106 protein-coding genes, 4 pseudogenes and 1 riboswitch (1 of these 111 running past the window's edge) are annotated in these 113,405 nt (G+C 60.5%); of the genes and pseudogenes, 70 read left to right on the top strand and 40 right to left on the bottom strand.

Annotated features, from left to right (window positions below):
• Positions 1 to 758, bottom strand: partial view of an HNH endonuclease signature motif containing protein gene (locus tag M5J06_RS05110; RefSeq protein WP_070533202.1) — the 5' portion only. 379 nt of this gene lie to the left of the window's left edge; the window shows 758 of its 1,137 coding nt (coding positions 1-758); the start codon lies at positions 756 to 758; its stop codon lies beyond the left edge, outside the window.
• Positions 759 to 1,090: 332 nt separating this feature from the next.
• Here M5J06_RS05110 and M5J06_RS05105 point away from each other — a divergent pair, with 332 nt between their 5' ends.
• Complete coding sequence (locus tag M5J06_RS05105) at positions 1,091 to 3,280, top strand: YhgE/Pip domain-containing protein (RefSeq protein WP_250224132.1); 2,190 nt, start codon at positions 1,091 to 1,093, stop codon at positions 3,278 to 3,280.
• On the opposite strand, the gene M5J06_RS05100 is transcribed toward M5J06_RS05105, so the two are convergent.
• The 6 genes from M5J06_RS05100 to thiC form a co-directional block, all read right to left on the bottom strand.
• Positions 3,277 to 4,335: a ThiF family adenylyltransferase gene (locus M5J06_RS05100; protein ID WP_250224131.1), complete on the bottom strand. Its 1,059-nt coding sequence runs from the start codon at positions 4,333 to 4,335 to the stop codon at positions 3,277 to 3,279. The genes M5J06_RS05105 and M5J06_RS05100 overlap by 4 nt on opposite strands.
• Positions 4,336 to 4,360: 25 nt before the next feature.
• On the bottom strand, positions 4,361 to 5,140 hold the full coding sequence (locus tag M5J06_RS05095) for a thiazole synthase (RefSeq protein ID WP_250224130.1): 780 nt from the start codon (positions 5,138 to 5,140) through the stop codon (positions 4,361 to 4,363).
• Between the two features lie 7 nt (positions 5,141 to 5,147).
• Positions 5,148 to 5,345: a sulfur carrier protein ThiS gene (thiS, locus tag M5J06_RS05090; protein WP_250224129.1), complete on the bottom strand. Its 198-nt coding sequence runs from the start codon at positions 5,343 to 5,345 to the stop codon at positions 5,148 to 5,150.
• The gene (gene thiO / locus M5J06_RS05085; protein WP_250224128.1) at positions 5,342 to 6,487 is read right to left on the bottom strand and encodes a glycine oxidase ThiO; all 1,146 of its coding nucleotides are present in this window, start codon (positions 6,485 to 6,487) and stop codon (positions 5,342 to 5,344) included. The genes thiS and thiO overlap by 4 nt, the downstream gene beginning before the upstream one ends.
• Positions 6,484 to 7,134 (bottom strand): thiamine phosphate synthase, encoded by a 651-nt coding sequence (locus M5J06_RS05080; RefSeq protein ID WP_250224127.1) that lies wholly within the window; start codon positions 7,132 to 7,134, stop codon positions 6,484 to 6,486. The genes thiO and M5J06_RS05080 overlap by 4 nt, the downstream gene beginning before the upstream one ends.
• Positions 7,127 to 8,929, bottom strand: coding sequence for a phosphomethylpyrimidine synthase ThiC (gene thiC / locus M5J06_RS05075; protein ID WP_193629158.1), 1,803 nt, complete (start codon positions 8,927 to 8,929; stop codon positions 7,127 to 7,129). Before thiC ends, M5J06_RS05080 begins: the two co-directional genes overlap by 8 nt.
• Positions 8,925 to 9,039: riboswitch (TPP riboswitch) on the bottom strand. Its footprint overlaps the gene before it by 5 nt.
• 173 nt (positions 9,040 to 9,212) lie before the next feature.
• Between thiC and rplS the strand changes: the two genes are divergently transcribed.
• The 9 genes from rplS (at position 9,213) to M5J06_RS05030 (ending at position 16,472) form a co-directional block, all read left to right on the top strand.
• On the top strand, positions 9,213 to 9,557 hold the full coding sequence (gene rplS / locus M5J06_RS05070) for a 50S ribosomal protein L19 (RefSeq protein ID WP_250224126.1): 345 nt from the start codon (positions 9,213 to 9,215) through the stop codon (positions 9,555 to 9,557).
• 229 nt (positions 9,558 to 9,786) lie between these two features.
• The gene (lepB, locus tag M5J06_RS05065) at positions 9,787 to 10,482 is read left to right on the top strand and encodes a signal peptidase I (RefSeq protein ID WP_227485687.1); all 696 of its coding nucleotides are present in this window, start codon (positions 9,787 to 9,789) and stop codon (positions 10,480 to 10,482) included.
• The gene (gene lepB / locus M5J06_RS05060) at positions 10,460 to 11,161 is read left to right on the top strand and encodes a signal peptidase I (RefSeq protein ID WP_070596893.1); all 702 of its coding nucleotides are present in this window, start codon (positions 10,460 to 10,462) and stop codon (positions 11,159 to 11,161) included. Before lepB (M5J06_RS05065) ends, lepB (M5J06_RS05060) begins: the two co-directional genes overlap by 23 nt.
• Positions 11,158 to 11,808: a ribonuclease HII gene (locus M5J06_RS05055; RefSeq protein WP_250224174.1), complete on the top strand. Its 651-nt coding sequence runs from the start codon at positions 11,158 to 11,160 to the stop codon at positions 11,806 to 11,808. The genes lepB (M5J06_RS05060) and M5J06_RS05055 overlap by 4 nt, the downstream gene beginning before the upstream one ends.
• A gap of 87 nt (positions 11,809 to 11,895) precedes the next feature.
• A complete protein-coding gene (locus M5J06_RS05050; protein WP_005528899.1) occupies positions 11,896 to 12,201 on the top strand; it encodes a DUF2469 domain-containing protein in 306 nt (101 codons plus the stop codon).
• 221 nt (positions 12,202 to 12,422) lie between these two features.
• Positions 12,423 to 12,860: a YraN family protein gene (locus M5J06_RS05045; protein ID WP_193633942.1), complete on the top strand. Its 438-nt coding sequence runs from the start codon at positions 12,423 to 12,425 to the stop codon at positions 12,858 to 12,860.
• The gene (locus tag M5J06_RS05040; RefSeq protein ID WP_143334949.1) at positions 12,847 to 14,370 is read left to right on the top strand and encodes a YifB family Mg chelatase-like AAA ATPase; all 1,524 of its coding nucleotides are present in this window, start codon (positions 12,847 to 12,849) and stop codon (positions 14,368 to 14,370) included. The genes M5J06_RS05045 and M5J06_RS05040 overlap by 14 nt, the downstream gene beginning before the upstream one ends.
• A complete protein-coding gene (dprA, locus tag M5J06_RS05035) occupies positions 14,367 to 15,545 on the top strand; it encodes a DNA-processing protein DprA (RefSeq protein WP_250224125.1) in 1,179 nt (392 codons plus the stop codon). The genes M5J06_RS05040 and dprA overlap by 4 nt, the downstream gene beginning before the upstream one ends.
• 15 nt (positions 15,546 to 15,560) lie before the next feature.
• Positions 15,561 to 16,472 (top strand): tyrosine recombinase XerC, encoded by a 912-nt coding sequence (locus M5J06_RS05030; RefSeq protein ID WP_250224124.1) that lies wholly within the window; start codon positions 15,561 to 15,563, stop codon positions 16,470 to 16,472.
• Here M5J06_RS05030 and M5J06_RS05025 read toward each other — a convergent pair.
• Positions 16,435 to 16,941: a M23 family metallopeptidase gene (locus M5J06_RS05025; protein ID WP_070686156.1), complete on the bottom strand. Its 507-nt coding sequence runs from the start codon at positions 16,939 to 16,941 to the stop codon at positions 16,435 to 16,437. The genes M5J06_RS05030 and M5J06_RS05025 overlap by 38 nt on opposite strands.
• A 393-nt stretch (positions 16,942 to 17,334) precedes the next feature.
• On the opposite strand from M5J06_RS05025, the gene rpsB reads away from it, so the two are divergent.
• The 5 genes from rpsB (at position 17,335) to M5J06_RS05000 (ending at position 21,821) form a co-directional block, all read left to right on the top strand.
• Positions 17,335 to 18,162, top strand: a complete 828-nt coding sequence (gene rpsB / locus M5J06_RS05020) for a 30S ribosomal protein S2 (RefSeq protein WP_070533169.1) — start codon at positions 17,335 to 17,337, stop codon at positions 18,160 to 18,162.
• A gap of 255 nt (positions 18,163 to 18,417) precedes the next feature.
• Positions 18,418 to 19,230 carry a translation elongation factor Ts gene (gene tsf, locus M5J06_RS05015; protein WP_070596900.1) on the top strand — a complete coding sequence of 271 codons (813 nt, stop codon included), beginning with the start codon at positions 18,418 to 18,420 and terminating at the stop codon, positions 19,228 to 19,230.
• Between the two features lie 243 nt (positions 19,231 to 19,473).
• Positions 19,474 to 20,211 carry a UMP kinase gene (gene pyrH / locus M5J06_RS05010; RefSeq protein WP_070533165.1) on the top strand — a complete coding sequence of 246 codons (738 nt, stop codon included), beginning with the start codon at positions 19,474 to 19,476 and terminating at the stop codon, positions 20,209 to 20,211.
• Positions 20,212 to 20,281: 70 nt separating this feature from the next.
• On the top strand, positions 20,282 to 20,839 hold the full coding sequence (frr, locus tag M5J06_RS05005; RefSeq protein WP_070533163.1) for a ribosome recycling factor: 558 nt from the start codon (positions 20,282 to 20,284) through the stop codon (positions 20,837 to 20,839).
• A gap of 127 nt (positions 20,840 to 20,966) precedes the next feature.
• Positions 20,967 to 21,821, top strand: coding sequence for a phosphatidate cytidylyltransferase (locus tag M5J06_RS05000; RefSeq protein WP_180952038.1), 855 nt, complete (start codon positions 20,967 to 20,969; stop codon positions 21,819 to 21,821).
• 2 nt (positions 21,822 to 21,823) lie between these two features.
• On the opposite strand, the gene M5J06_RS04995 is transcribed toward M5J06_RS05000, so the two are convergent.
• The gene (locus tag M5J06_RS04995; RefSeq protein WP_070533161.1) at positions 21,824 to 22,228 is read right to left on the bottom strand and encodes a LapA family protein; all 405 of its coding nucleotides are present in this window, start codon (positions 22,226 to 22,228) and stop codon (positions 21,824 to 21,826) included.
• A gap of 93 nt (positions 22,229 to 22,321) precedes the next feature.
• Here M5J06_RS04995 and rlmN point away from each other — a divergent pair, with 93 nt between their 5' ends.
• From rlmN to M5J06_RS04980, 3 genes are all read left to right on the top strand, one after another.
• Positions 22,322 to 23,428 (top strand): dual-specificity RNA methyltransferase RlmN, encoded by a 1,107-nt coding sequence (gene rlmN, locus M5J06_RS04990; protein WP_070533381.1) that lies wholly within the window; start codon positions 22,322 to 22,324, stop codon positions 23,426 to 23,428.
• A gap of 71 nt (positions 23,429 to 23,499) precedes the next feature.
• Positions 23,500 to 24,321 (top strand): ABC transporter ATP-binding protein, encoded by an 822-nt coding sequence (locus tag M5J06_RS04985; RefSeq protein ID WP_250224123.1) that lies wholly within the window; start codon positions 23,500 to 23,502, stop codon positions 24,319 to 24,321.
• On the top strand, positions 24,318 to 25,907 hold the full coding sequence (locus M5J06_RS04980) for an ABC transporter permease (RefSeq protein WP_250224122.1): 1,590 nt from the start codon (positions 24,318 to 24,320) through the stop codon (positions 25,905 to 25,907). The genes M5J06_RS04985 and M5J06_RS04980 overlap by 4 nt, the downstream gene beginning before the upstream one ends.
• Before the next feature lie 88 nt (positions 25,908 to 25,995).
• On the opposite strand, the gene M5J06_RS04975 is transcribed toward M5J06_RS04980, so the two are convergent.
• Positions 25,996 to 26,445, bottom strand: a complete 450-nt coding sequence (locus tag M5J06_RS04975; protein ID WP_070533158.1) for a DUF2631 domain-containing protein — start codon at positions 26,443 to 26,445, stop codon at positions 25,996 to 25,998.
• Positions 26,446 to 26,636: 191 nt separating this feature from the next.
• Here M5J06_RS04975 and dxr point away from each other — a divergent pair, with 191 nt between their 5' ends.
• From dxr to map, 5 genes are all read left to right on the top strand, one after another.
• Positions 26,637 to 27,803 carry a 1-deoxy-D-xylulose-5-phosphate reductoisomerase gene (gene dxr / locus M5J06_RS04970; protein WP_250224121.1) on the top strand — a complete coding sequence of 389 codons (1,167 nt, stop codon included), beginning with the start codon at positions 26,637 to 26,639 and terminating at the stop codon, positions 27,801 to 27,803.
• Between the two features lie 15 nt (positions 27,804 to 27,818).
• Positions 27,819 to 29,027 carry a M50 family metallopeptidase gene (locus M5J06_RS04965; protein WP_250224120.1) on the top strand — a complete coding sequence of 403 codons (1,209 nt, stop codon included), beginning with the start codon at positions 27,819 to 27,821 and terminating at the stop codon, positions 29,025 to 29,027.
• A 64-nt stretch (positions 29,028 to 29,091) separates the two neighbouring features.
• Positions 29,092 to 30,255 (top strand): flavodoxin-dependent (E)-4-hydroxy-3-methylbut-2-enyl-diphosphate synthase, encoded by a 1,164-nt coding sequence (ispG, locus tag M5J06_RS04960; protein ID WP_070565576.1) that lies wholly within the window; start codon positions 29,092 to 29,094, stop codon positions 30,253 to 30,255.
• Between the two features lie 58 nt (positions 30,256 to 30,313).
• Positions 30,314 to 32,164 (top strand): penicillin-binding transpeptidase domain-containing protein, encoded by a 1,851-nt coding sequence (locus tag M5J06_RS04955; RefSeq protein ID WP_250224119.1) that lies wholly within the window; start codon positions 30,314 to 30,316, stop codon positions 32,162 to 32,164.
• Positions 32,165 to 32,233: 69 nt separating this feature from the next.
• Positions 32,234 to 33,103, top strand: a complete 870-nt coding sequence (gene map, locus M5J06_RS04950; RefSeq protein WP_070527034.1) for a type I methionyl aminopeptidase — start codon at positions 32,234 to 32,236, stop codon at positions 33,101 to 33,103.
• Positions 33,104 to 33,213: 110 nt separating this feature from the next.
• On the opposite strand, the gene M5J06_RS04945 is transcribed toward map, so the two are convergent.
• From M5J06_RS04945 to M5J06_RS04920, 6 genes are all read right to left on the bottom strand, one after another.
• Positions 33,214 to 33,648, bottom strand: a complete 435-nt coding sequence (locus tag M5J06_RS04945; protein ID WP_239249776.1) for a hypothetical protein — start codon at positions 33,646 to 33,648, stop codon at positions 33,214 to 33,216.
• Positions 33,649 to 33,695: 47 nt separating this feature from the next.
• Entirely contained in the window at positions 33,696 to 34,049 is a 354-nt protein-coding gene (locus M5J06_RS04940) for a hypothetical protein (RefSeq protein ID WP_239249777.1), read from the bottom strand.
• 247 nt (positions 34,050 to 34,296) lie between these two features.
• The gene (locus tag M5J06_RS04935) at positions 34,297 to 34,728 is read right to left on the bottom strand and encodes a hypothetical protein (protein ID WP_070596907.1); all 432 of its coding nucleotides are present in this window, start codon (positions 34,726 to 34,728) and stop codon (positions 34,297 to 34,299) included.
• A 48-nt stretch (positions 34,729 to 34,776) separates the two neighbouring features.
• Entirely contained in the window at positions 34,777 to 35,196 is a 420-nt protein-coding gene (locus M5J06_RS04930; RefSeq protein WP_250224118.1) for a hypothetical protein, read from the bottom strand.
• A gap of 340 nt (positions 35,197 to 35,536) precedes the next feature.
• Positions 35,537 to 36,922 carry a mycothione reductase gene (mtr, locus tag M5J06_RS04925; RefSeq protein ID WP_250224117.1) on the bottom strand — a complete coding sequence of 462 codons (1,386 nt, stop codon included), beginning with the start codon at positions 36,920 to 36,922 and terminating at the stop codon, positions 35,537 to 35,539.
• Between the two features lie 58 nt (positions 36,923 to 36,980).
• On the bottom strand, positions 36,981 to 37,982 hold the full coding sequence (locus M5J06_RS04920) for an alpha/beta hydrolase (RefSeq protein WP_250224116.1): 1,002 nt from the start codon (positions 37,980 to 37,982) through the stop codon (positions 36,981 to 36,983).
• A gap of 301 nt (positions 37,983 to 38,283) precedes the next feature.
• Here M5J06_RS04920 and mqo point away from each other — a divergent pair, with 301 nt between their 5' ends.
• A complete protein-coding gene (gene mqo, locus M5J06_RS04915) occupies positions 38,284 to 39,786 on the top strand; it encodes a malate dehydrogenase (quinone) (protein ID WP_250224115.1) in 1,503 nt (500 codons plus the stop codon).
• Between the two features lie 289 nt (positions 39,787 to 40,075).
• Here the strand turns inward: mqo and M5J06_RS04910 are convergent, their stop codons facing one another.
• The gene (locus M5J06_RS04910; RefSeq protein WP_250224114.1) at positions 40,076 to 41,464 is read right to left on the bottom strand and encodes a protein adenylyltransferase SelO family protein; all 1,389 of its coding nucleotides are present in this window, start codon (positions 41,462 to 41,464) and stop codon (positions 40,076 to 40,078) included.
• Positions 41,457 to 42,272: a PhzF family phenazine biosynthesis protein gene (locus tag M5J06_RS04905; RefSeq protein WP_250224113.1), complete on the bottom strand. Its 816-nt coding sequence runs from the start codon at positions 42,270 to 42,272 to the stop codon at positions 41,457 to 41,459. Before M5J06_RS04905 ends, M5J06_RS04910 begins: the two co-directional genes overlap by 8 nt.
• A gap of 51 nt (positions 42,273 to 42,323) precedes the next feature.
• Here M5J06_RS04905 and M5J06_RS04900 point away from each other — a divergent pair, with 51 nt between their 5' ends.
• The gene (locus M5J06_RS04900; RefSeq protein WP_250224112.1) at positions 42,324 to 43,637 is read left to right on the top strand and encodes a DUF4921 family protein; all 1,314 of its coding nucleotides are present in this window, start codon (positions 42,324 to 42,326) and stop codon (positions 43,635 to 43,637) included.
• A gap of 10 nt (positions 43,638 to 43,647) precedes the next feature.
• Here the strand turns inward: M5J06_RS04900 and M5J06_RS04895 are convergent, their stop codons facing one another.
• Both M5J06_RS04895 and yaaA read right to left on the bottom strand, forming a co-directional pair.
• Positions 43,648 to 44,772 carry an ATP-binding protein gene (locus M5J06_RS04895; protein ID WP_070520090.1) on the bottom strand — a complete coding sequence of 375 codons (1,125 nt, stop codon included), beginning with the start codon at positions 44,770 to 44,772 and terminating at the stop codon, positions 43,648 to 43,650.
• Positions 44,773 to 44,849: 77 nt separating this feature from the next.
• Positions 44,850 to 45,572 carry a peroxide stress protein YaaA gene (gene yaaA / locus M5J06_RS04890; protein WP_250224111.1) on the bottom strand — a complete coding sequence of 241 codons (723 nt, stop codon included), beginning with the start codon at positions 45,570 to 45,572 and terminating at the stop codon, positions 44,850 to 44,852.
• Positions 45,573 to 45,604: 32 nt separating this feature from the next.
• On the opposite strand from yaaA, the gene M5J06_RS04885 reads away from it, so the two are divergent.
• Entirely contained in the window at positions 45,605 to 47,374 is a 1,770-nt protein-coding gene (locus tag M5J06_RS04885) for a proline--tRNA ligase (protein WP_250224110.1), read from the top strand.
• Between the two features lie 27 nt (positions 47,375 to 47,401).
• A complete protein-coding gene (locus M5J06_RS04880; protein ID WP_070533133.1) occupies positions 47,402 to 47,797 on the top strand; it encodes a DoxX family protein in 396 nt (131 codons plus the stop codon).
• 30 nt (positions 47,798 to 47,827) lie between these two features.
• On the opposite strand, the gene M5J06_RS04875 is transcribed toward M5J06_RS04880, so the two are convergent.
• Positions 47,828 to 48,682 (bottom strand): hypothetical protein, encoded by an 855-nt coding sequence (locus tag M5J06_RS04875; protein ID WP_070533131.1) that lies wholly within the window; start codon positions 48,680 to 48,682, stop codon positions 47,828 to 47,830.
• 37 nt (positions 48,683 to 48,719) lie between these two features.
• Here M5J06_RS04875 and rimP point away from each other — a divergent pair, with 37 nt between their 5' ends.
• The 9 genes from rimP to M5J06_RS04830 all read left to right on the top strand — a co-directional run bounded on the left by rimP (position 48,720) and on the right by M5J06_RS04830 (position 57,996).
• On the top strand, positions 48,720 to 49,286 hold the full coding sequence (rimP, locus tag M5J06_RS04870) for a ribosome maturation factor RimP (protein ID WP_250224109.1): 567 nt from the start codon (positions 48,720 to 48,722) through the stop codon (positions 49,284 to 49,286).
• A 3-nt stretch (positions 49,287 to 49,289) separates the two neighbouring features.
• Complete coding sequence (gene nusA / locus M5J06_RS04865) at positions 49,290 to 50,306, top strand: transcription termination factor NusA (protein WP_070533127.1); 1,017 nt, start codon at positions 49,290 to 49,292, stop codon at positions 50,304 to 50,306.
• Positions 50,307 to 50,426: 120 nt separating this feature from the next.
• Positions 50,427 to 50,762 carry a YlxR family protein gene (locus M5J06_RS04860; RefSeq protein WP_083304493.1) on the top strand — a complete coding sequence of 112 codons (336 nt, stop codon included), beginning with the start codon at positions 50,427 to 50,429 and terminating at the stop codon, positions 50,760 to 50,762.
• Between the two features lie 109 nt (positions 50,763 to 50,871).
• Positions 50,872 to 53,607: a translation initiation factor IF-2 gene (infB, locus tag M5J06_RS04855; protein ID WP_070520106.1), complete on the top strand. Its 2,736-nt coding sequence runs from the start codon at positions 50,872 to 50,874 to the stop codon at positions 53,605 to 53,607.
• A 150-nt stretch (positions 53,608 to 53,757) separates the two neighbouring features.
• Positions 53,758 to 54,201: a 30S ribosome-binding factor RbfA gene (gene rbfA, locus M5J06_RS04850; RefSeq protein ID WP_250224108.1), complete on the top strand. Its 444-nt coding sequence runs from the start codon at positions 53,758 to 53,760 to the stop codon at positions 54,199 to 54,201.
• Positions 54,202 to 55,164 (top strand): DHH family phosphoesterase, encoded by a 963-nt coding sequence (locus M5J06_RS04845; RefSeq protein ID WP_070520110.1) that lies wholly within the window; start codon positions 54,202 to 54,204, stop codon positions 55,162 to 55,164.
• Positions 55,165 to 56,463: an MATE family efflux transporter gene (locus M5J06_RS04840; protein WP_250224107.1), complete on the top strand. Its 1,299-nt coding sequence runs from the start codon at positions 55,165 to 55,167 to the stop codon at positions 56,461 to 56,463. It begins immediately after the preceding gene.
• Between the two features lie 44 nt (positions 56,464 to 56,507).
• Positions 56,508 to 57,329 carry a metallophosphoesterase family protein gene (locus M5J06_RS04835; RefSeq protein ID WP_070623882.1) on the top strand — a complete coding sequence of 274 codons (822 nt, stop codon included), beginning with the start codon at positions 56,508 to 56,510 and terminating at the stop codon, positions 57,327 to 57,329.
• A complete protein-coding gene (locus M5J06_RS04830) occupies positions 57,322 to 57,996 on the top strand; it encodes a 4'-phosphopantetheinyl transferase family protein (protein ID WP_143335410.1) in 675 nt (224 codons plus the stop codon). The genes M5J06_RS04835 and M5J06_RS04830 overlap by 8 nt, the downstream gene beginning before the upstream one ends.
• On the opposite strand, the gene truB is transcribed toward M5J06_RS04830, so the two are convergent.
• Positions 57,993 to 58,886 (bottom strand): tRNA pseudouridine(55) synthase TruB, encoded by an 894-nt coding sequence (truB, locus tag M5J06_RS04825; protein WP_250224106.1) that lies wholly within the window; start codon positions 58,884 to 58,886, stop codon positions 57,993 to 57,995. The genes M5J06_RS04830 and truB overlap by 4 nt on opposite strands.
• Positions 58,887 to 58,923: 37 nt before the next feature.
• On the opposite strand from truB, the gene M5J06_RS04820 reads away from it, so the two are divergent.
• From M5J06_RS04820 to M5J06_RS04805, 4 genes are all read left to right on the top strand, one after another.
• Positions 58,924 to 59,904, top strand: a complete 981-nt coding sequence (locus tag M5J06_RS04820; RefSeq protein WP_250224173.1) for a bifunctional riboflavin kinase/FAD synthetase — start codon at positions 58,924 to 58,926, stop codon at positions 59,902 to 59,904.
• Positions 59,905 to 60,822 (top strand): nucleoside hydrolase, encoded by a 918-nt coding sequence (locus tag M5J06_RS04815; RefSeq protein ID WP_250224105.1) that lies wholly within the window; start codon positions 59,905 to 59,907, stop codon positions 60,820 to 60,822. It abuts the gene before it with no gap.
• A gap of 80 nt (positions 60,823 to 60,902) precedes the next feature.
• A complete protein-coding gene (gene rpsO, locus M5J06_RS04810) occupies positions 60,903 to 61,172 on the top strand; it encodes a 30S ribosomal protein S15 (RefSeq protein WP_010190317.1) in 270 nt (89 codons plus the stop codon).
• A gap of 141 nt (positions 61,173 to 61,313) precedes the next feature.
• A complete protein-coding gene (locus tag M5J06_RS04805) occupies positions 61,314 to 63,584 on the top strand; it encodes a polyribonucleotide nucleotidyltransferase (protein WP_070520124.1) in 2,271 nt (756 codons plus the stop codon).
• Between the two features lie 117 nt (positions 63,585 to 63,701).
• Here M5J06_RS04805 and M5J06_RS04800 read toward each other — a convergent pair.
• A pseudogene (locus M5J06_RS04800) lies at positions 63,702 to 63,911 on the bottom strand (AMIN-like domain-containing (lipo)protein); the annotation flags it as partial.
• Between the two features lie 45 nt (positions 63,912 to 63,956).
• On the opposite strand from M5J06_RS04800, the gene M5J06_RS04795 reads away from it, so the two are divergent.
• The gene (locus tag M5J06_RS04795; protein ID WP_193633923.1) at positions 63,957 to 64,142 is read left to right on the top strand and encodes a hypothetical protein; all 186 of its coding nucleotides are present in this window, start codon (positions 63,957 to 63,959) and stop codon (positions 64,140 to 64,142) included.
• Here M5J06_RS04795 and M5J06_RS04790 read toward each other — a convergent pair.
• Together M5J06_RS04790 and M5J06_RS04785 are read right to left on the bottom strand one after the other, a co-directional pair.
• Positions 64,132 to 64,522 (bottom strand): annotated as a pseudogene (locus M5J06_RS04790) (VOC family protein). The gene M5J06_RS04795 and the pseudogene M5J06_RS04790 sit on opposite strands and share 11 nt — an antisense overlap.
• A 177-nt stretch (positions 64,523 to 64,699) precedes the next feature.
• Positions 64,700 to 65,863 (bottom strand): HNH endonuclease signature motif containing protein, encoded by a 1,164-nt coding sequence (locus tag M5J06_RS04785; protein WP_250224104.1) that lies wholly within the window; start codon positions 65,861 to 65,863, stop codon positions 64,700 to 64,702.
• 436 nt (positions 65,864 to 66,299) lie between these two features.
• Between M5J06_RS04785 and dapB the strand changes: the two genes are divergently transcribed.
• The 7 genes from dapB to M5J06_RS04750 all read left to right on the top strand — a co-directional run bounded on the left by dapB (position 66,300) and on the right by M5J06_RS04750 (position 76,153).
• Positions 66,300 to 67,046: a 4-hydroxy-tetrahydrodipicolinate reductase gene (gene dapB / locus M5J06_RS04780; RefSeq protein WP_250224103.1), complete on the top strand. Its 747-nt coding sequence runs from the start codon at positions 66,300 to 66,302 to the stop codon at positions 67,044 to 67,046.
• Positions 67,046 to 67,795, top strand: a complete 750-nt coding sequence (gene thyX / locus M5J06_RS04775; protein WP_101735651.1) for an FAD-dependent thymidylate synthase — start codon at positions 67,046 to 67,048, stop codon at positions 67,793 to 67,795. Before dapB ends, thyX begins: the two co-directional genes overlap by 1 nt.
• Positions 67,796 to 67,866: 71 nt before the next feature.
• Entirely contained in the window at positions 67,867 to 68,775 is a 909-nt protein-coding gene (dapA, locus tag M5J06_RS04770; RefSeq protein WP_250224102.1) for a 4-hydroxy-tetrahydrodipicolinate synthase, read from the top strand.
• Positions 68,776 to 68,777: 2 nt separating this feature from the next.
• Positions 68,778 to 70,847, top strand: a complete 2,070-nt coding sequence (locus M5J06_RS04765) for a ribonuclease J (RefSeq protein WP_250224101.1) — start codon at positions 68,778 to 68,780, stop codon at positions 70,845 to 70,847.
• A 43-nt stretch (positions 70,848 to 70,890) separates the two neighbouring features.
• Positions 70,891 to 71,532, top strand: a complete 642-nt coding sequence (locus tag M5J06_RS04760) for a TIGR03085 family metal-binding protein (RefSeq protein WP_070524511.1) — start codon at positions 70,891 to 70,893, stop codon at positions 71,530 to 71,532.
• Positions 71,533 to 71,609: 77 nt separating this feature from the next.
• On the top strand, positions 71,610 to 74,855 hold the full coding sequence (locus M5J06_RS04755; protein ID WP_250224100.1) for a DNA translocase FtsK 4TM domain-containing protein: 3,246 nt from the start codon (positions 71,610 to 71,612) through the stop codon (positions 74,853 to 74,855).
• Positions 74,856 to 75,034: 179 nt separating this feature from the next.
• Complete coding sequence (locus M5J06_RS04750; RefSeq protein ID WP_250224099.1) at positions 75,035 to 76,153, top strand: TerC family protein; 1,119 nt, start codon at positions 75,035 to 75,037, stop codon at positions 76,151 to 76,153.
• A gap of 44 nt (positions 76,154 to 76,197) precedes the next feature.
• On the opposite strand, the gene M5J06_RS04745 is transcribed toward M5J06_RS04750, so the two are convergent.
• On the bottom strand, positions 76,198 to 76,488 hold the full coding sequence (locus M5J06_RS04745; RefSeq protein ID WP_070524508.1) for a YciI family protein: 291 nt from the start codon (positions 76,486 to 76,488) through the stop codon (positions 76,198 to 76,200).
• Positions 76,489 to 76,535: 47 nt separating this feature from the next.
• Between M5J06_RS04745 and pgsA the strand changes: the two genes are divergently transcribed.
• The 4 genes from pgsA (at position 76,536) to M5J06_RS04725 (ending at position 78,944) form a co-directional block, all read left to right on the top strand.
• Complete coding sequence (gene pgsA / locus M5J06_RS04740; RefSeq protein ID WP_193634501.1) at positions 76,536 to 77,126, top strand: CDP-diacylglycerol--glycerol-3-phosphate 3-phosphatidyltransferase; 591 nt, start codon at positions 76,536 to 76,538, stop codon at positions 77,124 to 77,126.
• Positions 77,123 to 77,608 (top strand): nicotinamide-nucleotide amidohydrolase family protein, encoded by a 486-nt coding sequence (locus tag M5J06_RS04735; RefSeq protein ID WP_070531433.1) that lies wholly within the window; start codon positions 77,123 to 77,125, stop codon positions 77,606 to 77,608. The genes pgsA and M5J06_RS04735 overlap by 4 nt, the downstream gene beginning before the upstream one ends.
• Positions 77,609 to 77,653: 45 nt before the next feature.
• A complete protein-coding gene (locus M5J06_RS04730) occupies positions 77,654 to 78,001 on the top strand; it encodes a helix-turn-helix domain-containing protein (RefSeq protein ID WP_070531432.1) in 348 nt (115 codons plus the stop codon).
• Positions 78,002 to 78,107: 106 nt separating this feature from the next.
• Positions 78,108 to 78,944, top strand: a complete 837-nt coding sequence (locus M5J06_RS04725) for a PspA/IM30 family protein (protein WP_070531429.1) — start codon at positions 78,108 to 78,110, stop codon at positions 78,942 to 78,944.
• Between the two features lie 2 nt (positions 78,945 to 78,946).
• Here M5J06_RS04725 and M5J06_RS04720 read toward each other — a convergent pair whose 3' ends face one another.
• From M5J06_RS04720 to M5J06_RS04710, 3 genes are read right to left on the bottom strand one after another with little or no spacing between them, the layout of a single operon-like run.
• Positions 78,947 to 79,561, bottom strand: coding sequence for an energy-coupling factor transporter transmembrane component T family protein (locus M5J06_RS04720; protein ID WP_070686201.1), 615 nt, complete (start codon positions 79,559 to 79,561; stop codon positions 78,947 to 78,949).
• Between the two features lie 5 nt (positions 79,562 to 79,566).
• The gene (locus tag M5J06_RS04715; RefSeq protein WP_070562901.1) at positions 79,567 to 80,259 is read right to left on the bottom strand and encodes an energy-coupling factor ABC transporter ATP-binding protein; all 693 of its coding nucleotides are present in this window, start codon (positions 80,257 to 80,259) and stop codon (positions 79,567 to 79,569) included.
• A 5-nt stretch (positions 80,260 to 80,264) separates the two neighbouring features.
• Entirely contained in the window at positions 80,265 to 80,840 is a 576-nt protein-coding gene (locus tag M5J06_RS04710; protein ID WP_070524504.1) for a biotin transporter BioY, read from the bottom strand.
• Positions 80,841 to 81,068: 228 nt separating this feature from the next.
• Between M5J06_RS04710 and M5J06_RS04705 the strand changes: the two genes are divergently transcribed.
• The 6 genes from M5J06_RS04705 to M5J06_RS04680 all read left to right on the top strand — a co-directional run bounded on the left by M5J06_RS04705 (position 81,069) and on the right by M5J06_RS04680 (position 86,784).
• On the top strand, positions 81,069 to 81,473 hold the full coding sequence (locus M5J06_RS04705; RefSeq protein WP_141748930.1) for a hypothetical protein: 405 nt from the start codon (positions 81,069 to 81,071) through the stop codon (positions 81,471 to 81,473).
• A gap of 238 nt (positions 81,474 to 81,711) precedes the next feature.
• On the top strand, positions 81,712 to 82,845 hold the full coding sequence (gene recA / locus M5J06_RS04700; protein WP_070524502.1) for a recombinase RecA: 1,134 nt from the start codon (positions 81,712 to 81,714) through the stop codon (positions 82,843 to 82,845).
• A gap of 9 nt (positions 82,846 to 82,854) precedes the next feature.
• Positions 82,855 to 83,454, top strand: coding sequence for a recombination regulator RecX (recX, locus tag M5J06_RS04695; protein WP_070524501.1), 600 nt, complete (start codon positions 82,855 to 82,857; stop codon positions 83,452 to 83,454).
• An 8-nt stretch (positions 83,455 to 83,462) separates the two neighbouring features.
• A complete protein-coding gene (miaB, locus tag M5J06_RS04690; protein WP_083299157.1) occupies positions 83,463 to 85,013 on the top strand; it encodes a tRNA (N6-isopentenyl adenosine(37)-C2)-methylthiotransferase MiaB in 1,551 nt (516 codons plus the stop codon).
• A 21-nt stretch (positions 85,014 to 85,034) separates the two neighbouring features.
• A complete protein-coding gene (locus M5J06_RS04685) occupies positions 85,035 to 85,667 on the top strand; it encodes an Rv2732c family membrane protein (RefSeq protein WP_070524499.1) in 633 nt (210 codons plus the stop codon).
• 28 nt (positions 85,668 to 85,695) lie between these two features.
• Entirely contained in the window at positions 85,696 to 86,784 is a 1,089-nt protein-coding gene (locus tag M5J06_RS04680) for an alkene reductase (protein ID WP_250224098.1), read from the top strand.
• On the opposite strand, the gene M5J06_RS12460 is transcribed toward M5J06_RS04680, so the two are convergent.
• Together M5J06_RS12460 and M5J06_RS04670 are read right to left on the bottom strand one after the other, a co-directional pair.
• Complete coding sequence (locus M5J06_RS12460) at positions 86,766 to 87,842, bottom strand: GNAT family N-acetyltransferase (protein ID WP_070524497.1); 1,077 nt, start codon at positions 87,840 to 87,842, stop codon at positions 86,766 to 86,768. The two genes, M5J06_RS04680 and M5J06_RS12460, sit on opposite strands and share 19 nt — an antisense overlap.
• 18 nt (positions 87,843 to 87,860) lie before the next feature.
• Positions 87,861 to 89,177 carry a DUF349 domain-containing protein gene (locus M5J06_RS04670; RefSeq protein WP_250224097.1) on the bottom strand — a complete coding sequence of 439 codons (1,317 nt, stop codon included), beginning with the start codon at positions 89,175 to 89,177 and terminating at the stop codon, positions 87,861 to 87,863.
• A 131-nt stretch (positions 89,178 to 89,308) separates the two neighbouring features.
• Here M5J06_RS04670 and M5J06_RS04665 point away from each other — a divergent pair, with 131 nt between their 5' ends.
• From M5J06_RS04665 to dapF, 3 genes are read left to right on the top strand one after another with little or no spacing between them, the layout of a single operon-like run.
• Positions 89,309 to 89,941, top strand: coding sequence for a hypothetical protein (locus tag M5J06_RS04665; protein WP_250224096.1), 633 nt, complete (start codon positions 89,309 to 89,311; stop codon positions 89,939 to 89,941).
• On the top strand, positions 89,941 to 90,867 hold the full coding sequence (gene miaA / locus M5J06_RS04660; RefSeq protein ID WP_250224095.1) for a tRNA (adenosine(37)-N6)-dimethylallyltransferase MiaA: 927 nt from the start codon (positions 89,941 to 89,943) through the stop codon (positions 90,865 to 90,867). The genes M5J06_RS04665 and miaA overlap by 1 nt, the downstream gene beginning before the upstream one ends.
• An 11-nt stretch (positions 90,868 to 90,878) precedes the next feature.
• The gene (gene dapF / locus M5J06_RS04655) at positions 90,879 to 91,715 is read left to right on the top strand and encodes a diaminopimelate epimerase (protein WP_250224094.1); all 837 of its coding nucleotides are present in this window, start codon (positions 90,879 to 90,881) and stop codon (positions 91,713 to 91,715) included.
• Between the two features lie 17 nt (positions 91,716 to 91,732).
• Here dapF and M5J06_RS04650 read toward each other — a convergent pair whose 3' ends face one another.
• Together M5J06_RS04650 and M5J06_RS04645 are read right to left on the bottom strand one after the other, a co-directional pair.
• Positions 91,733 to 92,266, bottom strand: a complete 534-nt coding sequence (locus M5J06_RS04650) for a hypothetical protein (protein WP_070524492.1) — start codon at positions 92,264 to 92,266, stop codon at positions 91,733 to 91,735.
• A gap of 21 nt (positions 92,267 to 92,287) precedes the next feature.
• The gene (locus tag M5J06_RS04645; protein WP_250224093.1) at positions 92,288 to 93,070 is read right to left on the bottom strand and encodes a hypothetical protein; all 783 of its coding nucleotides are present in this window, start codon (positions 93,068 to 93,070) and stop codon (positions 92,288 to 92,290) included.
• Positions 93,071 to 93,192: 122 nt separating this feature from the next.
• Between M5J06_RS04645 and hflX the strand changes: the two genes are divergently transcribed.
• Both hflX and M5J06_RS04635 read left to right on the top strand, forming a co-directional pair.
• The gene (gene hflX, locus M5J06_RS04640; RefSeq protein WP_250224092.1) at positions 93,193 to 94,671 is read left to right on the top strand and encodes a GTPase HflX; all 1,479 of its coding nucleotides are present in this window, start codon (positions 93,193 to 93,195) and stop codon (positions 94,669 to 94,671) included.
• 34 nt (positions 94,672 to 94,705) lie between these two features.
• Positions 94,706 to 95,986 (top strand): uracil-xanthine permease family protein, encoded by a 1,281-nt coding sequence (locus M5J06_RS04635; RefSeq protein WP_070524486.1) that lies wholly within the window; start codon positions 94,706 to 94,708, stop codon positions 95,984 to 95,986.
• A 364-nt stretch (positions 95,987 to 96,350) separates the two neighbouring features.
• Here the strand turns inward: M5J06_RS04635 and M5J06_RS04630 are convergent, their stop codons facing one another.
• From M5J06_RS04630 to M5J06_RS04620, 3 genes are read right to left on the bottom strand one after another with little or no spacing between them, the layout of a single operon-like run.
• The gene (locus M5J06_RS04630) at positions 96,351 to 96,620 is read right to left on the bottom strand and encodes an HPr family phosphocarrier protein (RefSeq protein ID WP_010190265.1); all 270 of its coding nucleotides are present in this window, start codon (positions 96,618 to 96,620) and stop codon (positions 96,351 to 96,353) included.
• Between the two features lie 58 nt (positions 96,621 to 96,678).
• Entirely contained in the window at positions 96,679 to 98,775 is a 2,097-nt protein-coding gene (locus M5J06_RS04625; protein ID WP_250224091.1) for a PTS fructose transporter subunit IIABC, read from the bottom strand.
• Positions 98,776 to 98,797: 22 nt separating this feature from the next.
• The gene (locus M5J06_RS04620) at positions 98,798 to 99,769 is read right to left on the bottom strand and encodes a 1-phosphofructokinase family hexose kinase (protein WP_250224090.1); all 972 of its coding nucleotides are present in this window, start codon (positions 99,767 to 99,769) and stop codon (positions 98,798 to 98,800) included.
• Positions 99,770 to 100,006: 237 nt separating this feature from the next.
• Here M5J06_RS04620 and ptsP point away from each other — a divergent pair, with 237 nt between their 5' ends.
• A complete protein-coding gene (gene ptsP / locus M5J06_RS04615; protein ID WP_250224089.1) occupies positions 100,007 to 101,701 on the top strand; it encodes a phosphoenolpyruvate--protein phosphotransferase in 1,695 nt (564 codons plus the stop codon).
• A gap of 98 nt (positions 101,702 to 101,799) precedes the next feature.
• Here the strand turns inward: ptsP and sugR are convergent, their stop codons facing one another.
• Together sugR and lexA are read right to left on the bottom strand one after the other, a co-directional pair.
• A complete protein-coding gene (gene sugR, locus M5J06_RS04610; RefSeq protein ID WP_070524475.1) occupies positions 101,800 to 102,582 on the bottom strand; it encodes a transcriptional regulator SugR in 783 nt (260 codons plus the stop codon).
• A gap of 368 nt (positions 102,583 to 102,950) precedes the next feature.
• On the bottom strand, positions 102,951 to 103,673 hold the full coding sequence (gene lexA, locus M5J06_RS04605; RefSeq protein ID WP_070531375.1) for a transcriptional repressor LexA: 723 nt from the start codon (positions 103,671 to 103,673) through the stop codon (positions 102,951 to 102,953).
• 756 nt (positions 103,674 to 104,429) lie between these two features.
• On the opposite strand from lexA, the gene nrdR reads away from it, so the two are divergent.
• On the top strand, positions 104,430 to 104,888 hold the full coding sequence (gene nrdR, locus M5J06_RS04600; RefSeq protein WP_010190258.1) for a transcriptional regulator NrdR: 459 nt from the start codon (positions 104,430 to 104,432) through the stop codon (positions 104,886 to 104,888).
• Here nrdR and hrpA read toward each other — a convergent pair.
• Positions 104,885 to 108,760: an ATP-dependent RNA helicase HrpA gene (gene hrpA / locus M5J06_RS04595; RefSeq protein WP_250224088.1), complete on the bottom strand. Its 3,876-nt coding sequence runs from the start codon at positions 108,758 to 108,760 to the stop codon at positions 104,885 to 104,887. The genes nrdR and hrpA overlap by 4 nt on opposite strands.
• A 108-nt stretch (positions 108,761 to 108,868) precedes the next feature.
• Between hrpA and M5J06_RS04590 the strand changes: the two genes are divergently transcribed.
• The 4 genes and pseudogenes from M5J06_RS04590 to M5J06_RS12445 all read left to right on the top strand — a co-directional run bounded on the left by M5J06_RS04590 (position 108,869) and on the right by M5J06_RS12445 (position 111,423).
• Positions 108,869 to 109,936, top strand: a complete 1,068-nt coding sequence (locus tag M5J06_RS04590; protein WP_250224087.1) for a hypothetical protein — start codon at positions 108,869 to 108,871, stop codon at positions 109,934 to 109,936.
• A gap of 218 nt (positions 109,937 to 110,154) precedes the next feature.
• Positions 110,155 to 110,341: pseudogene (locus M5J06_RS12455) on the top strand (hypothetical protein); the annotation flags it as partial.
• A 188-nt stretch (positions 110,342 to 110,529) separates the two neighbouring features.
• A complete protein-coding gene (locus M5J06_RS12450; RefSeq protein WP_367615192.1) occupies positions 110,530 to 110,811 on the top strand; it encodes an IS3 family transposase in 282 nt (93 codons plus the stop codon).
• Between the two features lie 12 nt (positions 110,812 to 110,823).
• The gene (locus tag M5J06_RS12445) at positions 110,824 to 111,423 is read left to right on the top strand and encodes an IS3 family transposase (protein WP_367615191.1); all 600 of its coding nucleotides are present in this window, start codon (positions 110,824 to 110,826) and stop codon (positions 111,421 to 111,423) included.
• A 630-nt stretch (positions 111,424 to 112,053) separates the two neighbouring features.
• Here M5J06_RS12445 and M5J06_RS04580 read toward each other — a convergent pair.
• Positions 112,054 to 112,530: a YqxI family protein gene (locus M5J06_RS04580; protein WP_250224086.1), complete on the bottom strand. Its 477-nt coding sequence runs from the start codon at positions 112,528 to 112,530 to the stop codon at positions 112,054 to 112,056.
• A gap of 548 nt (positions 112,531 to 113,078) precedes the next feature.
• On the opposite strand from M5J06_RS04580, the pseudogene M5J06_RS04575 reads away from it, so the two are divergent.
• Positions 113,079 to 113,405 (top strand): annotated as a pseudogene (locus M5J06_RS04575) (IS21 family transposase); the annotation flags it as partial.

The following is a 113,405-nucleotide window of genomic DNA, read 5'->3' as shown; positions in this document are numbered from 1 at the left end:
TGCTCGAGGCTGGCAAAGCGCGAAAGCCGGTGCAGCCACACCGGGCCGATGGTGGGGTGGACCAGTGTGGCGTAGCCAGTCTCGGCGAATTTGTAGGTCAGAAACTCCGCGCCGCTCATGCGCCCGCCGTTGGTGAGCTCGAGCTCGATGTCATCGCCGTCGTGGCGGATGATCTTGTCGAGCTCGTCGAGTGTTATCACGACGTTTGTTCCCACCGCCGGCCGCGAGCCTGTGCCTTCTTTAAAGAAGACCTGGCGGGTGGCGTCCAGGAGGTCGGTGGGGTTAATGGACTCCAGGGTGCTGCGCATGGTGGAAATGTTGAGCGCGGAATCAGTCACCGTGAGCGAGTGCGGGCCGTTCTTGCGGTAAGTCAGCCGCACACCTGGCGACGGCACGCGTTTCGGTTTGAGTTCCTTCAAACGCTGCGCCGCCACTGAAGAAACCCGCTCTGAAGGCGTGGATGCGAGCGCAACGCGTAAATTCCAGACGTCAACCTGCTTCTTCAGCTTCGCGGTGTAAGACTCAATCAGGCTCAGCGTGGCCAGGTCGTGGCCTTGGCGTTGAGCCGCCTGGCGGGCTGTGCGCTGCCTACCTGTGAAGCGGGTATCGCCGAAATAGATGGCATGAAGCGACGCCAGCTCCGCCGCATCGCCGTGTGAGGCGCCCAGCGCGCGCAAGCTTTCGGGCGTGCTGGTTGCTGCTTCCACCAGCGCAATCCCCGAGTTGCGAAGGCGGATGTAGGTTTCAATATCCCCCATGTGCACAGAGAATAAAGCGGGTTAGCCCATCCCGCAACCGGAGAAGGAAACGCCCTGCCTACAGACAGTAAAGGACAGGGGCTTGCCGGGTGAAAGCCCGATTCGAATGCACTCGCTCGCCCGTCACAAGGGAGTGCGGGGTGATGTAATTCAGGTGGTGCGCAGCGCGGCGCAACGCGACGAATAGCTATAAGTTCACAATGTCAACTTATTCGGTGGTATGTTTGTTGAAACAAATGACCTAGTGGCCTCGCTCACGTTTGCGTGTCTAGCTTAAAAGGCTGGATAAACGAATAAAAGCGGACCTCAACCATCGCGCTAAGGAGGCGGACATGAGCCGTGAGGCTGAATCCAACCGGGAAGCAGACGCGAATAGCGCTTCGCCCAGTCTGGTAAATGAGGGGAGTGCTGCTACCCAGAGCGCGGCAGGCCACGACAGCGAGGCCATGGGATGGCACCGCGTCCTCGATTGGCGCCCCACGAGTACCTTGTCGCGCGTGCTCATCGTCTTCCTTCTCGTAGCACCCATCGTCATCGCGGGCACCATGATGTGGGCCATGTGGGACCCCTCCAAGTACATGCGCAACATTGACTTGGCGGTGGTGAATGAGGACGCGGGCGTCGAGAAGCAGGGCACCTACACCAACTACGGTGATCAGGTCGTGGAAGGCCTGATGGAGACGCAGTACCTGAACTTTGCCGAGGTCAACAAGGCGGACGGTGATGAGGGGCTGCTCAAGGGCAAGTACCTCATGGTCGTGACCATCCCGAAGAACTTCTCGGAGCAGGCCGTCACCATCATCAGCGATAAACCGGTCAAGCCGGAGATTCACTTCGCCACCAATGATTACTACGGCACGAATGGCTCGGTGATTTCCTCCAGCCTCATCCCGCAGGTGCAGACCAGCGTGGAGAACGCGATTTCCAAGAAGTATGCCGATCAGGTCATCGAGGGGCTGAATAAACTCAGCGATGGCCTGGGAACCGCGGCTGAGGGCGCGGGCCGGCTCGACGAGGGCGCGGGCAAGCTGCAGGAAGGCGGCGGGCGAGCGGTCGAGGGAATTGCCAAGCTGGACGCCGGCGCGGGCGATCTCAACAACGGTACTGGTCAGCTGCTCGACGGCACGACCCGTCTCAACGAGGGCGTGGGGCGCTTGAGCGGCGGTGCCGCGCAGCTGGATGATGGCGCCGCCCAGCTTGCCGACGGCTCCGACAAACTACTCGCCGGCACCGGCCGCCTGGCGGATGGCGCGGGTCAGATCGATGGCGGTGTCAATCAGCTCACCGGGATGCTCATCCCGGTGCTCAAGCAGGCGCAGGTTGTGGCCCCGGCGCTGCTGCAGCTTGTCGACGTCCTCCGCGGCCTCGGCATGCACCAACAAGCCGATCAACTCTATTCCCTGGTGTCCAAGCTCGACCCGGCCGCCAGCGGAAACATGGTGGCGCAACTGGAGAAGCTTTCCGCCGGCACCGGCCAGCTCTATTACAACCTGTCCGATCCCAACTCGGAGTACCTGGGCGGCATGATGGCCCTCAATGACGGCGCGCACCGCTTGTCCGATGGATCGCAGCAGTTGCGGGCAGGAGTTGTCGAGCTGAGCAACGGTGCCGCCCAGCTGCAGGACGGAGCATCCCGCCTGCATGAGGGCACCGGCACGCTGAAGGACGGCACGGGCCAGCTGGCTGCCGGCGGCACGGAGCTCAAGGATGGTATGGACCAGCTCAAGGCCGGCTCCAATGAATTGGCCACCAAGCTTGCCGACGGCGCCGCCAAAGCCCCCTCCATCACCCAGCCGGATACGTCGGCGCAGAACATGGCCGTGCCCATCAACTTCACCTCCTCTAACCTCCACCCAGTACAGACGGTGGTCAGCCCGGTTGACCCGACCGAGAAGAACATCACTGGCGGCGCCTCGCTACTCTTCGTGCTGGTCTTCGGCTTCCTCGTGATGTTGCTCCTGGCGATGACGCTGCCGTATTACCTGGGCCGCCGCGGGGAGTCCGCTACGAGCCCGGTGCGCGGCATCCTCGCAGCCTTCGGGGTGGTGGCGGGCCTGAACTTCCTGGTCTTGGCCTTTATGGGTCTGATGTCCTCCACCATGGGCTGGAGCCCCGCCAGCTGGCCGATGATGCTGCTCGTCATCGCAGCGATTGCCGCCGTCGGCGCGGCGACCTACCAGTTCTTCCTCGTAACCTTCGGCCGCAAGATTGGTGCCGTCTTCGCCGTCGGTGCTTTTGCCTTAGGCGTCATGGTCTTCGGCGGCGTGTGGCCGGTGGCGGCTATTCCGCGGCCGCTGAGTTTGCTGCATCCTTTCCACCCGATGTCCTATGCAAAGAATGCCTTTACCCGAGCCACCGACGGCATCCACGATGGCACCTTCTGGGCGGGCATCGCGGTGCTGTTCATCGTGACCGCCCTGGCACTGGTGGCCTCCTGCGTGGTGTTCCGCGCCCGCCACCACGGCACGGCGCGCATCCTCGACGAGCACCTCTTCCGCGCGCCGGCGGTGGCCGGCGCCTAGAAGTCGTGTGCTGCGAGCCCGCCGGGGAGGTTGCGCAGTTCGATGCCCATGTCCGCGGCCAGATCGGCGTAGCGCAGGATAAAGCCAGCGCTGCGCCCGCCGGAAGGACAGGCCACGTAGATCAATTCGGAGCCGCAGGCTGAAAGCGCTCGGCGCACGGAATCATCATCGGTGACGGTATGCCAGGGCAGCGTTATCGTGGCACGAGGAAAGCCGGGGTCCTCGGAGATATCAAGGAGGGCAGCGTGGCCGGTGACAAGTTCCGGCGGCAGGATGTGCCGGGCAGGTAGGGCAGTAACGAGGGGGCGGTCGGGATCGGCACCTACCCGCAGCGTGCGGAAGCTTCCGGGGAGCGCGTCGTAGGAGGTTACGCGCCCGATCATGTCTCGATGATCCGGGAGTGCGCCGAGCGTGGCGACCGCCGCGGTGACCATGAGCCCTGCGATCACCGAAGTCGTTGCACCCAGCACCCCGGCCGTCGAGCACTCGAGCGCCTCGCCGCTGGGTGGGGCGGGGAAGAGATCGCGCAAGCCCACCCCGCGCCCGTCGGCGGAGTCTTTCCCGGAGTGCCACAGCGCGGCTTGCCCGTCGTAGCGCAGCACGGTACCCCAGGCCAGCGGGGTAGAGGTGAGTTCGCAGGCATCGGCGACGAGGTATTTCGTGTCGAAGGTATCGGATCCGTCGAGGACGAGGTCAGCCTCGGTACACAGGTCGAGGACGTTGGACGAATCGAGGCGTTCCTTAAGCGCGGTGATGGTGAGCTCGGGGGAAAGGTCGCGGGCGCGCGCGGCGGCTACTTCCGCCTTGGGCTTGCCGACGTCCCCCGCACCAAACAGCACCTGCCTGTGCAGGTTGCTGATATCGACGCTATCGGAATCAATAAGAGTGATGCGCCCGATGCCTCCTGCGGCGAGCTGTTGGATAGCCGGGCAGCCCAGCCCGCCGGCGCCGACGACGAGCACGTGCGCGGCATGAAGCCGCTCCTGGGCCGCATCGCCGAAGCCGGGCAGGAGGCGTTGGCGCGCGGTCCGGGCGCGTTCGGTTTCGCTGAGCATGATGTCTGTCCTTTTAAGCAGTGGGCTATAGGACCTGGTCCGCCCAGCTGGCCAGACCTTCGAAGGTGGAGGAAGCCTGGGCGTGCTCGCGCTGCGGGATGCGCCCTGCACTTCGGGCAAGTCTGCCGGCTTCGACGGCGTGGCGCATGGCGGTGGCCATCGCTTCCGGGTTCTGGCAGCGGTTGACCGCGCTGGCGAGCAGCACGCCGGAGCAGCCGAGCTCCATGGCGAGGGCGGCGTCGGAGGCGGTGCCGATGCCGGCGTCGACAAGCACGGGCACCGAGGCGCGCGAACAAATGAGCTCGAGGTTGTGCGGGTTGAGGATGCCCAGACCGGTGCCGATGGGGGCGCCGAGCGGCATGACGGCCGCGGCGCCAGCATCCTCGAGGCGTTGGGCAGCCACGGGATCGTCGCTGGTATAGGCCAGCACGGTAAACCCCTCGGCGGCAAGCAGTTCGGTGGCGTCGAGGGTTTCGAGGACGTCGGGAAGTAGCGTGTGTTCGTCGGCGATGACCTCGACCTTGACCCACGTGGTGCCCAGAGCTTCGCGGGCCATGCGGGCGGTAAGCACGGCCTCGCGGGCCGTGCGACACCCGGCGGTATTGGGCAGTGGAGCGATGTCCAGGCGGCGCAGCAGATCGAAGACGCTCTCACCGCTCTTGGTGCCAGCGTGGCGGCGCATGGCCACGGCGGTCAGCTCGGTCCCGGAGGCGACGAGCGCGCGTTCCAAGGCTTCGTGGCTCGTGGCGCCACCGGTGCCCATGATGAGGTGGGAGGAAAAGGTGGTATCGGCGATAGTGAGCATGTAGCTTCTAGCCTCCTTGGACTGCGGTGAGGATTTCCACGGCCGCGCCTTCGGTGAGTGGGGTGGTGTCCCATTGCGAGCGGGGGATGACCTGTTCGGCCACGGCCACCGCAGTGCCGTCAGGAGCGATGTCCTTTTCCTTGAGCAGCTGGGCGACGGTATCGGCCGCCGTGTCATAGGGCTGGCCGTTGAGGATGAGGATCATTGTTGCTCCTTGAGGTGTCGCAATGGGTTACAGGCCGCGAGATCGATGCTGGGATCGGTTCCTTCGATGAGCTCGCGGGCACAGCGCGCGGCCAGTGCCGTGAGCAGGATGCCATGGCGGAAATAGCCGGTAGAGATGACGAGCCGCTCGCTGACGCGGCCAAGATAAGGAAGGTCATCCGGGGTGCCGGGGCGAGCCCCCGCGCTGGCCTCGAGGAACTCGCATTCTTCGACGGCGGGGAGGACGCGGATGGCGTCGCGAAGCAGCGCGTAGACGCCTCCGGCCTGCGCTGAGGACAGGGAATCCTCGCGGGTCGTAGCGCCGACGGCGAGGGTGCCATCGCCGCGCGGGATGAGGTAGATGGGGCGGTCCTCCACGAAGCCGCGCACCACGCGGGTCAGCAGCGGCTGCAGGTGATCCGGAACCCGCAGGCGCAGGATATCGCCGTACACCGGGCGCAGGTGCAGCGGGGACTGTTCAAGCCCCGCAGAGTCAGCCCACTCGATGTCGCGCGCGCCTAGTCCGGCTGCGAGCACAACCTGTTCTGCTTCGAAGTCGCCGACGGCCGTGGTGACCACTCCCGTTGCAGCATCAATCGATTGGGCCGCCGTACGGAAGAAACGCACGCCGAGTCCTTGGGCCGCGCTTAGCAGTGCAGCCGCCCATTGGCGGGGGAAGATCTGCGTGTCGCCCGGGATGCTGACGGCACCGGCCAGACGCGGGGACAGTAATGGTTCCGCGCGCCGGGCTTCGCGCACGGTGATGCGCTCGACCTCCATGCCGTGGAGGGATTGATACTCGGCCAGCTCGGTGAGGTGCTGGGCATCCGCGCGATCGGCGGCGACGACGAGCGTTCCCTCGGCACGGTAGCCGGTAGGCACCTCTGTGTGTGCGGCGACCAGATCGATGAGCTCCGGGTACCACGCGCCGGAGGCGCGCATGAGCGGGAAGAGCGGATCCTGCTGGTAGACCACCTCCGCGGCGGGGGCGAGCATGCCGCCGGCGAAGTGGGTAGCCCCGGAGGCTGGCGCCGGATCCAGCACCGTGACCTCGTGGCCCCGCGCGGCCAGTTCCACCGCGGTGGCCAGGCCAATGACACCCGCGCCGACGATGATGACGGAAGAATCAGAGCTAGTACTCATCGCGCACCTTCATCGAAGCCGGACAGCAGCTTGCGGCAATAGGCTTCCGGGTCATCGGCATGCATGATGCCGCGCACGACAGCTAGGCCGGCCACGCCGGTTGCCGCAAGATCGGGTGCATCGTTGGCGGTGACATCCCCGATGGCCACGAGCGGTACGCGGGAGAGCTTCACCAAATCCGGGTAGGCATCAAGTCCCAACGGGGTGCGGCCGGAGTCCTTCGTCGGCGTGGCGCGGAACGGGCCGCAGCCGATGTAATCAATCAGGTCTGCTACCTCATTGGCGGCCTCGACTAACTCGCGCGTGCCGGTGGTCAGCCCGATAATCGCGTCCGGCCCGAGGAGCGCGCGGGTAGCGGCCACGGGCAGATCATCCTGGCCGATATGCACGCCGTGCACCGGCTCGCCGGCGTGGCGGAGGGCGGCGGCGACGTCGACGCGGTCGTCGATAAGCACGCGCGTTTCTGGGTTGGCCTCGGCCACCGTGCGGGCTACGTCACGGCCCAAGTGGAAGAGGCCGCGGGCGGAAATCGGCTTGGAGCGCACCTGTACCACCCCGGCGCCGCCGCGCGCCGCTGCGGCAGCGATGCGCACGACGTCCTCATGCGAGCCCGCGCCCGTGACGAAGTAGCAGCGAAGATCAGGCATGTGCGGTCTCTTCTTCCTGATAGAGCTGTGAGCCCTGGGCCTTGAACTCCTCCGACATCTGCTTCTCGCCCGCGCGGGCAGCTGCCACGACCTCCGGATCGATGGCTCCCTTACCCGGGAAGCTTGGCATCCCTAGCGAATCGGAGAAGGTATCCCGGATGTCCTGGCTGATGCGCATGGAACAGAACTTCGGCCCGCACATGGAACAGAAATGTGCGGTCTTCGCCGGCTCCGCGGGCAGGGTCTCATCGTGGTAGGCCTGCGCGGTGTCCGGGTCGAGGGAAAGCGCGAACTGATCGTGCCAGCGGAACTCGAAGCGGGCCTTGCTCATCGCATCATCCCAGGCGCGTGCCCCTGGGTGGCCCTTGGCCACATCGGCCGCATGGGCGGCGAGCTTATAGGTAATCACGCCGGTCTTGACATCATCGCGGTTGGGCAGGCCCAAGTGCTCCTTCGGGGTGACGTAGCACAACATGGCCGTTCCTCCCATGGCGATGTGCGCCGCGCCAATGGCGGAGGTGATGTGGTCATAGCCCGGGGCAATATCGGTGACCAGTGGGCCTAGCGTGTAGAAGGGAGCGTCCGAAGCCCAGTCCTGCTCCAGCTCATTGTTTTCCTGAACCATGTTGAGCGGGACGTGGCCCGGGCCCTCCACCATGACCTGAACGTCATACTCCCAGGCGCGCCGGGTGAGCTCACCGATGGTCTTGAGCTCAGCGAATTGGGCGGTGTCGTTGGCATCCGCCAGCGAGCCGGGGCGCAGGCCATCGCCCAAGGAGAAGGCGACGTCGTAGCGCGCGAAAATCTCACACAGCTCATCGAAGTTCTCGTAGAGGAAGGACTCCTTGTGGTGTGCCAGGCACCAGCCCGCCATGATGGAGCCGCCGCGGGAGACGATGCCGGTGACGCGGTCCGTGGTCAGCGGGATATACGGAAGCAGGACGCCGGCGTGGATGGTCATGTAGTCCACGCCCTGCTCGCACTGCTCGATGACGGTGTCTCGGAAAATCTCCCACGTCAGGTCCTCAGCTACGCCGTTGACCTTCTCCAGCGCCTGGTAGATGGGCACGGTGCCGATGGGCACCGGCGAGTTGCGCAGGATCCACTCGCGCGTGGTGTGGATGTCATCGCCGGTGGAGAGGTCCATGACGGTATCCGCGCCCCAGCGCGTGGCCCAGCGCAGCTTCGACACCTCTTCCGCAATGGAGGATGTCACCGCGGAGTTGCCGATGTTGGCGTTGATCTTGGTCAGGAACTTCCGGCCGATAATCATCGGCTCCGACTCCGGGTGATTCACGTTATTGGGCAGGATAGCGCGGCCACGCGCGATTTCGGAGCGCACAAACTCCGGGTCGCAGTGCTCGCGCAGGGCCACGAACTCCATCTCCTTGGTGATGATGCCTTGGCGCGCGTAATGCATCTGGGTGACACGCTTGCCCTCCTTCGCACGCAGCGGCTGGCGACGCTCACCCTTCCACTCCTGGGAAGCGGCACCGCGGCGCTCGGCGGAGCGGCCATCATCGGCGAGGTTGCGGGCGCGGCCTTCGTAGGGCTCTACATCGCCGCGCTCGGCAATCCATTCTGCGCGCAGTGCCGGCAGGCCCACCTCAGGTTCACACTCCGGGCCACGGGTGCGGTACACGCGGAAAGGTTCGTTGGGGCCGGTGGGGGAATCATCCAACTGAATCTCGGTCTCGGGTACCTCGAGGCCGTGCTCCCGGATGGGGGAGTAGGAGTGCTTGGGGTGGATCTCGCCGGAGTCAGAATTGTGAATGGGGGTATGAGTAGCCGTCATGGCTGCTCCTCTCTTCCTTCGCTGGTGCTAACCAGACAGGTTCAAACGGTGCAGGCGCGGTATCAGCGCCACTCTCAGCCCACTTCCCGTGGGCACCCGTGGGGTATCAGTGCGCCACCCACCTTAGAGCCCGCAACGAGGAGATGTCAGGCGTTTGGCACAATTTGTTCTGCGGGGGTGGGGTATGGAAAGATAGCGATGTTCTGTGTAATAGGCACGAACCGGTCAGCCGCCGCGAGGTGGCGCCAGGGTCCTCTGTCTTAAACTGAAAAGGAAAACACCAATGGCAAACCTCATTGACAAGGTCGATGCAGCTTCGCTGCGCGACGATATCCCGTCCTTCCGCCCGGGCGATACCCTTGACGTCAACGTCAAGGTGATCGAGGGCTCCACCGAGCGTACCCAGCTCTTCAAGGGTGTCTGCATCCGCCGTCAGGGCGCTGGCATCCGCGAGACCTTCACCGTGCGTAAGGTTTCCTTCGGCATCGGCGTTGAGCGTACCTTCCCGGTTCACTCCCCGAACATTGCCTCCATCGGGGTAGTCCGCCGCGGCCGCGTTCGCCGCGCCAAGCTGTACTACCTGCGCGACCTGCGCGGCAAGAAGGCCCGCATCAAGGAGCGCCGCTAGTTCTAGCTGCTCTGTAGCCCTCAGCCCTTCGCTTCCACACCGATTCTTGTGGGTAAGGCGGAGGGCTTTGTGCTTTCAGCAGCCTCCGGCCGAGCCGCATACCGGGATGTCGGCGCGCATTGCTAGGATTTAGCCCGTGGAAAAAGAAAACGACATTACTGAAGGTTCCCAGGGCGTGGGGAAAGAGGCGTCGGAAAGCGCAGCACCCCCAGCTGAGGAAAAGAAGCAGATGCCTTGGTTGCTGGAGACCGCACTGGTGGTGGTTTCCGTGCTTGCGGTCGTTGGTGTTTTCCAAAACTTTGTGGGCCGGCAGTACGTCATTCCATCAGGGTCGATGGAGCCGACCTTGCATGGCTGCGAAGGCTGCAATAATGACCGCATTTTTACCGAAAAGGTCTCCTATTACGGCGACAAGAACCCAGAGCCCGGTGATGTCGTGGTGTTCAAAGGAACGCCGGACTGGGACAGGAATTGGGTATCGCCGCGTTCCGACAACCCGGTCATCCACCGAATTCAGGACGCGCTGAGCTACGTTTCGCTCACCCCACCTGATGAGAACACCCTGGTCAAGCGTGTTGTTGCTACCGGAGGCCAGACTGTGTCCTGCCAGGAGGGAGATCCTGCGGTCATGGTGGATGGCAAGCCCATCGAACAGGACTATGTGCAGGACCCGCCGACGTATCGCGTTGATGAGACCACCGGTTCTTACGCCTGTGGCGGCGCGTATTTTGGCCCCGTGACCGTGCCAGAGGGCAATATCTGGGTGATGGGAGATAACCGCACGGCTTCCGCGGATTCGCGCTATCACATGCAGGATCAGTACCAAGGAACGATCCCGCTGGAGAACGTCCGCGGCAAGGTCATGTTCATCTTCTTCCCCTTCAACCGCATTGGTGGAGTCGATGACCCGGACATCCAGTCCTAGGGGCCGCGATGTCCTCACGGCGCTAGCACTCACCTTCGTGGTGCTGGCGCTAATTCAGGCTTTAGTGGGGCGGATGTATCTCATCCCGTCTTCCTCCATGGAACCCACCCTGCATGGCTGCCCGGGGTGCACGAATGACCGCATTGCCGTGCAGAAGGTGAGCTATTACTTCAGTGATCCGCGCCCCGGAGAGGTTGTAGTCTTTGCCGGTCCGGATTCGTGGAACACGTCTTTTGAGGTCAAGCGGTCCCGCAATGTAGTGGTGCGCGGACTGCAAAACATTGGCGCCGTTGTGGGGTTGGTGCCTAATGGCGACAACATCCTGGTCAAACGCGTCATCGCTACAGGTGGCCAGACCGTGTCGTGTCAGGAAGGGGATCCGGCCGTCATGGTGGATGGCAAGCCCACTAACCAGGACTTCGTTCTGGATCCGCCGGAGATTCCGATTGATGAACGAGTGGGATCGCAAGCCTGTGGCGGCGCCTACTTCGGCCCGGTTACCGTCCCGGAAGGCCATCTGTGGGTGATGGGGGATAACCGCACGAACTCCTTGGATTCGCGCGCGCACCTCGGGGACAACCTGCAAGGCACAGTTCCTGTTGAGAACGTGCGCGGCAAGGTCGCTGCCGTGGTGGTTCCGGTCAGCCGTGCGCAGACTATCGACGACATGCCGTTATAACCGCTATGCGCCGATTGAAACAGAAGAGAACCTATGAGGTCGCGCTCTCCAATGCAGGGCTCGGTCCAGTTGCAGGGGTGGATGAAGCTGGGCGCGGGGCATGCTGCGGGCCAGTGACCATTGCCGCGTGCATCTTGCCGGAGCGCATCCTGCCCGGCTTGGAACGGCTTGATGATTCGAAGAAGCTCACGCCGGCGGCTCGGGAAAAGCTGGAGCCGCTGATTAAACGCCGCGCGTTAGCGTGGTCGGTGGTGCACGTGGGGGCGAAGGACATCGATACCTTTGGCATCCAACACGCGAATGTGTCGGGGATGCGCCGGGCGGTGGCACGACTGGGGGTCCGCCCGGGCTACGTGCTAAGCGACGCCCTCTTCGTCCCCGGCCTGCCCGCCCCGCAGCTGCCGATCATCGGTGGGGATACCGCCGCGCGATGCATCGCCGCGGCAAGTGTCCTGGCCAAGGTGTCCCGTGATCACCTGATGATGGAGCTGGCCAAGCAGTACCCGGGATATGCCTTGGAAAGCCATAAGGGCTATGGCACGGCAGTACATCAGGAAGCTATCGCCCGGCTGGGGGCGACTCCTGAGCACCGCATGAGCTATCGCAATGTAGCTGACGCACATGCGCGATTCCTCGCGCGCGCCTGAAGCCTTATTCAGGACGCGGGAACTAAGCTGGTGCTGATTCTGTGACACCGTGAATCCGGGTAATTGTGAGCGAAGGAGAAGCACACCGTGAGCGCTGAGGAACTCGATAACTACGAGGCTGAAGTCGAGCTGTCGCTGTACCGCGAATACCGCGATGTGGTCAGCCAATTCTCCTATGTAGTGGAGACTGAACGTAGGTTTTATCTGGCCAACGCTGTGGAGCTTATCCCGCATACGTCGGGTCCGGACGTCTACTACGAGGTCCGCATGTCTGATGCTTGGGTCTGGGATATGTACCGCTCGGCGCGTTTTGTGCGCTACGTCCGTGTAATCACCTACAAGGACGTCAATATTGAGGAGTTGGACAAGCCGGATTTTGTCCTACCGGAATAGAGCTCTAGGTAAGTGATCTAGATATAAGTGGGTGGGGAACGTCATGTTGGTGACCCCGGACTAGTTATCCACAGATTTGCGGTGGCGAGGCATTAAGTCCTCGCCACAACGCAGTTAATGGGGTGTTCTGGAAGTGCCGTAAGGGGGTGTGCGGCACGGGAATTGTCTTGTGTCGTGCTTGCGGCGTGTTGTGTACACGTTCAATTCCAAGGAGCACCATAGTGACAAGAAATCTAGCAACCACTTTGCATTCACCGACAGTGGGCCAGACCATCCGCCCGGCGGATGCACTGGGAAAAGCGGGGGAGAAATTCGCCGCTGACTTTTATCGTGCGCGCGGGGCGCAGGTCATCGCTGCGAACGTCCACTACCGTGTGGGCGAGCTCGATCTCGTCGTGCGTGAACCCGATGGGACCATTGTCTTTTGCGAAGTAAAGACTCGGGCAAACCGCAACTTCGGCGTCGCGGAAGCGGTAACCCCACGCAAGCTAGCGCGCCTGCGCAAGGCGGCCGCGCAGTGGCTGAGCGCCGCGCGGAGTGAAGGGCAGGCGTTGAACAAGGTCCGTTTCGACGTTCTCGGGCTGGTAGCCACCGGGGCGAAGTCGGGGGAGGCGTTTGAGGTGGACTACTTCCAGGGAGTCGATCATGGCTCTCGGTAGGTGCGACACGATAGCGCTGGATGGGGTCCTGGCCCGGGTGGTCACGGTGGAGGCCAACGTTGGCCCCGGGCTGCCGGGGGTTCACGTGGTGGGGCTGGGGGATGCCGCAATCTCAGAGTCGCGGGATCGCATCCGTACTGCGGTAAGCAATTCGCACTTGCCGTGGCCCAAGACGAAGGTGGTGGTGTCCATGTCACCGGCCTCGCTGCCTAAAGCAGGGGCGCACTTTGATCTGCCGATGGCCTTGGCAATTCTAGGAGCAGGCCAGGCGGAGAAAAGTCGTCTTAGCGGGGCGCTAGTCCTTGGCGAGCTGGGTCTGGACGGGCAGGTACGCCCGGTCTCCGGCATCATCCCTGCCATTCTGGCTGCGCGTTCACAGGGCTATGACACCCTGATCATTCCGGTGGGAAACGCAGCGGAAGCAGCATTGGTGTCCGGCATAACGGTACTCGTGGCCGAAACGCTGTGGGATGCTTTTGCGTGGGCGTGCGGGAGTGATTGCCTGCCGGACGCGCACCTCATTGCGCATACGGCAGCGCCTGCGTGCGAGCAAGTCGCCGATTTCAGCGAGGTGGCAGGCCAGAAGGAAGCCAAGTGGGCGGCGGAAGTTGCCGCTGCCGGCGGCCACCACGTGATGATGGTGGGTCCACCCGGCTCCGGTAAGTCGATGATTGCCTCGCGCTTGCCGGGGATTCTGCCGCGCCTGAGCACAGAGCAAGCAGTGGAAGCCACGGCCATCCACTCGGTGGCGGGAGCCGTCGGCACCGCAATCTCACGGGCTCCGTTCATTGCGCCGCACGCTTCGGTAACGAGGGCCGCGCTGATCGGTGGCGGCTCAGGGCGCCCACGGCCAGGAGCAGTGAGCTTGGCGCACCATGGCGTGCTCTTCCTCGATGAGGTCAGTGAGGTGCCTGCGCAGGTACTCGATAGTTTGCGCGCCCCCTTGGAAGAGGGACAGGTGCGCCTGACGCGGGCTAGCCGGGAGGTTATCTTTCCCGCCCAATTCCAACTAGTGCTGGCTGCGAATCCCTGCCGGTGTGGAGCCGAAGAACCGGCGCGTTGCGAGTGCCGCGTATCAGACAGGATGAACTACTTGTCCAATTTGTCGGGGCCGCTGCGGGACCGCCTCGACATCATCGTGTCCCTGTCGGGGCAATCAGCGGTGCTCCAAGCGGAAGGGGAAGAGACCTCCGAGGTCATCGCCCAGCGCGTGGCCGCAGCCCGGGAACGCATGAAGGCGCGCTGGGAGGGTGACGGGTTGGGAAGCGTGGTCAATGGAGCAGTTCCGGCTTCATATTTGCGGCGCCACCGCCCCGCGGCGGAGTCTGCGATGATCATGCTCGCCGCTTACCTGGCTGAAGGGGAGCTGAGCCAGCGTGGGGTCGACCGTGTTCTGCGCCTAGCCTGGACGCTGGCAGACCTCGACGGCTCATCTCGCCCTGAGCTCGAGCACGTCAGCCGGGCGCTGGATCTCCGCGGGGCTGGAACGATCGAAAGGCTGGCGGCATGAGTGAGCTCAATCTATCGAGTAGCCGGCATACGTGGGCCTATCTCAATCGCGTGGTGGAGGGGCCTTCACCAACTCTTCACGGGCTGTTGACCCAATACTCGGCTGAGGAGATTGCTCGGGGAATCTACAAAGGAGAGGATTGGATTGGGCCCTTGCGGCAAGCCACGGCTTCGCGGCGTGAGTGGCTGCGGCAAGACGAAGACCTGGCTGTAGCAGATGCGGAAGGCGCTCGGCTTATTACGCCCACGGACGCTGAGTGGCCCAGGGAAGAGTTCTCCCGTGCCTTCGGTTTCTATCATCAAGGGGTGGTTGATGCCCCGGCAACGTTTGATGACCAAGCAGTTCCACCGCACAGTCTGTGGGTACGCGGTGGAAACCTGCGCGAAGCGGTATCTCAATCTGTGGCCCTCGTGGGCACGCGCGCGGTGAGCAGGTATGGCTGGGAGGCTGCGTCACTCTTAGCGGGTGGCCTTGCGGCTCATCAATGGACAGCGGTGTCCGGCGGAGCGGTGGGTGTTGATACGGCGGTCCATGAAGCAGCCCTCGATGCGGGCGGACTGACCGTCGCTGTGGCGGCCTGCGGCATCGATATCTCTTACCCAGCGCGAAATGCGAAACTCTTTGACAGAATCGCCGAGAAAGGATGCATCGTGTCTGAGTTCGCGCCGGGCACGCGGCCACAGCGATTCCGCTTCTTATCCCGTAACCGCCTCGTGGCGGCGATGACGAGCGGCACTGTGGTGGTCGAAGCGGGGTTCCGCTCTGGTGCTCTTAACACGCTGAATTGGGCGGAAGCGCTGGGCAGGGTTGCCATGGCCGTACCGGGGCCCATTACGACATCTGGTTCCTTGGGGTGTCATCAACGAATTCAGGATGGGCGCGCCCAATTGGTGGCGTCTGCGGATGAAGTTCGGGGGTTGGTCGGCAAAGCAGGAGAGGTAGATGTGGTGGGGCAGTATGAGCTCGAGTTTCAGCCGACTGCTGTGCAGCGCCTGTCCCGCAATGAGCTTCGGGTGTATGACTCCACTCCACCGGAAAGCGCGGAGGAAGGCGCGAGCGCTGAGGACATCGCGGCGGCCGCGGGTATGCGGGTGGCGTTGACCATTCACCTACTCGTGGCGATGCAGAAGATGGGCGTGATTACTCGCTCGGGAGCGATGTGGCAGCGCACCTGAGTACACTCATGAGACATGAGTGGTGTAAGTGGTAGCGGTGAGCGGCACGTGGGCGGACAGCTGGACGAGGCGATCGAAGACTTCGCGGAATACCAGCGCATCGTCCGCGGCCGTTCCGACGCGACCGTTCGCGGCTATTGCTCCGACCTGCGCTTGCTGGCGACGGAGGTCCCGGACTTCTCAGCGTTCACATTGAATTCCCTGCGCGAATGGTTGGCCCACGCCGTTTCCGAGGGCAAATCCCGCTCCACGCTGGCGCGCCGCACCGCCGCGGTGCGCGCTTTTTCCACATGGGCTGCGCGTGAAGGCTATTTAAAAACTGATGTGGCGCAGCGTCTGGCCACGCCCAAGGTGGGTAAACACTTGCCGACGGTGATGTCGCCTTCAGCGGCGGGGGAGCTGATGGGCAATGCCGTCTCCGCCGATGAGATCCATTTCCTGCGCGATAGCGCCATGCTCGAATTCCTCTACGCCACCGGTGTGCGCGTGGCTGAGCTCGTCGGTCTCAACATCGGGGATATCGATGTGTCCCGGCGTACTGCCCGCGTCACAGGTAAGGGCAATAAACAGCGCGTCGTCCCGTTCGGGGATGCAGCTCACGATGCGCTTTGTGCCTGGTTGGAAACGGGCCGTCCCCAGCTTGCGGGTGATACGGAGGCGGTGTTCGTGGGCACCCGCGGCGGGCGTATCGACCCCCGCCAAGTCCGCCGTGTTGTCGAGCGCGCCGCGCAAGTGACGGGAACGCCGGGTTTGACCCCGCACGGATTGCGCCACTCGGCGGCAACGCATCTGCTCGAGGGCGGAGCGGATTTGCGTATTGTCCAGGAGCTGCTCGGGCACTCTTCATTACAGACCACGCAGGTCTACACGCACGTCTCCGCCCAGCGGCTTAAGGACGTCTACGCCCGCGCCCACCCACGGGCTTGAGGCGAATGACAGGTTCCCCAAGCAAGTCCAGCGGATTGATGTAGTCCTCGCGTCCTTCAATCGCGCCCCAATGCAGTCCCGGATAGCCGTCCACGGACGGGGCGAGGGTGCCAATCACGTCTCCTTCCTGTACCCGGTCACCTTTCTTGACCCGCGCAAACACTGGTTGATAGGTCGTGCGCAGGCCGTTCCCATGGGCAATCGATAGGGCCGGTTTGCCCGCGATCGAACCGGCGAAATATACGACGCCATCGCCGGCCGCGAGGACCACCCCGCCGACAGGCAGGTCCAGATCGACACCGCGGTGGCCCGCCATCCAGCGCTTTTCGGGAGGCTCGAAGCCGCGCAAAACACGCGAAGCAACGGGTTCCCCGGTGGTGGGGTCGACGTAAGCGGCGGCTAGGGGGACGTCGACAAGCGCGGCCCAAGCACACAGCAAGACGGATACATAAAGAAGACGGTGACGCATGCCTCCAAGCCTGCGCGCTGACGCCACTTCAGAGAAGAGGCGCAGCCGCTGTTGTGGATAACCTGTTAAAGAAGAGGCCACTGTTGCGGCAGGGGAGAAGACCGTAGAGTCATCAACAATCCTGCTGAGATAAAACAAGCCCGTCGTTTGGAATCACCGTGTGTGCAGTACTAAGCTAGCCCACAGCAGTCTGTGCTCAGGCCTAAAGGCTGGCGCATGGATTGACTACGCGCGGCGAAGCAGCCGCTTCCTGGGTTAAGGAAGAGGCAGTCTGTGGTTGACGTGGTCCCCGCAATAGTGGGGTGTTGACCAGGGCCTTCGTTGCTAGGGTGCGGAATAAAACACCGCACAATTTTTGCAAAACCGAAACAACATATAGAAAGCGAGCGAAACATGGCAGTCGTAACCATGCGCGAGCTCCTCGACGCTGGCGTCCACTTCGGTCACCAGACCCGTCGCTGGAACCCGAAGATGAAGCGCTTCATCTTCACCGACCGTAACGGCATCTACATCATCGACCTGCAGCAGACGCTGACCTACATCGATGAGGCCTTCGAGTTCGTTAAGGAAACCGTCGCACACGGCGGCACCATCCTCTTCGTTGGTACCAAGAAGCAGGCTCAGGAAGCCGTTGCTGAAGAGGCAACCCGCGTGGGAATGCCCTACGTTAACCACCGCTGGCTCGGCGGTATGCTCACCAACTTCCAGACTGTCTCCAAGCGCCTGAAGCGCATGAAGGAGCTGCAGGCTATGGACGCGGCTGAGGACGGCTACAAGGGCCGCACCAAGAAGGAAGTTCTGATGCTGACCCGTGAGCGCACCAAGCTGGAGCGCGTCCTGGGCGGTATCTCCGATATGACCAAGGCTCCGTCCGCACTGTGGATCGTTGACACCAACAAGGAGCACATCGCGGTCAAGGAAGCCCAGAAGCTGAACATCCCGGTCGTCGCCATCCTGGACACCAACTGTGATCCGGATGAGGTTGACTTCCCGATTCCGGGTAACGACGACGCCATCCGCGCTACCAAGCTGCTCTCCGGCATCATCGCCACCGCTGTGGAAGAGGGCAAGAAGGCTCGCGAGGAGCGCCAGCTGGCTCAGGCTAAGGAGGCCGCCGGCGACAGCGCTGAGAAGGACGCCCGCGACGCCGCTGAGGCCGCCGCTGCGTCTGACCCGGCTTCCGCAGAGAAGTCTGAGGACGCTGAGAAGTCCGCAGAGTAATCTGCACACCTTAAGCCCCCGTACCGCACGGCCCACAGTGTCCGCGGCGATGGGGGCTTTTTCTCACGTGTTTTCTTAGCGTGCTAAGGCGCGTGACACATTAAAGGGTTGAAAACACCACGCTGAAGGTTCTACAGATTCTTCGCTGGGGGAGCTGGCGAAAAACTAGCACCCCCTCAACGCGACGTGGTGGTAGTGATTCCGCTACGCTGTTTCAACGAATACCGTTCAATTCCAAGGAGGATCGCTCCAACTATGGCGAATTACACTGCTGCAGACGTAAAGGCATTGCGTGAGGCCACCGGCTCCGGCATGCTCGATTGCAAGAAGGCTCTCGAAGAGTCCCAGGGTGACTACGACAAGGCCGTTGAGTACCTGCGCATCAAGGGCGCAAAGAACGTGTCCAAGCGCGCCGAGCGTGAGGCCACCGAGGGCCTGATCGCCGTTTCCGGCAACACGATGGTCGAGATCAACTGTGAGACCGACTTCGTGGCTAAGAACGAGGCTTTCAAGGCTTTTGCCGCCAAGATCGCTGAGGCTGCCGGTGAGGCCAAGGTCAACTCCGGTGAGGAGCTCAACAACCTGGAGATCGACGGCAAGAAGGTCTCTGAGATCGTTGACGAAGAGTCCGCAAAGACCGGCGAGAAGCTGCAGGCCCGCCGCGCAGTCACCATCGAGGGCGACAACGTTGCTGTCTACCTGCACCAGCGTTCCGCTGACCTGCCGCCGGCAGTGGGTGTCCTGGTCTCCTACGAGGGCAACGCAGAAGGCGCTCACGCAGTGGCATTGCAGATTGCGGCTATGAACGCCGAGTACCTCACCCGCGAGGACGTTCCGGCTGAGGTCGTTGAGAAGGAGCGCGAGATCGCTGAGGCCACCACCCGCGAGGAGGGCAAGCCGGAGGCAGCCCTGCCGAAGATCGTGGAAGGCCGTCTCAATGGCTTCTACAAGTCTGTGGTTCTGCTTGAGCAGGCAGCTCTGTCTGACTCCAAGAAGACCGTCAAGCAGGTCGCAGACGAGGCCGGCACCACCATCACCGGTTTCATCCGCTACGAGGTTGGCGCCTAAGCTTTACTAGAGCTTTCGCAGCCTAAGCGCATTGAGCCGTAGCTGCGGTTTCTCCCTCCTCCTCTTCATCCCTGTGGCCGCCTGGCCGGTGGGGAAGAAGCGGGGAGGGAGTTTGCTGTTTTCTGCCGCCCCTTAGGGTGGGGGTTGTGCGCAGCTGAATATATAAGAGCGGCTTCCTATGGTTAAGATGGAACGGAATTATTCGTGCGCTTAACTGAAGCGTCGCCATGCGTGAAGGAGACGATGAAGACCGTGACTAACCCTGAACCGAAGCGAACCGGATACAAGCGAGTCATGCTGAAGCTGGGCGGTGAGATGTTCGGCGGTGGCAAGGTCGGCATCGATCCTGATGTTGTAGAAAACGTCGCCCGCCAAATCGCCGAGGTAGCCGAACAAGGAACTGAGATTGCCGTCGTTATCGGTGGCGGTAACTTCTTCCGCGGAGCGGAGCTGTCCCAGCGAGGTATGGATCGCGCTCGCTCCGACTACATGGGCATGCTGGGTACAGTCATGAACTCCCTGGCGCTGCAGGACTTCCTCAAGCAGCAGGGCATCGACTGCCGCGTGCAGACGTCCATCAACATGGCACAGATTGCGGAGCCGTATCTGCCGCTGCGCGCCGACCGCCACCTAGAAAAGGGGCGTGTGGTTATCTTCGGCGCCGGCATGGGCATGCCGTACTTCTCCACCGACACCACCGCAGCGCAGCGCGCGCTGGAGATTGGTGCAGAAGTCCTCTTCCTAGCCAAGGCTGTCGACGGCGTCTATTCCGCTGACCCGCGCACGAATCCGGACGCGGAGCTCTACTCCGAGATCACCCCGCGCGAGGTCATCGAGAAGAACCTCAAGGTGGCTGATGCTACGGCGTTCAGCCTGTGCATGGATAATAATATGCCGATTCTGGTCTTCAACCTCCTCACCGAGGGCAATATCAAGCGCGCCGTGAACGGCGAGAAGATCGGCACGCTGGTCCAGTCTTAGTACAAACGGGCCGCGACCTGCTACATTCTTTCCCAGTACTTTTGACTATTTCAAGGGAGTTGTAACCCTCATGATCGACGAGATTCAGCTCGAAGCTGAAGAGCACATGACCGCCTCGGTGGAGCACGCCCGCGAGCAGCTGATCACCATCCGTACCGGCCGCGCCAACCCAGCCATGTTTAACGGCTTGGTCGCTGAGTACTACGGTGTGCCGACCCCGATTACCCAGATGGCAACCATCTCGGTTCCTGAGCCGCGCATGCTGCTCATCAAGCCTTATGAGCAGTCCGTGATGAATGAGATTGAGAACGCAATCCGCAACTCGGATCTCGGTGTGAACCCGACCAATGATGGTCAGGTGCTGCGCGTTACTATTCCGCAGCTGACTGAGGAACGCCGCCGTGAGATGGTCAAGCTGGCTAAGAGCAAGGGTGAGGACGGCAAGATTGCTATCCGTAACATCCGCCGCCGTGCCATGGAGCAGCTGAAGAAGCTGCAGAAGGACGGCGATGCTGGCGAGGACGAGGTCATCGCTGCAGAGAAGGAAATGGAAAAGATTACTTCCGGCTACATCGAGCAGGTGGATAAGCTCGTCGCCAATAAGGAAGAGGAGCTCATGGAGGTTTAGCCTCCACACACGAGCTTTGACTTGCCGCCGCGCCAGGCACCGACCAGCACGGCGGTCTTTTCTGTGTAGAGCTTAAGCACCCACGACTACCTGAGGAGCATGCGTGAGCACTGAGCACCCGAGCCGGATGCCGAAACCCAAGAATTCCGCGGGCCGAGACATGCCCGCGGCGATTGCCGTCGGCGTCGGCTTGGGCGCGCTCGTCGTTTTTGCGGTGTGGGCCGGGCCCTTGGTGTGGTATCTCGTCGTCGCCACCGCAGTGGGCTTGGGCATGTGGGAGGTTCTCACCCGGTTGCGGGAGCACTCCTACTATGTCCCGCGCACCCTGCTAATCGTTCTTGGCCAAGCCATGGTGTGGGTCTCGTGGTTCCTCAACGCCCCGGGCCTCGTTGCGGTATATGTGGTTGCGGTTCTGGCGCTCATGTTCGGGCGCCTCTTCCACAACGGCAGGCACCGTCCGCCAATTAACTATCTCCGTGATATGTCGATGGGCATCTTCGTGCTGACCTGGATACCCCTCTTTGGCACGTTTGCCGCGATGCTTTCGCGGGTGGAGACGCCGTTTGCTTCGGGGGCGGCGTCGATTGTCGTGTTTATGCTCTGCGTGGTCGCCTCAGATACCGGTGGTTTCATCGCCGGCGTGATGTTTGGCTCGCACCCCATGGCACCGGCTGTAAGCCCCAAAAAATCATGGGAAGGATTTGCCGGCTCTGTCGTTTTCGGCACCCTTACCGGTGCGCTATCTTTCGCATTCCTTCTTCACCACAAGCCGTGGGTGGGCGCGCTCATGGGACTAGGACTGGTTTTCTGCGCCACTCTCGGTGACTTAGTGGAATCCCAGTTCAAGCGCGAACTGGGAATCAAAGATATGTCTGCCCTGCTGCCGGGGCACGGCGGCATCATGGATCGCTTGGACGGCATGCTGCCCTCTGCGATGGTGACCTGGGTGGCGATGAGCTTTCTCACCACCCTTGCACCTTAGATTTAGCGGCGAGCCTGCTTACGCACCTGTCGGCGCAGCTCGAACATGCGCCAGCCGCCTACCAGGGCCATGATGAGTGCGCCAGAAATAGCGCAAATGAGGTAGGTGACGCCAGCCGGGAACTGAACGGACCAGTTAAGGAAGTTCAGCGGTACCTGGTGCTGGTTCTGCAGGATGAAGATAATGAGGACGATGAGCAACAGGAAGCCCACGATGAGGGCGATCCACGTGCTGGCAGCGAAGGAGCCCTTCACCTTGCCATCATTCTTCTCCTCATAGTCCGAAGTAGTCGGAACCGGCTCTACGGAGCTTTCGGTGGCGGGGGCTTCCGCAGAGTAATCGGTCAACGGCTCCTCGGCCGGAGTGCTGGTGCGGAATTCCTCAGGGGAGTTTTCTGGATTCGTCATGCATCCATTAAATAGGTTGAGATGTCACTTTCGCCACTCCAGCAGAACTTAGATTGGATAATGTGGCCGAAAACGTGGAAAATGGGCTCTATCATGGCTGAACCACTGAAACTGAATTTCTCCGCTCCGCGGCGCGGGCTACCCCCGAAGCACTTCGCGGACCTGACCGAGGCCGAGCGCATTGAGGCGCTCGCGGAACTTGGCCTGCCCAAGTTCCGGGCAAAGCAGCTGGCCAAGCACTACTACGTCCACCACACCGCCGATGTCTCTGAGATGACGGATATCCCGGCCGCCTCCCGCGAGGCGGTGCAGGAGCGTTTGTTCCCCACGCTCATGGAGCCCATTCGTCAGACCTCTACCGATGATGGGGAAACCACCAAGTCCCTGTGGCGTTTGCACGACGGCACTTTGCTGGAATCCGTGCTCATGCGCTACCCAGGGCGCGCAACATTGTGTATCTCCTCCCAGGCTGGCTGCGGCATGGCCTGCCCGTTCTGCGCCACCGGCCAGGGCGGGTTGGACCGCAACCTGTCCACCGCGGAAATCGTGGAGCAGTTTAGGCACGCTGCCCGCCTCATGGAAGAGGAGGGCGGGCGCCTAAGCAACGTTGTTTTCATGGGCATGGGTGAGCCGTTGGCTAACTACAAGCGCGTGGTTCACGCGGTGCGCCAGATTACCGGCGCTGACCTCACCGGTTTCGGCCTTTCCCAGCGCAATGTCACGGTGTCGACGGTCGGCTTGGCTCCGGCCATCCGCAAGCTCGCGGATGAGGACTTGTCCTGCACCCTCGCCGTCTCCTTGCACACCCCGGACGATGAGCTGCGCGATACCCTCGTGCCGGTCAACAACCGCTGGCCGGTTGAGGAGGTCCTCGATGCCGCTAAGTACTACGCCGACAAGTCTGGCCGCCGCGTCTCCATCGAGTACGCGCTGATCCGCGATAAGAATGATCAGGATTTCCGCGCTGACATGTTGGGCCGGAAGCTGCATGCGGCTCTGGGCTCCAAGGTTCACGTCAATGTGATCCCGCTGAACCCCACGCCGGGCTCGGAGTGGGATGCTGCCCCGAAGGCGCGCCAGGACGAGTTCGTTCGCCGCGTCATCGCGCAGGGCGTGCCGTGCACCGTGCGCGATACCAAGGGCGATGAAATTGCTGCGGCCTGTGGCCAGCTCGCCGCCGACGAGCGTGAGAGCGCTTAAGAGCTCTGCTTACAGTTTCCTAACAATAGTTTCGCCGGAGGAGAAAGCATTAATGGTTCTTGATACCGTTAATGCTTATGACTCATCCTTATCGCGAGGACTTAGCGGCAGATCCACGCACCCAAGCTTTAGCGGTGCGCGATCTGCGCAAGTCTTTTGGTTCTCAGATTGCCGTCAACAGCCTCAACCTGGATGTACCGCGCGGATCCATCTACGGGATAGTGGGGCCGAATGGCGCGGGCAAAACCACGATGCTGACCATGGCGTGTGGCCTCCAGCGCCCTGATGCCGGCCACAGCTTCATCGCCGGCCACAACGTGTGGGAGGAGCCCATCCCCGCCAAACAGGCCATGGGGCTGCTCATGGATGGGGCGCCGGTCTTTGACCGTCTCACTGGCGCTGAATACCTTCACTACCTCGGCGCCCTTCACAAGTTGGAGCGCTCCGAGTCGCTGCGCCGTGCGCAGGAGCTTCTCGACGCCCTCTCCCTCTCCGAGGCCGCCGATAAACGCATCGCGGACTATTCCGCCGGCATGACCAAAAAGATTCTCCTGGCCGGGGCCGTCCTGCACAACCCGGAGGTGCTTATCCTTGACGAGCCTCTGGAAACCGTGGATCCGGTCTCCGGGCGCCTCATCCAGCAGATGCTGCGCGCCTATGCCTCCCGCGGCGGCACGGTTATTTTGTCCTCGCACGTCATGGAGCTCGTCGAGGGGCTGTGCGACCACGTCGCCATCATCAACGGCGGCCAAGTCATCACCGCGGGCCACGTCGACGATGTCCGTCAAGGCCAAAGCTTGAGCGACCTGTTTATCGCGGCCGTCGGCGGGCGGGACCTGGATGCCTCGAAGTTTGGGTGGCTGCGCTCGCCAGCGGCAGGTGAGGCTGAATGACATCCACTCTGTTCAGCCTTCATCGCACTCTGTGGTGGCGAAGCGTTTCTTCCAATCCGGCGACGCTCATGATGGGGCTCATGATGCTGATCTACGGAGCAATCGGCCTCTTTTCCATCGCAGCCATGGTGTATGCAGATATCACCACGCCCGGACACGGCTACCAAGCACTGACCGTCGGCGTGGCGGGCGGCATGCTCATTTACATACTCCTCGCTCTCTTTATGCCGGCGGGGGAGAATCAATTGAGCCCGACAACTCTGGGAGCCCTTCCTCTGACTCCCCGTGAGGTCCTTCCGGGCTTGTTCTTCTCCGGTCTGCTGACCACCCGCGCCATCATGTCGGTCGTCTTTTCCCTGGTGTATGCGATCATCGGCAGCATTTTCCTCATCCTGACAGGAACCGGGTGGGCTGCGGTGCCCTTCGTCGTGGGCATGGTGCTGTCGTGCGCGACGACCATCATCGTTGGCGAATGTCTTGGCCAAGTGGCTTCCGCTATCGCGGATTCCCAAAAGTCGCGCACCCAAATTGCGGCGATGGTGGTTATGGGCCTGCTGGTCTTTGGCATGCTGCAGGCACAGAGCGTCCTCGAGTCCTTGCCTCCGCTCGATTCGGTGGGCACCATCATGGCCTGGACCCCGTTGGGTGCCGGGGTGGGGTGGGCGCTCGCGCTTGCCGACGGCCACCTCATCACCGCCCTATCCCAACTACTGATCGCGGTGGGCAGCCTTGTCCTGCTGGTATGGGCATGGTCCCGTCAGATAGGCGGCCTCATGCGCAACCCCGGAACAGGCGGTGACGTAGCCAGCGAAGTGACGGGCAAGGGTGTGTCCAAGTTGGAGTTGGGCGCTTGGTCTTATTCCAGCCCGGCGGCGATGGAATACTCTCGCGCACTGCGTTATCTCACCCGCGATAAGCGGCAAACCGGCATGCTCTACACGATGCCTTTGTTTGGCGTGCTGACCCTATATCAGTTGTGGAAGGGCGATGATTTCACCGCATATTTCATGCTGTGCTTCAGCGCGATCGTGCTCTCTTCGCTCTTGGCTAATGATTATGGCTTCGATGGGCCGTCGAATTGGGTCCACATGGTGGCGCCGGTTGCTCCGCGTACCATCCTTCATGCGCGCCACCTCGCACACGTCACTATTCCCTTGATCGGGTTTGTGCTGCTTGCTGTAGTGGTTCTTGTCTTTAGCGACAACTTCACCTTGGGCATGTTGTGCACAGCTGTGGCTCTAGGCGTGTTCATTTCCACGGCGGCGGTGGGCTTGGGACTGACCGTGCTCAACCCTTATCCCTTGTCAGCCCCGGGACAGAACCGGTGGAATGACAAATCCGGCTATTCCGCTGGCGCTTTCTTCACGGCGTTCGTCGGCATGATGCTGGTGTGGGTGCCCGCGCTTCCCGGCATCGTGGTTTCTGCCCTCAGCTATGAGCGCGGCGGCTGGCTGCTGTATGCCGCTGTGATAGTTTCTCTGCTGGTTCCGTCACTTGTCTACGCCGCTGTCTGGCGCTTCGCCGGAAAGAGGGCGCAGGAGCGAACCCCGGAGATTTACGCCACGGTAAACCGTTACGTGAGCTAGGGGTTGAGCAGATAGTACAAAAGCTCCCTTCCATGTGCAGTTCATTCATGAACTGCGGGAAGGGAGCTGTGTTTAAAGCGAAGAGGCTTTAGTTAGCCACCGGCTTGGCAGCGTGGCGGCCGTCGGACACGCCGCGGAGGTGAGCGACGCGGGAGGGCTCAATGTTGAGGGCACGTAGCTCGTCATCGGTCAGGGAAGCGTAGACGTTGCCAACGGTCTTCTGCTCGTATGCCCAGTCCGGCTCCTCGTGGCCCACCGGCTTGTTGCGGGCAGTCAAGGTGCGTACCTGGGAGAGCTTCGGCTGCAGAGCGTAAATGACCAAGCCGAGGGCGATGAGGACTGCCAAGGCGATAAGCCAGACCGTCTCTACGTGGCCCTTGTGGTTACCAAAGTTATAAGCAAGCAGGAACGCGACGGACGTCCAGCCGGCGATCTGTACGCCCGAGCGGCTGATGCGGGACCAACCGAAACCTGCGGACGGGACGTCATCGGTGGATACGCCGTCGAAAACCTGCGATGCCGGCTTGTGGGAAGACACTTGCTCTCCTTTGCGTGTACATGCGGCCCGCCCTGGTTAGAACTAGTTGCGTGAGGCGAGCGCACGAAAATGCCAGTTATTCTGTGTAGTAGTTTAAATGATCCTGCCGGCAACCGCGATTAAACACCCCCGCTTATCGCTATCGGAGCGCACAGGACTCCGACTAGGGTTGACCGGCTAGGGTTGAGAGGGTGAGTACCCAACGCATTCTTATTCTCGGCTCTACTGGCTCGATCGGCACCCAGGCTCTGGACGTTATCGCGGATAACCCGGATAAGTTCACAGTCGTAGGCATTGCCGCCGGCGGCTCCAACCCGCAGCTCATTATCGAGCAGGCTCGTGCCCTCAACCTTTCGTTTGACCACGTGGCCGTCGCCAAGCCCGATGCGGCACGGACCGTCTCCGAGGCCCTCGGCGGCACCGTGCTCTCCGGCCCAGATTCCGCAGAGCAGCTGGCCCGGGCCATCGATGCGGATAAGGTCCTCAACGCGCTCGTCGGTTCAATGGGCCTAGCCTCCACGGTTGCGACTTTGGAAAAAGGCGAGCTTCTAGCGCTAGCGAATAAGGAATCCCTCGTCGCCGGTGGCTCCATCGTGACCCGCCTGGCGGGGGAGGGCCAGATTATTCCGGTGGATTCCGAGCATTCTGCTATGGCGCAATGCTTGCGCGCGGGCAGTGATGCGGAGCTTGATCACCTCGTCCTCACCGCCTCCGGTGGTCCCTTCCGAGGCTGGACCCGCGAGGAGATGTGGGATGTCACCCCGCAGCAGGCTGCCCAGCACCCAACGTGGTCGATGGGGCAGATGAACACCCTGAATTCCGCCACGCTGGTCAACAAGGGCCTGGAGCTCATTGAGGCCACGCTGCTTTTCGACGTCTCCCCAGAGCGCATCGAGGTCACCGTCCACCCCCAGTCCATCGTTCACTCGATGGCAACGTTCACTGACGGCTGCACCATCGCGCAGTGCTCGCCACCGTCGATGAAGCTGCCGATCTCCCTCGCATTGGATTGGCCGCGCCGCGTACCGGGTGCCCAGCCGGCATTGGATTTTTCCACCGCGCATGACTGGCATTTCGAGCCGCTGGATGATGAGGCCTTCCCGGCCGTTCGCCTGGCGCGCGAGGTTGCCGCCGCCGGAGGTACCCACGCTGCCGTGTACAACGCTGCCAACGAGGAGGCGGCCGCGGCCTTCTTGGCGGGGCGCATTCACTTCCCGGAAATTGTTGACGTTGTCAGCCACGTCGTGGATCAGGCCGCGCAGTTCGCTGGTGTACCCTCTAGCGTCGATGATGTCCTCGCCGTGGAAGGCGAGGCCCGCCGTCGCGCCAACGCGATGGTGGATTCGCTCGCTCGTTAGAAAGCCCTACGATCTATGGCAAATGTCCTCGGCATAGTTCTCTTCGCCTTGGGGATCGGCATCACCGTTGCCCTGCACGAGGCCGGTCACATGTTTAGCGCTCGTGCCTTCGGCATGCGTGTGCGCCGCTATTTCATCGGCTTCGGTCCGCGCGTTGCGTCCTTTACGCGTGGACACACCGAGTATGGCCTCGCTGCCTTCCCGGTGGGTGGTTTCTGCGATATCGCAGGCATGACGGCGCAGGATGAGTTCCTCACGGAAGAGGAAAAGCCCTATGCCATGTACACCAAACCGGCGTGGCAGCGCATCATCGTGCTGGCCGGCGGCATCACCGTCAACCTGCTTTTAGGATTTATTATCCTGCTGATCATCGCCATGACGACGGGCTTGCCCAACCCAGACGCGGATGTGCGCCCGCGCGTTGGCGAGGTGTCCTGCGCGGCGAATCAGAAGGCCGATGGCGAACTCGAACCGTGCCAGGGTGTAGGCCCTGCTGGTGAGGCGGGCGTGGAACCTGGGGACATCATTCTCGCGCTGAACGGCGAGACCATGGACTCCTTTGCGCAGCTTCGCGATACCGTCATGAGCTACCCCGGTGACACTGTCACCCTCAAAGTCGAACGCGATGGCGAGCCGCGTGACTTCGACATCACACTTGCTACAGTGACTCGGCTCAATGCCGAGGGGCAATTGGTGAAGGTCGGTGCCATCGGTATGAGCAACCAGATTATCGATATCAGGGAGACCTACTCCTTCGTCGACGCCTTCCCGGCGACCGCCCGCTACTCGGGCTATGCGCTCAACGCCACGGTCCAAGGAATCGCGCAATTCCCAGCCAAGATCCCGGGCGTGGTGGCCTCCATCTTTGGGCAGGAGCGCGATGCTAACGGACCAATGTCTGTGGTGGGAGCCTCCCGGGTGGGCGGCGAGTTGGTCGAGCGGAGCCTGTGGTCATCCTTCTTCATGATGCTGGCCACCCTCAACTTCTTCCTCGCGCTGTTTAACCTCATCCCACTCCCGCCGTTCGATGGCGGCCATATCGCCGTCATTATTTATGAGAAAATCCGCGACGCCCTGCGCCGCCTCATGGGCAAGGACCCGAAGGGGCCCGCGGATTACACCAAGCTCATGCCGGTGACCTATGTGCTGGCTTTCCTCCTCATGGCGGTGGGTGCTCTCATCATGATTGCGGACGTGGTTAACCCAATTCGGCTGTTTGGCTAGTGATCCACCTGCGGTGCGCGGTGCTAGAGTAGGGGCGTTAAAACCCAATTAGCAAGGAGCACACATGTCGACCCCTATTGGTCTTGGAATCCCCGACGGCCCGCCTCCCACCCTGGCGCCGCGCCGCAAGACGCGTCAGCTCATGGTTGGCCAGGTGGGCGTGGGCTCTGAACACCCGATTTCAGTGCAGTCGATGACCACGACGAAGACGCACGACGTCAACGCCACCCTTCAGCAGATTGCACAGCTGACCGCGAGCGGCTGCGACATCGTTCGCGTTGCCTGCCCGAAGACGGTTGATGCGGAGGCTTTGCCGGCGATTGCGCAGAAGTCCCCGATCCCGGTGATCGCAGATATCCACTTCCAACCCAAGTACATCTTTGCCGCCATCGATGCCGGCTGCGCTGCGGTGCGCGTCAACCCGGGCAACATCAAGGAATTTGATGGCCGCGTTAAAGAGGTGGCGAAGGCCGCCGGCGATGCCGGTATCCCGATTCGCATCGGCGTCAACGCGGGCTCCCTGGATAAGCGCATCATGGAGAAGTACGGCAAGGCCACCCCGGAGGCTCTCGTCGAGTCTGCGTTGTGGGAGGCCGGCCTCTTCGAGGAGCACGGCTACGGCGATATCGCCATTTCCGTCAAGCACAACGACCCCGTCGTCATGGTGGAGGCCTACCGCCAGCTCGCCGCTCAGTGCGACTACCCGCTGCACCTCGGCGTCACCGAGGCCGGCCCGGCATTCCAGGGCACCATCAAGTCTTCCGTGGCTTTCGGCGCCCTGCTCGCCGAGGGCATCGGTGACACCATCCGCGTGTCCTTGTCGGCGGATCCGGTCGAGGAGATCAAGGTCGGTGACCAGATCCTGCAGTCCCTCAACCTGCGCCCGCGCAAGCTCGAGATTGTTTCCTGCCCGTCCTGTGGTCGCGCACAGGTGGACGTCTACAAGCTGGCTAACGAGGTCACCGAAGGCCTCGACGGCATGGAGTTCCCGCTGCGCGTGGCCGTCATGGGCTGCGTGGTGAACGGTCCGGGCGAGGCCCGCGACGCCGATCTTGGCGTGGCCTCCGGTAACGGCAAGGGCCAGATCTTTGTCAAGGGTGAGGTCATCAAGACCGTTCCCGAATCCAAGATCGTGGAAACGCTCATCGAAGAGGCAATGCGCCTGGCAGAAGAGCAGGGCCTGGAAGCCGTGGAGGGCGCCAAGGCTGAGGTCCGCGTTACCAAGTAACCCACCCCGCGGTGTGGGGCGGCCGTCTAGCCGCCCCAGGCTGCTACGCTGCCCAAGCATGAAGAGGTTCGTGGCGCTGCTCGGTGCGGCAGGTATTGCGGCGTCGTCATTGGTGGGATGCACCCCCAAGCCGGTGTCCGCACGTCCAGTCGCTGAGCAATTCCTGGAAGACATGGAAACCCGCAATAACAAGGACTTGGCGCAGCTTGTCGATGATGGCACGACAGCCACGAACACCCTCGACGCAACCTTCGCGGGCCTGCAAGCAGAGGGGCTCGACGTTGAATTGACCGACGTTGAGCAGGAGGAAGCCAAGGCGACTGCGCACTATTCGGTGACGTGGACCCTGCCGCGCAACCGTTCCCTGCGCTATGACACGTCCATGGCCTTGACCCGCAAGGAGAAAGACTGGACGGTGCGCTGGCAGCCCAGCATTATCCACCCTGATCTCGGTGCGCACCAACACCTCGAATTGCGCTCAATAGCGCCGAAACGCGCCGGCGTGGTCTCCTCCGATGGAGTGGAACTCATGTCTCCGGGCTTGCAATACCGCCTCGTTGTCGATACCGACGCCGTAGACGACCCACGCCCCGTCGCCGCGAAAGTATCCGGCGCGCTGAGCCAAGCTCATCAAGAGGATGATTCCATCCCGGAGATTGACTCTGGTGAGCTAGCCAAGAATCTCGAGGAGGTCGATGGTTCCTACTCAGTCACCATGCTCAACGAGACTCAGGCAGCGCGGCTGCGCCCGGTTCTGGAGAACCAGAAAGGGATCCGCTTCAACGAGGAACCCGCGCTTATCACGCGCGATACTGGCTTGGCCCCGGACATCCTCGCCCGGGTGCGGTCGATGGTCTCCGAGGAGGTCGACGGAACAAATGGATGGTCCGTTTCTGTTGTCAACGAACACGGAGCCGCGCTTTCCGACGTCGAGCACCACGAACCCGAGGCAGCTCCGTCCATCAAGGTATCACTGGACTATGACGTCCAGCGTGCCGCGCAAGAAGCCGTCAATCAGCACGCTGAATACGAGGCCATGCTCGTGGCCATGCGTCCTTCGACCGGCGAGATTCTAGCCGTGGCCCAAACCCCGGAGGCAGATAAGAAGGGCGATATCGCCCTCCAAGGTCAGTTCCCACCGGGCTCGGTGTTTAAGATCATTACGGCCTCGGCGGGCGTCGACAAGCAGGGCCTTTCCCCAGACTCCATCGTGCCGTGCCCCGGAACCATGGACCTGTACGGGCGCACCGTCACCAACTACAACGGCTTCTCCCTGGGTTCGGTGCCGCTGCGCCAAGCCTTTGCGCAATCCTGTAACACCACTTTTGCGCAGATCTCTACGGATCTGCCGAAGGGTGAACTACGCGATGTGGGCAAGCAATACGGGCTGGGTATCGATTATGAGGTGCCGGGCTTGTCGACGCTCACCGGTTCCATCCCCGAGGGCGAGACGCCCCTCGAGCGCACGGAATCCGGTTATGGACAGGGCCTCGACCTTGTCTCTCCCTTCGGCATGGCGCTTGTCTCTTCGACGGTTGCGGCGGGCAGGACCCCGACGCCGACGCTTATTGAGTCACGCGAGACCAAGGTGTCCGAAAAGGTCCCCGCGCCCAGCGAGGAAACATTGACTCAGGTGCGGGACATGATGCGCCAGGTGGTGGCAAGCGGTACGGCATCAGGGATGCAGGCGCAGGGCACCGTCTACGGCAAGACCGGTGAGGCGGAGATCAACGGCGGCTCGCACGCCTGGTTCACCGGCTACCGCGATGACGATATCGCTTTCGCAACTCTGGTTGTTCTGGGCGGTGGATCGACGATTTCCGTCAACATCACGGACAATTTCCTGCAGCGCCTCGACGCCCTCCGCGCGGAAGGCCACGGCGAGGTTGCACCCGCACAAGAGCAGTAGCGTGCGCTCATTAGCGCGCCAGTGATGTCCTTTGTCGGGCGCTGGGGAAGAGGGCTACCATGAGTAGTTATGACTAAGCGCGCGATGCTGAAGCAAGAAAAAGATACTCCAATCCGCAAGGTACCGAAGGACATTGAGCGCCCGGAGTACGTGTGGAAGGACACGGTCCAGGAAGCCCAGGGCGAGCCATTCGTGCAGACACCAGAGGTTATTGAGGCCATGCGTGAGGCCTCCCGGATTGCCGCGAATGCCCTCCAGGAGGCAGGAAAAGCAGTGGCGCCTGGCGTGACCACGGATGAGATTGACCGCGTGGCGCACGAGTACATGTGTGATCACGGTGCGTACCCGTCGACTTTGGGCTACCTGGGTTTCCCGAAATCCTGCTGCGTCTCCCTCAACGAGATTGTCTGCCACGGCATTCCGGACACGACGGTGATTGAGGATGGTGACATCGTCAATATCGACGTCACTGCGTTCAAGAATGGTGTCCACGGCGATACGAACGCTACGTTCCTCGCTGGCAACGTCACCGAAGAACACAAGCTGTTGGTCGAGCGCACCAAGGAAGCGATGATGCGCGGCATTAAGGCCGCAAAACCGGGCCGTGAGATTAACGTTATCGGACGCGTCATTGAGTCCTACGCTCACCGCTTTGGCTACAACGTGGTCACTGACTTTACCGGTCACGGCGTGGGCCCCACCTTCCACAACGGGCTGGTCGTGCTGCACTACGATTCCATGACCTACCGCGACATCCTCGAGCCCGGAATGACCTTGACCATCGAGCCGATGATCAACCTGGGCTCCCTGGATTATGAGATCTGGGATAACGGCTGGACCGTCCAGAACACCGATGGCAAGTTCACCGCCCAGTTCGAGCACACCATCGTCATCACCGATGACGGCAACGAGATCCTCACCCTGCCGGATGAGGCCTAGCGTTTAAACGTCGAGCGTTTAAACATAGCCGAAACGAAACAAGCCCTCCACCTTCCCCGTGCAATACACGGTGGGGTGGAGGGCTTTGTGCTGCCAGTAAAGAGCGCTAACTAGAAGGAAACGTTCTTCAAAGCCTGGCCAACGTAGTCCGGAATCATGCCGGAGTACACGGCGTAGTTGTAGCCGGCAACTGCGGTGGAAACAGCGGCAGCGGCGACCATAGCGATGGTGCCACCACGCCAGAGATCCAGCCACTGCGGAACCTGGGACGGGTTCTTGGTGGAGCCGAAGGCGTCAGCACCATTACCGGTGATGTTGCCGTCGGTTACGCCGCCCAGCTTGGAGGAAAGGGAGCCGCCGCCCTCAGAAGAGAGTGCGGAAGACATCTCGGAAGAGGTAGCATCCTTCTGGAGCTCCTCCTGAACCTGCTGGTCGGTCAGGCCGGAGCCCTCAACGGCCTCAGCGGCGGAAGCAACGGTGGTGCCAGCGAAGGCGACGGTGACGGCGGTTGCAGCTGCAACGGCGGCGGTGCGGAATTTACGCATCTTGAGTAAAGCCTTTCAGAAAGTGGGTTAGAAGGGGAAGGGGAGAACTACATGCCGTACTTGAGGTAGTTCAGAGCCGGGCCAACCAGACCACCAGCGATGGTGATGATGGTGGCGACGATACCGATGCCGGCGAGGGCCTGTGCCCACTTCGGCTCACCGGAGATAGAAGACTTCTGGCCGAAGATGTTCTGGGCGTTGGCTTCCTTGTCGGCGTCGAGTGCCTTGCCCAGCTCGGAGGAGCCGCCTGCCTTCTGGTTGCCCTGCTGCTCGCCAGCGGTGGCGGAAGAGTTGGTTGCGGAGTCGTTGCTGCTGCCCTCTGCAGCGGAAGCAACGGTGGCGCCGCCGAATGCAACAGCGAGAGCGGTAGCACCGGCAATGGTGGCCTTGCGAATGCGCATAGTGTGAATCCTTTTAAACATCGTAGGAACTGCAGTAACTATAGGATGCCCCAAGTCACTTGAGCGATTCTAGCGTAAACATTGGAGGGATTCACGGAATTCCTATCATTAATATGCCCGCATATCCCGCTTAAAGCGTCCCAGCTACTCAGCATTGGGCCCAAGCATGCAAAAGCGCCCATCCTCACGACAAGAGGATGGGCGCTAGAAAAGTGCGCTGAACTAAGTCAGCGTACCCGCAACTTAATTAGCGGCGGAAAATCGGATCCAGCACGTGCTGCGGGATGATGTTGTTGTACACAGCGTAGTTGTAGGCACCGATGATAGCGCCGATGACGGAGGAGACGCCCAGGGCGATAGCACCCTTCTTCCACTTGGAAGCCCACTCCGGCATGTTCGGGTCGGTCTCGGTGCCCCACATATCCTCGCCGGTGACCTTGTTCTCAGGTTTAACGACAGGCTTGCCGTCCTCGCCCTCTTCCCATGCGCCCCACTTCTTACCCAGCTGGGTAAAGGAGCTGGAGGAGCCCTCGTTGGAGGAGCCCTCGTTGGTGTTCTCGGTCGAGGAGGTGGTGCCCTCGTTGGTGTTCGCGGTCTCTGCGGAGGCAACGACGGTGCCGCCGAAAGCTACGGTGACAGCGGTAGCAGCTGCAACGGCTGCAGTGCGGAAGTTACGCATTGTGAAAATTACCTTTCGGAAGTTTTGGTGAAGCCGTGTGGCTGTTGCTTAGAAGGACGGGCCGTGTACGAGGAAGTTGTGTACGGGGCCGATGATGGTGCCGAGCAGAGTGCCGAGGCCAGCAACAACGGTTAGACCGTAGAGGATCTTTGCCCACTCCGGCTGGCCGGAGAAGTCCTTGGAGGAACCGAAGATGGCAGTGCCGTCGGCTGCCTGGTCGCCCTCAACCTTGCTGCCAATCTTGGAGGACAGGGAAGGCGTGTAATCCTCAGGGGTGGTGTCGGCTTTGCCGCCCGGAGCGGTATTAGACTGGCTCTGATTAGACTGGCTCTGATTAGACTGGCTCTGGTCCTCAACGGTGACGGTGTTATCGCCCTGCTCAGTGGTCTCAGCGAAAGCGACGGTGGAGCCGCCGAAGGCAACAGCGAGAGCAGTAGCGCCGGCGAGGGCTGCATTGCGGATACGCATATCAAAAGTCCTTAGTGTCGTACGTGCAAGGCCTCTGGTTGGGAGGTCTTGATTTACAGGGATAGGGATTAGTTTGGTATCCCCAAAACACACTGAGCCGGTAGAGAGTATCGGCTCGTTCCGGTGTCCGTAATTAACCTAGCCAACGGTCAGGCAAAATGCACGTCAGTTTGAGCGTTCTTTTATCGCCTGCCTGTTATTACCCCCGGAATGGGTGAGTTTCGTAAAGGTTTCTGGTAGATGTTGCTGGCGTTAAAACGTGCTTGTAGTGGTGTTCAGCGGGAATGGTGAAACTAGTTCAACGCCAATGTGAAAAACGTCACTCATTTCGATGTAACTTTCACTCCAGCCACTCTAGTCCCAAAACTGCGTTTTCCACTACTTCTGGCAGTGCCGGATGGATCCAATATTGAGAGCGGGCGAAATTGCGCATGTCGAGGTCGTAGCTCATCGCGGTGATCAGTTGCTGTATAAGGGTGGAGGCCTGTGGGCCCATGATGTGGGCGCCGAGGAGCTTGCCGGTCGCCCGGTCGGCCACGAGCTTGCAGATGCCCGTTGAGTCTTCCATGGCCCAGCCATAGGCAACGTCGCCAAAGTTTTGCACCTTTACTGTGACGTCGTAGCCCTCCTCGCGGGCTTGCGTCTCAGTGAGGCCGACCGTCGCAATCTGTGGGTGCGTAAAGACGGCGGCGGGAACGTGTTCGTGGGGCATGGGCTGGAGATCATCCGGGTGCAGCAGATTATGCTGCACTGCTCGTTGCTCCGCATTGGCCACATGCTTGAGCATGTATGGAGATGAAACATCCCCGAGCGCCCACACACCCTTGCAGGTTGTGCGGCCAAACTCGTCGACCTTGATTCGACCGTCCTCATGCATTTCAATGCCGCTGGCAGAAAGATCCATCTGGTTGCCGTTGGGCTGGCGGCCGGTGGCAACGAGGATGGCATCTGCCTCCACGACGTCCCCGCTGTCCAAGGTAAGGCGTACGCCGTCTTCGGTTTCATCGAGCGCAGTGGCGGTGCCGATGCGGACGTCGAAGCGCTTTCGTGCGAGGTCGTTGAAGCGGGAGCTTAGGTCCTCATCGAGGAAACGGAGGAATTTCTCCGAGCGGTTGACCACGGTGACGTCGGTCCCCAGGCCGTCGAAGACGTGAGCAAACTCCATGGCGATGTAACCGCCACCTACCACTATGAGGCTGCGCGGCTGCTTCTCAAGCCGCATGATGTCTTCATTGGTGTGAACCGGGGCAGTGGTGCTGGCATATGGCTCGGGTAGCACGGGGCGTGAACCGGTAGCGATGACAATATTGTCACCGGTGATGATGTCCTCACCCGCCTGCAGGGTCTTCGGTCCGATGAACCGTGCGTGCTGATCAAAGACTGTAATATTGGGCGTTTCCTCGCCACGGCGGTACTCTTCGCCGCCCTGGGCAATCTGATCAATTCGGTTGTGGAACACGCGCTTGACGATGCCCTCCCAATCCACAGCATCCACGTGGGCGCTGAGCCCAAGGCGCGTGGCCTCGCGCGCGGCGAGCGCAACGTCGGCGGCGTAGACGTACATCTTCGTGGGGATGCAGCCTACGTTGAGGCACGTGCCGCCGAAGGTTCCCTTCTCAATGATGGCGATGGATTTATCGTCAAACTCGGGAGAGGGGATTGAATTTCCCGAACCTGTGCCGATGATGACGAGGTCAAAGTGCTGTGCGGAAGTCATGCCGATCATTCTAAAGGTTGACTAGCCGCAAACCGTGCAGGCTTTTAGGAGCGCGAGGCGCGGGAGGTTAATCCGTCTCAAGTGGTGCTACTGTGCTCAACCATTCCGCCGTGGCGGAGAGAGCGTCTTGTAGCGGCTCGGGACGCGAGAGAAAGAGATCGTGGCGCCCATTGTTGACAACGTGAAGCGTGTAGCGAGCACTGAGTTCCTTGGCCCAGCGCTGGCTTTGCCGTACATCAACGACAGTATCGGCGGTATTGGAGGACTCGCTGTATGGCCGGTTGAGCTCGGAGCGTCCAGAGGTCATAGTGAGCAGCGGGAGCCCAATGTTGATGCGGCCGGAGTGGATTGCGTCGAAGCCGCGGAAGACTGCTGCAACCCAACCCAGGAACTTGGGGTGTCCGCCCAGCGGCTTCAGGCGAAGATCGAAGTCCCAGTCGCCCTGTTCCCCGGAATGGACCGACTCCCCATAGGTTGTGAGGTCACCGGCGGGTATTTCGAGTCGTGGGGCGATGGCAGCGCCGGCATAGATAACGTGCTTGAGCGTCTCGTAGGTTCCATTCGGTATTCCCATCATGGCTAGCCAGGGGCTGTTGAACACGACACCAGCGATGCGGGCGAAACGCTCGCGATCATGGCGGCGAAGGCGATCGAGCCAGAGCGCGGTGATGGTGCCGGCGGTGGAGTGGCCCATGATGATGACACGCTGGTTGGGGATGGCATCGAGAGCTGCATTGAGATCAGCGTCGTAGTACTGCAAGTCGCTGATGTAGTGCCAGGTCTGACCATCCCGTCGAGAGCGTCCGCACTTGCGCAGATCGAGGGCGTAGAAGGCATAGCCGAGCTCATAAAAATACCGTGCCACGTGGTCATGGAAGAAATAGTCCGTCATCCCGTGGACCCACAGTAAGGCGGGGCGATCATCATAGGCGTCGCCGCCGGGGCAGTAGCGCACGAGCGTCGCGCAAACATTGCCTTCGCCGTCAGGGTCGGTGCCGAGTTCGAGTGGAGCGGCCTGGAAGTCGGGGCCGAGGATGTCTTCTGACCATTCGAGTTCGTTATGCGTCATGGAATTCATGATAGGTTGCGCGGCCAGATGCGTCCGGCAGAGCGGAGCGCTGACGGGAAACACCCTGCACCACAAATGGGGTAACAAATTCGAATTCGGGCATTTATTTTTTCAGGAATGCCTATTTCGCAATAAGGGGCGTAAAGTGGAATTAATGCTTGACGGACCTTCCGCAGGGGTGGTCTGTATGCCAGCTTGGACCCTAGCATCGTCGAGCGCTTTCTCACCGCGCCCTGTGCACCCACATGTGCGGGGCATTTGACCACATCGAATACATCGACTTAAAGAGGTAATAAGTACAGTGTCCTCCGATAAGAAGACAGCCCAAGTAGTAGACGAGGTTGAGGTCGCACTCATTGGTGCAGGTATTATGAGCGCCACCCTCGGCGCCATGCTGCGTGAGCTCGAGCCCAGCTGGACCCAGATGGTCTTCGAGCGCTTGGACGGCCCTGCGCTTGAGTCCTCCTCCCCGTGGAATAACGCCGGTACCGGCCACTCCGCACTGTGCGAGCTGAACTACACCCCGGAGAAGAACGGCCGCATTGATGTTTCCAAGGCCATGAACATTAATGAGAAGTTCCAGGTTTCGCGCCAGTTCTGGTCCCACCAGCTCAACAACGGCATTCTGACGGACCCGAAGGCCTTCATCAACCCAGTTCCGCATGTGTCCTTTGCACAGGGTTCCATCCAGGTTGACTACCTGAAGCGCCGCTTCGATGCGCTGAAGGACAACCACATGTTCCCGAACATGCAGTTCAGCGATGATGACGCTACCTTCCAGGAAAAGCTTCCTCTGATGTCGCAGGGCCGTGACTTCAACGCCCAGAAGGTCGCTATTTCCTGGACCGAAGTTGGTACCGACGTCAACTTTGGTGCCCTGGCGAAGCAGTTCTTCACCGCGGCTAAGGCAGCGGGTACCGAGATCCGCTACGGCCACGAGGTCGTCGATATCAAGCGCGATGGTTCCAAGTGGCGCGTGGTGGCAAAGAATCTGCACACCGGTGACTACGAGGCAGTCCACGCCAAGTTCGTCTTCGTGGGTGCAGGCGGCTACGCGCTCGACCTGCTGCGCAAGGCTGGGGTCCGCGAGGTTTCTGGTTTCGCAGGTTTCCCGGTTTCCGGTCTGTGGCTGCGTTCTAAGAACCCGGATCTGATTAAGCAGCACCACGCCAAGGTTTATGGCAAGGCTGCTGTGGGCGCTCCGCCGATGTCCGTGCCGCACCTGGATACCCGCGTCATTGATGGCGAGCAAGGCCTGCTGTTTGGCCCGTACGGTGGCTGGTCCCCGAAGTTCCTCAAGAAGGGCTCCTACCTGGACCTGTTTAAGTCCATTCGTCCGGATAACATCACCTCTTACCTGGGCGTTGCGGCACAGGAGTTCGGCCTGACCAAGTACCTGGTTACTGAGGTCCTCAAGGACTTCGACAAGCGCGTCGAGACCCTGAAGGAGTACGTACCGAGCGCAGACCCGGCAGATTGGGAGACCGTCATCGCCGGCCAGCGCGTCCAGGTGATTAAGCCGGCGGGTGCACCGCAGTTCGGTTCCTTGGAGTTCGGTACCACCCTCATTAATAACCCTGAGGGCAACATCGCCGGCCTGCTCGGCGCTTCCCCGGGAGCGTCCATCACCCCGGCCATCATGGTGGAGTTGCTGGAGCGCTGCTTCGGTGAGCACATGATCCAGTGGGGCGATAAGATTCAGGAGATGATTCCTTCCTACGGCACCAAGCTCTCCAAGGACAAGAAGCTCTACAACGAGATGTGGGAGTACACGCAGAAGACCCTGCAGCTTGCGTCCAAGTAATTTCTCCTTTCGGCTCGTAGGTGCTTGCCTCGCAGGTAATTCTCAGTAACTGGCAGGGAGCGTCCAGTGCACCGGAACGCTCCACCAAGGAGAGCGCCCCATAATAATGGTGTGCGTTTGAGAGAGCGCATGCGAGAGAGATAGAGAGAACCCCAGCCGCGCGGGGCGGTCGGCCTGAGAAACCGACCGGGAGCGTGGTAGTGAAAGATAGAGACGCACCGCCGCCCCGAGACTCCGTTTCCTTTCCTACGGAGGCCTCGGGGCGGCGGTGTGTTTTCCTTTTCTTCTCTTACGTTCCGCAGTAGGTGAGGTAGCCATCCGTGCCACCCGGCTGCTCGTATTCTGGCGCGGCAGTAAAGGGGCGCGTGGTGGCGTGAAGCAAGCGGGGGAATTCTTCAGCATCGCTCAGTGCGGCCTCGACCAGACGCGGGCGGGGAATCACGCGGGGCACGGTTTGCTTGAGAGACTCGACGTTGGGGCCACTAGCACGGTAGGCATCAACAAATCGAGCGTCACCAAACATCTCATAGGCTTCTGCCGGTTCACCCGCCGCTGCGCTGACGAGACTGCGGTGGGCCTGCGTGAGATCCGGAGCGGACTGTGCAAGGGCCGCACTATAGTCCTGGAAGAGCTCGCCGGGAATCTGCAAACGGCTCGCGGCTTCGCGGCGGCGCGCCTTTTCATAGCGCTCGCCAAAGGATTTGATGGCCTCCTGGGCCCAGGTAAGGGAAGCGTCGGGGGAGACGTCGAAAAGCGGCAGCAGTGATTCCGCCAACCGCGCAAGGTTCCACCCCAGCATGTCGGGCTGGCGCCCAAAGCGGTAGCGACCCTGCGTATCGATGGAGCTAAACCAGGTATTGAGGTCATAGCTCTCCAAGAACGCGCACGGCCCGTAGTCAATCGTCTCACCCGATAGCGTGGTGTTATCGGTGTTCATCACGCCGTGGATGAAACCCACCTGCATCCACCCGGCAACCGTCGCTGCCTGTGCGTCCATGACGCGGGTAAACAGCTCCCGGTAGTCGGCGCCAGGGTAGTGGCGTTCAATGGTGTAATCGGCAAGCTGTTGGAGCAACCCGGGTACCTGCGAGTGCGCGGCGAAGTGGAAGGAACCAACACGGATGTGGCTCGCGGCAACGCGCACGAGAACGCCTGCTTCCTCCACCATCTGGCGCTGAATGGGACGGCCGGTCCCGATGACCGCCAGCGACCGTGTGGTGGGTACACCGAGGGCGTGCATCGACTCGGAGAAGAGATATTCACGCAGCATTGAGCGCAGCGTGCCGCGCCCATCAGAGCCATAGCGCGAATAGGGGGTTTGTCCTGTCCCTTTGGCATGCAGATCCCAGAGGCCCGTGGGGTTGTGAGCAGCGGTGGGGCCGGTGACTTCGCCCAAGAGGAGGGCGCGGCCGTCACCCATTGTCGGGTTGTATTGGCCGAACTGAAAGCCGGCGTAGGCCATTGCGTGGGGAGTAACTGGCCCGCGGCCGAGGAGAAACTCCAGGCCATCTTTGCTGCGCAGCCAGTCCGGGTCGAGGCCCAGTTCGGCGGCTAGCTCTTCGTTGAGCACCACCAATCGCGCCGTTGGCTGTTCCTCGCCCCGGCTCGCCGTGACCATGTGGGGAAGGCGTTGGGCGAATTCGCTGCGTAGCTCGAAAGGGAGGGAGGCATCAGACATCGCGAGACTCCAGTGTTCCGCGCACGCGAACGTGGGCGTTGCCGCCGACCCAGATGTCATGACCGTCGTCGTTGATATAGACGCGGCCGTCGCGCCCTACCTGGCGGCCTTGTGCCGCGGTATAGCGGGCAGGAACAGCACTCTTGGCGCGCAGGAATTGGGCAGCGCCGCCGTTGAAGGAACCGGTGACGGGATCCTCGAATTGCCCGGTGATGGCGCGGACTTCATAAGCGGGGTGATCATCACCGGTGAGCCCGACCGCGCCCACTTTGACGCCCGGGGTGGGCGTGGGGTTAAGCCCGCGCACGGCCTCGGCAGACTCAAGCTGGACTAGGCGCCAGCCGGGCCCGTTGTCTACCCAGCCGGAGTCAAGGATGCTGTCCTCGTCGATCCCGAGGGCGGCGGCTGCCTCAGCGTGCTCCTCATCACTAAGCGCTCCTTCACGCACCAAGGGCGGGGTAGCGAAGGCGAAGCGGCCCTCTTCCTGGCGTACGGTGACCAACCCAACTCCGCATTCCTGAATCAGGGTGCCGTTCTTTCCGAGCAGTTCCGCCGCCACGCGTGCGCTGCCCAGCGTCGGGTGGCCGGCGAAAGGAAACTCCTCGTACGGGGTAAAAATCCTCACTCGGTAGTCTGCACGTGGATCCGTAGGCGAGCACAGGAAGGTTGTCTCCGAAAAGTTTGTCCAGTGTGCGATGCGCTGCATCTCTTCGGTGCTCAAGCCGTCGGCATCCGCCACCACAGCAAGGGGATTTCCCGTAAACGGCCCAGTGGCAAAGACATCTACTTCAAAGAATCGGTGCTGCATGAGGCTTAAGTCTAGTCGCACCGGTGAGCAGGGAGGTCTACGCTGGGCTGCATGAGCGAAGCACTCTTTAGCCGCGTCGAACCTATCCAGACCATGGCGGATGGGACCGTCAAACAGGTCAATCCCTTCTCCGGAACGGAGGTGTGGACGGTGCCGGGACGTGGAAACCGTCCGCTCTCGCGTCCGGCGAAAGATCCGCAGCCCCTGACGGCCGATGCCATGACGCACAGCTGTGCTTTTTGCTCCGGGCGCATGTTAGACACCCCGCCGGAAAAGTCCCGCATCCTGGCTTCGGGGGAGATCCAGCGCGGGCTCCTTCCACACGAGCTGGACACAACCCAGCCGGTGTTTCGCCGGGTTCCTAACCTTTTTGAGATCGTGTCTTATGACTACTGGCATGAGAACTATGGCTTCACCATGGACCCAGACCTAGCTCAGCACAAGGAGAAATATGAAGCCGATGAGGCCGGGCGCCTGCACGTACTCAACGTGGTGCGCACCAAACTCAAGGCCGCGGGCAAAGACGCCGCGCTGGGCGACGACTCTCTCCTCGCCCTCGCCGATGGCTTCTTCGGTGGCGGGCACGATGTCATCATTTCTTCGCGCCACTTCGTGGAGGGGGCGGTCGACGACAGCCAGCTGGCTTCCTCCGGCACGCTGAGCCCCGATGAGCACTTTCTGCTCACAACCTTCACCGCGGAATCAACGCGCGAGCTCTACCAGCGAAACCGCTATGCCTCTTATGTCGCCGTGTTCCAGAACTGGCTGGCACCGGCGGGCGCGTCCTTCGACCACCTGCACAAGCAGCTCGTCGCAATTGATGCTCTGGGCATGGCAGCCCAGCAAGAAAATGCGATTCTGCGCGCACACCCCAACATGTACAACGATTGGGCAGTTGGGTATGCGGCAAAGCGCAACCTCGTTATCGCAGAGAATGACTATGCGGTGCTCTTCGCTGGTTTTGGCCACAGGTATCCCACCCTGGAGATCTTCTCCAAGTCGCCCCGCTGCGAACCATGGGCACAAACACCTGGCGAAGTCCGCGGGATGTCGGATCTGATCCATGCAGCACACGCCGCAGTGGGGCCGGATGTGGCATGCAATGAAGAGTGGCACCACCGCCCACCCAGCGTGGATCTGCCGCAGCCGTGGCGCGTGATGATCAAGCTCAGGGTATCGACCTTGGCCGGCTTTGAAGGCGGCACGAAGGTCTACATCAACACCATCGATCCATGGGGCTTGCGTGATCGCGTCGTGGACGCCATGTTCCGCCTTCGTGAGCGCGGAAAGATTGCCTCCGGCATCTCTATCGCCACTGAGTGCGAGCTCAAACGCAATAGTTTGCGTTATAACCCGCTGGTGTAATCAGTAACGTTTAGTCCACGTAGGTTTGTTCGCCGCCTGCGTGAAGATAATCGCGGAGGTACGGCAGGGCGAGAGCAACCGTGCCGTGCCGTGGGGCATCGATAAGCCCCTGCTCTAGCAAACGCGCGCGCACTTCACTGAGAGACGTCGTCGTTGTCTTCAGCTCGTGAGCGATAGCGCCAGATGTGGCCGTCCCCGCCTCATCTGCGATATCAGCCAGCGCGTGAAGGTACTCAAGTTGTCGTTGGCTGAGCGCACGTACCGCAGGATCGTGCACTTGGGTTCCCATTGTCGTGATTGCCTCACCAAGAACTGCGTCGACGGTTGTTGAGGAAATGGTCGTCTCACTGGCTTGGGATGCAGCGTTCCAGGCCAAGTACCCGATGAGCTGGATGAGGAAGGGATAACCGTGGCTCGCTTCAGTAGCGCGGTCGGCGGCTTCGTCGTTGAAAGCAATCGAAGTCAAAGCTGCCGTATCTTTGAAAGCGCTGGTCGTAGCTTGCGGGTTAACAGGTCCTAGGTGAAATCTGCGGGCACGGCGCAGAAACGTTGTTCCCGGCAGGTGTAGAAGCTTGTCAACACCGGCAGTAAGCCCTGCCATCACGATGGAAACGTCGAGTTCATCGCGAACAAGATGCTGGAATGCGACTGCGATTATCTCAAGGTCATGAGGATCCGCGTCCTGAATCTCATCGATAGTAAGTAGAATTCCGCTGTCTCGGAGATGAGCGGAGAGTTCGCGCAAGCGCGATTCTAATGTTGGCACTGGTGGCGTACCAATCTCTTCAGTACCAATGCCACCGAGGCCCGCTATACGTATGTCTTTGATTCGACGGGTTGATGGAGAAGCCAGCTGGTTGATCTTTTCTGGGATGATGGAGTCGATGAGCTGAGTGACTGAATTGCTTCGACCACTGACTCGAATAACAGCCCATCCTTGTTGGGCTGCGATGTCCTCGAGCTCAGTCAACAGGACCGTTTTGCCCATCCCACGATGACCGCTAATAAGCATTGCGCGATTAGGGTTGCCAACTCCGCCGTCGAGCCCAACCGTGAAGTCATTGAGGACCGCACTGCGGCCAGCCCACTTAAGTGGGCTGGCACCAAAGGTTGGGCGAAAAGGGTTTCCAGTCATGCTGGAAGTATATAGCAGGCAGATAAATTGATAAATAGATAAATCGGCGGGCGTAGATAAATTGATAAATAGATAAATCAGACCACGAGCACCAGCTCGGTGCCGCGCAGTTCGGTGCTCATGCCTGCCTCTTGGGCTACGCGGGCGGCATCCTCGAGGGTGGAGACATTATCGCCCTGGAGGGCGAGTACGCGAGCGAGTTCCCCCTTGTAGTGCTTGTTGAAGTGAGAGACCACCTTGCGGGAGCCATCCTCTTGCACTGACTCCACGCGCACCGTGGAGGCTTCTTTGAGCTTGCCCAGCTGTTGGTAGGTGCCCGAGCGCATGTCGATGAGGAACTCGCCAGCGTCGATAAGCGCGCGCAGCTCATCAGTGATGGCCGTACCCCAACGCGACTTGAGAGTCTTCCCTCCCAACTTGGTGCCACCGGAAAGCCGGTAGTGCGGGATGAGATCATCGGCGCGCAGCAACCCGAAGAGCGCATCACCCACAGCTAGGTGTTGACGTGCGGCTGGGGGAAGGGAGGGGGAATCGAGGGCGTCGTACAGCACGCCCGTAAACCGCTCCAGCGCGGGCATGGTGGGGGAGGACGCCAACTCGCGGTTGGACTCGGCTTCCCCACGCAGCTTTTCCGAGAGCTTGAGCACCTTTTGCGCCTCGTCGAGGGGCAAAGAAGACAATTCAGCAGCGATTTCTTGGCGTATTGGATTCAGCGCGGGGAAAGAGAGCTCTTCCCAGTTGAGGGGCGCGCCGCTGCCGCCGTGTGCTTTGGTCTCAGAAGGAGGGAGGATGATCAGCATGGCTACATGCTAGCGATGTAGACTGAGCAACCATGATTACACGTCTTTCTGAGCTTTTCCTCCGCACTCTTCGTGAGGATCCGGCTGATGCCGAAGTCCCCAGCCACAAGCTTCTCGTCCGCGCAGGCTATGTGCGCCGCGTCGCGCCGGGTGTGTACACCTGGTTGCCATTGGGACTGCGCGCCATGCGCAAGATCGAAGACGTTATCCGCCAGGAAATGAACGCCATCGGTGGCCAGGAGATGCTCTTCCCGGCGCTGCTGCCGCGCGATCCTTATGAGCAGTCGAACCGCTGGACGGAATACGGCGATAATTTGTTCAGGCTTAAGGATCGCAAGGGTGCGGACATGCTGCTGGGCCCGACCCATGAGGAGATGTTCGCCACTGCGGTGAAGGATATGTATTCCTCCTACAAGGACTTCCCGGTCACGCTGTACCAGATTCAGACGAAGTACCGCGATGAGGAACGTCCGCGCGCTGGCGTGCTGCGCGGCCGCGAATTCACCATGAAGGACTCCTACTCCTTCGACATGACGGATGAGGGGCTCGATGAGTCCTATGCCCGCCACCGCAAGGCCTACCAGAACATCTTCGACCGCCTAGAGATCGATTACGCGATCTGTAAGGCCACCTCCGGTGCGATGGGTGGCTCGGCCTCCGAGGAGTTCCTCGCCGTGTCCGAGGTGGGTGAGGATACCTTCGTTCGCGCCACGGAGGGAGACTACGCAGCCAACGTGGAAGCAATAGTGACCCAGGCGCCGGAGGAGATTCCCTTCGACGGTCTGCCGGAGGCACAGGAGCACGAGACTCCGAAATCCGAGACCATCGAGTCCCTGGTGGAGTGGGCTAAGGGTGCTGGCATTACTGTCGACGGCCGCGAGGTCACCGCAGCGGACACCCTCAAGTGCATGATGATCAAGGTGGCTGCGCCCGCGGCCGCTGAGGAAGAGAAGAAATGGGAGCTGGCCGCCGTCCTTATTCCGGGCGACCGCGAGCTGGATGAAAAGCGCTTGGAGGCTTCGCTGGAGCCAGTCGAGTTTGAGCTCGCCGGCGAGGGCGACTTCAAGAAGAACCCCTTCTTGGTCAAGGGCTACGTTGGCCCGCGTGCCCTCAACGCTCACGACGTGAAGGTTTATGCCGACCCGCGCGTAGTTTCCGGTTCGTCGTGGATTACCGGCGCGGATGCCCCGCAGCGTCACGTCGTCGGCTTGGTGGCCGGCCGTGATTTCACCGTGGGTGAGTTCATCGAGGCCGCGGAGGTCAAGGAAGGTGACCCGGCGCCGAACGGTCAGGGCACTCTGACCCTGGAGCGCGGCATTGAGTTGGGCCACATCTTCCAGCTGGGCCGCAAGTACACCGAAGCATTCGATGTCCAGATTCTGGATGAGAATGGCAAGCGCGCCGTGCCGACCATGGGCTCCTATGGCATTGGTGTCACGCGCATGCTCGCCGTGCTGGCGGAGCAGCGCCACGATGAGAAGGGCCTCAACTGGCCAGTGGCCGTGGCCCCGTACCAGGTGCACGTGGCCGTGGCGAACAAGGACGCCGCTGCCCTCGAGGCCGGTCAGAAGCTGGTGGAGGACCTAGATCGCGCTGGCATCGAGGTGCTTTTCGACGACCGCCCCAAGGTTTCCCCGGGCGTGAAGTTCAAGGATGCGGAGCTGCTGGGTATGCCCTTTATCGCCATCCTGGGCCGCTCCTTCAAGGACGGCATCATTGAGTTGCGCATCCGTGGCGGCGAAACCCGTGAGGTCCCCGCAGACTCCATCGTGGACACCTTAACGGAGCTCATCCGCGGCTAGGTGCGTTAAGCGCGTAGGCTCGCGGGTATGAGTTCTCACCACCCCGCACTGGCATATTCAATGGCTGCAGCACTCTCTGCCATGGGAGTGCTGCATTTTGCTAAGCCGAAGCCCTTCGAGTCCATCATCCCGCCACAACTTCCAGGGTCGGCTCGCTTCTACAACTTCACCTCTGGCGCCTGGGAAGTGGTTACCGGTGCGCTCCTGGCGAACCCATCGACGCGGCCTGCAGGCGGCCTTTCAGCCCTAGCTTTGCTCGCCGCCGTGTGGCCGGCGAACTTCTACCAGGCCTACAGGGACTTAGAAAGCGGCAAAGCATCAACCGGCAAGAAGATCTACCACGCGGTGCGTCTGCCGTTGCAGATTCCGGTCATGCGCTATGCCTGGTCGCTGTACGCCGAAAAGAACGCCAAACGTCGGTAGCTCAGGAAAATCGAGCCCGCGAGGGAGGAATTAAGCTGCACTGATGCGGTGAGATTGGGCGGCTACAGAAATAAGCCAGCTTCGCCATTCAGCATTGGGTGCCGCTTGGTTGGGCGCCTCCTGTGAGGCGGCGGAGGCCCATGTCACCGTGTCACTATGCGCGACGTCGTCAAGGAACGCGCGCGCTGAGGCGGCGTCTACGGGCAGCTCACCGGAGGACGAGGTGTAGGCCGCTGCGGGCTGTGGCACTGGTCCGATTTTGGCTACTGCTTCTTGGAGTGCGAGGACGCGGCTCTCGTGCAGAGCGAGGCGCTCATCAACCAGCTCTTCGACGTCAGGTGTGACATAGGAACGAGCAAAGTCCAAGGCATACACCTGCTGGTATTCCCAGTCCAAGAGTTCGGTGGCGAGGTCAGCGTCACCCTCCGTCAGCTCCGGCACAGCGCCCGGTTCATCGGTGGAGCGGGCCTCCATTGCGATGGCTTGGGCGACGAGCAAGGGCCGAGATTCCGGGGAGACCGCGTCAAGCTGCTCCTCAGTCGATGAAGAAGCTGCGGCAAGCACGGCAGCCGCATCGGTGGCCTCGTGTGCTTCACCCTCACGATTCACTTCGCAGGAGCGCGGAACGTGTCCTTCCTCGTCGCGGCCGCAGAGGCGCTCAATTTCGGAGTAAAGCTCGTCTGCGTGCTGCGCGCGCAGGGACGCGGCATCGGGATCGAGTTTCTGCAGTGCGTGGGCGTCGGCGCTGGCATCGTGAGCCAGAGAGGTCAACGTAGGGTCTGCATGGGGGCCAAAATAATCCACGATCGCGTCGGTGGCTTGGCAGCCGCCCAGCCAGGGGGCGGCGCAGACTAAGAGGGTGGGCACAACTACTCGGCGGTTCACGCGATAGACCCTACCCGGGTGTCCTAGTCTAGAGCGCATGGCATTCCCAACACCCGCGCAACTAACCGAAATCCTGCAGCCTGTCGCCGCCGCGCGCGGCCTCGACATCGAGGACGTGAAGACCACTCGTGCAGGAAAGAATTCTCAGGTCATCATCCGTGTTGACGGTGACGAACGCCCAAGTTCCGATCTCATTGAGGAGCTCTCGCAGGAGATTTCGGCGCTCTTTGATGCACAGGAAGAGGCGGGCACCCTCAACTTTGGCGCGGGTTACACCCTGGAGGTGTCGACGCCGGGGGTGGACTTTCCGCTGAGTGCCCCGCGCCACTGGCGCCGCAACCAAGGGAGGCTCGTGGGCTACGCGCTCACCGAGGAACCTGGCACGACCCGCGTCGCCCGTATCGGAGCGCTGTCCGAGGATGAAGAATCCGTGGCGCTCATCACCACTGTGAAAAAGGAGGTGCGCTATCAGGTTGAGCGATTGGAAAATCTAAGCCGCGCAGTGGTAGAAATTGAATTTGCCCAACCTTCAGCCATGGAGCTGGAGGCGGCACAGCAGACGTTCGACTTCGCCGAGCAGAACTCGGCAACCCGAGAGGACTAACAAGTGAATATTGACCTAGAGGCACTTCGCACGATTCAGCGCGAGCGCGGCGTCCCGGTAAAGGACCTGCTCGAAGCGATTGCGGGTGCCCTTTTGTATTCCTACCTGGATCACCGTGCCGAGTCAGCCGAGACCAAGGCGGAAGGTACGAAGTCTCGCGTCGACATCGACGCCGATAGCGGTGCTGTCACCGTCGTCGTGACCGAGAGTGATCCGGAGACTGGAGAGGTCATCAGTGAATACGACGACACTCCCGACAACTTTGGGCGCATCGGCGCGCAGGCGGTCCGCGATGCCATCCTGCGTAAGCTGCGCGAGAATGAGGCGGAACGAACCTACGATTCCTATTCGGAGCTCACCGGAACGGTTGTGTCGGGCGTCGTCCAGCGCGATATTCACGCGAACAAGCGCGGCGTCGTCGTGGTGCAGCTGGGTACCGAACACGACTCGCAGGATGCTTTCCTGCTGCCCGCCGAGCAGCTGCCGGGGGAGAAGCTCGAGCATGGCGACCGCGTTAAGGCCTACGTCGTGGGCGTGAACCGCACCGGAGCCAAGGTGCAGATCACGTTGTCGCGCACTCACCCTGAGCTGGTGCGTGGCCTGTTCGAGCTGGAGGTCCCAGAGGTTGCTGATGGCTCGGTTGAGCTCATTGCTATTGCCCGCGAGGCTGGCCACCGCTCGAAGGTATCCGTGCGCGGTCACGTTAAGGGGCTCAATGCCAAGGGCGCGTGCATCGGCCCGAAGGGTTCGCGCGTGAGCAACGTGATGCGTGAACTTGGTGGTGAGAAGATTGACATCATCGATTTCAACGAAGACCCTGCCGTCTATGTGGGCAACGCTCTTGCTCCGTCAAAGGTCGTGCGCGTAGAAATCCTCGACTCGGAGGCGCAAGTGGCCAAGGTGACTGTGCCGGATTACCAGCTCTCGCTCGCAATCGGTAAGGAAGGCCAGAATGCCCGCCTCGCGGCGCGCCTGACTGGATGGAAGATTGATATTCACTCTGATGCCGCTCGCGATTAGCTTTCCGACGGGCCTGCGGTGGGATTAAAGGTTTGGCCCGTTTTCGCGTAGAGTAGACAACGGCCCACATGCAGGAATGCTGTGGCGCAGGAATAGTGGCGATACGACGTAAGGAGTTGGATGTCTCAAGGACAGCGGCTCCGCACGTGTATTGCTACGCGTCAAAAGCATCCCGACACGGAACTGCTCAGGGTGGTCGCCGATAGGGACGATCCTTCAGGACGCCGTGTTGTTCCGGATCCAGGCCGCCGCCTTCCCGGTAGGGGAGCGTGGATTAGACCGGATCTGGAAGCAGTAGAGCTGGCGGAGCGAACCCGTGCCTTCAGGCGCGCGCTCCGATTGTCCACAGACGTGGACACAGGTCACGTACGTGAGTACCTCGCTGCTCAGCAGCAGGTGCAGTCGGCGGGCAATCGCCCGTGCGGCCCAGAGTTAAAAAGGAAGACCGAACACTGATGAGCGCACAACGATGAAGCAGCATCAGCGATGAAAGTCCATAGCCATTAACTAGGGGTCAAGCCGTGTTCCGCGGCCTTGGCTCCTAGAAAGATTAAAGAGGAGACAAGTGCCCGGAAAGCTACGTGTACACGAGTTGGCAAAGCAGCTCGGTGTAACCAGCAAGGAACTGCTCGCCACGCTGAAGGAACAAGGCGAGTTCGTCAAGACCGCATCCTCGACCATCGAACCGCCGGTGATCAAGAAGATGCGCGCACACTATGAAGCAAAGGGTGGCAACGACAAGCCCGCAGACAAGAACGCGTCTGCAGCCACCCCTGCTTCCGCTGCCAAGAAATCTGCTGCCAAGAAGACTGCAGAGAAGAAGCCGGCGGAAAAGAAGCCAGCAGCCACGCCAAAGCCTGGCCCCAAGCCAGGTGGTGCCCCGAAGCCAGGTGCTGCTCCGACGCAGAGCGGCGCCCCCAAGCCGGGTGCTGCTCCCAAGCCGGGCGGTGCCCCGAAGCCGGGCGGCGCTCCAAAGCCCGGAGCACAGCGCAAGGGCGGCGAACGCGCTGTTACCCCGCGTTCTATGCCGAAGCCTGGCGGTACCCGCCGCGTGGCCAATAACCCGTTCTCCACGGGTAGCTCCAGTGATCGACCCAGCCCAGGGCCGCGCCCGGGCGGAAGCAAGGGTCAGCGCTCTGGCGGCAAGCCGGGAGATAACCGCGGCGGTAAGGGCGGCGCACGCCCGCAAGGCGATGGCAACCGTGGTGGACGTCGTCCTTCGCCGGCGATGATGCCTTCGCATCCGAATCCGGCCAGCATGCCGTCGAAGGCCGCAGGTAGCGGCGGTGGCGGTCGCGGTCGTGGCGGCCGCGGTGGTGGCCCAGGCCATGGCGGTCCAGGCCACGGAGGTTTCCGCGGTGGACGCGGCGGACGCCGCGGTGGCACCGCTGGTGCATTCGGACGTCCCGGTGGCGCACCGCGTCGCGGTAAGAAGTCGAAGCGTCAGAAGCGCCATGAGTTTGAAGAGCAGCAGAAGCATGAGGTAGGCGGCGTACGCTTGCCTGACGGCGGCGGTAAGGTTGTTCGCCTTCGCCGCGGTGCTTCCTTGGCTGACTTCGCCGAGAAGATTGGTGCGGATCCCGCAGCATTGGTGCAGGCGCTCTTCAACCTCGGTGAGATGGTGACCGCCACGGCCTCCGTATCTGAGGACACCCTGCAGCTCTTGGGCTCGGAGATCAATTACGAGGTCCAGGTTGTCTCCCCTGAGGATGAGGACCGCGAGCTGCTCGAATCCTTCGACCTGCAATTTGGTGAGGACGAGGGCGGCGAAGAAGCCCTTGAGAAGCGCCCGCCAGTCGTGACCGTGATGGGTCACGTTGACCACGGTAAGACCCGCCTTCTGGATACCATCCGTAAGACCAACGAAGGTGCGGGCGAGGCCGGCGGCATTACACAGGGCATCGGTGCTTACCAAACCACGGTGGACGTTGAAGACGGTCCGCGCACCATCACCTTCCTGGATACCCCGGGTCACGAGGCGTTTACCGCCATGCGTGCCCGCGGTGCCAAGTCCACCGACTTGGCCATCCTGGTGGTTGCGGCTGATGACGGCGTGATGCCGCAGACCATCGAGGCAATCAACCACGCGAAGGCAGCGGATATCCCTGTGGTCGTCGCGGTTAACAAGATTGATAAGCCGGAAGCTTCCCCGGACAAGATCCGTGGTCAGCTCACTGAGTACGGACTTGTTCCGGAGGAGTACGGCGGCGACACGATGTTCGTGGATATTTCTGCGAAGAACAACATCAACATCGACGACCTGCTCGAGGCTGTCATCCTGACCGCGGACGCTTCCCTAGAGCTCACCGCTAACCCGGACATGGACGCGCAGGGCTCTGCCATCGAGGCTCACCTCGACCGCGGTCGAGGCCCGGTGGCTACGGTCATCATCCAGCGCGGTACGCTGCGCATCGGTGATTCCATTGTGGTCGGCGATGCCCATGGCCGTGTGCGTCGCATGCTCGATGAATTCGGTAACGATGTGGAAGAAGCCGGTCCGTCCCGCCCGGTCCAGGTGCAGGGTCTCAATGGCGTACCAGGTGCCGGCGATAACCTCTTGGTTGTTGAGGACGACCGCGTGGCTCGCCAGATTGCAGCACAGCGCGATGCTCGCAAGCGTTCCGCTCTGCAGGCGAAGGCGCGCAAGCGCGTCTCCCTCGAGGATCTGGATGCAGTGCTCAAGGAAACCTCGACGCTCAACCTCATCCTCAAGGGCGACAACGCCGGTTCCGTCGAGGCACTGGAAGATGCCCTTCTGGATATCGAGGTCGACGACGAGGTACAGCTCAACATCATCGACCGTGGTGTCGGTGCGGTGACGCAGACCAACGTCACCTTGGCTGCTGCCTCCGACGCCGTCATCATCGCCTTCAACGTCCGCGCTGAGGGTAAGGCAACCGAGGAAGCCAACGCTGAGGGCGTTGATATCCGCTACTACACGGTGATTTACCGTGCTATCGAAGAGGTCGAGGCAGCGCTGAAGGGCATGCTCAAGCCTATCTACGAGGAGCGCGACACCGGTGCAGCGGAGATCCGCGCGCTGTTCAAGTCCTCCGCGGTCGGCACCATTGCCGGTTGTATGGTCACCGAGGGCAAGGTCAAGCGCAACGGCAAGGTGCGCCTCGTACGCGACGGGAACGTCATTACCTCCGATGCCAAGATCGAGTCCCTGCGCCACGAGAAGGATGACGCCAACGAGATTAACGCCGGATACGAGTGCGGTATGGTTCTGTCCTACCCGGACATCCAGGTAGGCGATATCATTCAGGCCTTCGAAGAAGTCGAGGTCCCGCGCGACTAGCCGCACCTGAGTTCTTCACTTTGTGACAGAGCTCAGATACTAAAGCCCAGCCAGTAAATATTCTGGCTGGGCTTTAGTCGTTTCGGCCGAACGGCGTCGAATCGGTATCCTAGACTAGTTGCCAGTAACCGTACGCAAAGGAGCTTCACCATGGTTGATTACGCACGCGCCGCACGCATGGCTAAGCGCATTCAGACAATCGTTGCGAGTGCGATTGAACGCCAGATTAAGGATCGCCGCCTTGAACTGGTAACCATCACAGATGCCCGCGTAACGGGTGACCTGCACGATGCCACCGTGTATTACACGGTGCGCGGAACGGATATTGATTCCGAGCCGAATTTTGACCAGGCGGCCGAAGCTCTTACGAGGGCCAAGGGCCAATTGCGCAAGATCGTGGGTGATGAGCTGTCCGTTCGCTTTACCCCGACCTTGTCTTTTGAGCTCGATACCGTCCCTGAAGCCTCCGCTCACATGGAGGATGTGCTTGCACGCGCACGTGCACGCGATGCAGAACTGGCCAAGCTGAAGGAAACCGCGAAGCCGGCCGGGGATGCGAACCCATATAAGACCTCGGATGAGGAAGAAGACTAAGTGTCACGAACCAACTACGAAGCCGCAGTTGATGCGCTGGTACAGGCCAGCAGCATTTGCATCATCACCCACTTGCGCCCCGACGCCGACGCCGTTGGCTCAGCGGCGGCCCTCACGTTGGCGCTTCGTCAGCGCGGTAAGCAGACCCGCACCGTGATTGGCCAGCGCCGAGACATTTCCGCCAACCTTTTTTCGATTCCCACCGTGGATGAAATCGAGTTGGTAGATGAGCTCCCGCAGGGCTATGACCTTTATGTCACTGTGGACTGCGGATCGATCGACCGGACCGGATCGGTAGCACGGGGCATTGAGGAGATGGCGGCCGTTGGGCGCGTCCTGTGCATCGATCACCACGCTTCGAACGATGGCTTTGGTGCGATCAATGTTGTGGATCCGGTGTGCGAGTCCACCACGGTGGTGTTGCTCGATATCTTAGATAGGCTGTCCATTCAGATTGATCGCGTCATCGCGCACTGTCTGTACGCCGGGCTAGTGACCGACACAGGTAACTTCCGGTGGGGCCGCCCAGCGATGCACGATATTGCCGCGCGCCTGATGCTCTATGGGCTTGATACCAAGCAGATCGCGTTGGAGCTTATGGATGCCAGCACCGCCGATGACCTGCAGATGATTGGTCGCGTCCTCTCGGGCCTCAGGATCGAGGCAGCGGGAGAGCACCGCCTCGCTGTCCTCTTCGTGCCGCATGAGGAAGTCAGTACGCACGCAGATTCCGCGATCGAGTCCTTCGTCGACTATGTCCGCGCCCTGAAAGGCACAGACATCGGGGTTGTGTTCAAGGAACAGGCCCCTGAAGTGTGGGCGGTGTCTTTGCGCTCCTCAGCAGTGAACTGTGCCGAGGTGGCCCTCACCTTTGGCGGAGGAGGCCATATTCCAGCCGCCGGCTATACCGCGCACGGCACGCCTGAGGAGGTTATTGCGCAGCTGGTAGGTGTGTTGTCTTAAATGGCTTGCGAGCAACCCGTCAAGGTTTCTGCGGCGGAAGTCTTCCGCCTTGCCGTGCCCGCTTTGGGTGTCTTAGCGGCCATGCCGCTGTATTTGCTTCTGGACACCGCGGTAGTGGGACGGTTGGGCGCGCAGGATCTGGCCTCGCTGGGGGCTGCGGCCACGATCCATTCGGTGGTCACTACCCAGCTGACCTTCTTGTCCTATGGCACAACCGCGCGTGCTTCGCGTTTGTTCGGCGCAGGCAAACGTGAGGAAGCTGTAGCCGAAGGCGTTCAGGCCACGTGGGTTGCGGTTGGCGTCGGCCTGGTCCTAGCGGTCCTTATGTGGCTCTTCGCCGGGGGCTTTGCCTCCTGGTTGACCGGCAACCCCGAAACGGCGAAGGGAACCGCACAGTGGCTGCGCATCGCCGCCATCGCGATTCCCTTTACCCTCATCACGATGGCTGGTAACGGTTGGATGCGAGGGGTACAAGACACCCGCAAGCCCTTGTATTTCACACTTGCCGGCATGATCCCTGGCGCTAGTGCAGTGCCTATTTTCGTGCACTTGTGGGGGCTGCAGGGGTCAGCCTTAGCCACGGTGCTGGGGATGGGAATCATCGCGGCATTCTTTCTCAGGGAACTGCGCCGCGAACATACCGGCTCATGGGAAGTTCGTTGGAGCGTCGTACGCCGGCAGCTCGTGCTGGGGCGCGATCTCATTGTGCGTTCCTTGAGTTTTCAAGTGGCCTTTCTATCCGCAGCAGCTGTGGCTTCGCGCATCGGAACCGCACAACTGGCCGCGCATCAAATCTTGATGCAGTTGTGGAACTTCTTGTCCCTTGTGCTGGATTCACTGGCAATCGCCGCCCAGGCCTTGACCGGCGCGGCACTGGGTGCAGGCTCAGCGCGTTATGCCCGCACGGTGGGTACTAAGGTGACGCTCTATTCGACGTCCTTCTCCCTTGGACTTGCTGTGATTCTTGCGCTTGGTTCCGGGATCATCCCGCGGATCTTCACCACGAGCCCAGAAGTCCTCGAGGTGATCTCCGGGCCTTGGTGGGTTATGACTTTCCTCGTCATCATCGGCGGGGTGGTCTTCGCCTTGGACGGCGTTCTCCTCGGCGCTGGGGATGCAGCGTTTCTTCGCACGCTGACCTTGGCGGCGGTACTTCTAGGCTTCCTTCCCGGCGTCTGGTTGGCTTTTGCTCTAGGCACCGGGCTTAGTGGAGTATGGGGCGGGATCGCCGCGTTCATCTTCATCCGCATGGTAGGCGTCGTCTGGCGCTTTCGCTCGATGCGGTGGGCGCGGGTCTAAGCCTGTGGTAGAAGTAGAGGGAATGTTCGTGTGAAGGAGGCATTATGACCACTCTGTGGGCCGTCTCCGATCTCCACGCGGCGGTGCGAGTCAACGGTGAGCGCATCGATGAACTCGTGCCACCGAATCCCCATGACTGGTTGATTGTCGCAGGGGACGTTGCCGAGCGCATTGACCTGGTGATCAACACCTTGGCGCGGCTGAAGAACCGCTATGCCACCGTCATTTGGGTGCCCGGCAACCATGAGCTCTTTTCTCGGGGACAGGATGCATTTAAGGGGCGCGCAAAATACGACCGGCTTGTTGAAGGCTGCCGTGAGATCGGCGTGATTACCCCAGAGGATCCTTATCCGGTCTTCGGAGGAGTGACCGTCGTCCCGCTGTTTACGCTGTACGATTACAGCTTTCGCCCGCCGGGGACCACGGTCGAACAAGAGCTTGCGAGCGCAAAGCAAAAGCAAATCGTCATGACCGATGAATTTGCCATCGCCCCCTTCGTCGATGTGCGTGCTTGGTGCTGGGACCGGCTGGCCTATTCAATTAAGCGCCTGTCCCGGGTGGAAGGGGAGACCGTCCTCATCAATCACTGGCCATTGGTCCAGGAGCCGACTCTCTACTTGCGCTGGCCCGAAGTGGCCTTGTGGTGCGGTACCCGCCACACGCGTTCGTGGCCGCGGCGCTACAACGCCAAAGCCGTGGTCTATGGACATCTTCACATGCCAAACCGTGCCAATATCGACGGCGTGGACCACATCGAGGTTTCGCTAGGGTATCCGCGGGAATGGCAGGCACACGGTGGCCTCCAGCAGTGGCCGTATCCGGTGCTCAGCATCGATGAGACGACGGGGAGGGCCGAGCATGCTTGAGCCTTCCCTCTTCCCTGAGTCTGCGCGCTACTGCTACGTTCGCACGGATGAGTCGATGACTAATCTCCTCAATTTCCATCACCTATCCCCTGAGGAGCGCGCTGTGGTCTCGCAGGCCGTGGATGTCCGCAAGTCGGAATTTGGGGATGCCCGCTGGTGCGCTCACCGCGCGCTGAAGGAGCTTAATTACACCGGCGACGAACCTATTCTGCGCGGTGAGCGGGGCATGCCGCTGTGGCCGGAAGGCTACACGGGTTCGATGACGCACACCGAGGGGTTGCGCGCAGCGGTGGCAGCGCCCACCACACACGTGCGCTCGATGGGACTCGACGCCGAGCCAGCGGAGCCCTTGCCGGAACACGTGTTGACGATGATCGCCCGGCCAGGGGAGATGCCGCAGTTGTCCCGCCTCCGCGCGGCGGGCATCTCCTGCCCGGACCGCCTGTTGTTTTGTGCGAAGGAAGCCACCTACAAGACGTGGTTCCCCATGACGCGGCGGTGGCTCGATTTCGATCAGGCCGAAATTGACTTGCGCCTCGACGGAACTTTAGTCTCCTACCTCCTAGCGCGACCGACCCCGGTGCCGTTCATTACCGGCCACTGGATTATTCGGGACGGCTATGTCATCGTCTCTGCCGCCGTCCCGGCGCTCAACTTTGAGAACTAAAGAGTGGAGGGGCGAGCGACAAAAACCGTGGCCAGGCGCTTGCCCTTCTCTTTGATTAGGGCGACGGATCGGCCCTGGGGGTCGACGGCCGCGTAGGTGCCTTTCAACCCACGCGGCTCCAGCCACTTACCCATGGCCAAGGCCTGGGCCTCGTCATCGGTGACCGCCAAGACCGGATAGCTACGAGCGAGCGCCTCGTCGAGGCTCAAGGACAGCTTCGGGGAGGTCTCGAGGGTGTCGAGGGGGAGGGCGTCGTCAAGCGTAAAAGGCCCTACCTCCGTGCGGCGCAGCGCGGTGAGATGCCCGCCGACGCCGAGCGCTTCCCCCAAATCCCGAGCCAGCGAGCGGATATAGGTGCCCGAAGAACAGGCCACCGCCACGTCCAGATCAATGAACTCTCCGGTGCGCCGCGTATCGAGGATATCGAAGCGGCTGACCGTGACCGGGCGAGCTGGAATCTCAACCTCTTCGCCCGCCCGCACCCGTTCGTGGGCACGCTTGCCATCGATTTTGATCGCGGACACTGCTGCCGGACGCTGCATAATATCGCCGGTCAAGGCATCAACTTCCTGCGCAATGGCTGAATCTTCCACAGCGGTTGCCGGTTTACCCCACGTGCTTTCCCCCTCCGCGTCGTCGGTGTGGGTCGCCATCCCGAGGCGAATCGTGGCGTCGTAAGCCTTGGTGGAGGCCACCATGTGGGCGAGGAACTTGGTGCCGCGCTCAATGCCCACGATGAGCACCCCCGTGGCCATGGGATCAAGCGTGCCTGCGTGCCCCACCTTGCGGGTGTGGAAGAAGCGCCGTAGTTTTCCCACGACGTCGTGCGATGTCATGCCGGCGGGCTTGTCGACGACCACGAGGCCAGAACGTTCGAGCGGATCAGTCATGCCCTGCAGTCTAGGGCACCGTCTGCTGTGGGATAGCATGGTGCCCGTGGATATTTGGTACGGAATCGATAGCATCCCCGCTGACCTCGGTCCGACGTCGGTGACAATTGGCGTCTTCGACGGCCTGCACCGCGGCCACCAGCAGCTCGTGACGAAGGCCGTCGAGCACGCGCGCGACCACGGTCATAGTGCGGTCATGGTGACCTTCGATCCGCACCCAGTTTCGGTGTTCCTTCCGGAGCGCGCGCCGTTGTCCGTCATTACTTTTGAGCGCCGCATGCAACTGGCGGAAGAAATGGGCATCGAGGCCGTGCTCGTCATCGACTTTACTGAGGAGCTCCGGGGTGTCGAGCCGCGCGAGTACGTGACGGACCTCCTTGTGGGGCGCTTGCATGTGGAACACGTCGTGGTGGGGGAGAACTTCACCTTTGGCGCGGGCGCGGCTGGTACGGCGGAGGCGCTGGCGGAATTCGGTACCGAGTTTGGGTTCGACGTTGACATCGTGCCCTTGCTTGACGACGACGGCGAGCGCATCTGCTCCACTAACATCCGCGCCGCTCTTGCCAAGGGCGATATCGCGCGCGCGAATTGGGCGCTGGGCCGTCATTTCACGGTGACTGGGCCCGTCGTGCGCGGTGCGGGGCGCGGCGGAAAGGAACTCGGTTTCCCGACCGCCAACCAGTACTTCCCGGAATCCGTCGCGATCCCAGCCGATGGCGTCTACGCGGGCTGGTTCGTGGTCGAGCCCACCGGCGCCCCTTTGGAAGGAGACATGGAACCCGGCGTTGCTTATCCAGCGGCCATTTCGGTGGGCACGAACCCCACCTTCGGCGACGAGGAGCGTTCGGTAGAGTCCTTCGTGCTGGACCGCGACGCCGACCTCTACGGCCACGAGGCCACCGTGCATTTTGTCGATCACGTGCGCGACATGGAGAAATTCAACTCCGTTGAGGAGCTCCTAGCGGCTATGGAGCGCGACGTCGCCCGAGTTCGTGAGATTCTTGCCCGTGAGGCCTAAATGAAGATCATCCTCGACCTCGACACAGGAATCGACGACGCCCTTGCGCTCGCCTATGCCGTTGCGCACCCTGACCTCGAGCTGATCGGGGTCACCGGCACCTATGGCAACGTGCCGGTGGCCTTGGGAGTGCGCAACTCGCTGGCGTTGCTCGAGCTTCTCGACGCCTCGGACGTCCCCGTCTTTTCCGGCCCGACCCGGCCAGGCTTTAACGTGGCTCCCATTTCGGCGTTCATTCATGGACGCAATGGCCTCGGCGAGGTTCTCTTGCCACCGCCGCGCCGCAAGGCATACGAGGATGCGGTGGGTTTTCTTGTCCGTTCGGTCCGTGAGCATGGCGAGGACCTGGTTATAGTGCCGACGGGGCCGTCGACAAGCATTGCGGCCGCCATGCGCGAGGACCCGGACTTTGCCCGCAACGCCCGCATCGTGATGATGGGTGGCGCGTTGGCCGTACCCGGAAACGTCACTCCTTATGCCGAGGCCAACGTCTTCCAAGATCCCCAAGCCACGGACTATGTCTTCCGCCATGCACAGAACCTCACGATGGTGGGGCTCGATGTCACGTTGCGCACGTTGCTCACCAGGGAGCATACGAAGCAGTGGCGAGGCACGCGGACGGGCCGGATCTACGCGGACATCGTGGACTACTACATCCGCGCCTATAAAACGACGTCTCCGCATCTCGGCGGTTGTGGGCTCCACGATCCCTTGGCGGTGGCAGTGGCAGCGGATCCTTCGCTGGTCACATGCCTCGACCTCAATCTGCGGTGTGAGGAGAACGGGCGCACCATCGGTGACCCTGAGCGCCTCGAGAATCCCACCACCCGCGTGGCCGTTGCTGTCGACGACGCGCGCTTCGTCGAGGATTTGATGTCGAAGCTGGGCAGCCTCTATACTTCTACTTCGGCTTGCTGACTGCGGTCCACAGTAGTCACGGGCAGCGCTTTTTAGGCGCAACATTTCATGTGGACTGAAATACAATAGGAGATTTTTCCATGGCTTTGAGCACCGAGAAGAAGGCTGAAATCCTTAAGGAGTACGGCCTGCACGAGACCGACACCGGTTCCCCGGAGGCACAGGTTGCGCTGCTGACTTCCCGCATCAACAACCTGACCGAGCACCTCAAGGATCACAAGCACGATCACCACTCCCGTCGTGGTCTGCTGCTCATGGTTGGTCGCCGTCGTGGCCTGCTGAAGTACCTGGCTGCTAACGACGTTGACCGTTACCGCGACCTGATTTCTCGCCTGGGTCTGCGCCGCTAAGCGCTCGACTTTTTAGCCCCCGCACCAAGTGTGCGGGGGTTTTCTTGTCCCATCTGCTAAAATCCTTGGGCGTTGTCAGAAAACATCGAAGAAGAGGCGGCACCGAAGATCGCCATGACAGCTCCAAGGAGAGTTTCATATATGAGCGCTAAGAACGCTAAGAATCAAACGAACAACTCCGTCGAGTTCGCAATCGACGAGGACTACGGCATTACCGAGGCCATCGCCACCCTGGATAACGGCGATTTCGGCACCCGTACTATCCGTTTTGAGACGGGCCAGCTTGCCCGACAGGCTGGTGGCTCCGTGACCACCTACCTGGACGAGGACACCATGCTGCTGTCCACGACCACCGCTTCCAACCAGCCGCGTGAGGGCTTCGACTTCTTCCCGCTGACCGTGGATGTGGAAGAGCGCATGTACGCCGCGGGTAAGATCCCGGGCTCCTTCTTCCGCCGCGAGGGCCGTCCTTCCACCGAAGCTATCCTGGCCTGCCGCCTCATCGACCGCCCGCTGCGCCCGACCTTCGTCAAGGGCTTGCGCAACGAGGTTCAGGTCGTTGTCACGGTTCTCTCCATGGACCCGGAGGAGTACTACGACGTCGTTGCCATCAACGGTGCTTCTGCCTCCACTCAGCTCTCCGGTCTGCCGGTTTCTGGCCCGGTGGGTGGCGTGCGCATGGCATTGATTGCCGATGACAAGCACCCGAAGGGACAGTGGGTGGCCTTCCCGAACAACGAGCAGCACGAGCGTGCCCTGTTCGAGATGGTCGTTGCCGGCCGCATCGTGAAGAAGGGCCGCAAGGACGACGTCGCCATCATGATGGTGGAGGCGGGTGCCGGCGTGAACGTGGCCGAGCGCATCAAGGAAGGTGCCCCGGCTCCGCAGGAATCCACCGTGGCTGAGGGCCTTGAGGCTGCCAAGCCTTTCATTAAGACCCTGTGCGAAGCGCAGGCAGGCCTGGCCGAGCGCGCCGCCAAGGAGACCCAGGAATTCCCGCTCTTCCCGGCCTATGGTGATGATGTTTACGCTGCTGTCGAAAAGGCTGCCTCCAAGAAGCTGGAGAAGCTGCTTACCATCCCGGGCAAGCAGGACCGCGACGATGCTACCAATGACTACATGGAGCAGGTTGAGGCACAGCTCATCGAGGACTTTGATGACCTTGACGAGGCCGATGCCTCCAAGCAGATTCGCAACGCATTCAATGCCGTGATGAAGGCCATCGTCCGCAACAAGATCCTCACTGAAGGATTCCGCATCGATGGCCGCGGCGTCACCGATATCCGCGACCTCGGCGTTGAGGTCGATCTCGTTCCGCGCGCCCATGGTTCCTCCCTCTTTGAGCGTGGCGAGACCCAGATTCTGGGTGTGACCACCCTGGACATGCTGAAGATGGAGCAGCAGATCGACTCCCTGACCCCAGTGGAGTCCAAGCGCTACATGCACCACTACAACTTCCCGCCGTATTCCACCGGTGAGACCGGCCGTGTGGGCTCCCCGAAGCGCCGCGAAATCGGCCACGGTGCTCTGGCTGAGCGTGCCTTGCTGCCGGTTATCCCGTCCCGCGAGGATTTCCCTTATGCCATCCGCCAGGTTTCTGAGGCCCTCGGCTCCAACGGTTCCACCTCCATGGGTTCCGTCTGTGCATCCACCCTGTCCCTCTACAACGCGGGCGTTCCGCTGAAGGCACCGGTGGCAGGTATCGCCATGGGCCTTGTTTCCGGTGAGGTCAATGGCAAGGAAAAGTTCGTGGCGCTCACCGATATTCTCGGCGCTGAGGACGCTTTCGGCGATATGGACTTCAAGGTCGCCGGCACCTCCGAGTTCATCACTGCACTGCAGCTGGATACCAAATTGGACGGCATTCCTTCGCACGTGCTTGCCGACGCCCTCGAGCAAGCCCGCGACGCCCGTGCCGCCATCCTTGACACCATGGCTGAGGTCATCGAAGGCCCTGATGAGATGTCTGGCCTGGCTCCGCGCATTACCTCTGTGACCATTCCGGTGAACAAGATTGGTGAGCTCATTGGCCCGAAGGGCAAGACCATCAACGCCATCACCGAGGAGACCGGTGCCGATGTCTCCATTGAGGAAGACGGCACGGTGTATATCTCTGCCGCTACCGGCGAAGCCGCTGAGGCAGCCATTGAGCGAGTAAATGGCATCGCTAACCCGCAGCTACCCAAGGTTGGCGAGCGTTTCCTTGGCACCGTAGTTAAGACCGTGGCCTTTGGTGCCTTCGTCTCCCTGACCCCGGGCCGCGATGGCTTGGTGCACATCTCGAAGCTGGGCGGCGACGAGCGCATCGAAAAGGTCGAGGACGTCGTCAACGTTGGTGACAAGATCCAGGTTGAAATCGCGGACATTGATAACCGCGGCAAGATTTCCCTGGTTCCGGTTGAGGAGGACTAATCCTCAGATCGCCTAGGAACTACTAGGACGAGGGCCCTGCCACCCAGCTCTTAAGTAGCTGAGGCAGGGCCCTTAGCGTTGCTGCGGCCGCTATTCTTGGAAATCGAGTACCAAGCGCTAGGGGTGCTCAAGGAAAGTCGCCGAATACGGCGTCTTCTTGTTCAGGCCAATGACCAGTTGGGTTTGTGCCTCGAATGAGGTGGTGTATACGACTTCGCTCACCACGCCGGCACCAGGTGTATTTCCCGGCTTCATATATTTTTCTTCAAGCTGGGGAGTGGAAGGCCACGGGGTGCCTTCGATTCCCAGGTTGAGAAAAGCGCTTCCTTAAAAGCAGCGGCATTGGCTACCTGCCGGGAAGGAGGTGCTTGCGTGTCACTGGACTGCTGCGGTGCATCGGCGGTTCCTGTGCTCGACGGAATCGTGCTGACCAGCGGCGCCGGTAAAGTATCCGCGCCGCGATCCGCGCATCCGCCCAGCGGCATGATACATACAGCGGTGATGATTGCGACGATGGAAGCGGAAGAAACTAGGCGCGACAATTTCGCTATCTCTTAAGCTGTACCAGTTGGATGAGGTTTCCTACGGTGTCATCGAAGACAGCGATGATAGAGGGGCCGACGTCGGTGGGCTCCATAGTGAAATCCACGCCCTTTTCAGTGAGCTCCCTATATTCCTTCTCCACGTCTGCGGACAAGAACTGGGTGGCAGGAATGCCATCGGCCTTGAGCGCTGCTGCGTAGTCCTTGGACGCCGGGTGGGCCTTAGACTCGAGGAGGAGCTCCGTATTTCCCTGACCTTCAGCATTGGTCACCGTGAGCCACCGAAAGCCTCCGTGGGTAACATCAGTCCTTGACTCGAAAGCCGAGCGTATTGACATAGAAGTCGTGCGCGCGAGCAACGTCATCGACAGGTACTGAAGCAATGTAGATCTGTATTCGCCCCATATTAACGAGCATGACGAAACCACGCCGGCGGCCCTGCCTGCAGCAGGGGAGACCTGACTAGGGCTGAGTGATACAGTCGTCGTTCTTTTCGACGGTGGGTGTGTTCTTGGTTTCTTGTCCTTTCGGTTGTTTGGAGTGGTGTCGTCGTTTGATTCGACGACTCGGGGTTTAGAAGGGGATGTCCTCGCCGTTGTCAGTGTCGGTGTTGGTCTGGGTTTCGGCTTCGGCGTCGGCTTTGGTTTTGGCTTGTTGTTGTGCGTGGTAGTCGTCGAGTTCTTGTTTGAGGTGTTGGGCTTGTTCGCGTACACGTTTCCTGGTGGCGGTGATGTGTTGGGCGACTGTTTGTGCCCACCGTTTTTGCTTGGGTGCCAGGGGGCCTTCTGCTTCGTTGATGGTCCAGGTACCGTCAGCGAAAAGCCAGATAACATCCCCACTGTAGGGGTCCAGCAGGTATTTTAAGGTGCCATCGGTTTTCATGTTGTGGTGTCCTTGGCATAAGCATGCCAGGTTCTTCGGATGTGTTGGCCCGCCTTCAGCCCAGTTGTGCCGGTGGTCAAGCTGGGTAAGAAAGGCAGGTTGTTCACACCCACCGACCCGGCAGGTTCCGTCACGGCCTTCGACGTGTTTGCGCATAATCAGGCCCGGTTGGTAGCCGTCTGCTTCGTCGATGTCACCGGTTAGATCCCGGGTTTTATCATGCGGCATGGCTTCTTGGCGCCAGCCGAAGCCTTCAATGAAGGTTGGGGCATTGTCGATATCGCAGGCTTGGTAGGTGTGTAAGACTACGGTGGCTGGTGGTTGTATTTCGCCGCTTAAGAGTTTGATGACCGCTTCAGCAACAGTGATTCCTTCTTTTGCGGCGGTTGTGTGGATGAAGGCATCGAGTTTAATACCGGTGTCTTCCCCAACCTGGAGTTCCAGCCAGGCAGAGGTTCCGTTGGAAGAAAAGCGGTAGGCATCCTTGGGGCGGGTGTCGCGAAAAGCAATGGAGTCATCCAGGGTTTTACAGATGTCGCGGACTTTGCGTCTGATTTGGCTGCGGGTAGGAAAAGCCTGATTCGCCTTGGTGGGGGTGAAGAAGTCGGCCAAGATGGCGTCGATGAAATCCAAGGTTTCCGCGGTCAAGCCGGTTAGTGCCGACATGGGTTGGTCAATAGCGATGAGGGATTCAATATCCAAAAGGCACGAGGTGTCTTGTATGGCTTTGACTTTCGGCAGGCTATCAAGCCGGTGGATAGCACGCAGTCCGGATTTGATGTGGCCTTCGGGCAGCGACCAGGCAGCCACCAAGCTTAAAGCGGTGGTGTTGATATCTGCCTGCAGGCTGGGCATAGCACCCACCCACGTCTCATAGGTGGCTCGGCGGGCTGCCGCGCGGGCTATAGCGTGTGGATTATTCGGGTTCGTTGTTGAGAAGAAGAAAGAAGAGGAGGTTGAAGGGTGCGTGGCGGTGGTAGTCATGAATGTCTCCCCCGAGAAACATGAGTTAGCAGAAATGTTCTAACAATGACTCTACCGACCCTCACCACACATGGCTATAGCCGGTAGTGAATTCGCGTCAAGTCGTTACTATAAACGGGGGTATCCGCGTCAAAATAGAGTGTATGTGCGATAAAAATGTGGCAGGTTGTAAAACCGCCTAAACGCCAGTGAACTACGCAATTGGTCGAGGTTTATGGCGGCCCTCTCTGCCCTGTCCCAAACCCTGCCGGCGGCGGGGATAGACTGGGCACAGCTAACCGTATGAACACGTATGAAGGGATTGTGAATGACTATCAAGGTGGGTGTCCTTGGCGCTAAGGGCCGCGTGGGGCAGGCAATCGTGGAGGGCGTCAACGCTGCAGAAGATCTGGAGCTTGTCGCTGAAATTAATCGCGAAACCCCGCTGGAGAAGCTAGTTGAAGCAGGCGCCGAGGTCGCCGTCGACTTCACTCAGCCCGCTTCGGTTATGGATAATCTTGAGTTTTGTATCGCCAATGGAATCCATGCTGTTGTCGGCACCACGGGCTTCGACGAGGAGCGGCTAGCCAAGGTAGAGGAGTGGACTAAGAAGGAGGGCGCTGGCAACGTTCTCATCGCTCCGAACTTTGCTGTCTCAGCTGTATTGACCATGGTGTTTGCTGCCCAAGCGGCGAAGTTCTTCGATAGCGCCGAGGTTGTTGAATACCACCACCCGAATAAGCTTGACGCGCCGTCCGGCACGGCGGTTCATACTGCGCAGGGAATTGCGAAGGCTCGTAAGGAAGCTGGCCTGGATGCAATGCCGGACAAGACCGAGCAGTCCCTTGACGGTGCGCGAGGTGCAGACGTTGATGGCGTCCACGTCCATGCAGTTCGCATGCAGGGAATGGTGGCGCATGAAGAGGTAATCTTCGGTACCCAAGGGCAATCCCTGACCATCCGCCAGGATTCCTATGACCGCTCTTCCTTTACTCCCGGTGTTTTGCTTGGTGTGCGCGAGATTTCCTCCCACGCAGGTTTGACCGTGGGACTTGAGAAGTATCTGGGGCTGTAATGGCAAAGGTCTCTGAGCTTGATGTCCAACTCATCGCGGCAACGGCGTTTCATGCACCACGCGGGGTGGATTGGAAGGCGGACGAGGGGGCGTCGGAAAGCGAGGCGTTAGTCGAGTTTGCTGGGCGTGCGTGTTACGAGTCCTTCGATAAGCCAAATCCTCGTACCGCGTCGAACCAGGCTTATTTACACCACATCTTGGAAGTGGGCCACGACGCGCTTCTGGAGCATGCCACCGCGACGCTGTATATAAGAGGGCTGTCGCGCTCGGCAACGCATGAGTTGGTGCGCCACCGGCACTTCTCCTTCTCCCAGCTTTCACAACGCTTCGTACACTCCGACGAAGCACAGGTAGTGCTGCCCAAGTTCATTGCAGAAGATGAGCAGCTAACGCGGTTAACGCTACAAGCGGCCGATGAAGCGAGGTTTGTCTACGAAGAGCTTCTCGACGCCCTCGAGTCCAAACTGGAAGAAGAACCAAACGCATTGCTTCGTAAGAAGCAAGCGCGGCAGGCGGCGCGTGCGGTTTTGCCTAATCTCACAGAGTCCCGCATAGTAGTGACCGGCAACTACCGTGCGTGGCGCCACTTTATCGGCGCTCGGGCAACGGAGCAGGCTGATACTGAGATGCGCCAATTGGCGGTGACATGCTTGAAGCTGTTGAGAGAGCAATCGCCGGTGCTTTTCGACGACTTCCACATCACCACTTTGTCCGACGGGACCGAAATGGCTTCGAGCCCGTACGCTTAAAGGCTTTGCAGGAGACTCGCGCACGACCCCGATGCGGCCAATAGGGGCGAAAGCGGGTAATCTTGACGCCTATGAGCACAGGTATGACAGCACAGACAGGCGTCGACACCTTCGGACGCGTAGGCGTAGCTATGGTCACTCCATTTGATCAGGATGGCGCCTTGGACGTGTCCGCTGGTCGTCGCCTGGCAGCTCATCTGGTTGATAACGGTATTGATTCGCTCATTTTGGCTGGGACCACGGGTGAGTCACCGACGACGTCATTGGATGAGAAACTGGAGCTGTTTGCAGCTGTAAAGGAAGAGATAGGCAGTCGCGCTAAATTGTGTGCGGGAGCGGGAACCAATAACACCGCCACCAGCATTTCAGCAGCGCGCGCTTTCGCTGATGCGGGAGCAGACAGCCTCTTGGTTGTAACTCCGTATTACTCCAAGCCTTCCCAAGCCGGTGTGTATGCGCACTTTAGCGCTGTCGCTGACGCCGTGGACCTCCCCATTTGTCTGTATGACATCCCTGGCCGCTCGGGCATTCCGATTGAGACGGAGACCCTTCTTCGCCTCGCGGAAGTGCCGAACATCAAGGCCGTCAAGGACGCCAAGGGCGATCTTGTAGCGGCTGCACCGCTTATCCAGGAAACCGGATTGGCATGGTACTCCGGAGATGACGGGCTGAACTTGCCGTGGCTGGCCCTCGGTGCTTCAGGCGTTATTTCCGTGATTGGTCATATTGCCCCGCGTGCCCTGGCTGATCTCTACGTGGCCTTCGACGAAGGTGATATCGCACGTGCGCGAGAGATCAACGCGAAAACTTTGTCCCCGCTCGTCGAGGCGCAAGGCCGCCTCGGAGGAGCAACTCTTGTTAAAGCTGCCTTGCGCCTGCAGGGCATTGAAGTTGGAGAACCTCGTCTCCCGGTTTCCGCGGCTGACGCGGATGAGATTGAGGTTCTCCGTCACGATTTGGAAAAGGCTGGAGTCCTTTAAGAATGACTGAATCCCGTAACCGTTCCCGCAAGGTGACCCGTAAGGCGGGTCCGCCTTCGGAGACCGAGACCGCCTCGAATGAGGCGGCTTCGCCGGTTTTCCAAGCGCCGAAGGAATCGGCTGCTTCCGGTGCATCCTCTAAGGAGTCTGGAAGCTCTGACGACGGCAACCGTCGTTCCCGTTCTCGTGGTTCCCGTGGCGGCCGTGGTCGCGGCCGCGGCGGCAACAACAACCACAACAACGGCAATAACAACAACGGTGGTCGTAACAACCGCAATCGCAACAACAACCGCGGCCGTCGCAATGTACCTAAGTCCATGCAAGGCGCGGATCTGACTAAGCGTCTGCCGGAGCCGCCGAAGCAGCAGAAGGACTCTCTGCGTATCTATGCCTTGGGCGGTATTTCCGAGATCGGTCGAAACATGACCGTCTTTGAGTACCAGGATGAGATGCTCATCATCGACTGTGGTGTGCTTTTCCCGTCCTCCGGTGAGCCAGGCGTGGACCTGATTCTCCCGGACTTTGGTCCGATTGAGAAGAAGATTCACAAGGTCAAGGCGCTCGTCGTAACCCACGCGCACGAGGACCACATTGGTGCTATCCCGTGGCTGCTGAAGCTGCGCCCGGATATCCCGATCGTGGCTTCGCGCTTCACCATTGCGCTGATTGCTGCCAAGTGTAAGGAACACCGCCAGAAGCCGAAGTTCGTTGAGGTCAATGAGAAGTCCGATGTGAATTACGGTCCGTTCCGTTGCCGCTTCTGGGCAGTGAACCACTCCGTCCCGGATGCCCTCGGCGTCATGCTGGGAACCCCGGCTGGCAACATCATCCACACCGGTGATATCAAGCTGGACCAGACCCCGCTGGATAACCGCCCGACGGATCTGCCGGCCCTGTCGCGCTACGGCGACGAAGGCGTGGACCTCATGCTGTGTGATTCCACCAACGCCAACATCCCGGGTGTGTCCGCCTCTGAGGGCGACATTCCGGCAACGTTTAAGCGCCTAGTTTCTGGGGCCAAGCAGCGCGTGATCATCGCTTCCTTCGCCTCGAACGTCTACCGCGTGCAGGCGGCTATCGACGCCGCCGTAGCCGCAGGCCGCAAGGTTGCGTTCAACGGCCGCTCCATGATGCGCAACATGGAAATTGCGGAGAAGATGGGCTTCCTGAAGGTTCCGCGCGGCACCATCATCCCAATCGATGAGGCAGCCAAGATGGCTCCGCACAAGGTGCTGCTCATCACCACCGGTACCCAGGGTGAGCCGATGGCAGCGCTGTCCCGCATGGCCCGTCGTGAGCATCGCCAGATCACCGTCCGCGATGGTGACCTCATCATTTTCTCCTCCTCCCTGATTCCGGGTAATGAGGAGGCCGTGTTCGGCGTTATCAACATGCTGTCCCAGATTGGCGCTGAGGTCATCACGAACAAGGAAGCTAAGGTCCACGCCTCCGGCCACGGCTATGGTGGCGAGCTGCTCTTCCTTTACAACGCTGCACGCCCGAAGAATGCCATGCCGGTGCACGGCGAGTGGCGCCACCTGCGTGCAAACAAGGAGCTGGCAGTCTCCACTGGTGTGGCCCGTGATCGCGTGGTCCTTGCGCAGAACGGCGTTGTCGTCGATCTGCGCAACGGCCGTGCTGAGGTCGTCGGCCAGATCCCGGTGGGCAGCCTTTACGTCGATGGTGTGTCGATGGGTGATGTCGACGCGGATACCCTCGCGGACCGCACCAACCTGGGTGCCGGCGGTGTCGTTTCCATCACCTGTGTCATCGATAACCGCACGTCGCGCCTGCTTGAGCACCCGACGGTGTCCACGACGGGCTTCTCCGACGATGACCGCGGTATCGTGCCTGAGGTCGCCGAGATGGTGGAGAACACCATGAATGACCTCGCCGCTGAGGGGGAGAACGATACCTACCGCATGGTGCAGAAGCTGCGCCGCAAGGTCTCGAAGCTCATGGACTCCAAGTACAAGCGCGAGCCGGTGATTCTGCCGACCATCGTTCCGACGAACTCGGATATCCTGCTGCCTGACGACGACGAAGTTCACGCTTCCCGCGAATCGCTCTAAAGCTAAGGCCGCAAGCGCCCCAGTGTTCCCGCCTCCGGTGGGTATGCTGGGGCGCATGTCGTTTTCTTCAGCAGAGCGCGCCAAGATGGTGGCGTTGTTCCATGAGCTTGGCCCTGATGCCCCGACGTTGTGCGAAGGGTGGACAACCCGAGACCTAGCAACGCACTTGTGGGTGCGTGAGAACCGCCCTGATGCAGCGCTCGGTTCCTTTATTCCAGCGCTGTCCTCTCATGCACGGAGCGTCGCTAATGGGGTCCGCGAGGGCATGACGTATGAGGAGTTGGTGGATGCGTGGGGGAGGGGAGCATCTAGGTTTAGCCCTCTGCGCTATGTAGACTCCGTGTTCAACGCGGCCGAGCACTTTGTCCACCATGAGGATCTCCGCCGAGCTAATGGCCACATTGAACCAAGGGATCTTTCACGAGCAGTCAACAAAGAGCTACTGGCGCCGTTGAAACTGCTAGGCACACGGCTGCTGTCGCACTCGCGCCTGCCCGTTGTCCTGGAGCCACAAGGTTTCCCGCCGATCGTGGCTGCGGATAGACACCGTGTGTCTGGACAAGGCGACGCTGTGGTTCGCGTACGAGGTACCGTGTCCGAGGTGCTCTTGTGGGCCTTCGGCCGCGACGCTGCTGATGTCGAAATTGAAGGCGATGAATCCGCGATCGTAAGGTCAAGTCTGTAGGCTGAACTGCTAATTTTCTTCGCCGTACGCGTGTGGCGCATGTTGTTAATGGGGCTTTTGCTACTAGAGTGGCAATCATGTCTGTCAAGAACGCTCCGTCTCGCGCCTCCGGCCGAGGTCGCACGGCCAATCGCTCGCGACCGTCGGGCCGCACAAGCTACTCGCTGACGTCTGCTACCCGCGCTGCCGAGACCTCCGAAGAGAGGACCGGCAGCGCCTTTCGTGCCGTTGGTCACGGACTGGGCACCGTATTTGGCGCTACAGCCCGGGGCATGGGGAGTATGGCGCGGGGAGTCGGGCATGGCCTCGCCGGACTCAAGCCAGCTGAAGCGAGAGATCGGGACGAGGATCTTTATGATCCCGCTTATGATGCGTCCTATGACGAAGAGGCTTTTGATGATTACGACGATGTGAGGGAGCCAGGGGAAATTTCTGGACGCGCGAAGAATAAGAAAACTAGCAACAGGGCTGAGGGCGGCACTTCGTCGAAAAGCAAGGTGACCCGTGCCCAAGACGTTGACGGCGAGATGCCGACGACCATCATGGAACGACCCGCCCGGGTAGAGAAGAGCATTCGCGTCTCCAACCCGGATGCGGTCGCGCTCGTGCTGATTGGTGTGGCCATCGTCTTGGCATGCGCTACGTGGTTCCAAGTGGCTGGCATTATCGGTGAGTACCTCACCAATGCTGTGCGCTATGTGATTGGCGCGGGCGCCTATGTTCTTCCTGTTGCGCTCATCGCCGTAGCCATCGCGCTCATGATGGACCTTTCCGGCCCGGCCGGCCACTTCAAGCCGCGCGTGGTTAGCGGCACGGCCCTCATCGTGGTCTGCATGCTGAGCCTTATCCATATCTTTGCTGGGCTCCCAGACCTTACATGGAATAAAAACGCCGCCGGTGAGGCCGGAGGCGCTATCGGTTTTGCTATCGGTGAGCTGCTCGTAGCAGCCTTCTCTAGCTACGTGGCCGTGCCGCTGCTCTTCCTGTTGATTGTCTATGGGGCGCTCAACATCACCGGCATCACCCTGCGCGAAGCCTATGACTTCGTGGCTGCCCAATTCTCTGCGCTCGTCGGTGGACTTCGTGATCGGAAGAACAGCTCGGAGTATGAGCTGCTTGACGACGCCCCCGCAGACGACTACGGCTACGTCAGCGATGACATCGACGCCATCGCCGAGGGGCGCGAGCGCCCCACGCGCCCGGCCCATACCCCGCGCCCACGTCAGCGTACGCAGCGCCCAAAGAGTTACTCGGCCGTAGCGCCGGACGAGAACGCCACGGTTTCCTTTGACTCGGCGGCACAGCCTATGAAGCAGGAGCCGGTCCAACACGGCCGCCCCTCCTTTGCTGCTGCAGCCGAACGCCGTGCCGATGACACCGACGAGATCCCCGTTGTTCCGGAGCCGGAGCAGAAGCAGAAGGCAGCACCGAAGCCTGTCGAAAAGCCGGTTGAGAAACCTACGCACAAGCCTGAGCAGAAGAAGCGTCCCCGCGTGGACGTTGGCGGTGCCGCCGGTGCGGCGCTGGGGGCGGCAGCCGCGGGGGCGTCGGCAAGCGCAGCGTCTGCTGGGGCGGCCGGGGAGGACGTTGTCTCTGCCGCACACTCCGAGGCCGTCCGTATGTTCCAGGAGCGTTCCGGGCGCGATGCGCGCACGGGCGCCAAGGTCGACGAGGATGTTCAAGACGCGGCGCAACAAGCACCCGCGGCCCCGAGCGGTGCGGAAGATACCGCACTGGGAGGCGGTTATGACGTGCCGACGACTGACCTGCTTACGGCCGGCAAGCCTGCGAAGGCTCGCACGGAGGCCAACGACCGCATCATCGAAGCCATCACTGAAGTCTTTGAGGAGTTTAAGGTCGATGCCCAAGTCACCGGGTTTAGCCGTGGCCCTACAGTGACGCGCTATGAGATTGAGCTGGGACCAGGCGTCAAGGTTTCGAAGATTACGAACCTGCAGTCCAATCTGGCTTATGCAGTCGCGACGGATAACCTGCGCCTGTTGACCCCGATTCCGGGCAAGTCTGCAGTCGGTATCGAGGTGCCTAATGCGGACCGTGAAATGGTGCGACTGCGTGATGTTTTGGATTCCCCGGCACTGCGTGCTGATGACGATCCAATGCTCATTGGCTTGGGCAAGGACATCGAGGGCCAATTCACCTCCTTCTCCGTGAAGAAGATGCCGCACCTTCTCGTGGCCGGCGCAACCGGTTCAGGTAAGTCGGCGTTCGTGAACTCGATGCTGGTCTCGCTGCTGACTCGCGCGACGCCGGAAGACGTTCGCCTCATCCTGGTGGATCCGAAGATGGTCGAGCTCACGCCCTACGAGGGCATCCCGCACCTCATCACCCCGATCATTACGCAGCCGAAGAAGGCCGCAGCGGCCCTGCAATGGCTGGTGGAGGAGATGGAGCAGCGCTACATGGATATGCAGGCTGCCCGCGTGCGCAAGATCGAGGATTTCAACCGCAAGGTTCGCAGCGGCGAATACCAGGCCCCGGCCGGCTCCCAGCGAGAGATGCGCCCGTACCCCTACATCGTGTGTGTGGTTGACGAGCTCGCGGATCTCATGATGACGGCGCCGAAGGAGATCGAGGATTCCATCGTCCGCATCACCCAGAAGGCACGCGCAGCGGGTATCCACCTCGTACTCGCAACACAGCGCCCGTCCGTGGACGTGGTCACCGGCCTTATCAAGACCAACGTGCCGTCCCGCCTGGCGTTCGCGACGTCCTCGCTCACGGACTCCCGCGTCATCTTGGACCAGGGTGGTGCCGAGAAGCTCATCGGTATGGGCGATGGCCTGTTTATCCCGCAGGGCGGGCGCCCAGTGCGCATGCAGGGCGCGTTCGTCTCCGACGAAGAGGTGCAGGCGGTTGTCGACGCCGCGAAGGCACAGGGCGCACCGAACTACACCGAAGGTGTCACGGAGGATAAAGCCAAGGACGCCAAGAAGGAGATCGACGAGGAAATCGGCAAGGACATGGACGACCTCTTGGAGGCCGTCGACCTCGTGGTCACATCTCAGTTGGGCTCCACGTCGATGCTTCAGCGCAAGCTGCGCATCGGCTTTGCCAAGGCCGGCCGACTCATGGATCTCATGGAGTCGCGCGGTGTGGTTGGTCCCTCGGAAGGCTCAAAAGCTCGCGAGGTGCTGGTCAAACCGGAAGAGCTTGACACCATCATTTGGATGATCAAGGGAGCTGACCCGGCAGAGGCACCGAAGGAAGTCCAAGAGGCTGAAGGTGCAGACGGAACTGAGGACGAGTCAGCAGATACCCGCACCGTCGAAATCTCTGCCAACCCCTCCACGGGCGCGTTTTAAGTTCCGTGTAGGATAGGACGGGTCTTGGAGGGGAGTACCCCAATCCTCGGCGTCGATCGTCAACACGGCAACTGCGGTACAGTTCCCGGTCGCGCCGGCTAGCGTTGCTCTGCGTAAGCATCACTAGCGGGGGAGACCTCCGGTCTTTGTTGTCGCGTCGACCGGAGGGATAGCGCATTATGCACGTACCATTGTGGGTTTGGGCCATCACCATGGCGGTGATTCTGGGCTTTTTTATTTTCGATTTCTACAGCCACGTTCGCTCGCCCCATGAGCCTACGCTCAAGGAATCCGGTGGGTGGACGCTGTTCTATATGGCAATCGCCGTTGTCTTCGGCGGAGTTGTATGGGTGCTGTGGGACAGCGAACATGCCGCACAGTTCTACACCGGTTGGGTGACGGAACAGGCGCTGAGCGTGGACAATCTATTCGTCTTCTCGCTCATCATGGGATCCTTTAAGATTCCCCGCAGTTACCAGCAGAAGGTGCTCCTCATCGGAATCGTTTTGGCACTGGTATTCCGCCTCATTTTCATTCTGTTGGGCGCGGCGATTATCGCTGCGTGGTCCGATGTCTTCTACCTTTTTGCGATCTTCCTTATCTACACCGCGGTGAAGCTGCTCATTGATGAGATCAACGACGCACCGGAGACTGACCCCAACGACATGTTGGTGGTCAAATGGCTGCGCAAGGTCGTACACGTAACCCCGCGCTACCACGGGGATAAGCTCACCCACCGTGAAGACTCCGGGGAGAAGAAGGGGAAGTTCGCGCTGACCCCGCTGTTCGTGGCGCTGGCGGCAATTGGGCTTATCGACGTCATGTTTGCTTTCGACTCCATCCCCGCCATCTACGGCATTACCTCGGAGCCCTTCTTGGTCTTCACCACCAACGCATTCGCGCTCATGGGCCTGCGTCAGATGTTCTTCCTCATTGATGGCCTGTTGGACCGTCTGGTTTACCTGCCTTATGGCCTGGGTATCATCCTGCTGTTCATCGGCGTCAAGCTGTTGTTCCACGCGTTGCATGAGAACAACTTGCCGTTCATTAACGGCGGTGAGGATGTTTCCGCCGTGCCGGAGATTTCCACGCTGATGTCGCTGTTGGTCATCGTCGGCGTGCTCGCTATTACTGTGTTGCTGTCGGTGTGGAAAGACAAACGCGACCAAGCTCAGGGTGGCGTGGTGATTTCCCACAACCACTATGACTGGGACGATTTTGGCAACAAGATCGTTCGTAACAAGCAGGGAGAGTTCGTGGGCAAGGCAGAGGACCTGCCGAAATCCGAGCTGCCCTAACTCCGAGTGCTGCCCGAGTCCCGGGCAGCGTTGGGGGAAGACTTTTAGAAAGAATTGATGACGGGATTCCATTCGCGGAAGGCACGGCCCGTAACGGCGCCTTCGGTGTAGAAGGGGTCCTGGTCCATGAGGGCGATTACCTCGGCCACCTCAATTGACTCGTCCTCAAACTGCAGGACGATGAGAGCCCCACCCTTGGAATCGGTGAAGGGGCCCGATCCGCAGATCTGGCCTTTCTCATGGAGCGCGCCGATGAACTCGCGGTGTTTCGGGCGAACATTTGCGATGACTGGGTTGGATGGATTGTATTCATAGGAGACAGCGAAGTACTTCATATTTTCCATGGTAGTGCTCGCGCGAGGGGTAGGGAGGCCACGGTAGGATGAAGGGCGTGAATGATTCTCAGGCTGCGCACAACCACTCTCAAACCGCGGATGTAAATCCCGAGGTTTCCAATTGGAATCTTCCCAATATCTTGACCAGTTTGCGCATCCTCTTTATCCCCTTGTTCGCCTGGTTGGTTCTGGCCGGACATGAGTGGTGGGCCTTTGGATGCTTTGCGCTCCTCATGCTCACAGACAAGCTGGATGGCGATATCGCACGCTCACGTGGGCTCATTACAAATTTTGGCAAGATTGCGGATCCTATCGCGGATAAGGCTCTGATGACCGCGGCCTTCGTGTGCCTCAACATCACTGGTGCTTTGTCTGTGTGGATCACCGTCGTCATTCTTTTCCGTGAGTTCGGGATTACTATTTGGCGCTTCTTCTTGCTGCGCCAAGGAAAAGTGGTGCCGGCTTCTCAAGGTGGAAAGCTCAAGACAGCGCTGCAGACCTTGGCGGTGGCGTTGTATCTCTGTCCGCTGCCGGGGTGGATGGACCTTCCGAGCTTCCTCGTCATGTTGGCTGCCGCCTTCGTTACTGTCCTGACCGGCATCCAGTATCTCATTGATGGCCGTAGGGAGAACCAGTGAGCATCGAGGAGCAACTAGTGTCCAGGCTCCGCGAGCGCGGCGAAACCGTGGCGTTCTGTGAGTCCCTTACTGCCGGTTTAGCCGCTGCCACGGTGGCGAGCGTGCCGGGAGCCTCGGCGGTGTTGCGGGGCGGTCTGGTGACGTATGCGACAGAGGTCAAGGCACATTTCCTTAACACCACCGTGGAAGAGCTTGACGATCAAGGCGTGGTGTCCGCAGCAACTGCCGCGCAGATGGCTGAGGCCGCAGTTGTCGAAACGCGTGCGGATTGGGGGATAGGGCTGACTGGTGTGGCCGGGCCGGACCTCCAAGAAGGTAAACCTGCGGGAACCGTGTATGTGGGGCTGTGCGGGAGGGGCGACGGGGGCGTCGCCAAGCGCGGCGTCCTCTATGAGCTTTCTGCTGAGGGGCGCAACGCGATTCGTGCCGCTGCAGTTGAGGCGGCATTGAGTCTTCTCCTATCAACTCTTGAAGAAAAATAGTTGATTGTGGGAACAAGGAGGAGCGCTGGGCCGTTGTACGAAGTGATGAACACTTCAGTTGCATTACTTGATAAGCCCACCCAGACCAGCACGCGGTCGACGCGGACCCCTGAGCCGCTGCTGCGTGAAGCACTCGGACTGACGCTTCGCGCCTTCCGTGCGGATAAGGGCGTGACCCTTCGTGAGCTCGCCGGTGTAGCGCGCGTGTCCCCGGGATACCTTTCGGAGTTGGAGCGCGGCCGCAAGGAGGTTTCCTCTGAGCTTCTGGCATCCGTGTGCCATGCGCTTGATGTCAGTGTTTCCGATGTTCTCATCGAGGCCGCTGGCTACATGGCGCTGCCATCGATGGATGAGGAGCTAGCGTCCACCGCACCCGCAGCATCGGAACTGTAGAACCGCGGCGTAGCACTGCTTGCTTCGCTAATATTAGGCAGGCAGAGAATTCTTTTCGAACACTTTTTATAGACACAACGAACTGCTGAGAAAGGCACCTTCTGTTATGGCGAATCCATTCGTAAAGGCCTGGAAGTACTTGATGGCTCTCTTCGATTCGAAGATCGAGGAGAACGCTGATCCGAAGGTACAGATTGAGCAGGCAATCGAGGAAGCTCAGCGCCAGCACCAGGAGCTCTCGCAGCAGGCTGCGGCGGTCATCGGCAACCAGCGTCAGCTGGAGATGCAGCTCAACCGCCGTCTCAGCGAGATCGAAAAGCTGCAGCAGAACACCCGCAACGCTCTGAACTTGGCGGACAAGGCTCGTGCTGAGGGCGATGCGCAGAAGGCTACCGAGTATGAGAACGCGGCAGAAGCCTTCGCCGCCCAGTTGGTAACTGCCGAGGAGTCTGTTGAGGACACCAAGAAGCTGCATGATCAGGCACTGCAGCAGGCGGAGCAGGCTAAGAAGGCCGTCGAGCGCAATGGCATGGCCCTGCGTGAGAAGGTCAACGAGCGCTCGAAGCTGCTGTCCCAGCTTGAGCAGGCCAAGATGCAGGAGAAGGTTTCCGAGTCCCTCAACTCGATGAATGAGCTTTCTGCCAACGGCAACACCCCGTCCCTGGACGCGGTGCGCGACAAGATTGAGCGCCGTTACTCCAAGGCCCTGGGCCAGGCAGAGCTTGCGGAGAACTCCGTGTCTAACCGTATGCAGGAGATTGAGCAGGCCGGCGTGCAACTGGCTGGCCACTCCCGTCTCGAGCAGATTCGCGCGGAGATGAATAATCCGAAGGCCGTGGAGGGCAACTCCCAGCAGGCAATCGGCTCGGCAGGAACCCAGGCTCAGCCGAACGTGCAGAACGATGCCGTTCAGGCCCGCCTGCGCGAGCTGCGCGGAGAATAGGCTTAGTCGCCGACGCCGCGCGCTTGAAGCGCCTCACCCATGGCGCGTGCGCGGCGGATAGAGCGAATGATAACCGGGGTGCCAAAAGCGGTTAATGATGCCGTGGCGCCCCGGGCTTTTCGTGCGTCTAGCACCTCGACCACGGTTCCCAGCATGAGGGGAAGCAGTCGAATAGTCAGGGACATCGCCAGCGTGATGTTCTCAACGGGGACCCCGAGGCGCCCCAGCGGGGCAAGGGCGCGATCCAGGGAGTCCATCATCTCCGAGACCTTCGTCGTGAGCGTCAGTAGGACCGCCGCGCTAATCGCCGCGTAAATCGTGAGGAACATGATGGCAGCCGCCGTGAAGTCCTTCTGCCACCACTGAAATGCAGCGAGTGCGACGAGGAGATAGAGCGGCGGCGCGAGCTGGCCGAGCGCGACGCGAAAGGGAACCCGGGCAATGGGAAAGAGGGCAAGGGGGAGAGCGAGGCTTAGCGCTGCCCAGCTAATCGTGTGAACGGCCAGCGAAGTCACGAGGATGAAGCCGATGAGTACGAGGAATTTCACCGCGGCGGGGATGCGGTGGATGATGGTGTCGGCGTCGACATAGAAGCCGAGTGGGATGTTCTTGGGCATGATCGCTAGAGGGGGCGGGATTCCATGAGCTTCGTATAGAAGGGAATGACCTCGTCGGGTGTTCCATCGGCGGCTACGTGGTGGTCGTCAATGCACAGAACGCGGTCAAAGTCGGAGAGGAAGTCCAGGTCGTGGGTAACCACGATCAGCTGCTGCTCCAGGTTGGCGAACTCGCGGCGAATGCGGTCACGGTTGCGCAGGTCCAGCAGGGTTGTCGGCTCGTCGGCGATGATGACGGTCGGTTCCATGACCAGTACCGCAGCCAGCGCGAGGAGCTGTTTCTGCCCGCCGGAGAGCGAGTGTGGGGATTGTTCGGCCAGGGCCTTAAGGCCGAAGCGTTCGAGTGCGGCGTCGACACGCGCGGTGCGTTCCTCCCGAGGCAGCTTGAGGCGCCGCAGGGAGAATTCCACGTCATCGCGTACCTGCGGCATGACGATTTGGTTCTCGGCGTCTGAGAATACGAATCCCACGCGGCGCCGGATTTCTTTGCCGTGCTTGGCGACGTCCATGTTGTCCACCAAGACCTCACCGCGTGAGGGCTCACCGAGACCATTGATGAGCCGGACGAGGGTTGACTTGCCGCCGCCGTTGGCGCCGATGATGCCGATGCGTTGTTCGCTCAAGTTGAGGGAAACGTCGTTAAGCACAGGCGTCTCGTCGAAGGTGACGGACACGTTACGGAATTCAATGAGCGGCACGGGAGCTACTTCGCCTTAGCGGTGCGTCGGCCCATCAGGTCTGGGAACGCTGCATGGACGCCGACCGCAATGACAACCATCACGGCGACCTTGATGAGATCGGGGATGAGGAATGGCCCTTGGGCGATGGTGGCTGCACCGAAGGACATGTCAGAGCGGTACATCAGGCCGAGAATTCCGCAGAAGTACTGGACGGCGAGGCCAACGACGCCGGCGATAGCGAGGATGAGCGTCATTCCGCCCTTGTTGCGCGGGGCGCGGTAGGCGATGAGTCCGGCGATGGCCGGGGCGACCACATAGCCAACGAGGTAGCCAACCGTGGGGCCGGCGAGAGCGCTCAACGCGCTACGTCCGCCGGCGAGGATGGGAAGGCCGACGAGGCCGAGGGCAATGAAGAGCAGGCCCACGAAGAGGCCGCGGCGGCCGCCGAGGACCAGACCCGCGAGGATGATAACCGCGTTTTGAAGAACGATGGGTACGCCCGCGGTGGGAGTAGGAATAGAGACAAAAGCAAAGACTATGATGAGCGCGGTAAAGACCGCGACGTACGCGATGTCAGTCGCGACGGAATTCTTTTTCATGGGCCAAAGTTTATCCAGTGGGATAACTGTGCAGCAAATAGCACCTTTTGAACAGTGTTCAAGCACGAAATTTAGGACGCGCATCCACCCCGAACGGGGTATCTTTGGTGCATGGAAATTGGGCAGAAACAAGCGTGGCTTAAGGGTTTAGGGTGCCTTAGGGCGCGCTATGGGGCAGTAGCACTTCTTTCCGGTGTGGCTATAGGCGGCTTAGCTGGATGTTCGTTGGTGAATTCCGCGAACGTCATCGAAAATATCGATGAGGCCGCTGGGGTCGAGGGAGGGGAGCCGGGAAGCGTAGACATGCCGATCGGTGACATCTTCGATTCGGAGTATGAACGGGTGATCATTATTTGCCCTGGCGCTACCGAAAGGGATGTCCTCGCCGCCAGCGATGGAACCTGGCAGGGAGGTACAGATGAGGATGATGAGTGGGTGCCACCGGCGGCGGGTAGCGTTGAGCTGTACCGTGATGTGCAAGGGCCGGGGTATTCCAAGTATATGAGTAGCAGGGCTAACCTCGATGACCTGGATGTCTGCAGCTCGTTAGGGGAGGAGGTGGCCGTTCTTCAGACTGCTGAGAAGGTGACCTTCTCGCGGCAAGAGCAGGACGGTCCTTGGGTGCTTCAGTAGTGGAGGCTGTCGCTGGGACACGCGCTTGGGCGAAATGGAAAATCGAACACTTGTGTGTGTATTGTGGGATGTGGTCCGGCGGGCACGTTAGGGTGACTTCGTGGCTTGAGGAGAGGGCGCTAAGGCTGTTTGAGTCGCGCCAGGGAACCTCAGCTGCCACGTGGCAGTCTAATTAGGTGCCAGCTTTAATTAACGCGTAAGAACGCACTACAACTGACGCACGATAGTGAGGAAATGAATGGCTACGAAGAAGAAGTCCTCGGCAGCGAGCAAGGGCGATGATCGTCAAAAAGCCCTTGACGCTGCCATGGCGATGATTGAGAAGGATTTTGGTAAGGGTGCCGTTATGCGCCTGGGTGATGATGATCGCCCGCCAATCCAGGCTATTTCCTCCGGTAATACGGCCATCGATATCGCATTGGGCGTCGGCGGCTTCCCGCGTGGCCGTATCGTGGAGATTTATGGTCCGGAATCCTCGGGTAAAACTACCGTTGCTCTGCACGCGATTGCATCGGCGCAGAAGACTGGCGGTATTGCGGCCTTCATCGATGCTGAGCATGCTCTCGATCCGGAGTACGCACGTCTGCTTGGCGTTGATACCGATAACCTGTTGGTCTCCCAGCCAGATACTGGTGAGCAGGCTTTGGAAATCGCCGATATGCTCGTGCGCTCTGGTGCTATTGACATCATCGTGATTGACTCGGTTGCTGCGCTGACCCCCAAGGCGGAGATCGAAGGTGAGATGGGTGATAGCCACGTTGGCCTCCAGGCTCGTCTCATGTCCCAGGCGCTGCGTAAGATGACGGGTGCTCTGTACAACTCGGGGACCACCGCCATCTTCATCAACCAGCTGCGTGAAAAGATCGGCGTGATGTTTGGTTCGCCGGAGACCACGACTGGCGGTAAGGCGCTGAAGTTCTACGCCTCGGTGCGCTGCGATATTCGCCGCATTCAGACCCTCAAGGACGGTCAGGATGCCATCGGTAACCGCACCAAGCTCAAGGTTGTAAAGAACAAGGTCTCCCCGCCGTTCAAGATCGCTGAGTTCGACATCATGTATGGCGAAGGTATTTCGCGCGAGTCTTCCATTATTGACTTGGGCGTCGAACACGGCTTCATCAAGAAGTCTGGTTCCTGGTTTACCTATGAGGGTGACCAGCTGGGCCAAGGCAAGGAGAAGGCTCGTAACTTCCTCAAGGATAATCCGGATCTGGCGGATGAGATTGAGAAGAAGATCTTCGTCAAGCTCGGTGTGGGTGCTGCCGCTGCCGAGAGTGGCGACAACGTGGCCATGGATGTGCCAGGAGCAGATGATCCGCTGACGGATGAGTCTGTGGATCTGGTTCCGAACGTCGATTTCGACGACGACTAAACGGGATCTATGGCACAACCCTCATCGGAGAAGATTGAGAAGCTGCGCCAGGCCCTCGAATCCTATGAATCAGGTGACGCGGGCGGACAGCTAGTTGACGCAGAAGCCGAAGCTGCGAAGGCTCCCGTGCGTTCTCGTGCGCTCGGTCTGCTGGACCAGAGAGCGCGTTCCCGCAAGGAACTGCGTGACCGCCTCGTTGCTGCGGACTTCGAGCCCGACGTGGTCGAGGAAGTTGTTGATGACCTCGCAGATGTCGGCCTTGTTGATGACGCGAGCTTTGCCAAGGAATGGGTTCGCCAGCGTCATGCGCGGCGCGGCAAGTCGTCCCGCGCCCTCAACGTGGAGCTCAAGGAGAAGGGCGTTGATGCCGCTGATCGGGCCGCAGCCTTAGAGCAGATTACAGACGAATCTGAAGAGGCCGTCGCCCGCCAGGTCGCGGAGAAGAAGGCGCGGACGCTTAAAAAGGTTCCGGCCGACCGGCATGAAAGGGACAAATTCCTGCGCCGCATCGTGGGAACGCTCGCGCGGCGCGGCTACAACCAGGAACTTGTCATGCGCATATCCATCGAGGCTCTTGATGCGCGCATCGCCGAATTAAAGGCATTATGAGTAGCCGGATGGGCCAGTTAGAATGTCCCCCCGTGAGCTCCCCCGAAATCAATAGCCAGCCCCGCACCTATGAGGTGCGGACTTTTGGCTGCCAAATGAACGTTCATGACTCCGAGCGCATCTCCGGTTTGCTCGAGGAAGCCGGCTACTCGGCGGCACCGGATGGCGCCGAGCCTGACCTCGTAGTCTTCAACACCTGTGCTGTGCGTGAGAACGCCGACAAGCGTTTGTATGGAACCCTAGGTGCGCTCAAGAAGACGAAAGAGAACCACCCCGGCATGCAGATCGCTGTGGGCGGCTGCTTGGCGCAAAAGGATAAGGACACAGTCCTTGACCATGCGCCGTGGGTCGATGCGGTATTCGGCACCCACAACATGGCGGCTTTGCCGACACTTCTTGAACGCGCTCGCCACAATGATGAGGCCCAGGTTGAAATCGTCGACGCGCTTGAGGCTTTTCCCTCCGTGCTGCCGGCCAAGCGCGAGTCCGCCTATGCCGGGTGGGTATCGGTCTCCGTGGGCTGCAATAACACCTGTACTTTCTGCATCGTTCCTTCCCTGCGCGGCAAGGAGGAGGACCGCCGCCCTGGCGACATCCTCGCAGAGGTTCAGGCCTTGGTGGAGCAGGGCGTGTCCGAGGTGACGTTGCTGGGCCAAAACGTCAATGCCTATGGCGTCAATTTCGCTGACCCGGACCTGCCGCGAGACCGCTTCGCCTTTTCCAAGCTGCTGCGGGAAGTGGGCAAGATCGAGGGGCTTGAGCGCCTGCGCTTTACTTCCCCGCACCCGGCAGAGTTCACCTCCGACGTCATCGATGCCATGGCGGAGACTCCGGCTGTGTGCCCGCAGTTGCACATGCCGCTGCAGTCTGGCTCCGACAAGGTCCTCAAAGACATGCGCCGTTCCTACCGCACGAAGAAGTTCCTGGGCATCCTCGACGAAGTGCGCGAGAAAATGCCGCACGCCGCCATCACCACCGATATCATCGTGGGCTTCCCCGGTGAGACGGAGGAGGACTTTGAGGCCACCCTGGATGTGGTGCGTCGCGCCCGCTTCGCCTCCGCGTTTACCTTCCAGTATTCGCCGCGTCCGGGAACCCCGGCTGCGGTCATGGAGAACCAGATCCCGAAGGAGGTAGTGCAGGAGCGCTTCGAGCGCCTTGTAGCGCTGCAAGACTGCATCCAGGCCGAGGAGAATGCGAAGCTCATCGGCACCGATGTGGAGCTCCTGGTCCAGGCGGAAGGCGGCCGCAAGTCCGCCGAGACCCACCGCCTTACCGGTCGTGCTCGCGATGGCCGCCTCGTTCACTTTGCTCCCGTCGATGGTGAGGGCAAGGACATCTCCACGGAGATTCGCCCTGGCGATGTCGTGCACACCACCGTGACGGATGCGGGTTCCTTCTTCCTCGTGGCCGATTCCGGTGTCAGTGAGCACCGCCGCACCAAGGCCGGCGACATGTCGGCTGCGGGGCAGACCCCGACCACGGCGCCGATTGGGGTGGGGTTGGGGCTGCCGGGCGTCGGCAAGCCCAGCGCTCCCGCTGATTCCTGTGGCTGCTAGAAGGGAGTAGGCTCCGATTCTATGAGTGATGACTTGAAGCAGGTGCGCGATGCTGTCGCCGCAGAAAAGCGCGCGGCGAAGACCATCGAACTGGGAAAGCACAAATATGCGCTCATCGTGTCTGTCGTGGCGTGGGTAGCGTATCTGGTTCTGCCTTATGCCGGTGACGCCCGTGGATGGGAAGCACTCTTCGTAGGCGGAACCGCCGAGGGAGTGCGAATTTCACTTATGGAGACCGTTAGCGCCTGGTTAGCGTTGGGTGGCGTGGGAATTCTGACTACCGCTACGATCCTTACGCGGCGGACGTCTGTGGCTCTCGCCGCATGGATGATGGTGACCATCTCCTTTTTCGTTAACTTGTGGGGATTCTGGTACCGCGGCGGTGCCGCTGAGGGGGCATCTATTGGCATGTACGTGGGCGCTGTGTCTACGTTGGTGGCCTTCCTGGTGTACTGCCAAGTGGCGTTGCGCCGCAGCCCTGAGCAGCTAGCCGCCGCGGAGCGTGTCCGTGAAGTCTCGGGGCAGCTTGACCACGTGGGAGTCCTGCAGAACGAAGCCGCGACCGCGCTTCCAGCGGAACAGAACCCGCTGCTTATCGACGACCGCCGCTCACGCGCCGCCTCACGCCACCGGAGCCAGCAGGGCGAGGAATAAGCGTTCCTAGATTCGTGTTGTGGAGTGCATGGCTACACTCTTTGACTCTTTAGAACTGGGACGACTAACGCTTCCAAACCGCGTGACGATGGCGGCTTTGACCCGGTCGCGCGCAGGTCGCGACGGTGTCCCCACGCAGTTGCACGAGAGGTACTACGCGCAACGCGCCTCCATGGGGCTTATCGTGACAGAAGGTGTGTTCCCAGCGGTGACCAGCCGTGCCTTCCCAGGCCAGCCTGGTATCGAGACACCAGAGCAGATAGCTGGGTGGCGTCGCGTGGCGAAGTCCGTTCACGATTCCGGCGGGCGCATCTTCATGCAGGTAATGAATGGCGGGCGTTTGTCTCATGCCAGCCTTCTTGAAGGAGCGGAGCCGGCAGCTCCCTCCGCGCTGGCCTCCGGCACTGCGGTGAGAGATTTCGAATCCCGTAAGGAGTGCCCAGTGCCCCGAGCACTCGATAGTGAAGAGATGCCGCGCATCATCGATGAGTTCCGGCAAGCCGCACGCAACGCCATTGACGCAGGCATGGATGGCGTAGAGATCCACGGTGCCAACGGCTATCTCCTGCATCAATTCCTTTCCCCGAGCTCGACTCACCGCGACGATGCTTATGGCGGAAGCCCGCAGAAGCGCTACCGTCTTGTGGAGGAGATCCTGCGTGCGGTGGCTGAAGAGATTGGCGCGGACCGCCTTGCGCTGCGCCTATCGCCGCAAAACAATATTCAAGGCATTGAGGAAAGCGATACTGAGGATGTGCGCGCCACCTATGGTGGGCTGCTTCGCGCCATCGAAGACCTCGGCTTGGCCTATGTTTCTTTCCTTCACGCAGAGCCCACTGGTGAGCTCATCACCGAGCTGAGCACTCATGTTCGCGCCAACGGGAAGACACGCGTCATCCTCAACTCAGGCTTTGGTCGTATCACCCAGCGGGAGGAGGCCGAGCAGCTGGTGCAGCACGGCGATGCCGTGGCGGTGGGGCGGCTGGCCATCTCGAATCCGGACCTAGTCCGCCGCTGGCAGGAGGAATTGCCTGTCACCGCGCCGGATGAGAGAACGTTCTACACGGGAGGGGAGCGCGGCTATACCGACTACCCCGTTTATACAGTGAGCTCGTAGGCGCTGCTGGCGGAAATGACGTGCGCCCCGAGGCGGGCATAAAGCGCGTTCATCGCTGGATCGGCCTGGGCCACTGAGCAATACGCACGGCGCACGGTGGGCCAGTGGTGCGCCACTGCGTACTGAGCGTGCTGTTTGGCGCGCGTGGCGAACCCGCGGCGTCGGTATTCACGGTCAGTCACTGTAAGCGTCCACTCGCACACCTCGGGGTCTGCATCGCCGTGACGGGAGAGCTCCGTGAGGGCGACGACTTTACCTCGGTCGAGAATACCCACGAGCAGAGTGTGCGCTCCGCGGGAGCGCAGTCGGGCGTGAGCCTCCTTGAGGCGCTGCCGCGTCCACACGATGGGCTCGACGCTCAAGTCACCGTAGACCGCGTCGGTGGAGGCGAGGGTGAGCAAGCGGAGGACGTCGTCAAGCAGTGCATCCGGAATGTCGTAGTCCGGCCAGACGTGCGCGCCGAGGACCGGGGAGGTGGCAGCGATGTCGATGTACATCTGGCGCTCGGCGTGCTTCTGGCGAAAGCCCAGTTCGAGGTAGGCCTGCGACATCGGATCGTATGAGTAGTCCGCGTCCGGCGGGTACAGCATGCCAACCTGGGCATTCTTGCGGCCTAGCTGGCGGGTAAGGCGGAGGGCTTCGCGGGCCAAGATCCGCGTGACCTCGAGGGCTTCCGGCTCCAGCTCTTCTCCAGGCAGCGGGAGGAGATCGGCGGCGAGGACGCACTCGATGTCGGCGTTATCTGTCTCTTCCAAAAGCGGAAGCGAGATGTGGATGAAACCGTCGAAGTCAATTTCCGGGCTGGGCTCGGCGGCCGAAATAACCGGCAAGCCCAACTCTCCAGCTGGGCCCAAGACGGAGTCTGTCAGACCAACGAGGTAGGTGCGTGACTCCGTAGAACCTTGGAGACGCTGGAGCACGCGACGCGGAGAGCCACTGGCTGCAGGATCACCGCTGGCCTCTTGTGCGGCAAGGTTAGCGTCGAAGACGAAGCTGCGGAGACAGTCAGCCGGCTCAGCGTGTGCTGAGCCCGGCGGGGCGACGATGTGAACGAACACTCAGGCTACGCGGCGCGCTTACTTGCCGTTGACAGCAGCCGCGGCGGCATCCGCGAACTCCTGCCACTGCTTCGCCTGGGCACGCAGATCCTCTGCCTTCTTGGTATTGCCCTTGGCCTCAGCTGCTTCTGCTTGAGCGGTGAAGTCATCCACCTTGGCCTGGAACTGAGCCACGCGGGCCTGGGCCTCCGGATCGGTCCGGCGCCACTCTGAATCCTCGGCATCGCTTACGCGCTTTTCCAGAGCGGAAATCTTAGCCTCGAACTCGCGCACCTGATTGCGTGGGACGAAACCAATCTCCTCCCACTTTTCTTGCAGCTCTCGCAGCTTGGCCTTCGCCGCGTCGAGCGACTTGGTGGGATCAATCTGGGAGTCATATTCCGCAATGAGTGCGTCCTTGGCGGCGGCGTTCTCTGCGAACTGCTTGTCGCGCTCATCGTTGACGGCGTTGCGGGCATTAAAGAAGTGGTCCTGCGCGGCGCGGAAGCGGGCCCAGAGCTTGTCATCAATCTCGCGCGGCGCGCGGCCAGCGGCCTTCCACTCCGTCATGAGGTCGCGGTAAGCGCGCGCCGTCTCACCCCAGTTGGTGGATTCCTTGATAGCTTCTGCGCGCTCAACCAATTCTTCCTTCTTGGCGCGGGCAGCAGCGCGGTTGCGGTCGAGCTCAGCGAAGTGCGAGCCGCGGCGGCGGTTGAAGGAATCCCGGGCGCGGGAATAGCGCTTCCACAGGGCATCATCCGTGTGGCGGTCGATGCCGCGGATCTGCTTCCATTCCTCGAGGATGGCGCGGATGCGGTCGCCGGCGGCCTTCCACTCCGTCGAGTTAGCGGCGATGTCCTCGGCCTCTGCGGCGAGCTTCTCCTTCTTTGCGATTGCCTCCTCGCGGCGGCGGGCCTTATCGGCCTGTGCTTGTTCGCCGGCTTCGACGGAATGCTCGATGACGGTGCCTAGGCGCTGATCCAAGGCTGCGATATCACCAATCACCGCCTGCGTGGGCAGGGATTCCCGCAGCTCTGCCGCGGTAGCCTTAATCGATGCTGCATCGTCCGGATGTGCATTCAGGCGGGATTCCAGCAGCTCGATCTCGGTAGACAAATCATCGTAGCGCGCGCCAAAATGCGCTAGGCCTTCTTCGGGAGTACCGGCCTGCCATTCACCGATCTTGCGTTCGCCCTCGGGTGCTTTGACATAAACCGAACCATCAGCATCAACGCGGCCCCACTGAGTGGGATCGTTCTTCACGGGCTGCACCGGGCGAGCTGCCGGGGCGGAAGGAGTTGGGCCGGGGCGAGAACCCTTGCGGGGCATGGCTCCAGGGGAAGGAATAGCGGACATGGTAGGAAACCACCTTCGGTACTATCGCGCCGCGCGACACGGCTGCCAGAACTTATGTCACACAACACTACCGTTTCAGCCGCGCAGCCGCGTGTTAACCCCGAAAAACTAACCTTATAGGATGGGAGTCGATGCAGAATCTCATGATTATGCCAGCTTCACCGGCCTTGGCGGAAGAACTCTCACCCAGCGATGATGCCTCGCGTGCGCTGCTCAGTGCTGCGTGCGAGTTGGCCCGTGATGCCGCACGCGTGAGCGGCAGCAGCCCCCTCCAGGTGGACATTGTGGGATCGCGCGATGTGCGCTGGCGTACCGAGCACACAGGGAGCTTGAAAGCATGGGGAGCACCGCAGGTCAACGTCGGCGGCGGGAATTTCCTTCCGGAAATCATGGCCCGCTACGTGCTTAGCCGTGCGCTTAATCGCACTTCCGATGAACCGGGCTTCGTGGTGGAGGATTCTCGCGCTGAGCTCGGTGAGGTTCGCCCCGGGCGCTTGACTGTGGTCTGCGTTGACGGTTCGGCCGGCCTGACCGAGCGCGCGCCGCTTGCGCTTGTCGATGGCGCACGGGATGCACACCTGTGGTGCGAAAGCATCCTAGCGGGAGGGGAAGGCCACTGCGACGAAGAGCGCCTCCGTGCTGCCGGTGTGCTCGAGACGAGCCTCTGGGCACAGTTGGCAAGTGTGCACCCGCGTCACGCGGAACTGCGGGCGGCGGATTCAACCCTGGGGGTAGGACGCTATGTGGCGGGGTGGCAGTGCTAATGCCTGATATTCAAGCACCCGGCCCAACCCCTATCGCGGTGGTGGGCCCGACGGCCTCCGGGAAATCAGCGCTCGGGGTAGCCCTGGCCCACGAGCTCGACGGGGAAGTTGTCAACGTCGACTCGATGCAGCTCTACCGGGGCATGGATATCGGCACAGCCAAGCTGACAATGGAGGAACGCGAAGGCATTCCGCACCATCAGCTCGATGTGTGGGACGTGACGGAAACGGCGTCGGTAGCGCGCTATCAGGCCTCCGCCATCGCGGATATTGACGGCATCCGTGCACGCGGTAAAACTCCGATTCTGGTGGGCGGCTCCATGCTGTATGTCCAATCGCTCGTGGATAACTGGCAATTCCCACCCACTGACCCGCAGGTGCGGGCCCGCTGGGAGGCCCGGCGCCAAGAGATTGGTACCGATGCTCTGCACGCGGAGCTGGCTGCTGTGGACCCAGCGGCCGCAGCCATCATCGAGGACAAAGACCCGCGCCGCACCGTGCGCGCGCTGGAGGTTATCGAGCTTACTGGGAAGCCCTTCAAAGCCAGCCAGCCACCGAAGAATGCTCCGCCCCGGTGGGGCACGATAATCCTCGGTCTGCGCACGGAATCCAACTGGCTGAACCCACGCATTGAGCTGCGCAGCCGCCTCATGTTCGATAAAGGGCTCGTGGAGGAAGTTGAATACCTTCAAGCCCACGGTCTGAAGGCTGATTCCACAGCAGGCCGGGCGATCGGTTACGCACAGGTGCTGCAAGCCCAGCGCGGCGATCTGACATGGGAAGAAGCAGTGGAGCGCACCATTACCGGAACCCGCCGCTATGTGCGCCGCCAGCGCTCCTGGTTCAACCGCGACACGCGGGTCCAGTGGCTCGATGCTGCGGCCGAGACGACGCCGCAGGCATTGCGCATCGTGGAAGGACAGTAGACTTTAAACCTATGAAGTTTGCAAAAGGCCACGGAACTGAGAACGACTTCGTCATTGTGGAAGGAACAGAAGCGCTGCCGCCGGAAAAGGTAGTGGCTCTGTGTGACCGTCGTGCGGGAATCGGTGCGGACGGCGTGCTGCGCGTTATCCGCGCCGGTCAGCTGCTTGCCAATGGGGAGATTGAGGAACTCGCGCCGGGTATCGCTGCGGAGGACTGGTTCATGGACTATCGCAATGCGGATGGCTCGATTGCGGAGATGTGTGGCAACGGCACCCGGGTCTTCGCGCACTGGGTCCGCTCCCGGGGGTTGGTGGATACGGATACCTTCACCGTGGGCACACGCGCCGGAGCCAAGCAGGTGACCGTGCACTCCTTCAACGACTCGGCGGCCGAAGTCAGCGTGGAGATGGGCCCAGCACAGGTGCTCGGCGTCTCCACAGCGTCGATGGCGGGGGAGAGCTTTGCCGGCCTTGGCGTAGACGTGGGAAATCCCCATTTGGCGGCGGTTATCCCAGACCTTAGCCCAGAGGAATTGGCTGGAAAGCGCCTCGAGCAACCGGTATTTGATACCGACTTCTTCCCGGCTGGCGTCAACGTTGAGCTGGTCACGCCCTTGGAGGATGGAACGGTTCACATGCGCGTCTTCGAGCGCGGCTCGGGCGAGACCCGTTCGTGTGGCACCGGGACGGTGGCGGCAGCGTGCGCCGCGCTTGCCGACGCCTCCCACATCACCGGCAGCGTCCGCGTCATCGTCCCCGGCGGCGAGGTCCAGGTAGAACTCACCGAGGACGGCTCCACGCTGACGGGCCCTTCGCGCATCGTGGCAACTGGTGAAACGTCACTATAGGGCTTTCAGGACGGCGTTTAGCGTCCGTCCTCCTTTTCGTAATTGGTTCCCAAGGCCAAGGCAGCGCGGCGGGCGGCGAGCCAGGCTTCTTTGAGCTCGGCGGCGCGTTCATCGGCTACCTTGAGCAGGGATTCAAGCTCACTTGTCTCGGCATTCGGCGAGTTTACTCGAGCGTCGAGGCGGCGTAAGAAGCGTTGCGCGCCATGCATCTCGTAGTGGAACGCTTCGATGGCGGGGTTGGCGCAGTCGGCGTCGACAAGCGCCGGGCGGTGCAACGTGCGGTCGGCGAGGGACTCTGCGTCGTCGCTCGTGGCAAACGTCGCGTAGTCCTCAAGCACTCCCGTGATGTCCTCGACGGTGAGTGCAATGGAAGCCCGCAGTGCTGCATGTTCCGAGGCGTTGGGGCGGGCGTCGGCAAAGAGCCACAGCGCTGCGCACACAAACGCGGCGAGGATAACCCCCGGCAGCTTCAGCGTCAGAATCAACACCGCAGCGGTAACCACGGCGAGAAGCAGCGCGAGGCCGCGACGCTGAGATGCGGAAAAACTCATGTGAACTACTCTACGGAAGTTCTATTGACCGCCGCAGCCGCCGGAGCCGCAGGCGCACCCGCCTTCGCCGCCACAGCCACCAGTGGGCAGCGCGATCGAGGCGGTCAGCATTGCCGAACCCGCAAGAACGGAATCCTTTACCGGGAGGTCTCCAAAGCTCTCGGGCAAGCAGAGATCGAAGGGGAATGCACCATCCATGACCAGATGAATGAAGCGTTCACCGGTGAGCTGGTTGTGGCGCCACTCGGATTCCATGACCCGTGCGGCAAAGGTGCAGCGCGGGGTGGGGGTTTCGGCGCCGGAACCAGCCGCGACAATGTCCGCACCCACGGACTCAAACGTGGCCGGGTAGCTTCCCTTCGCTGCTTCGTAGGCGTCTGTGCTGTCGAATGCGGAGACGTTGAGACCCATCGCAGTGAGCTCTACTTGCTGCCACTGCTGGGTGTCTTCGTCAGCGAGGAGCGGGCCCTGCGCCAGATTTGCCGTCGCCTGCGCGAGCACGTTGCCGAAAGGATCAATGATGTCCAGGAAAGCCAAGACATCATTAATCATCGACACGTGGGCGAAGCCCTGGGTAACGCCCTCGAAACCAATGAAGGTGGCGAAAGGCTCGACGGCAAGGATATTGAGTTGCGCGCCGGAAGGATCCGCGAACTGGATAAGTTGTCCCCCGCGAACCTCCCCGGTCACTGCCAGTTGATTGCTGGAAATGGCTGCCTCAACGGCGTCCTGCCAGCGCTCGTAGTTGAGGCCGATGGCCTGCATCTCTGGGTGGGAGGTTTCTTTCACGGTCATGCGCACCATTGTATCTGTCTCAGAGGGGACTCAAAAACCAGCGCTGATACGTCACCGTGCTGCGGAAGTCTGTGGGAACAGGAAGCGGAGATTCCCAGTTGAGAGGGACAACGTGCAAGAATAGGGGACATATGACAAAAGAAACCCATGATGATCTCCTCGCGCAGGCTTTTGGTGAGCCGGCGCCCAATTCACAGGAGCCAACTACCGGTGATCTCGACCTTGCGGAGCGCAACGCCTTCCGGCGAGTAAACCGTGAGACCACCATCCGCGCGGAAGACACCACCGATGGCTACGAGGTGGAGTATCGAAAGCTGCGCCTTGAGCAAGTGGTGCTCGTGGGAGTGTGGACCGAAGGTACCGTGGCCGAGGTTGAGGCCACGATGGCGGAGTTAGCCGCTCTGACGGAAACCGCGGGAGCCGAAGTCGTCGAAGCCTTGTACCAGAAGCGAGATAAACCGGATCCAGGCACCTATATCGGTTCGGGAAAAGTGAACGAGCTCAAAGACATTGTGGCTGCTACTGGTGCGGATACCGTGGTGTGCGACGGCGAGCTAACCCCCGGACAGCTCTCTGCCTTGGAGCGCGCGCTCAACACCAAGGTCATTGACCGCACCATGCTCATCCTGGATATCTTTGCGCAGCACGCCAAGTCCAGGGAAGGCAAGGCCCAGGTCTCGCTCGCGCAGCTGGAATACCTCTATACCCATACTCGTGGTTGGGGTGGAAACCTCTCGCGCCAGGCGGGCGGCCGCGCCGGCTCCAACGGTGGCGTGGGCCTGCGTGGTCCGGGTGAGACCAAGATTGAGACGGACCGCCGCCGCATCCGCACGCAGATGGCCCTGCTTCGCAAGGAGCTTAAGGCGATGAAAACGGCACGTGAGATTAAGCGTTCGCGCCGTGCGTCATCAACGATCCCTCAGATCGCCATCGCTGGCTACACCAACGCTGGCAAGTCCTCCCTCATTAATGCAATGACGGGTGCCGGCGTGCTGGTGGAGGACGCGCTCTTCGCGACCTTGGATCCCACCACTCGCCGCGCCGAGCTTGCCGATGGCCGCCAGGTCATCTTCACCGACACCGTCGGCTTCGTGCGTCACCTGCCCACGCAGTTGGTGGAAGCCTTCAAGTCCACCTTGGAGGAGGTTCTCGCAGCAGACCTGATGCTGCACGTGGTGGACGGGTCGGATCCCTTCCCGCTGAAGCAGATTGAGGCCGTCAACCAGGTCATTTATGACATCGTGAAGGAGACCGGTGAGGAGGCACCGCCGGAGATCGTCGTGATCAATAAGATTGACCAGGCCGATCCGCTGGTGCTGGCGGAACTGCGTCACGTCCTCGACCGCGACAACGTTGTGTATGTCTCCGCCAAGACGGGGGAGGGCATTGATGAGCTCACCACGCGCGTGGAGCTGTTCCTCAACTCTCAGGATGAACACGTGCAGCTTCTCGTGCCGTTTACCCGCGGGGACGTGATCGATCGCATCCACACCCAAGGCACCGTGCGCGGCGAGGACTACACGGGGGAGGGCACGCTTGTCGACGTCCGCCTGCCAGCCTCCGTCGCCGCCGAGCTCAAAGAATTTCGAGTTTCTGACCAAGACGCTTAGGTTTCGGTGCTCGCGTGAGCCATAATTAGGGCTCGTGAGTAATTTTGGCTGGGCCGTCCACGGGGACGGAAAGACGATTAAGCCGGGCGCGGTTGTCGCACCCGAAGAACGATTGAGCTGGGGCCGCACCATCGGCATCGGCATGCAGCACGTGGTGGCCATGTTTGGCGCGACGCTGCTCGTGCCCACCCTGACCGGATTCCCGGTCAACACGACGCTACTGTTTTCGGGTTTGGGAACGATACTGTTCCTCCTGATTACCCGCAACCGCCTGCCTTCTTACCTAGGTTCCTCCTTCGCGTTCATTGCGCCGTTGAGCGCCTCCCAGCAGTACGGCATTGGCGCGCAGGCAGGTTCCGTCCTCGTGACTGGCCTGGTCTTGGTGGCCATTGGTCTCGCGGTGAAGGCGGCGGGCCGAAAGGTCCTCGACGCTGTCATGCCGCCGGCCGTCACCGGTGCCATTGTTGCGCTGATCGGCCTCAACTTGGCTCCCAATGCGGCCACCAACTATTCGAGCCAGCCGCTGGTTGCCACGGTGACGCTGGCGGTCATCATCCTCGCCACTGTCGCTGGGCGGGGCATGGTTTCGCGTCTGTCGATTCTGATTGGTGTCGTCGTCGGCTGGGCTTTCGCGGCCGCCACAGGCAACCTCGGTGAGGGCGCGGTGGAGTCTATCCGCGAGGCGGCTTGGATTGGCTTCCCGCAGTTCCATGCGCCGGAGTTCCACGTTTCAGCCATCGCGGCAGCACTTCCGGTGTTGGTCGTTCTGATTGCTGAAAATGTCGGCCACGTTAAGGCGGTCTCTGAGATGACCAAGCGCGACCTCGATGATCTCGCTGGCGATGCTCTCATCGCGGACGGCCTGGCCACCTCCCTGGCCGGTGGTTTCGGTGGTTCCGGCACCACAACCTACGCGGAGAACATCGGAGTCATGGCCGCCACCCGTGTCTACTCGACGGCCGCCTATTGGGTGGCTGCTGTTACCGCTATCGCGCTGGCCTTCATCCCGAAGTTTGGCGCGCTTATCTTCACCATCCCCACCGGCGTGCTGGGCGGTGCTTGCATCGTCCTCTACGGCCTCATCGGCATGCTTGGCGTGCGCATCTGGATGGACAACAAGGTCAACTTCAACAACCCGGTGAACCTCACTGCGGCGGCAGTGGCGCTCATCGCGGGCATTGGCAACCTCACGCTCGACGTCTTCGGCGTGACCCTCGAAGGCATTGCCTGGGGCTCCGTCGGCATCATCGTGCTCTACCCAGTGATGAAGAAGCTTTACGGCACCATCGGTGAAGGCCGCGGCGCGAAGTACTAGAGGCGCTTCCGCCGACTAGCGAGGATAAGGGACCGGAGCAAAAGCACCATCTGGACGCGTATTTATGCAAAACCACAGGTGAATGTGTGCAGAAGTCTGCATAAGGTGCTTTTACTTCGGTCCCTCTGCGGTATGAGGCAGCGCATCCACATGGTTCTACTCACATGGTTCGGGTCAGAAGGTTTTCTTGGGGGTCAAGTGAACCTTCTAGGCACCTCTATATGGTTTCCTTGCCCCCAGCAAAACCGTTTGAGTAGAGCCCGATGACTAGAACCTTTTGCTAGACAACCAAGCAACGAAAAGCTCCCGCCACCCTCAGCGTAAGAGGGAAGCGGGAGCTGCCGTTCTATAAACGGAAAGTGCTTTAGGAAGCGTCGAGGTCCTGCTCGATAAGGCCAGCAATCTTCTCGACAGCTGCCTCGTTCTCGGAGGTCACGGTGACTTCGTCGCCCTGCTCGGCGCCGAGAGCCATGATCATGAGGGAGGAAGCAGCATCGGTCTCATCCTCGTCCTCATCGCCAACGAGGGTGAGGAAGATGTCCTCATCGAACTCAGCGGCAGCGTCTGCGATGATGGAGGCCGGACGTGCGTGCAGTCCGACGGAGGAACCAACCTTGACGGTCTTAGAAGCCATGATGATAATCCTTTCGAATTACGGTATTTCGTGCTTACAAGTGTACGCGGGTTAAGGGTTAGGCGGCAGCCTTGGCCATGTCGGCCTTTGCTGCAGCCTCTTCAGCAGCCTTGTTGGGCCAGAATCGCTTCATCGCGATGACCGCGATGGTGGACACGATGACGCCGGCAAGGATGGCCACGAAGTACGCCCACGCAGGTTCGATGGCGAAGATAACGAAGATTCCGCCGTGCGGGGCGCGAGACATGACGTCAAGGGACATCGACAGCGCACCAGTGACCGCGCCACCGAGCATCATCGAAGGGATGACACGCAGCGGGTCGGCGGCAGCGAACGGAATGGCGCCCTCGGAGACGAAGGACAGGCCCAGCAGCCACGCGGACTTACCATTCTCCTGCTCCGCAGGCGTGAACAGGTTCTTGCGTACGAAGGTAGCGATCGACAGCGCAATCGGCGGAACCATGCCGGAGGCCATGACGGCGGCCATGATTTTCATGGAGGCCTCGTCGCCCGTGGACAGGCCAGCGGTGGCGAAGAGGTAGGCAGCCTTGTTGACCGGGCCACCCAGGTCGGAGCACATCATCAGGCCGAGGATGATGCCCAGAAGGACAGCGGAGGAACCAGACATCGAGGACAGCCAGTTCTGCAGGCCCTCCATGATGGCGGCCAGCGGGGCACCGAGAAGCAGGTACATGAGCAGGCCAGTGATCATCGTGGCGAGCAGCGGTATGATAACGACAGGCATGAGGGAGCCGATCCAACGCGGTACCTTCCACTTGCCAATCCACAGCGCAACAAAGCCAGCAATGAGACCTGTGACGAGACCGCCGATGAAGCCAGCGCCGAGGGTCACGGCAATGGCACCACCCGCGAAGCCCGGCCCGATGCCTGGGCGGCCTGCCAGCGCGAAGGCGATGTAGCCGGAGAGCGCCGCGACGATGAATCCCATCGATGCTTGACCGATGGCGAAGAGCACGGCGCCGATGTACAGGGCGAACCCTGCCTTCTTGAAGGTCATCATTTCGCCGTCGACCATGACGTCATGGCCCGGCAAGTTGGTCAGCGAGTAGTCGGTGGTGATGGCCTGCCACCCATTAGCCATGTCATATCCGCCGAAGAGGAATCCCAGTGCCAGGAGGAGGCCGCCCGCGGCAACAAACGGAACCATGTAAGAAACGCCGGTCATGATGGCTTGCTGAATACGCTTGCCCCAGCCCAGACCCTGGCCATCTTCCTCAGCGCTAGAGGAGGAAGCGCCGGCAGTTCCTGCCACCTTGTGCGCGTTGGGGTTCTTCGAGGCGGCGATGGCCTCATCGATCATCACGCCCGGTTCGTTGATGGCGCGCTTGACGCCAGATTCGATGACCGGCTTGCCGGCGAAGCGCTCACGGTCACGAACGCCCACGTCAGTAGCGAAAATCACGGCGTCGGCAGCCGCAATCGTGTCTGCCGAAACAGAGGTGTTGTTGGAGGACCCCTGGGTCTCCACGGTGAGCTCGACGTCGTCGCGTTCCTCGGCGGTTTGAGTGAGGGCGTCGGCAGCCATGTACGTGTGAGCAATGCCGGTCGGGCATGCGGTGACGGCCACAATGCGCGTCTTCTTCGACTCTGCAGCCTTGCTCGAAGCAGGAGCCGCTGCGGCTGCACTCGCACCTGCAGTGGATGCTGATTCGGTGGCCGCAGCCTTCTTCTTCGGCTTTTCTGCGTTGACAACGTCGAGGACGAGGGAGACGATCTCTTCTTTGGTCTTCGCAGTTCGAAGGGCTTCCAGGAAGTCCTTCTTCACCAGCGCGCGAGCGAGCTTCGAGAGAATCTTCAGATGGGCCTTGCCGCCTCCTTCCGGAGCGGCGATGAGGAATACCAAGTGGGCGTCCCCGTCGGGGCCCGAGAAGTCGACCCCGCGCGAGAGACGGGCGAAGGCCAGGGTGGGTTCAGACACGGCAGCAGAGCGGCAGTGTGGGATGGCAACGCCGCCGGGGACACCGGTGCCGGCTTTGGCTTCACGCGCGATGGCCGGGCCTGCCAGCTCGTCCACGGAGGTGGCGCGGCCGGTGTCGTGAACAAGCGTGGCCAGATTGGTAATGACTGATTCGATGCTGTCACCGAAGTCGGCGTCGAGCGCCACGAGGTCGGTGGTGATGAGTCGTGATGACATCGGTAGGTACTCCTCAGTACTACTAAAGGTCGGTGACGGCAGAAACCGTCGTGTGTTCGATATCTAGTTCTTCGGGGGTTGGAATCTGGGTTCCCGGGAGTGCTGCGGCTGCTGAACCGTAGGCCACAGCCTGGCGCAGGGCCTCGGGGTACGAGGCGCCGGAGCGGCGGGCGAGGATATAGCCGGAGAGCGAAGAATCGCCGGCACCCACGGTGGAGCGCAGGGTAATCGGCGGGGGAGTAGCAGCCCATGCTTCATTGGCCGTGACCAGCACCGCGCCAGCGCCGCCCAGGGTGACAAGAACCTCGGGGATGCCGCGCTTGACGACGACCCTCGCGGCCTCAACCACTCCGCTGAAGTCGCCGTCTTCGGCGGCGGCCTCAAGGGCCTGACCATCGACACCTGCAAGCTGGCCCAGCTCGAGGCCGTTTGGCTTGATGAGGTCGGGGCTGGCTACTTCGAGGTTGTCACCGAGAGCCACCATGGGCGCATCAGAGGTATCGACGGCTATGCGCAGATCAGGGTTGGCTTCGCGGGCTACCCGGATGAGCTGCGTGTACCAGTCGGTGGGAACGCCTTGGGGGAGAGAGCCTGCCATGACTAACCACTCGGCGTCGGCGCAGTGTTCTGCGAGTTCCTGTGCAACGGCTTGCTGCACGTCCGTATCGAGCGTGGCGCCGGGGCCGTTGAGCTTGGTCGTGCGGCCATTCGGCTCGGTCAGAGTGGTGTTGGTGCGCACCGCGCTGTGAGTGGGCACGGCCTGCACGGGTATCGATGCCTCGGCCGCGAGGGCCAAGAAAGGATCGGAGGCAACGGCGGGGAGCAGCGCCAGGCTGTCGACGTTGGCGAGCGTTACCGCGTGCGTAACGTTGACGCCTTTACCACCGGCAACGCTGGAGACGGATCCGGCGCGGTGAACAGCACCAGGTTCGAGTTCCTCGTTCAAGCGCACGGTGGCGTCGATGCTCGGGTTGGGGGTCAAAGTAAGGATCATCGTGGAGAATGTCCCCTTTCGCGGAGTGCGTATATTTGGGGCAAACGCGCCTCAGCGGCGTGAACAAGAGCTTCGGTGCGGATTGCCCGTTGTCAGCGTGAAATTAATGTTGCTTAATGTTGATTATTGCCCGTATGTGTCCGAATGTCAATGGAATCACTGTGGGTTTCGTTGCATTTTTGGCCGACTTGTGATGATCTGGAAAGAGAAAACATCGTCTCCGTAAGGAAATGTGTCATGGAAAACGCATCCCCATCCATCATTAAAGGCACCGGCGTCGTCGCTGGCGTTGCATACGCTGAGGCGGTGTGGGTCCGCCCACGCCCAGAACTGCCCACGGCTGGAGAAACCGTGGCGGAAGAGCAACGTGATGCCGAATACGATCGCTTCCTCGAAGCGGTAGATATGGTTGCTAGCCGGTTGGAACAGCGTGCAGCTGGGGCCGAAGGCCAAGCGGCTGAAGTTCTTGGCGCAACCGCCGGAATGGTCAAGGACCGAGGCTGGCACAAGGCAGTGCGCAAGGGTATTCGCGGCGGTAAGAACGCCGAGTATGCAGTTGTGGGGGCCACGGACAGGTTTGTCACCATGTTTGAGGCCGCCGGCGGCGTCATGGCTGAGCGCACGACGGACCTCAAGGACGTGCGCGATCGAGTGATTGCTCAGCTGCGCGGTGAGCAAGAGCCGGGTCTCCCCATGGTCGAAGGAAAGGCTGTACTGCTGGCTGACGATCTAGCCCCGGCGGATATCGCAACCTTAGACACCACTCACATCAAGGCGCTCGTGACCGAGCTTGGCGGGCCAACCAGCCACACCGCGATTATTGCTCGCCAGCTTGATCTTCCCTGCATCGTGGCAGTGGGCGCTAAGCTGCGAACGATTGAGGCAGGCACCCAGCTCTTCGTTGATGGCTCCGTAGGATCGGTGTCCCTCGGTGCAGATCGTGCCTCCGCGCTGAAGGCCGTGGAGGAATACCGTGAGAAGGCGGCACGAGTTGCCCAGTGGCGGGGACCAGCCCAGACCAAGGATGGCCATCGCGTGCAGTTGCTGGCCAACGTTGCTGACGGAAACGCAGCCCGCATCGCCTCTGACTCGCAGGCAGAAGGCATTGGCCTATACCGCACGGAGTTGTCCTTCCTCTCTGCCAGCGAGGAACCGACCGTCGAGGAGCAAGCGCGCATCTACGGCAAGGTTTTCAACGCTTTCCCGGAGTCCAAGGTCGTCGTTCGCACGCTCGACGCCGGTTCGGATAAGCCGATTTCCTATGCCACCTTGGACTCGGAAGAAAACCCCGCATTGGGCGTTCGTGGTTTGCGCATCGCCCGCGACAACGAGGCGCTGTTGACTCGTCAGCTCGACGCTATCGCCCAGGCCGCGGAAAAGCGCGGAGATGGGGCTACGACGTGGGTTATGGCGCCGATGGTGGCTACCGCAGTGGAAGCGAAATGGTTCGCTGGTCTGTGCCGCGAGCGCGGTTTGACCGCCGGCGCGATGATTGAGGTTCCCGCCGCAGCCTTGATGGCGGATACCATCATGCCTCACCTCGATTTCGTGTCCATTGGTACCAATGATTTGACGCAGTACACCATGGCCGCGGACCGTCTGTCGCCGCAGCTGGCCTACTTGACCGATCCGTGGCAGCCTGCTGTCCTTCGCCTGATTCAGCACACCTGCGTGGTGGGGCGCGATAACAACGTTCCGGTTGGCGTCTGCGGCGAAGCCGCAGCTGATCCCATGCTTGCCTGCGTGTTGACTGGCCTCGGTGTGACTTCGCTGTCGGCGGCGTCGACTGCGGTGGCTGGCGTCGGTGCGCAGCTGGCTGAGCTCAGCCTTGAGCAGTGCCAGAAGATGGCAGAGGCGGCTGTCAACGCCGAAAGCCCAGCGGACGCTCGTGCCGCAGTGATTGCGCTGCTGGAAGAATACCAGTCCGCTTAGATCGCTGAATTGCACAGGAGGTGTGCGCCCTCATTATGTGGGGTGCACACCTCCTGATTTGATCTATGGGTGCTGAATTGATCTATTGGTGAAACCGCCTACTTGTCCGCGGCGACAATCACTTCGATGCCGTGCTCGCGCAGAGCCTCAACGTAGGAATCGGGGGCGGCGGCGTCGGTAATGACGACATCAATCTCATCGAGTGATGCAAAGCTGACCAAGTAGTCATTGCCCAACTTCGATGAATCACACAGCACGACAACGCGGTGTGCATTGGTGACGAATGCTGACTTGATAGCCGCCTCTTGCGAATCGGCCGTGGAGAGCCCGTGGTCAATGGTTAGCGCATTGGTTCCGATGAAGGCGACGTCGGCACGCATCAGGGCCATGGTGCGAAGCGCAGTGTCACCGACGACGGCCTGGGTAATCGCGCGCACGGTGCCACCCAGCAGCTGGACGTCAGATACCCCGTTGCTGGCTAGTGAAAGAGCGATCGGGAGACTATTCGACACAATGCTGAATTGCCCGGCCGAGTAGCGCTGGCCTATGAGATCGGCAAGCGCATTCGTGGTGGTTCCGGCATCGAGAAAGATGCTGCCGCCGTCAGGAAGCTGCTCCAGTGCGGCGCGTGCGATGGCCATCTTGGCGCCTGTGGCCGAACGTTGGCGAGTATCAAGGGTGAATTCGGCGGTCTGGAAGGATTGGGAGGCGACTGCACCACCATGAACTCGGTGTACAACTCCCTCTCGGTCCAAGACCGCGAGATCGCGGCGAATCGTCTCAGCGGTGACATCGAAGCGCTCGGAGAGCTCTGTGACATTGACTCGTCCTTCTACAGCGGTCAATGACGCAATTTGTCGGCGACGCTCTTCTGCGTACATGGTTCCTCCAAATGAAGTCTGCCTGTGGTGGTCACTGCGCCCGCCGGTGAAGGAAAACGGGGCTGGGGCATGTGAACGAAAAGAACAACGGATGTTGTGGCGATACTTCTATTGTCCCACTGAATGCGAACAAAACGGAACTAAACAAAGAAAAGCTCACATCGGATGCGTGCCTTAGGCATTAAAACCCACGTTTGTACTGCGAGTATCTGAATGTGTGATCTCGGACGCTAAAACGGTCGAAATCGGGCATGTACACACACAAGGGGGTAAAAAGAAACAATCCCCCAGTCCGGTTCGCCCGCACCGAGTGGGTGGTTAGTGTGGCGCGGGGGAAGGCCTGAGGGAGTGCTGAGGGTGGATGGTTTCTAGAGTTTGCGGAACACGGATACTACCTTGCCCATGATTTCGGCTTCATCGCCCTTGATGGGTGAGTAAGCGTCATTGTGGGGGAGGAGCCATACACCGGAGGAATCTCGGTGAAATTCCTTCACGGTCGCTTCTTCACCATCCAAAAGTGCGGCTACGAACTCGCCTTCTTCTGCAACAGACTGCGAGCGAATAATAACCCAATCCCCGTTGAGGATTCCCGCATCCTGCATTGAATCTCCCACGACTTGCAGCATATATAGTTCGCCGCTGCCTAGGATTTCACCCGGCATGGGGAAGTAGGCGTCGATGTTCTCCTCGGCGGTGATGGGGGAACCAGCGGCAATGCGGCCCACAACAGGAATGTAGTTTGGGGTGGCGGCGTCTTCGGGCGCGTCAGGGGTGGAGGTTCCCGATGGTGCGATTGCCTGCCCGGTCTTGCGCCCGGGCTTTTTGGGGTCGTCGGCGCCGGGGAAATGGCGCACATCAACAGCTCGTGGCTTGTTTGGATCGCGGCGAAGGAAGCCCTTCTCTTCCAGCTGCTTTAACTGATAGGCCACGGACGAGGTGGACTGGAGGCCTGTTGCGTCACCGATTTCGCGGATGCTTGGCGGATAGCCGCGCAACATGACGGCGTCATGGATTACTTCCAAGATGCGGCGTTGGCGAGGGGAAAGTGAATCGAGGGAAGGGTGGTCGCTTCGCTTCGGATTGCGGGCCATTCTTGCTCCTAGGAACTGTCGGGGTGTGCAGAGATGATGTGCGCGGCTTTGGTGTGCCGGGCATAAGTGGGAGTGGGCTGCTGGTGATACTTCCGCTTCCCTTTTTAGCACGGAAAGAAAAAATGTTCGACTAACGCCGCCCGAGTGTGGACAAACTTTCGAAGGCCTGCTATAAATCGAACATACACACCAAATCGAACGATTGATCGAAGGTGATGTTCGAAGATGTCGGGCTTGGTTCGTACACTTCGGGCATTGTCTCATTGAATAAGGAAGACCTAGAAAGGAACCGTCATGGCTATCGCATTAAACAATGCCTCTGTACTGCGCGGGGTGTCCCTCGAGAAGTCTAGCAATCGGGCTGTGCTAGTGCCGCCAGCGGCGGTCTGGGATCCCGCTCAGTCTCGGTCGATCACGTCTGATGCCCCGCGCAACCTTCCATATGGGCCGTCTCGTGTTCGAACTCTTGCCGTAAACGATAGAACACAGTGCCGTCCGGAAATTCCGGTGAATTCCCAGGTTTCGGCCGCCGGGGCAACATCGGGCAGCCGTCGTAGTCGGTCGAACGTAGGTAACTATGTGCTCGGAGCAGTCTTTGGCGCCGCGGTATTCATCGGCACAGTATGGGGTGGCCTCAATATCGATAGTGAGGTTGACAGTGCGAGCACCTCTTCGACCACGACGGTCGTGTCTTCGCGCTAGAATTCCTTGGGCCAGCAGCATGTGCGCATTGGTCGAAAGGAAGGATACGGCACTGTGTATTGCCCGTTCTGTCACAACGAACAATCACGCGTTATTGACTCGCGCGTGATCGACAGTGGAACCTCGATCCGGCGGCGTCGCGAATGCGCCGCGTGCAAAGGTCGCTTCACCACCATCGAGAAAGCAGTCTTGTCAGTAGTCAAGCGAAATGGCTTGGCTGAGCCTTTCAGTCGCGACAAGCTGATCCGAGGCGTCAAACGTGCATGTCAGGGGCGCGACGTTAGCGATGATGCTTTGAAGAAGCTCGCTCAAGAAGTTGAAGAGACCGTGCGCAGTCACGGCTCCTCGCAAGTAAACGCCAATGACATCGGCCTTGCCATCCTGGAACCTCTGCGAGATCTCGATGAAGTGGCCTACCTGCGCTTTGCGTCCGTGTATAAGTCTTTTGAAAGCGCCGACGACTTCGAATCAGAAATCCGCCTCATGCGTCGGCGCGACCGCGATAGCTTTTAGCGTAATTTATCCACTGCCTTTTGGATTCTCCTCAAAGACACCGCGTGGGCAGTGCCCAGGCGTTGTGCGAAGAGCGATACGCGCAGTTCCTCAATCATCCAGTAGATGTCTTTAACCTCACGCGTCTTTTCACGGCCAGGAGGCAGGGAACGCAACCGATTGGCCACATAGGCTTTGGCCTCGTCGACGTCTGCCTGCCGGTCAGCATCGCGGTCCGGGTCCACGTTCATTTCCTCAAGCCTGATGCGCGCGGCCTGGATATAGCGCGGTAGATGGCGCAGATGTTGGATCCCGTGGACGGTGATGGCGTGCGCGGGCAACAGGAAATTGAGCTGGGCCCGAATATCATCGATGGCCGGCCCCTCCCAGTGCTTCAGCTCAGCATTCAGATTGGAATACTCTGCCAGGCCCGGCGCAATTGCAACGACTGCCTGGCGCACTCTGCCCGGGACCTCCGGTTTGACCGCGTTGAGCAATGCATTGAAGTCACCGGGGGTGCGCACGGGGCCGCCCTTTTCCATCATGATGTCGCGTACTGCGGCAACCCGGGCATCACTGACAAGTCCTTCCGCCCCGCCGTGGGGGTAGGAGTCGACGGCTACCCGCTGCTGTAGAGGAAGCCCTTTGACCATCTGCTGCGTATTCACCGTAATTTCCCGGAGCAGCAAGGTTAGGGTGGTGGTGATCATGGAGGCGTCGGCAGCCGCCTTGGTGGGATGGACCTTGAGCGCCACGCCGTCCTTGGTCGCTACGAGCGCGGGGTAGGCGGTGACCTCATGCCCATCGACGACGGTTACCACTTCCTCATCGATGGCGCCGAGCGTATCCTCCGTCCATTCCTTGACCGCAGTGGATTCGGCGGCGCGGCCAACGCGTGAGACCGAGGAGGAAATGTGGCCGGCTTGGCGTTGGACCAGAGCCTGCAGGTTGCGGTCTGAGTCGATGACCTTGCCCCGCTTGTCCACTGCGGCATAGTTCATGCGCAGATGCGGAGGGAGCTGGTCGGGGCGGAAATCGCCGGCATTGATGCCTTGGCCGCCCATCTCTTGCAAAACCGCAGCGAGTTGCTCGGTGAGCGCGCCCTCATAGGGCAAGAGCTTGGGCAGTGCACGTTCAGCGAACTCGGGTGCCGGAACCACGGTGCGTCGAAGAGCCTTCGGCAGCGAGCGAATGAGCTCTGTTACGAGCTCTAGGCGTAGGCCCGGTACCAGCCAATCGAAGCCTTCTGTGTCCAACCCCGCGAGGAGCGGGACGGGAACCATGAGTGTGACACCGTCGAGCGGGTCTCCCGGCTCGAACTTGTAGGACAAGTCGTAGTCGATGCTCCCCTTCAACCAGCGGTCGGGGAAGGCATCCTCGGTGACATCGTGATCCTCCTCAAGGAGCGCTTCTGGGTCGAAGTCCAAGGAATGCTTGTTCTTCTGCTTTTTCCACCAGGAATCGAAATGCCGGGCGGTGGTGACAGACGCAGGGATGCGCTGATCGTAGAAATCGAAGAGAGTGTCTTCGTCCACGACGAGTCCGCGCCGGCGGGCCTTCTCCTCATATTCGGAGGCCTCGGCGAGTTTGCGCTTGTTGTCGTGGAAGAAGTGGTGGTGGGTGGTCCAGTCGCCGTCGACTAGCGCGTTACGGATGAACATATCGCGCGCTGCCTCAGGATCCACGCGGTGATAGGGCACGGTCCGGTCGGCGACAACAGTGACGCCATAAAGCGTCGAGCGTTGGGTGACGACCGCAGAGCCGCGCTTTCGCGACCACGTCGGGTCAGAATAGTTGTGCTTCAGCAAATCCTTCGCCAGCTTTTCAACCCATGCTGGGTCGATGGCAGCAACGTCGCGCGCCCACAGGCGCGACGTTTCCACCAACTCGGCCGCCATGACGAACTCGGGCGGTTTCTTTGCCAGTGCCGATCCGGGGAAGACGAGGAAGCGGGTATTGCGTGCACCAATGAACTCCTTAGAGTTGCCATCACGCGCGCCGATATTAGACAACAGTCCAGAGAGCAAGGCCATATGGATGTCATCGGGGCGACGCTCTGTGCTTTCCTGGGCTTTCCACCCGAGCTGCTTGGCGACGTCCCGCAGCTGCCGCACCAGATCGAACCACTCTCGGATGCGCATATAGTGCAGGAAGTCGGCCTTCATCCGTTTGCGGAAAGCATTGCCGCTCATCTCATCGCGAGCTTCCTGGACAAAGTCCCACAGGTTGAGCATGGCCACAAAGTCGGAGGTTTTATCCTTGAAGCGGGCATGTGCCTGGTCGGCTTGAGCTTGCTTGTCGCTCGGCCGCTCGCGCACATCTTGGATCGTCATGGCAGCAACGATGACCATGACGTCGTGGAGACAACCGGAAGTCTTGGCCTCGACCAGCATGCGGGCCATGCGTGGATCTACGGGGATGCGGGCAAGATCGCGGCCTATTCGGGTCAGGACAGGTAGTCCGTCTTTTTCTTTGCCCTCGAGGGCGCCCAGTTCGTGCAGAAGAAGTAGGCCGTCTCGTACGGCCTTCGGCTCAGGGGGTTGGACGAAGGGGAAGTCAGCAATGTCACCAAGGCGCAGCGAAATCATCTGTAGGATGACGCTGGCCAGGTTGGTGCGCAGAATCTCGGGATCCGTAAACTCCGGGCGGGATAGGAAATCCTGCTCGCTGTACAGCCGGATGGCGATGCCATCCGCAACGCGGCCACAGCGGCCCGAGCGCTGGTTGGCGCTTGCCTGGGAGATCGGCTCGATGGGGAGGCGCTGCACCTTGGTGCGCGTGGAATAGCGCGATATACGCGCCGTTCCCGTATCCACGACGTAGCGAATGCCTGGCACCGTCAACGAGGTCTCAGCAATGTTGGTGGAGAGCACGATGCGCCGTCCGCGGTGCGAGCGGAAGACGCGATGTTGTTCCTGGTTGGACAGGCGTCCGAAGAGCGGAGTGACCTCCACGTTGCGCCAGTGGCGCCCCTCGATGGCCTCCATGGCGTCGCGGATATCGCGCTCTCCGGGGAAGAAGCACAGAATATCTCCTTCGCCTTCGGCCATGAGCTCCTCGATGGCTTCACAGAGGGCGTCGAGAGGATCGAGGTCGATGGTCTTGCCGCCCGATTCGACCTCGAGCGGGCGGTAGCGGATCTCCACGGGGTAGGTTCGCCCGGAGACCTCGATGATGGGTGCAGGTTTGCCCTCAGCGTCCGCGAAGTGTTCGGCGAAGCGCTCGGGATCAATCGTTGCTGAGGTGATAATGACCTTCAGATCCGGACGCTTGGGAAGCAGCCGCTTGAGGTAGCCCAAGAGGAAGTCGATGTTGAGTGAGCGCTCGTGTGCCTCATCGATGATGATGGTGTCGTAGGCATTGAGGAAACGGTCGCGCTGCATTTCTGCCAGCAGGATGCCGTCGGTCATGAGCTTCACGGCGGTGGTGGAGGAGACTTTGTCATCGAAGCGAATGGCATAGCCGACTGTCTCCCCGATGGACTGATCAAGTTCTTCTGCAATGCGCTCGGCGACGGTACGCGCTGCTAGTCGCCGCGGCTGGGTATGGCCAATGAGCCCTCGGCGGCCGCGGCCGAGTTCCAGGCAGATTTTGGGAATCTGGGTGGTCTTTCCCGAACCGGTTTCACCAGCGATGATGACCACCTGATTCTTTTCGATCGCCTCGGCGATATCGTCGCGGCGCCCGGTGACGGGAAGCTGCTCGGGGTAGGTAATCGGCGGCACGTTGGCATCGATGGTGCTCACCTTGTCTTGGGCGGCTGTGATATCGGCCTGGATCGCAGCCAGGGCCTTGGGAGAGCGAGCCTTGCGCAGGCGGCGACGGAATGCGCGCTCATCACTCAAAGAAACTGTTGTGAGAGCGCCGTAAAGATCTTCGCGAGTAGCAGTCATAGTTGACCTAAAAGTCTACTCGGAAGGCTATTCGCTCACAGGTCCAGGTAGAGAAATTGGTACCCTCGTGGTGACTGTGTGAACAATGATTAAAGAAGGGCACAATCAATGACTAATCCTTTTGGTTCGAATCCGGAGGACAACGGCTCCAACGGAGGGTTCGGAAGCAACCCGCAGAACGGCCCCGGTAATTCTTCCGGGAACACAGGTGGACTTCCAAAGTATGAACCCACCAGCCACCCAGAAGACCAGGCTGGTTTCGGTCAATCCGGCAACTATGGCAACTATGGCGGTGGAGCTTACGGCTCTCAGTCCTATGGTGGGTACGATGCTGGCCAGCCGGGTTATGCCGGTGCGAGCTATGGGAATAGCTCCGGTCAAGAGGGCCTCGGCCCAGGTGCCGGTCCGGCCTATACGGGCCCAGTCAGCGCTATCGAAGCGATCAAATGGGGATTCAAGGCCGCGCTCGGCAACGCACTTTTGTGGGTGCTGGGCGCCGTCGTCGTGCTTGCTATTCAGTTTGTCCCACAAATTGGAATCAGCGTTGGTGCGCAGAGCGCCGATGGGGCGGAAACCTCCGTCATGGTGGACCTCTTCTCCTTCGCAGTGTCCATCCTGTCCTTTGTCATTTCTCTGGTCGTTTATCGTTTGGCCTACCGTGAAATCGATAAGCCGAGCCCCACATGGGGAACCCTGTTCCAGGGGGTCCGGTGGGTACCGCCGCTCGTGGTGAACATCGTCTTGGGCATTCTCGCAGCGATTGCCCTGGTGATCGTCATCGTCGTCCTGTTTATGGTGGTCCTCGGCGGTGTGGAAGGTACGGACCTCCAGAACCCAGAGCAGCTCAGCCAGAGCGATGTTTTCGCGCTCGTTGGCTCCATCTTTGGTGGGCTCCTTGTAGTGATGTTGATTGCGCTGTTTATTCAGCCCTTCTTTACCCTCATGCCCTGGTTGGCAGCCGATACTTCCTCGATCGGCGAGGCTTTCTCCCAGGGACTCAAGCTGGGCAAGGAAAACTACAGCCACCTTTTGCTGTTTATTGTCCTGTCTGGCCTCTTGGGTTTCGCGTCCCTTATTACCTTGGGCTTGGCTCTGATTATTATCGCGCCGGCCCTTCAGCTGGCGACAGCGCACCTGTGCCGTCAGTGCCAGGGTCGTTATGCTCCCACAGCTTAAGGTCTAAACCAGACCTATAACGCAACGCCGCCTAAGCTTTCCGCTTGTTTAGCCACCGCCTACCGAGGCGGGCCGGGCTACAAGAGGTAAGCCAAGGGCGGCTTTGTAGTATTTAAAGCCATCAGAGTTGGGAGAATCATGCTTTTGGAGAATTGGCCATCCATTAACAATTCGAAAATTGTCGGACAAGATATCGTTACCCTTAACGGAGAAGTGAAGTGCCCCAGGTTTTGTTCCGTTTGAGTAGATGGGAAAATCTGGAACATGCCAAGAAAATTTGATCAGGATGCGAAAGACCGTGTCGTCCGCCTCGTTGAGGATCGCATCTTGGCGGAGAACATGTCGATGTGGGCCGCGTACCAGGCAGTGGCGCCGAAGCTAGGCGTCTCATGGCACACGGCCCGGCTGTGGACACAGGCTGCCCGCCGCGAGGGACGTGTTGCCGAACCGATGTCTGAGGATTTGGCTGTTGAAGTTGTCAGACTCCGCCGTGAAGTTCAGGAGCTGCAGGATACTAACGAGTTATTGAAAGCTGCCTCGGCTTTTTCGCATCCGAACTCGACCCACAACGTCGGAAATGATCCGGTTCATTGATGAGTATCGTGATCGTTTCTCGATCGAGTTCATTTGTTCGACGTTGCGAATCAATCGTGAGGGCGGTTTTATCACCTCGCGCGGGTATCGCCAATCAAGAGCTCGTGGACCCAGCGCCCGCAGGCTTCGTGATGCTGTTCTTGCAGAACACATTCGCTGATAATTACGGCGTGTACGGCATCCGTAAGATGTGGCACGCGCTGCGCCGCGAAGGAATCGACATTGGACGTGAGCACACTGCTCGCCTGATGCGCCTTGCTGGAGTCAGTGGCAAAGGTTAGGGTCGGTCACCTGTGACTACTTGTAGATCTAAGGGACCGGACACTCGCCTTGATCTGGTGAATCGTGAGTTCAAGGCCCCTGGGCCGAACAGGTTGTGGGTGGCTGACATTACGTATGTACGTACCAGGAAAGGATTCGTGTACACCGCTTTTGTCACCGACGTGTACTCCCGCAGAATCGTTGGGTGGGCGTTGTCTGATTCGATGCGAACTGAAGTCTTGCCGCTGCAGGCGCTTAACCAAGCGATTGTATGTGCGAAGGAAACAACGGGCTTGGTTCACCATGCAGACCATGGATCTCAATACGTCAGCATTGCCTATAACGAACGCCTTGCTGAGTATGGAATTATTGCGTCGACCGGCACTGTTGGTGATTCTTATGACAATGCGCTGGCTGAGAACGTCAACGGTTCCTACAAAAACGAGCTCATCCATACCCGCACATGGAACGATGTTGTCGACGTGGAAATCGCAACCTTCGAGTGGGTGACGTGGTGGAACGAGTCCCGGCTTCATCAGAGCCTGGGCTACCGTACGCCGACCGAGGTGGAGACCAAGTTTTGGGAACATAACCCAGACCACGGGATAATGGAAAACAAGGCACATGCCTAGGAACAAAAACCGGGGCACTTCACCACCATCTTGTTGAGGCCAATGGCTAGGGTAAAAGCGGATTCCGTACTTTCCACCCTGCAAAATGGAAATCTCCATCCTAATACATGATTCTGCTGTTGAATCTGCCAAATAGAAGGGCTGATCAGGTTCGTAATACCACGTTTCAGGCCCTCCAGCGATGCACTCACCAGTGGAGCGCCCTCATATGGGAAAACAGAAAGACAAAAGCATCAAACGTTGAGTACTAGTTCAACACTTGATGCTCTTTCTGTGAAACATTCAGTCAGTGAGCTGAATGGTCAGAGTAGGTTTTCCGAGTCTATTTCTTTCCATCGTTGAGCTGCCGTGCCACGTTGTTTAAATGCGCTTACGAGGTCGCGAGCTACTGCGGGATGTCCTACGATGTGGCTTACTTTTGATAGTAGTTCGTTACTATCAGTCGCTTCTGAGTTGAGGAAATCTAGGATTTCTTGTCGAGTCCTGTATTCTTGTTCGAAGGTGAGGTCATGGCGTAGGCACGCTTTATCCCACGCTTTATGCTCTTCGGGGGCTGAGTTGAGTAGGATTGCGAGCCGTCGTTGGTTAAGTTCTAATTGGGAAATGCGATGCTCGATATTGTCCATGTTTTTATAGGGCCAGCCAAGCAATAACGTCTGCGATCATCAGTGAGTAGGACGTACCGACGATTGGTTCTAGGGCTATTGTGAGCTTTTCTTTCACGATGTGGTGCGCCAGATCTGGTAGCTCTGCTACCTCATCGATTTCGTCGGCAATTTCGTCACTATGCTGCAGAATCTTTTTGCGTGCTCCATCGTCTAGTGCGTCACCAGCTCGCTCGATGAACTTTTCAGGTGTATTGCGGAGTAGCCATGAAATACCCTGTAGGGATTTCTTGGCGATGAATCCTTTAAATCCATACGGCTGCACTTCAGGGGTCTCTGATTTGAAGGTGCTGTGTGCGAGGTTGGAGCTTCCTTGGGTACTTGTCGCAGGCGCCTTCTCAGTTTCTTTTTCTGTAGCGTTAGCTACTGCGAATTGTCCAGAAGATGCAAGAAGTGTGCCTGCGACAATCATGGCGGCGATGCGGTGTTGTTGTTTTTGCATGTTAAATATGCTTTCCGTAGATTGGCAGTGGTGCTAATAATGATAACTTCTACCGAGCTATCGCGCAGGCCGAATTTCGGCGATCTAAGATTGCTTCGGTAACCAACCTTCAACTTCCTCACACCTAGTGAATGGGGTGAAGGAAGTCAATTGAAGTGCCCCAGATTTTCCCATCTGCTCAGACGGAACAAAACCTGGGGCACTTCAGGCCTCATTACTTTTGCGGAGGCGCTTGTACTCATTGATGTTTTCTGGGCACACAGGGATATTGTGCCTTGGCGTAAGCCCTGTGGCTAGATCCCCGCCGGCGAACTGCTTCCGCCAACGCTTAAACGAGCTATAACTGACACCGATGGAGTCCAAGTACTTCCGGCGCTGCCCATGTTTAACCGAGTAGTACTCAAGTGTTGCGACCGGCTATTTGGTAGCAGTGTCGTGACTATCTGGTAGCGCTTCAGTGAGTATCTGGTAGCAGCTCGCGGCGCTCGGGGTGATACTTCCGGTAGCCGCACCACTCGGGTGCGGCGCGTACTGGAAGGAGTCCGCTGATGACGGATTACCGTGCGGTGATGACGCTGCTGATTAGGAAGCGTTCTTACCGCCAGATTGAAGACCAGCTCGGGTGCTCGCACCGCGCGATTTCCCGAGCGAACCAAGCGCTGCGAAGCCTTGGCCTGACTACTGCCCAGCAGGTCGCGGCGTTGACGAATGACGAGCTAGACGAGATATTCGTTGATAAACGCACCAGCGGTCAAGGCGAGTTCGTCCCGATTGACTTTGACGCGGTCGTCAAAGCACGCACAGGGCGTGTGAAGCAGACACTGCAAGTATTGTGGGCTCGCTACACCACCACCCCCACCCAGCCGGGCCAGCGT

Origin of the sequence: Corynebacterium intestinale (assembly GCF_023574125.1) — a bacterium.
Classification (GTDB): domain Bacteria; phylum Actinomycetota; class Actinomycetes; order Mycobacteriales; family Mycobacteriaceae; genus Corynebacterium; species Corynebacterium hesseae.
Note: the sequence above shows the minus strand (reverse complement) of the source record. Positions and strands in the feature narration are given on the sequence as shown.

Coding starts and splice junctions, on each gene's coding strand:
- M5J06_RS05105 (WP_250224132.1), top strand. CDS start 1,091: ATGAGCCGTGAGGCTGAATCCAACCGGGAAGCAGACGCGAATAGCGCT.
- M5J06_RS05100 (WP_250224131.1), bottom strand. CDS start 4,335: ATGCTCAGCGAAACCGAACGCGCCCGGACCGCGCGCCAACGCCTCCTG.
- M5J06_RS05095 (WP_250224130.1), bottom strand. CDS start 5,140: ATGCTCACTATCGCCGATACCACCTTTTCCTCCCACCTCATCATGGGC.
- thiS (WP_250224129.1), bottom strand. CDS start 5,345: ATGATCCTCATCCTCAACGGCCAGCCCTATGACACGGCGGCCGATACC.
- thiO (WP_250224128.1), bottom strand. CDS start 6,487: ATGAGTACTAGCTCTGATTCTTCCGTCATCATCGTCGGCGCGGGTGTC.
- M5J06_RS05080 (WP_250224127.1), bottom strand. CDS start 7,134: ATGCCTGATCTTCGCTGCTACTTCGTCACGGGCGCGGGCTCGCATGAG.
- thiC (WP_193629158.1), bottom strand. CDS start 8,929: ATGACGGCTACTCATACCCCCATTCACAATTCTGACTCCGGCGAGATC.
- rplS (WP_250224126.1), top strand. CDS start 9,213: ATGGCAAACCTCATTGACAAGGTCGATGCAGCTTCGCTGCGCGACGAT.
- lepB (WP_227485687.1), top strand. CDS start 9,787: ATGCCTTGGTTGCTGGAGACCGCACTGGTGGTGGTTTCCGTGCTTGCG.
- lepB (WP_070596893.1), top strand. CDS start 10,460: ATGACCCGGACATCCAGTCCTAGGGGCCGCGATGTCCTCACGGCGCTA.
- M5J06_RS05040 (WP_143334949.1), top strand. CDS start 12,847: ATGGCTCTCGGTAGGTGCGACACGATAGCGCTGGATGGGGTCCTGGCC.
- dprA (WP_250224125.1), top strand. CDS start 14,367: ATGAGTGAGCTCAATCTATCGAGTAGCCGGCATACGTGGGCCTATCTC.
- M5J06_RS05030 (WP_250224124.1), top strand. CDS start 15,561: ATGAGTGGTGTAAGTGGTAGCGGTGAGCGGCACGTGGGCGGACAGCTG.
- M5J06_RS05025 (WP_070686156.1), bottom strand. CDS start 16,941: ATGCGTCACCGTCTTCTTTATGTATCCGTCTTGCTGTGTGCTTGGGCC.
- rpsB (WP_070533169.1), top strand. CDS start 17,335: ATGGCAGTCGTAACCATGCGCGAGCTCCTCGACGCTGGCGTCCACTTC.
- tsf (WP_070596900.1), top strand. CDS start 18,418: ATGGCGAATTACACTGCTGCAGACGTAAAGGCATTGCGTGAGGCCACC.
- pyrH (WP_070533165.1), top strand. CDS start 19,474: ATGAAGACCGTGACTAACCCTGAACCGAAGCGAACCGGATACAAGCGA.
- frr (WP_070533163.1), top strand. CDS start 20,282: ATGATCGACGAGATTCAGCTCGAAGCTGAAGAGCACATGACCGCCTCG.
- M5J06_RS05000 (WP_180952038.1), top strand. CDS start 20,967: ATGCCGAAACCCAAGAATTCCGCGGGCCGAGACATGCCCGCGGCGATT.
- M5J06_RS04995 (WP_070533161.1), bottom strand. CDS start 22,228: ATGACGAATCCAGAAAACTCCCCTGAGGAATTCCGCACCAGCACTCCG.
- rlmN (WP_070533381.1), top strand. CDS start 22,322: ATGGCTGAACCACTGAAACTGAATTTCTCCGCTCCGCGGCGCGGGCTA.
- M5J06_RS04985 (WP_250224123.1), top strand. CDS start 23,500: ATGCTTATGACTCATCCTTATCGCGAGGACTTAGCGGCAGATCCACGC.
- M5J06_RS04980 (WP_250224122.1), top strand. CDS start 24,318: ATGACATCCACTCTGTTCAGCCTTCATCGCACTCTGTGGTGGCGAAGC.
- M5J06_RS04965 (WP_250224120.1), top strand. CDS start 27,819: ATGGCAAATGTCCTCGGCATAGTTCTCTTCGCCTTGGGGATCGGCATC.
- ispG (WP_070565576.1), top strand. CDS start 29,092: ATGTCGACCCCTATTGGTCTTGGAATCCCCGACGGCCCGCCTCCCACC.
- M5J06_RS04955 (WP_250224119.1), top strand. CDS start 30,314: ATGAAGAGGTTCGTGGCGCTGCTCGGTGCGGCAGGTATTGCGGCGTCG.
- map (WP_070527034.1), top strand. CDS start 32,234: ATGACTAAGCGCGCGATGCTGAAGCAAGAAAAAGATACTCCAATCCGC.
- M5J06_RS04945 (WP_239249776.1), bottom strand. CDS start 33,648: ATGCGTAAATTCCGCACCGCCGCCGTTGCAGCTGCAACCGCCGTCACC.
- M5J06_RS04940 (WP_239249777.1), bottom strand. CDS start 34,049: ATGCGCATTCGCAAGGCCACCATTGCCGGTGCTACCGCTCTCGCTGTT.
- M5J06_RS04935 (WP_070596907.1), bottom strand. CDS start 34,728: ATGCGTAACTTCCGCACTGCAGCCGTTGCAGCTGCTACCGCTGTCACC.
- M5J06_RS04930 (WP_250224118.1), bottom strand. CDS start 35,196: ATGCGTATCCGCAATGCAGCCCTCGCCGGCGCTACTGCTCTCGCTGTT.
- mtr (WP_250224117.1), bottom strand. CDS start 36,922: ATGATCGGCATGACTTCCGCACAGCACTTTGACCTCGTCATCATCGGC.
- M5J06_RS04920 (WP_250224116.1), bottom strand. CDS start 37,982: ATGACGCATAACGAACTCGAATGGTCAGAAGACATCCTCGGCCCCGAC.
- M5J06_RS04910 (WP_250224114.1), bottom strand. CDS start 41,464: ATGTCTGATGCCTCCCTCCCTTTCGAGCTACGCAGCGAATTCGCCCAA.
- M5J06_RS04905 (WP_250224113.1), bottom strand. CDS start 42,272: ATGCAGCACCGATTCTTTGAAGTAGATGTCTTTGCCACTGGGCCGTTT.
- M5J06_RS04900 (WP_250224112.1), top strand. CDS start 42,324: ATGAGCGAAGCACTCTTTAGCCGCGTCGAACCTATCCAGACCATGGCG.
- M5J06_RS04895 (WP_070520090.1), bottom strand. CDS start 44,772: ATGACTGGAAACCCTTTTCGCCCAACCTTTGGTGCCAGCCCACTTAAG.
- yaaA (WP_250224111.1), bottom strand. CDS start 45,572: ATGCTGATCATCCTCCCTCCTTCTGAGACCAAAGCACACGGCGGCAGC.
- M5J06_RS04885 (WP_250224110.1), top strand. CDS start 45,605: ATGATTACACGTCTTTCTGAGCTTTTCCTCCGCACTCTTCGTGAGGAT.
- M5J06_RS04880 (WP_070533133.1), top strand. CDS start 47,402: ATGAGTTCTCACCACCCCGCACTGGCATATTCAATGGCTGCAGCACTC.
- rimP (WP_250224109.1), top strand. CDS start 48,720: ATGGCATTCCCAACACCCGCGCAACTAACCGAAATCCTGCAGCCTGTC.
- M5J06_RS04860 (WP_083304493.1), top strand. CDS start 50,427: ATGTCTCAAGGACAGCGGCTCCGCACGTGTATTGCTACGCGTCAAAAG.
- rbfA (WP_250224108.1), top strand. CDS start 53,758: ATGGTTGATTACGCACGCGCCGCACGCATGGCTAAGCGCATTCAGACA.
- M5J06_RS04840 (WP_250224107.1), top strand. CDS start 55,165: ATGGCTTGCGAGCAACCCGTCAAGGTTTCTGCGGCGGAAGTCTTCCGC.
- M5J06_RS04835 (WP_070623882.1), top strand. CDS start 56,508: ATGACCACTCTGTGGGCCGTCTCCGATCTCCACGCGGCGGTGCGAGTC.
- M5J06_RS04830 (WP_143335410.1), top strand. CDS start 57,322: ATGCTTGAGCCTTCCCTCTTCCCTGAGTCTGCGCGCTACTGCTACGTT.
- truB (WP_250224106.1), bottom strand. CDS start 58,886: ATGACTGATCCGCTCGAACGTTCTGGCCTCGTGGTCGTCGACAAGCCC.
- M5J06_RS04820 (WP_250224173.1), top strand. CDS start 58,924: ATGGTGCCCGTGGATATTTGGTACGGAATCGATAGCATCCCCGCTGAC.
- M5J06_RS04815 (WP_250224105.1), top strand. CDS start 59,905: ATGAAGATCATCCTCGACCTCGACACAGGAATCGACGACGCCCTTGCG.
- rpsO (WP_010190317.1), top strand. CDS start 60,903: ATGGCTTTGAGCACCGAGAAGAAGGCTGAAATCCTTAAGGAGTACGGC.
- M5J06_RS04805 (WP_070520124.1), top strand. CDS start 61,314: ATGAGCGCTAAGAACGCTAAGAATCAAACGAACAACTCCGTCGAGTTC.
- M5J06_RS04785 (WP_250224104.1), bottom strand. CDS start 65,863: ATGCCCAGCCTGCAGGCAGATATCAACACCACCGCTTTAAGCTTGGTG.
- dapB (WP_250224103.1), top strand. CDS start 66,300: ATGACTATCAAGGTGGGTGTCCTTGGCGCTAAGGGCCGCGTGGGGCAG.
- thyX (WP_101735651.1), top strand. CDS start 67,046: ATGGCAAAGGTCTCTGAGCTTGATGTCCAACTCATCGCGGCAACGGCG.
- dapA (WP_250224102.1), top strand. CDS start 67,867: ATGAGCACAGGTATGACAGCACAGACAGGCGTCGACACCTTCGGACGC.
- M5J06_RS04765 (WP_250224101.1), top strand. CDS start 68,778: ATGACTGAATCCCGTAACCGTTCCCGCAAGGTGACCCGTAAGGCGGGT.
- M5J06_RS04760 (WP_070524511.1), top strand. CDS start 70,891: ATGCTGGGGCGCATGTCGTTTTCTTCAGCAGAGCGCGCCAAGATGGTG.
- M5J06_RS04755 (WP_250224100.1), top strand. CDS start 71,610: ATGTCTGTCAAGAACGCTCCGTCTCGCGCCTCCGGCCGAGGTCGCACG.
- M5J06_RS04750 (WP_250224099.1), top strand. CDS start 75,035: ATGCACGTACCATTGTGGGTTTGGGCCATCACCATGGCGGTGATTCTG.
- M5J06_RS04745 (WP_070524508.1), bottom strand. CDS start 76,488: ATGAAGTACTTCGCTGTCTCCTATGAATACAATCCATCCAACCCAGTC.
- pgsA (WP_193634501.1), top strand. CDS start 76,536: ATGAAGGGCGTGAATGATTCTCAGGCTGCGCACAACCACTCTCAAACC.
- M5J06_RS04730 (WP_070531432.1), top strand. CDS start 77,654: ATGAACACTTCAGTTGCATTACTTGATAAGCCCACCCAGACCAGCACG.
- M5J06_RS04725 (WP_070531429.1), top strand. CDS start 78,108: ATGGCGAATCCATTCGTAAAGGCCTGGAAGTACTTGATGGCTCTCTTC.
- M5J06_RS04720 (WP_070686201.1), bottom strand. CDS start 79,561: ATGCCCAAGAACATCCCACTCGGCTTCTATGTCGACGCCGACACCATC.
- M5J06_RS04710 (WP_070524504.1), bottom strand. CDS start 80,840: ATGAAAAAGAATTCCGTCGCGACTGACATCGCGTACGTCGCGGTCTTT.
- recA (WP_070524502.1), top strand. CDS start 81,712: ATGGCTACGAAGAAGAAGTCCTCGGCAGCGAGCAAGGGCGATGATCGT.
- recX (WP_070524501.1), top strand. CDS start 82,855: ATGGCACAACCCTCATCGGAGAAGATTGAGAAGCTGCGCCAGGCCCTC.
- miaB (WP_083299157.1), top strand. CDS start 83,463: ATGGGCCAGTTAGAATGTCCCCCCGTGAGCTCCCCCGAAATCAATAGC.
- M5J06_RS04685 (WP_070524499.1), top strand. CDS start 85,035: ATGAGTGATGACTTGAAGCAGGTGCGCGATGCTGTCGCCGCAGAAAAG.
- M5J06_RS04680 (WP_250224098.1), top strand. CDS start 85,696: ATGGCTACACTCTTTGACTCTTTAGAACTGGGACGACTAACGCTTCCA.
- M5J06_RS04670 (WP_250224097.1), bottom strand. CDS start 89,177: ATGTCCGCTATTCCTTCCCCTGGAGCCATGCCCCGCAAGGGTTCTCGC.
- M5J06_RS04665 (WP_250224096.1), top strand. CDS start 89,309: ATGCAGAATCTCATGATTATGCCAGCTTCACCGGCCTTGGCGGAAGAA.
- miaA (WP_250224095.1), top strand. CDS start 89,941: ATGCCTGATATTCAAGCACCCGGCCCAACCCCTATCGCGGTGGTGGGC.
- dapF (WP_250224094.1), top strand. CDS start 90,879: ATGAAGTTTGCAAAAGGCCACGGAACTGAGAACGACTTCGTCATTGTG.
- M5J06_RS04650 (WP_070524492.1), bottom strand. CDS start 92,266: ATGAGTTTTTCCGCATCTCAGCGTCGCGGCCTCGCGCTGCTTCTCGCC.
- M5J06_RS04645 (WP_250224093.1), bottom strand. CDS start 93,070: ATGGTGCGCATGACCGTGAAAGAAACCTCCCACCCAGAGATGCAGGCC.
- hflX (WP_250224092.1), top strand. CDS start 93,193: ATGACAAAAGAAACCCATGATGATCTCCTCGCGCAGGCTTTTGGTGAG.
- M5J06_RS04630 (WP_010190265.1), bottom strand. CDS start 96,620: ATGGCTTCTAAGACCGTCAAGGTTGGTTCCTCCGTCGGACTGCACGCA.
- M5J06_RS04625 (WP_250224091.1), bottom strand. CDS start 98,775: ATGTCATCACGACTCATCACCACCGACCTCGTGGCGCTCGACGCCGAC.
- M5J06_RS04620 (WP_250224090.1), bottom strand. CDS start 99,769: ATGATCCTTACTTTGACCCCCAACCCGAGCATCGACGCCACCGTGCGC.
- ptsP (WP_250224089.1), top strand. CDS start 100,007: ATGGAAAACGCATCCCCATCCATCATTAAAGGCACCGGCGTCGTCGCT.
- sugR (WP_070524475.1), bottom strand. CDS start 102,582: ATGTACGCAGAAGAGCGTCGCCGACAAATTGCGTCATTGACCGCTGTA.
- lexA (WP_070531375.1), bottom strand. CDS start 103,673: ATGGCCCGCAATCCGAAGCGAAGCGACCACCCTTCCCTCGATTCACTT.
- hrpA (WP_250224088.1), bottom strand. CDS start 108,760: ATGACTGCTACTCGCGAAGATCTTTACGGCGCTCTCACAACAGTTTCT.
- M5J06_RS04590 (WP_250224087.1), top strand. CDS start 108,869: ATGACTAATCCTTTTGGTTCGAATCCGGAGGACAACGGCTCCAACGGA.
- M5J06_RS12450 (WP_367615192.1), top strand. CDS start 110,530: ATGAGTATCGTGATCGTTTCTCGATCGAGTTCATTTGTTCGACGTTGC.
- M5J06_RS04580 (WP_250224086.1), bottom strand. CDS start 112,530: ATGCAAAAACAACAACACCGCATCGCCGCCATGATTGTCGCAGGCACA.